This is a genomic window from Candidatus Nanopelagicales bacterium, assembly GCA_041393815.1.
Classification (GTDB): Bacteria; Actinomycetota; Actinomycetes; order S36-B12; family JAWKJK01; genus JAWKJK01.
In genome coordinates this window covers 340,952-456,294 of sequence record JAWKJK010000003.1, presented here as the reverse complement: position 1 = coordinate 456,294, position 115,343 = coordinate 340,952, and the positions used below count along the sequence as shown (strand labels likewise).

Sequence of the window (115,343 nt, the reverse complement as noted above, 5' to 3'; positions counted from 1 at the left end):
GCCAGACCTGCGCCGTGGACGGCCAGGAGATCAAGGTCCAGCTGGTCGGTCCCTCGTGGGGTGGCGAGATCACCCGCAAGGCCCTGCAGGGCCTCGGGGTGTTCCTGCTGCTCGTGACGATCTTCCTCACGATCTACTTCGAGTGGCGGATGGCCGTGTCCGCGCTGGTCGCGCTGGCGCACGACCTGGTCATCACCATCGGCATCTACGCGTTGACGGGATTCGAGGTGACTCCCGCGACCGTCATCGGTGTCCTCACCATCTTGGGCTACTCGCTCTACGACACCGTCGTCGTGTTCGACAAGGTCAAGGAGAACACCCGCGGCATCACCGGCCAGAGTCGCTACACCTACAGCCAGGCCGCGAACCTGGCCCTGAACCAGACCCTGGTCCGCTCGATCAACACCTCGATCGTGGCGCTGCTGCCCGTGCTCGCGATCCTCTTCGTCGGCGCGGGCATCCTCGGCGCCGGGACGCTCAAGGACCTGGCGCTGGCGCTGGCCGTCGGCATGGCCGCCGGTACGTACTCCTCGATCTTCGTCGCCACCCCGCTGCTGGCCCAGCTCAAGGAGCAGCAGCCGGAGATGAAGGCCCTGGCCAAGCGGGTGCACGCCCGCGCGGCCGGTGGGGGGTCGGCGGCCAAGGGCCGCAAGGCCTCCGCCGGTGCGAAGGGCGGTTCGTCCCGCGGCGGGGTCGCGGTGGCCGAGGAGGTCGCCGAGGACATCGAGGCCGAGGAGGAGTCCGCCGACTCCGGCGCGGCGTCCTCGTCGTCGTCGGGTGCAGCGGCCGCGGCCCGACCGCAGCGGCCGGTGTCCACCGGTCCGCGCAACCAGCCGCGCAAGCAGACCCGCAGCAAGCGCGGCAAGGGCCGCTGACCGGTGGCGTCGCACGACGCCGACGCGCTGCTGCGCTCCCGGATCCGGGTCGTTCCCGACTGGCCCGAGCCGGGGGTCGCGTTCCAGGACCTGTCGCCGCTGCTGGCCGACCCGGTCGCGTTCGGGACCGTGATCGACCTGATCGCGGTCCGGTTCGGCCGCGGCACGGTCGACGAGGTCGTGGGCATCGAGGCACGCGGGTTCCCCTACGCCGCGGCCGCCGCGTACCACCTCGGCGCCGGGTTCGTCCCGCTGCGCAAGGCCGGCAAGCTCCCGGGCGAGGTGCACGTGGAGGAGTACGCCCTGGAGTACGGCACCGCGACGCTGGAGGTGCACACCGATGCGCTGCGGCCCGGCCGTCGGGTGCTGGTCGTCGACGACGTGCTGGCCACCGGCGGCACCCTGGCCGCGGCGGCTGCTCTGGTCCGGCGCACCGGGGCCGACGTCGTGGGAGCCGCGGTGGTGGTGGAGCTGCTGGCCCTGGGTGGCCGGGACCGGCTGCCGGACCTCGACCTCCACGCGCTGATCACGGTCTGACCCGGCCGTACACTGCGACCACGGAACTCGTTCAGGAGCGGCCCGTGGCCTCAGAGGCGGTGACTCCGGCGACGAGCGACCCCGCCTCCGCGCCGGTCGCCGCGCCCGACCCCGCCACGCCCGTCGAGGAGCAGGCCCCCAACACCGGCTCGCCACCGTCCCCCGGGTCGTCCTCGGGTGGACTGCGCTCTCGGCTGGCCCGCTTCACCGGCAGCCGCTCCTCGCACCCCGAACTCGAGCCGCTGTTCCGCACGGTCCGGCAGTTCCACCCCCGCAGCGACCTGAAGCTGCTGGAGCGCGCGTACGAGACCGCGTCCTACCTGCACCGCGACCAGAAGCGACGCTCCGGCGAGCCGTACATCACCCACCCCCTCGCGGTCGCCACGATTCTGGCCGACCTCGGCATGACCGCCCCGACGCTGGCGGCGGCTCTGCTGCACGACACCGTCGAGGACACCGGCTACTCGCTGGACTCGCTTCGGGAGGACTTCGGCGACGAGATCGCCGGCCTGGTCGACGGCGTCACCAAGCTGGACAAGGTTCGCTACGGGCAGGCGTCGGCGGCGGAGACCGTACGCAAGATGGTCGTCGCGATGGCGCGCGACATCCGGGTTCTGGTCATCAAGCTGGCCGACCGGCTGCACAACATGCGCACCCTGCGCTGGCTGCCGCCGGACAAGCAGGAGACCAAGGCCCGCGAGACGCTGGAGATCTACGCGCCGCTGGCGCACCGGCTGGGCATGAACGCGGTCAAGTGGGAGCTGGAGGACCTGTCCTTCGCCACGCTCTACCCGAAGATGTACGACGAGATCGTCCGGCTGGTGGGCTCGCGGGCGCCGTCGCGCGACCAGTACCTCACCAAGGTCATCGGGGAGATCGACGAGGACCTGCGGGCCGCGAAGATCAAGGCCACCGTGACCGGGCGGCCCAAGCACTACTACTCCGTCTACCAGAAGATGATCGTGCGGGGCCGCGACTTCGCCGACATCTACGACCTGGTCGGCGTGCGCATCCTGGTGGACTCGGTGCGCGACTGTTACGCGGTCCTCGGCGCCGTGCACGCGCGGTGGAGCCCGGTGCCCGGGCGCTTCAAGGACTTCATCGCGATGCCCAAGTTCAACATGTACCAGTCGCTGCACACGACCGTGATCGGCCCGGACGGCAAGCCGGTCGAGCTGCAGATCCGCACCCACGACATGCACCGGGCTGCCGAGTACGGCGTCGCCGCGCACTGGCGCTACAAGCAGACCGCGGTCGGCGGGAAGTCCGGGCCGGACGACTTCGGCTGGCTGCGGCAGCTGGTGGAGTGGCAGCGGGAGACCGAGGACCCCGACGAGTTCCTCGACTCGCTGCGCTACGACCTGGGGTCCACCGAGGTCTTCGTGTTCACCCCCAAGGGCGACGTGGTATCGCTGCCGTCCGGCTCCACGCCGGTGGACTTCGCGTACGCGGTGCACACCGAGGTCGGCCACCGCTGCGTCGGCGCACGGGTCAACGGCAAGCTCGTACCGCTGGAGTCCAAGCTCGACAACGGCGACGTGGTCGAGGTGTTCACGTCGAAGTCCGAGGGCGCGGGGCCCAGCCGGGACTGGCTGACGTTCGTCGGCTCGCCGCGGGCGCGCAACAAGATCAAGGCCTGGTTCTCCAAGGAGCGCCGCGAGGAGGCCGTCGACCAGGGCAAGGACCAGATCGTCAAGGCCATGCGCAAGCAGGGCCTGCCGCTGCAGCGGCTGATGACCAACCAGGCGCTCACCGCGATCGCGGCGGACTTGCGGCAGCCGGACATCACCGGGCTGTACGCCGCGGTGGGGGAGGGCCGGATCTCCGCCGCGTCCATCGTCACCCGGCTGGTGGCCGCGGCCGGCGGGGAGGACGGCGCCGCGGACGACGTCGCCGAGGCGACGTCCCCGACCAAGATCGCCCCGGCCCGACCGCGCACCCAGGGCGACCCTGGCGTGGTGGTGAAGGGTGCCGCGGATGTGTGGGTCAAGCTGGCCCGCTGCTGCACGCCGGTGCCGGGGGACGAGATCGTCGGCTTCGTGACGCGCGGGTCCGGGGTGTCGGTGCACCGGACCGACTGCGTCAACGTGCCCGGGCTCGAGGCCCAGCAGGGGCGGATGGTCGACGTGGAGTGGGCGCCGACGGACTCGTCGGTGTTCCTGGTGCACATCCAGGTGGAGGCGCTGGACCGGGCCCGGCTGCTGTCGGACATCACCAGGGTGCTGTCCGACCAGCACGTCAACATCCTGTCGGCGTCGGTGACCACGACTAGGGACCGGATCGCGATGTCCCGGTTCGTTTTCGAGATGGCCGACCCCAAGCACCTCGACTCGGTCCTGCGGGCCGTCCGCCAGGTCGACGCCGTCTTCGACGTCTACCGCGTCTAGCCGACCCGCCCCACCCCCACCCGTTCTTTCGGGCACACGATCCGCTTAGCGGATCGTGTGGCCAGGTTGGACGGCGTGTCGGGCCCGGATCCGGTCACACGATCCGGGCGCCGGTACGGATGTGACGGGTGGGGTGTCGCCGAAATCGTTTGCCGGTTGCCGCAGGCGTCGGCGCCCGCTGACGTCCCTCCTGCCTCACGCACTACGTGGCCCGGATCGTGTTGCCGCCCACGCCCTCGACACGCCCTACGAGTTCGCCACACGATCCGCTAAGCGGATCGTGTGCCTGAGCGGGGCGGCGGCTAGCGGGTGAAGTCGGCCAGGGCGGACTCGGCGGCGGCCAGCAGCGAGCGGGTCGACTCCAGCGAACGCTCCGCATCGGCGACCTTGCGCGCGTCCCCGGCCGCCTGCGCCGCGGCGAGCTGCTTCTCCAGCTTCGCCACCGACGCCGAGAACTGCTCCACTGTCGCCTCGGCGCGGGCCCGGGCCTCCGGGTTGGTCCGGCGCCACTCGTCCTGCTCGGCGTTGCGAACCGCGTCCTCGACCTTGCGCAGCCGGCCCTCGACCCGGTCCCGGTCACCACGAGGGACGTGCCCGGCCTTCTCCCACCGCTCCTCGATCGAGCGCAGCGTGGCCTTGGCGGCCCGTAGGTCGGTGAGCGGCAGCAGCGCCTCGGCCTCCGCGAGCAGCTGCTCCTTCACCACGAGGTTCTCCCGCAGGCTCGCGTCCTTCTTGTCGAACGCCTCGTTGCGCGCCCCGAAGAATGTGTCCTGCGCCGCCCGGAACCGCTGCCACAGCCGCTCCTCGTCCTGCCGGGACGCGCGCGGCGAGGCCTTCCACCGGTCCATCAGGGCCCGGTAGGCGCGGGCCGTCTCGCCCCAGTCGGTCGACCCGGCCATCGCCTCGGCCTCGGCCACGATCTGGTCCTTGACCGCCACGGCCTCCTTGCGCTGGGAGTCCAGCTGAGCGAAGTGCTGCCGGCGGTGCTTGTCGAACGTGGAACGAGCGTGGCTGAACCGCTTCCACAGCTCCTGCTCCTTGCCCCGGTCCACCCGGGGCGAGGCCTTCCACGCGTCCAGCAGGGCGCGGAACCGGTCGCCGGTGGCCTTCCACTGGGTCGAGTCTGCGAGCGACTCCGCCTCGACCACGATCGCCTCGCGCGCTGCCAGCGCCTCCGCCTTGGCCTTCGCGCGCTCGGCCGCCACCTCGGCGCGCCGCTGCGCCACGAGCGCGTCCAACGCGTCGCACCGCTCCAGCAGCCCGGCGACGTCGCCGACGTACGCCGGCTCGGCCAGCGCCTCGCGGACCTTCGCGGCCACCTGGGCCGCCTGCTCGGGGTTGGACTTGCCCTCGCCGAGGCGGCGCTCGGCCAGGTCCACCTCGACCGCGAGGTCGTCGAACTTGCGGGCGAAGAAGGCCAGGCCCTCCTCCGGCGTGCCCGCCGCCCACTGGCCGACGACCGTCTCGGCGCCGTCACGGTCGCGTACGTAGACGGTGCCGTCCTCGGCCACCCGGCCCCACTGCATTGAGGCGGACGGGGCGATCGGCTCCACGACGGGTCCCGGGCTCGGCTCCGGCCCCGACGGGCGCGGGCGGGCCAGGTCCGCGGGAGTAGGCGCGGCCGGGCGGGGTCGCATGGCCGCCGGCGTCGGTACGGCCGGGGCGGGACTCGGCGTTGGGGCAGGTGCCACCGGTGCGGCAGGCGCCGCGGGTGCGGTTGGCTCCGGCTCCGCGGGGGCCTGGGCCGCCACCTCGGCTGCGGTCGGTTCCGGGGCGGTCGGCTCCGGCGCGACGGGTTCCGGTGCGGTTGGCTCCGCGACCTGCTCCACCGGCGGCGCCGGCTCGAGCGGCGTCGCCTCGGGGGCGGGGGCCACGGCGGCCGGCTGCACGGCGGGCTCGACGGCAGCCGGCCGCACGGCGGGCTCGACGGCGGCAGGCACCACGGGCGGCGCCACAGCCTCGGGCTGCGGGGCGGGCTCGACCGACTCCGGCTGCGGGGCGGGCGGGACGGCGGCGGGTGCCGCCTCCGCGGGCCGGGTCGCCTCGGGTGCGGCCGGCTCTGCGGTCTCGCCAGCCGCGGGCGTCTCGGGTGCAGTGACCGGCTCGGGGGCCTCGGCAGGTTCGGCCGCCGCAGGCGCGGGCACCGGCTCGGGAGCGACGGCGGTCTCGGGAGCCGTAGGCGCACGGACCGGTTCGGGAGCCTGGGCAGTCTCGGAAACGTCGGCGTCGGCAGCAGCCTCCGCGGCCGTGGCCTCGGCAGGCTGGGCAGCCTCGGGCGCGGACGTGTCAGGGGCGCTGGACGTGTCGGGGGCGCTGGGCTGGGGCTCGTCCGCCGGTGGGGTGACCGGTGCCGCGGTGCTCGGGGTCGGCGATCCTTCGGCGTTCTCGGTCATGGCGGACTGCCCTCTCGTCGGGTGGTGCTCCTTGCCCGGGCGCACGCGGACGCCCGACGGCCAGCGTCGTGCGGGTCGATCCTCGCATCCCCGCGTCCGGCCCCGGAGGGGTACCCGCAGGTTGCGACCGCTCCGTGACCCACGCGGCCGCGCCCGGCCGACCGGGGCCGCCCGCGCGCGCACCCGCGACGGGGCGCAGCCGAGCGGACCCCCGTCAGGACTCGGTGATCGTGGCGGTCTCGATCACGACCGGCTGGGCCGGCGGACCGTCCGCCCCGCCGCCCTCCACCCCGGCGGCCGCGACGCCCTGCACGATGTCGAGGCCCTCGGTGATGGTGCCGAAGATCGTGTAGTTCGGCGGCAGCGTGGTGTCCTCGTACACGAGGAAGAACTGGCTGCCCCCCGTACCGGGCCCGGCGTTGGCCATGGCCACGGTGCCCGCCGGATAGTTGTTCGCCCCGTCGGCGGGCAGGTTCTCGTCCGGGATCGCGTAGCCGGGGCCGCCCGTGCCGTCGCCCTTGGGGTCGCCGCACTGCAGCACGAAGATGCCCTCGGTCGTGAGCCGGTGGCAGGCGGTGAGGTCGAAGTACTTGTTGTCGGTGAGGAACACCATCGAGTTCACCGTGTCCGGCGCCTCGGCAGCGTCGAGGGCGATGCGGATCTCGCCGCAGTTCGTCGCCAGGTTCCAGTCGTACGAGGCGGCCTCGTCGATCGTCATCTCCGGCATCGTGCCCCACGTCAGGTCGTCAGGGCGGACCGCGGGCGGCTCGGTGCAGTCCACGGTCGCGGCCGGTGCGGTGGACGCTGCCGCCGACTCCGACGCCGCGCCGGACTCCGCGGGCGCCGCCGACTCGGAAGGCACCGCAGAATCGGACACAGCAGGCGTCGGGCTGGCCACCACGTCCGGCTCGGAGGACCGGCCGGACAGCGCGAACCACACGACGCCGCCGGCGATGACGGCGAGCACCACGACCACGGCGACGATCTGGTTGCGCTTCTTGCGCTTGTCCGCCTCGGCCGCGCGACGGGCCTGCTGACGCTCGTACTTCGCCCGCGCCAGCTCACGCTCGCGCTTCTTGCTGCTGCTCACCCGTGTCCTCCAGGGCCCGGAACCGTCGGGCGAGTGTAGGCGCACCGCCTCGATCTCGTTTCGTACGCCCCCGCCGGTGCCGATACCCTCGTACCCCCCGGCGCACCCCCGCCCCCGCGGTCGCCCGGGCCGTCCGTCCGTCCCCGTCCCGAAGGGCCGCCGCGTGCTCGTCGCAGGATTCCCCGCGGGCCCGTGGGGCACCAACTGCTTCGTGGTCGCGCCGGGCGCGGGCGAGGAGTGCGTGGTCATCGACCCGGGCAAGGACGCGGTCGACGGCATCGACGAGATCGTGCGGGAGCACCGGCTGCGGCCGGTCGCGGTCCTGCTGACGCATGGGCACATCGACCACGTCTGGTCGGTCGTCCCGGTGTGCGACGCCCGCGGCATCCCGGCCTACATCCACCCCGACGACCGCTACCGGCTTGGCGACCCGGTCGGGACCCTGATGGACGACACCCGCGCGATGCTGGACCAGCTCACCGGCGGCCGGTTCGAGTTCAGCGAGCCCGACGACGTACGTGCGGTCGCCGACGGCGAGGTGCTCGACCTGGCCGGGCTCGGCCTGCGGATCGCCCATGCCCCCGGGCACACCGAGGGCTCGGTCACCTTCGGCACCGACGCCACCGACGAGCTGCCGCCGGTCCTGTTCTCCGGCGACCTGCTGTTCGCCGGCTCGATCGGGCGTACGGACCTGCCCGGCGGCGACACCGAGCAGATGATGGCCAGCCTGGCCCGGGTGGTGCTGCCGATGGCCGACGACACCGTCGTGCTCCCCGGCCACGGCCCGCAGACGACCATCGGGCAGGAGCGGCGCGCCAACCCGTACCTGCGTCAGGTCGCCGCGGGCACCCCGCACGCCGACCGTCCCCGGACCGGGCTGTGAGAGACACCCGACGATGACCGCGATGTTCCGCGCGCCCAAGGGCGTGCCCGAGTACTACCCGCCGGAGTCCGCGGCGTTCCTGGCCGTCCGAGACGCGCTGTCAGCGCCCGCGCGCAACGCCGGGTACGGCTACATCGAGCTGCCGGTGTTCGAGGACACCGGGCTCTTCGTACGCGGCGTGGGGGAGTCCACCGACGTGGTCTCCAAGGAGATGTACACGTTCACCGACCGCGGCGACCGGTCGATCTCGCTGCGCCCCGAGGGCACCGCCGGAGTCATGCGCGCCGTGGTCGAGCACGGCCTGGACCGCGGCGCGCTGCCGGTGAAGCTCTGGTACGCCGGCCCGTTCTTCCGCGCCGAGCGGCCGCAGTTCGGCCGCTACCGCCAGCTGCAGCAGGTCGGGGTGGAGGCCATCGGCTCCGACGACCCGGCGCTGGACGCCGAGGTCATCGCGATCGCCGACGAGGGCTACCGGTCGCTGGGCCTGCGCGACTACCGGCTGCTGCTCACCTCGCTGGGCTGCGCGGTATGCCGGCCGCCGTACCGCGAGCTGCTGCAGGCCTTCCTGCGCGGGTTGGACCTCGACGAAGAGACCCGGCAGCGGGCCGAGGCCAACCCACTGCGCGTGCTCGACGACAAGCGCGCGTCGGTGCAGGCGCAGCTGACCGACGCGCCGCTGATGGCCGATCACCTGTGCGCGGACTGCCAGGCCCACTACGACGCGGTGCGCGGTTACCTGCGCGACCTGGATGTCGCGTGGGAGGAGGCAGCGCGGCTGGTGCGCGGGCTGGACTACTACACCCGCACCACGTTCGAGTTCCAGCACGACGGGCTGGGCGCGCAGTCCGGCATCGGCGGCGGCGGTCGCTACGACGGCCTGATGGCCGACATCGGCGGACCGGAGCTGTCCGGCATCGGGTTCGGGCTGGGCACCGACCGCACCTACCTGGCCTGCCGGGCCGAGGGACTCACGCCGGGCGACGCGGCGCGCTGCGACGTGTTCCTGGTGCCGCTGGGTGCCGAGGCCAAGAGCCGGCTGGTCGCGCTGGCCGGCGCGCTGCGGACCGCGGGCGTGCGGGTCGACCTCGCGTACGGCGACCGCGGCATGAAGGGCGCGATGAAGGCCGCCGACCGCAGCGGCGCCGCGCACACCGTCATCCTGGGCGACCGCGACCTGGAGTCCGGCACCGCGCAGGTCAAGGACATGACCACCGGCGAGCAGACCGCCGTCCCCCTGGACGGCCTCGCCGACAGGCTGAAGGAGATCGCACCGTGATCCGCACCCACGACGCCGGCACCCTGCGCGCAGAGCACGCCGGCTCGACCGTGACGCTGGCCGGCTGGGTCGGGCGGCGCCGCGACCACGGGGGCGTCGCCTTCCTGGACCTGCGCGACTCCTCCGGGATCGTCCAGGTCGTCGTCCGCGATCCCGAGGTGGCACACGGGCTGCGCAACGAGTACTGCCTGAAGGTCGTCGGCACCGTCGAGGTGCGCCCGGAGGGCAACGAGAACCCGGACCTGCCCACCGGTGCGGTCGAGGTCGTGGCCGCCGACGTGGACGTGCTCAGCGAGGCCGCGCCGCTGCCGTTCCCGATCGACGACAGCGTCGACATCGGCGACGAGGTGCGGCTGCGGCACCGCTACCTGGACCTGCGCCGGCCGCGGCAGGCCGCCGCGCTGCGGATGCGCTCGCGGGTCAACCAGATCGCCCGCGACGTGCTGCTAGACCGGGACTTCGTGGAGATCGAGACGCCGACGCTGACCCGGTCCACGCCGGAGGGCGCGCGCGACTTTCTGGTGCCGGTGCGGCTGCAGCCGGGGCACTGGTACGCGCTGCCGCAGTCGCCGCAGCTGTTCAAGCAGCTGCTCATGGTCGCGGGGATGGAGCGCTACTTCCAGATCGCCCGCTGCTACCGCGACGAGGACTTCCGCGCCGACCGGCAGCCGGAGTTCACCCAGCTCGACATCGAGATGTCGTTCGTGGAGCAGGACGACGTAATCGAGGTCGGCGAGGCCGTCGTGCGTGCGCTGTGGCAGGGCGTCGCCGGGGTCGAGCTGGACGAGATCCCGCGGATGACGTATGCCGAGGCGATGCGGCGCTACGGCACCGACAAGCCGGACCTGCGTTTCGGGCTGGAGCTGGTCGACCTCACGTCGTACTTCGCGGACACGCCCTTCCGGGTGTTCCAGGCCGAGCACGTCGGGGCGGTCGTCATGCCCGGCGGGGCGGACCAGCCGCGACGGCAGTTCGACGCCTGGCAGGAGTGGGCCAAGCAGCGCGGCGCGAAGGGCCTGGCGTACGTCACGTTCGGCGCCGACGGCTCCCTGGGTGGCCCGGTGGCGAAGAACCTGTCGGAGTCGGAGCGCGAGGGTCTGCTGGCCGCGGTCGGCGCGTCGCCGGGTGACTGCGCCTTCTTCGCGGCGGGTCGTCGCGGGGACGCGCTGGCGCTGCTCGGTGCGACCCGGCTGGAGATCGCTCGGCGGCTCGAGCTGATCGACGAGTCGGCCTGGTCGTTCGTGTGGGTCATCGATGCGCCGATGTTCGAGCAGGTGGAGGACGAGACCGGCGAGCTCGTGTGGACCGCGGTGCACCACCCGTTCACGTCGCCCAACACCGAGTGGGTGGACCGGTTCGAGGAGTCGCCCGGCGAGGCGCTGGCGTGGGCGTACGACATCGTCTGCAACGGCAACGAGATCGGCGGCGGGTCGATCCGTATCCACCGCGGCGACGTGCAGCAGCGAGTCTTCGACATCCTCGGCCTGACCCGCGGCGAGGCCGAGGAGAAGTTCGGCTTCCTGCTGGAGGCGTTCAAGTACGGACCGCCGCCGCACGGCGGCATCGCGTTCGGCTGGGACCGGATCTGCATGCTGCTCGCCGGGGCGCAGTCGCTGCGCGACGTCATCGCGTTCCCGAAGACGGGTGGCGGCGCCGACCCGCTGACCGGCGCGCCGACGCCGATCACGGCCGGGCAGCGGCTGGACGCGGGCATCGACTTCGTGCCCGAGGACGCCGACCACGCGCCGGTGCCGAACCGGCCCGGTGTCGAGGTGCTGCCCGACACCAAGCGGAACTAGTCCGGCTTCTCGGTCGAGTCGATGACGTCCGGCGAGGTGCGGGTCCGGGTCGAGGGACCCGGCGACGCCGACGCCGTGCGCGCGGTCGAGACGGCGGCGTTCGGCCGCCCCGACGAGGCGGACCTGGTCGACGCGCTGCGCGCCGATGCCTGCTGGGTGCCGGGCTGGTCGTTCGTCGCCGAGTCCGTGGAGACCGGCGAGGTGGTCGGGCACCTGCTGTTCACTCGGCTGGTCGTCGGCGGGGGACCGGCGGTGTCGCTGGCGCCACTGGCGGTGGTGCCCTCATGGCAGCGGCGCGGCGTGGGCTCGGCGCTCGTCCGCGCGGGTGTGGCCGCGCTCGCGGATGCCGGCGAGCGGCTCGTCGTGGTGCTGGGGGAGCCCGCGTACTACGGGCGCTTCGGCTTCGGCCCGGCGGCCGCGCTCGGGGTGACTGGGCCCTTCGACGATGCCGGGGACGCGTTCCAAGCGCTGCGGCTGGACGACCGCTCGCCGGGCCCGCCAATGGGGGAGGCGTCGTACCCGGCGCCCTTCCTCGGCCCGGTCTCCGACCCGCCGTCTGCTCCGTACTCCGTCCTGGTCGCGGCGCGTCCTGATGACGTGTGGCTGCGCTACGACGTCGACCCCGGCAAGGTGCAGGACCCGCGGGTGGACGGGTCGGTCGTGGCATGGACGTCGCGGCACCCGATCCGCCGGGTGGCGTGGGTGACGGCGGTCGGCGAGGACGCCGATGCCGTGACGCGCATGGTGGCCGACGAGATCGCCGCGGCCGACGGTTCGGGGATGCCGGTGTCCGGGGTGACCGTGCCGCAGGGCCTGCACGCCCGGCTCCCGGACGCGGTGCGGCCGCCGACGCCGGACGACTGGACCTGGTGGTACTCGTACTCCGCACCCGCAGTCCGGCCCCGGGAGTCCGCCGTGGTGGACCTCGATCCGGCGGACCCGCGGATCCTGGACCTGCTGGAGCACTCGTCGAGCGCGTACGTCTTCCCTGGCGACGAGAAGATCAAGCGCTGGGTCGGGGTGTTCGACGGTGAGCTGCTGGTGGCCTGCGCCGCGCATGTGGAGCACATCCCCGGGGTGCCCCACCTGGCGTCGGTGTGCACGCGGCCGTCCCACCGGGGCCGCGGACTCGCGGGCGACGTGTGCTCGGTCCTGACCCGCGACGCGCTCGCCGCGGGGGCGCCGGTGGTCACGCTGGGGATGTACGCGTCCAACGACGTGGCCCGCAAGGTCTACGACCGGCTCGGCTTCACCCTGGACAAGGCCTTCACCTCCGGCTGGCTGCCGGGCCGGAAGCCGCCGGAGGACGCGGACCCGAACGACGTCCTCGCCGCCGACGCCGGAGGCACCTGGTGATCGCCGCCAAGCCCTGCCCCGACGGCGGCACCCACGCGCCCGCTCACCCCAAGATTCTCGCGAAACACCAGAAAGGGCCCGGTTTCGCGGGACTGAGCGGGCCCCTTCTGGTGTCTCGCGGCGATCTTGGCCCGGGGGCGGCGGCGTGAGCGGATCCGATGTGCCGTCGCTGTTCGACGACGGGACCTCCGCATCGCGGCCGGGGGCTCCCCTCGCCGTCCGGATGCGCCCGCGGTCCCTGGACGAGCTCGTCGGCCAGCAGCACCTGCTCGGCCCCGGCTCGCCCCTGCGCCGCCTGGTCGAGCCCGGCACCGCCACCACCGCCGGCCCGGTATCCGTGGTCCTGTGGGGACCGCCCGGCACCGGCAAGACGACCCTGGCCAGCATGGTGTCCACGGCCACCGGACGCCGATTCGTCGAGCTGTCCGCGGTCACCGCGGGCGTCAAGGACGTTCGCGCGGTCGTTGACCAGGCTCGCGCGGACCTCGGCATGCACGGCCGGGGGACCGTGCTCTTCGTCGACGAGGTGCACCGGTTCTCCAAGACCCAGCAGGACGCGCTGCTGCCCGCGGTCGAGAACGGCTGGGTGACACTCGTCGCGGCGACCACCGAGAACCCGTCCTTCTCTGTCGTCGCCCCGCTGCTCTCCCGCAGCCTGGTACTCACGCTGGAGCCGCTCACCGACGACGACGTGCGCGACCTGCTGGCCCGTGCGGTCGCCGACCCTCGCGGCCTCGCCGGTGCCGTCACCCTCTCCGACGACTCCCTCGAGCACCTCGTACGCATCTCCGGCGGCGACGCCCGCCGTGCCCTGACCGCGCTGGAAGCGGCTGCCGGCGCCACCATCGACGCCGGTGCCGACGTGGTGGACCTAGCGACCGTCGAGCAGGCAGTCCAGCGAGCGGCGGTGCGCTACGACCGCGACGGGGACCAGCACTACGACGTCATCTCGGCGTTCATCAAGTCCGTGCGCGGGTCCGACGTCGACGCTGCGCTGCACTATCTGGCCCGGATGATGGAGGCGGGGGAGGACCCGCGGTTCATCGCGCGCCGCCTGGTGATCCTGGCCAGCGAGGACATCGGCATGGCCGACCCGTCCGCACTGCAGACCGCGGTCGCCGCGATGCACGCGGTCTCTTTCATCGGGATGCCGGAGGCCCGGATCACCCTCGGCCAGGCCACCGTCCACCTGACCCTGGCGCCCAAGTCCAACGCCGTCGTCGTCGCGGTCGACGCGGCCGTGGCCGACGTACGGCGGGGCCTGGTCGGAGGGGTGCCGCCGCACCTGCGCGACGCCCACTACCCGGGCGCGCAGCGGCTCGGGCACGGCCAGGGCTACCGATACCCGCACGACTTCCCGGGCGGTGTCGTGGCACAGTCGTACGCACCCGAACCGGTGCGAGGTCGGGACTACTACCGGCCCACCGGACACGGGGCCGAGGCCCGCTGGGGCGAGATCCACGGACGGCTGCGGGAGGCGTTAGGGTCGTCGGACCCCGCGGACTCGACCGATCCGTCGGGCACGTCGCAGGAAGGGGACTGACGGTGCGACGGCTGCTGTGGACCGCCGTCGGCGCGGCCGGCGGCATCTACGCCTACCGCCGGGGCCAGCAAGCCCTGGCCGACGCCCGCGTACGCGGCCTCGCGGGCAACATGCAGGTCGCTGCTGGAACCGCCGCGACCCTGCTCGCCCAGAGCCGGACCGTCGCCGCCCTCGTCGCCGGCAGCTCCGGTCAGTCGGGCCCTCGTCCCAACGCCGCCGGGGCCACCACCCCGACGGCCGCACTGATCGAGTCCGGCCTGCGTGCGGTCACCACCCTGGCCAGCGCCCGAGGGCGCGTCGAGGCGAGGGACTCTGGGGACGTCACACCTGCCACGCCCGCCACACCGCCCGGATCGTCTTCCCGGTTCGCACCGCGACACGCCGCCCAACCTGGGCACACGATCCGCAAAGCGGATCGTGTGCCCAGTGATGGGGCGCCCGGTGATGGGGCCGCAGGGGGGACCGGGGCGCGGCGGGTGCCTCCGCCGGGGACCGCGGCCGCCCGCGTCCTCGCGGACGCTGCTCGGCGCGGTGCCACCGCCGATGAGGCCCGCCGCGGTACAGCCGCTGATGAGGCCAGCCGCGGCGCGCAGCGCACCACCGAACCCCCTGCCTCCTCCACCTCGATCGGATCCCGGAGGGATCGCACCTGATGGACTCCGCCGAGATCCGCTCCCGGTTCCTGCAGTTCTTCTCCGAGCGCGGCCACACCGTCGTGCCGTCCGCGTCCCTGCTGCTGGACGACCCGACCCTGCTGTTCGTCAACGCCGGCATGGTGCCGTTCAAGCCGTACTTCCTCGGCGAGGCCCCGCCCCCGTACCCGCGCGCCACCAGCGTCCAGAAGTGCGTGCGCACCCTCGACATCGACGAGGTCGGCAAGACCACCCGGCACGCGTCCTTCTTCCAGATGGCCGGCAACTTCTCCTTCGGCGACTACTTCAAGGAGAAGGCCATCCCGTTCGCCTGGGAGCTGCTCACTCGGCCGGTCGGCGAGGGCGGCTACGGCTTCCCGGAGGAGAAGCTCTGGGCCACCGTCTACCTCGACGACGACGAGGCCGCCGACATCTGGCACAAGGACGTCGGCGTGCCCAAGGACCGGATCCAGCGCCGCGGGAAGGCCGACAACTTCTGGTCCATGGGCGTCCCCGGTCCCGCCGGCCCGTGCAGCGAGATCTACTACGACCGCGGCCCGGAGTACGGCCGCGAGGGCGGCCCCATCGTCGACGAGGACCGCTACCTCGAGGTCTGGAACCTCGTGTTCATGCAGTTCCAGCGCGGCGCCGGCGAGGGCAAGGAGGACTACCCCCTCCTTGGCGACCTGCCCGCCAAGAGCATCGACACCGGCATGGGCCTCGAGCGCATGGCCACGGTGCTGCAGGGCGTCGACAACCTGTACGAGATCGACACCACCCGCGTCATCCTCGACCGGGCCAGCGAGCTCACCGGCCACCGCTACCACGCCGACCACCGCTCCGACATCGCGCTGCGCGTGGTCGCCGACCACACCCGCACCTGCGTGTTCCTCATCGGCGACGGCGTCATCCCCGGAAACGAGGGCCGCGGCTACGTGCTGCGCCGGCTGATGCGCCGCGTCATCCGCAACATGCGGCTGCTCGGCGCGCACGAGCCGGTCATGGCCGAGCTGGTCCGCTCCACCATCCTGGCGATGGGCCCGCAGTACCCCGCCCTCGTCGACTCCGCCGGCCGGATCGAGCAGATCTCGGTGAACGAGGAGGCCGCCTTCCTGGCCACCCTGCGTACGGGCACCCAGATCTTCGAGACCGCCGTGACCGACGTACGTCGCGGCGGCGGGACCACGCTGCCCGGCGAGCAGGCGTTCCAGCTGCACGACACGTACGGCTTCCCGATCGACCTCACGCTGGAGATGGCCGCGGAGCAGGGCCTGCAGGTCGACGAGGACGGCTTCCGCCGGCTGATGAAGGAGCAGCGGGAGCGGGCCAAGGCGGACGCCCGCGCCCGCAAGGCCGGGCTCACCGCGGTGACCGCGTACAAGGAGGTCCTCGACGCCGCCGGCACCACGTCGTTCACCGGCTACGACGAGGCCGTCAGCGAGGCGGTCGTCACGGGCGTGCTCAAGGACGGCGTCGTCGTCGGCTCCGCGCACGAGGGCGAGGACGTCGAGATCGTCCTGGACCGCACCCCGTTCTACGCCGAGGCCGGCGGCCAGCTCGGCGACCACGGCCGCATCCGGCTGCACGACGGTGCCGTGCTCGAGGTCTACGACGTGCAGACCCCGGTGCCGGGGCTGTTCGTCCACCGCGGCACCGTCGTCAACGGCGAGGTCCGCCCCGGCACGCACGCCGAGGCGCGCGTCGACGTCGACCGGCGCCGCGCCATCAGCCGCGCCCACACCGCGACCCACATGATCCACAAGGCCTTCCGCGAGGCCCTCGGCGACACCGCGACCCAGATGGGCTCGGAGAACGCGCCCGGCCGGCTCCGCTTCGACTTCCCCAGCGCCGGGCCGGTGCCGCACTCGGTGATGCGCGACGTCGAGGCCCGCGTCAACGACCTGCTCATCGCCGACCTCGGCGTCTCCGCCGCGACCATGACGCAGGACCAGGCGCGCGAGCTCGGTGCGATGGCGCTGTTCGGTGAGAAGTACGGCGACCGCGTCCGCGTCGTCTCCGTCGGCGACTGGGCCCACGAGCTGTGCGGCGGCACGCACGCGCAGCGCTCCGGCCAGCTCGGCGTCGTGACGTTCCTGTCCGAGGGCTCCATCGGCGCCGGCGTACGACGGGTCGAGGCCCTGGTCGGGTCCGACGCCTACCGCTTCCTCGCCCGCGAGCACCTGCTGGTGCACCGGCTCACCGAGCTGGTCAAGGCGCGCCCGGAGGAGCTCCCGGAGCGGATCGAGACCCTCATCGGCAGGCTCAAGGAGGCCGAGACCGAGCTGCGCAAGGCTCAGCAGGCCACGCTGCGCGCCAGCTTCGACGGGATGATCGGAGACGGTGTCGACCTCGGCCGGGTCCGGCTGTGGACGTTCCAGGCCCCCGAGGGGACCGCCGCCAACGACCTGCGCGACCTCGTGGTCCGCGGGCGCGACATCGCTCGCAAGGACCTGTCCGTCGGGGTGCTCGGTGCGGCGGTCAACGACGGCCGGGTGTCGATGGTGGCGGCCGTCAACGGCCGGGGCGTCGAGATCGGCCTGTCCGCCAAGGACCTGCTGCAGTCGGCCCTGCCGACCGTCGACGGCCGCGGCGGCGGCAAGGCCGACGTCGCCCAGGGCGGCGGCACCCGCGCCGACGCGATCGACGCCGCGTTCGACGCCGCTCGCCAGTGGGTCCTGGCCAACTTCGCCTGACCGTCGGGGCGACAGACGTGCGCACCGGCGTCCGCATCGGCGTCGACGTCGGCTCGGTCCGCGTCGGCGTGGCCCGCAGCGATCCGCAGGGAACGCTCGCGGTGCCGGTGGAGACCCTGCGCCGTGGCGCCGGGGACGTCGACGCCCTGCAGTCGCTGGTCGCCGAGTACGAGGCGCTCGAGGTCCTGGTCGGCCTGCCGGTCGGGCTGAGCGGGCAGGAGGGACCGGCCGCGGCGGCGGCGCGGGCGTACGCGCTCACGCTGGCGGGCCGGCTCGACGTACCCGTCCGGCTCGTCGACGAGCGGCTGTCCACGGTCGAGGCCACCCGGGGCCTGCGCGAGGCGGGCCGGGACTCCCGGCGCGGCCGAGGGGTTGTGGACCAGGCCGCGGCTGTCATCATCGTGCAGCAGGCGCTGGACACCGAGCGGGCCACGGGGGAGCCGCCCGGGACCGTGGTCGACCCCGATGCCGGCCCCGACACCGACCCCGACCCCGACGAGGAGACATGAGCCAGGTCACCCAGTTCCTCCGGGACGAGCAGGACCTGCCGCCCTCGCGCAACAAGAACAGCTGGATGCGGCGGATCTTCCTGTTCGTGTTCGTCCTCGGGGTCGTGGTCGGCGGTGTCTGGCTGTTCGCCACCGTGCGGGCGCTGACCTTCACCGACGACTACGTCGGCGAGGGCACCGGGACGGTGACCGTCACCATCGAGGACGGCGCGACGCTGCGCCAGATGGGGGAGACCCTGCAGGCTGCCGGCGTGGTGCAGACCGCCGACGCTTTCGTCCGTGCGGCTGAGGCCAACGAGGACGCCGTCAGCATCGGGCCCGGTACGTACGACATGCGCCAGCAGATGAGCGCCGACGCTGCGGTGGCCTGGATGCTCGACCCGCGCTCGCGCGCCGGCGACCGGCTGGTGCTGCCCGAGGGTCTGCGGATGAGTGAGACCGTGGCCATCTCGTCGAAGACGTCCGGCATCCCCGAGGCGGACTTCGAGGACGCCCTGCGCAAGCCCGGCGACCTGGACCTGCCGGACTGGGCGGACGGCAAGCCGGAGGGCTTCCTGTTCCCGGCCACCTACGACATCTCCCCGGAGATGGACGCCACCGACATCCTCAAGCTGACCGTGGACCGCTTCGACGTCGCGATGGCCGACACCGACTTCGAGGCCCGGGCGAAGAAGATCGGCTACACGCCGTACGAGGTGCTCATCGTCGCCAGCCTGGTCGAGGCCGAGGGGATCCCGTCGGACTTCCCCAGCGTCGCGCGCGTGATCTACAACCGGCTCGAGGAGGGCATGCCGCTGCAGCTGGACTCGACGGTGAACTACGCGCTGGGCACCCGCGAGATCCAGCTGTCCGCCGAGCAGCTCGCCGTGGACTCGCCGTACAACACCTACGCCAACGAGGGCCTGCCGCCGGGGCCGATCAACTCCCCGGGCGAGGCCGCGATGGAGGCGGCGCTGTCGCCGGCGCGCGGCGACTGGCTGTACTTCGTCACGGTCAACCCCGACACCGGGGAGACGAAGTTCACCGCGTCGTACGACGAGTTCCTGAAGTTCAAGCAGGAGTTGCGCGACTACCTGCGCACCCGGCCGTCGCCGAGCGGCTCGTGACGGCTGGTTCCCGCCGGGCGGCGGTGCTGGGGTCGCCGATCGCGCACAGCCTGTCCCCGGCGCTGCACCGGGCGGCGTACGCGGCGCTGGGGCTGGACTGGACGTACGACGCGGTCGAGGTACGGGAGTCGTCGCTGGCGGAGTTCGTATTGTCCTGCGGGCCGGAGTGGGCCGGGCTGTCGCTGACGATGCCGCTCAAGACAGCGGTGCTGCCGCTACTGGACGTCGTGTCCGACGTGGCCGCGGAGGTGGGCGCCGCGAACACCGTCGTGTTCGGCGCCGACGGGGGGCGCTACGGCTACAACACCGACGTCCCGGGAATGGTCTCGGCGATCCGGGAGGCCGGGGTGCTGGAGCCGGTCGGTCCTGCGGTACTGCTCGGCGGTGGCGCGACGGCGCGCTCAGCGCTGTCGGCGCTCGCGCGGCTGGGTGCGCCGTCGGTAACGGCCTTCCTGCGGCGGCCGTCGGCGGGGGAGGACCTCGTCGCCGTGGCCGATCGACTGGAGGTCGGTCTGGCGGTCCGCCCGTGGCCGGAGGCGGAGGAGGCGCTCGCCGCCGCCTCGGCCCGCGGGGCCCTGGTGGTGTCGACGGTCCCGGGCGGCGCCGCCGACGACCTGGTGTCCGGCGACGGACTGCCGGCCGGGGACGGGGTGCTACTGGACGTCGCGTACAGCCCCTGGCCCACCGGGCTGGCCGCGGCCTGGGCGGCCGCAAAGGGCCGGGTCGCCAGCGGGTACGACCTGCTGCTGTGGCAGGCGGTCGACCAGGTCCGGCTGATGACCGGCCAGGAACCTCCGGTGGCCGCCATGCGCGCCGCCCTCCCGGCCTGATCTCGCCGCCCGCTCCACTCGGCTCGGTGACGGGGCCGGGCGTTTGTGAGCCGAACGGTTGCTACCCGGGCTCCCGAGGGCCGGGATACGACCACTCGGCTCACTTCTGCGGGCAGCGGCGCCCGGGCGCCGCGTACGGGGTGGGCCAATCGGACAGCGGCGCGCCGGGCAGAAGTTCACCCACATGGCTCAAGACCCCGGGCCGGTCGGCCGATGCTGACCCCAGGAGTACCCAGGCTCCCGGGCACGACCGGAGGTGGCAGTCATGACCGACCCCCTGAGTGGCATGCACGGGCGTGCCACGAGGCTTCAGCGGGTCCTGTCCGACCTGCTCTCCCAGGCGCCCGAGCTCGAGGCGGCCGCGGTCGTGTCGTTCGACGGCCTGCCGATGGCCTCCGCCCTCCCGCCGAGCATGAACGAGGACCGGGTCGCGGCCATGTCGGCCGCCCTGCTCAGCCTCGGCGAGCGGGCCGCCGAGGGCCTCGGCCGGGGTGACCTCGCCCAGGTCTGGATCGAGGGGGATGAGGGCACCGTGTTCCTCGTGTCCGCCGACGACGAGGCCGTCGTGGTGGCCGTGGCCGCCCGCGGCGCCAAGGCCGGCCTCATGCTCTTCGAGATCAAGCACGCCGCCTCCCGGGTCGCCGACGTCCTGCGCGTCGAGCCCGAGCCGGTGATGGCCCCGCCGCTGTACGAGCAACTCCTGGACGCCGCCGCCACCCGGGCGCCCGACGACCTGTCCGGACTTCCGCAGGACTAGCCACACCGACCACGAGCACACTGGACCCAGGCAGACCAGGACGGACGAACCGTGAACCTCGAGGGCTCGCTCTCCGCGTTCGGGCTTCCCGATGTCTTCTCGCTGCTGCAGATGACGTCGAAGTCCGGTGCGCTGCGCGTGCGCAAGCCCACGGCCGCCCGCCCCGACCGCTGCGGCGTGGTCCGGTTCGCCGACGGCTCGGTCACCTCCGCCACCCCCGACGAGCACCGCCAGTCCCTGGTCCGCCGGCTCGTCGGAGCCGGACTGGTGGACGACGACACCCTGCGCGACGCGGTCGAGCGGGCCCAGGGCGACGAGGTCGGACTGACCCGCGCGCTGCTGGACTCCGGCCGGGTCGACGAGGAGCAGGTCCGCGAGGCCGCCCGCGCCCAGGTCGTGGACGGGGTCTTCGAGCTGCTGCAGTGGGACGAGGGCGACTTCGAGTTCGTCCTCGACGAGCGCGACCCCGACGACGTCGGGATCCAGTTGCGGGTCGAGGAGATCGTCCAGCAGGCCCGCGAGCGCGAGGAGGCCTGGGCCGAGGTACTCGAGGTCGTTCCGTCCAGCAGCGCCGTCCTCAGCATCCCCGTCCGCCCCGACGGCGAGCCACTGCTCAGCCACGACGAGTGGGCCGTGCTGGCCATGGTCGACGGCCGGCGTCCGGTGTACGAGATCGTCGAGCTCAGCGGAATGGGCCAGTTCGCGGTGATGTCCGTCGCGGCCGACCTGGTCCGTCGCGGCCTGCTGGCCGTGCGCGACGAGGACACCCCCGACCCGCTCGGCGTGGTCCAGCGCAGGCTGGCCCTGCTGGCGCCGTGTGAGGGCGGGGCGCCGGCACCGTCCGCCTCCGCCTCCGCCGCGCAGCAGCCGGTCCAAATCCGTCCCGACCTGGCCGGGTCGCTGGGGCAATCGGTCATCGGCATCGGACAGCCCGCCGGCCACGCCGAGCCGTCCGGCGACTACCCCCGCGTCCCCGACAGCCCGGCCGCGCTGGTCGACGGGCCGTCGTACGGCGGCCGCGCCTCGACCGCGGCCCAGGGCGACGGCCGCGACGCCGACCTGCGGCAGTCCTCCGTCGCCACCTTGACCCAGCCGGTCGCCGCCACCGCCGCGGCCCCGAAGGCCCAGCACATCATCGAGCGGGACCCGAGCGTGAACCGCAGCATGCTGCTGCGGCTCATCGCCGGCGTCCGGGGTCTGTAGCCATGGCCGCCCGACGCCGCCACGGGGGACACGCCGTCAAGATCGTGGTGACCGGCCCCTTCGCCGCCGGCAAGACGACCCTGATCCGCACCATCTCCGAGATCACCGTGCTGTCCACCGACCGGTCCATCAGCGACGACGACAAGGACCGCAAGCCGCAGACCACGGTCGCGATGGACTTCGGCCGGATCTCGATCGACCCGGACCTGGTGCTCTACCTGTTCGGCACGCCCGGGCAGGAGCGCTTCGACTTCATGTGGGAGATCCTCGGCGAGGGGATGCTCGGCTATGTCCTGCTGATCGACGTCGAGGACCCCGACACGTTGGTCGACGCGGCCCGGATCCTGGACACCTTCCGCGGCTTCGCGCGGGTACCTTTCGTCGTGGCGCTCAACCGCGCCTTCCGGCACGACCAAGCGCTCGACCACAGGGTCCGCAACGCGCTGTCCCTGGGACCGGAGATCCCGGTTGTGCCGTGCGATGCGACCGCGAAGGACTCGGTCAAGGAGGTCCTGCTGGCACTGCTCTACGCCGCGCTGGAGGAGCTCGAGGCCGAGGCGGCTCACGCCTAGGGAGGGGAGACGTGGCCCGACGCCGGACCCGTGGCCGTCACGCCGCCCCCCGGGGGTGGCGTGCCGGGCGCTCTACGCGCGCACCCGTGACCCAGACGGTCGCGACCCCTCTCGCCGCCCGTGCCGCCGAGGCGGTCCGCCCCGTGCCTCCGCCGCAGCCGGTCGCCGGGCTGGGCTTCGCCGACGGCAGCGAGGTGCTGCTCGGAGCCGACGACCCGAGGGTGGACCGGATGCGCGAGGTCGCCGGCCGGCTGGCGCTCGGCGCGATGGCCACCGCCGTGCTGGACCGGCCGGTCACGGCGACAGCCGCTGCGTCGTACGGCGGCGCCGCCGTGGCGGAGACCGCCGAGCGAGCTCCCGTACCCGTCCCCGCGCCGCGCGGCTGGTGGCGCCGGCTGTGGGACCGGCTGACCGGGCGGAGCAGCGATGCAACTCGGTGACGTCCTCCTCCAGCAGGGCCTGGTCAGCCGGGAGCAACTCGACGACGCCCTCGCCGAGCAGCAGTCGATGGGGCGCAGCCTCGGCAAGGTCCTGGTCGAGCGCGGCATCCTGACCGAGTCCCAGCTCGTCTCGGCGCTCGCCGCCCAGATCGGGATGCGCTTCGTCGACCTGACCGAGGCGACCATCGACGGTGCCGCGCTGACGAAGATCCCCGGCTCGGTGGCCCGGCGGCACACCGCGATCCCGATCGGGTTCGAGGAGGGCAAGCTCCTCGTCGCGATGGCCGACCCGGCCAATGTGTTCGCGATCGACGACCTGCGCGCGATGTCCGGGATGGACGTACGCGCCGTGGTCTCGACCCGCAGCGACATCCTCGCCGCGATCGACCGCAACTATCGGGTCGACTCCGAGATGGGTGACCTCACCAAGGTGATGGACATCCAGGAGGAGGAAGAGGACCTCACCCACCTCAAGGAGGTGGTCGAGGACGCGCCGATCGTCAAGTTCGTCAACCTGCTCATCACCCAGGCCATCCAGGACCTCGCCTCCGACATTCACCTCGAGCCAACCGAGACCGACCTGCGGGTGCGCTACCGCATCGACGGTGTGCTGCACGAGGTCATGCGCTCGCCCAAGGCGATCCAGGGCGGCGTGATCTCCCGGCTCAAGATCATGGCTGACATCGACATCGCGGAGCGGCGCATCCCGCAGGACGGGCGGCTGTCGGTGAGCGCGCATGGCAAGAAGGTGGACCTGCGGGTGGCGACACTCCCGACGGTGTGGGGTGAGAAGGTCGTCATGCGAATCCTGGACACCTCGACCGCCCGGCTGGACCTGGCGGACCTCGGCTTCAGCGACTCCAACTACGACCGCTTCTCGCAGTCCTTCACCAAGCCGTACGGGATGATCCTGGTGACCGGCCCGACGGGGTCCGGCAAGTCGACGACGCTGTACGCGACGCTGAACATCCTCAACCGGCCCGAGGTCAACATCATCACGGTCGAGGACCCGGTGGAGTACCGGCTGGCCGGCATCAACCAGGTGCAGACCAACGTGAAGGCGGGCCTGACGTTCGCCGCGGCCCTGCGCTCGATCCTGCGGTCGGATCCCGACATCGTGCTGATCGGTGAGATCCGGGATTTCGAGACCGCGCAGATCGCGGTCGAGGCCGCGCTCACCGGCCACCTGGTTCTGGCGACTCTGCACACCAACGACGCGCCGTCTGCGATCACCCGGCTGATCGAGATGGGGATCGAGCCGTTCCTGGTCGGGTCCGCGGTGGACTGCGTACTGGCCCAACGGCTGGCCCGCCGCTTGTGCTCGCGCTGCAAGGAGGCGTACACGCCGACGCCGCAGGCGCTGGTCGAGGCCCGTTTCCCGTGGCGGGAGGGTGAGCCGCTCCCGACCCTGCACCGGGCGGTGGGATGCTCGCACTGCGCCCGGACCGGCTACCGGGGGCGTACCGCCCTGCACGAGGTGATGCCGGTCAGCGAGCAGATCGAGCGCCTCGCGGTCGAGCGGGCGTCGACGAACCAGGTGACGCAGGCCGCGATCCAGGACGGGATGGTGTCGCTGCGCCTCGACGGCATGGACAAGGTGCTACGCGGAGTAACCTCCTTGGAGGAGATCCTGCGGGTGGTCGTATGACGCTCAAGGACCGCCCAGCGATGACGATCCCAGGGGGAGGGGCCACCCGGCCCGCCAAGGAGGGGACATGAGCGACAGGTCGCCGGCACCGGTGGGGTCGGGCTCGTCGGTGTCGGACATGAGGGCGAGCGCCTTCGCCACGCCGGCGCCCCTCACGCTGAGCCCTGAGCAGGCTCGCGCCGATGCGTACGTCCGGCCGACGACCGAGGACCAGGTCCGCCAGGGCGACATCTCGCTGGCCCAGGTCCTCGAGCGGATGATCGACGCCGGGGCGTCCGACCTGCACCTCACCGCCGGCGCCCACCCGACGGTGCGCGTCAACGGTCAGCTGATCGCGTTGGACGAGTTCCCCAAGCTGACGCCGCCGATGATCCAGCGGGTCCTCTACGCCGCGATCACGCAGACGCAGCGGGAGCGGTTCGAGGACGAACTGGAGCTCGACTTCGCCTACGCGCTGCCCGGGCGAGCCCGGTTCCGGGTGAACATCTACCAGCAGCGCGACGCCCTCGGCGCCGCGTTCCGGATCATCCCGTTCGACATCCAGACGCTGCGCGAACTGGGGATGCCACCCGTCATCGCCGGGTTCGCGCAACTGCCGAGGGGTTTCGTCCTCGTCACCGGGCCCACGGGATCCGGCAAGTCGACGACGCTGGCCTCGCTCGTCGACCTGGCCAACTCGTCCCGGCGAGAGCACATCATGACGGTCGAGGACCCGATCGAGTTCCTGCACCGGCACAAGAACTGCCTGGTGAACCAGCGCGAGGTGGGGGAGGACACCCACTCGTTCGCGCAGGCGCTCAAGCACGTCCTGCGGCAGGACCCTGACATCATCCTGGTGGGCGAGATGCGCGACCTGGAGACGATCCAGGTCGCACTGACCGCCGCCGAGACCGGTCACCTGGTCTTCGCGACCCTGCACACCCAGGACGCGGCGCAATCGATCGACCGCGTCATCGACGTGTTCCCGCCGCACCAGCAGCAGCAGGTGCGCATGCAGCTCGCGGCCTCACTCCAAGGGATCGTGTGCCAGACCCTGTGCCGGACCGCGGACGGGCGGGGCCGGGTCGCGGGGGTCGAGGTGCTGGTGGCGACCCCGGCCATCCGCAACCTCATCCGCGAGGGCAAGACCCACCAGATCTACTCCGCGATGCAGGCGGGTGCCCAGTTCGGCATGCAGACCATGGACCAGTCCTTGGCTGAACTCGTCCGGGACCGCAAGATCACGTACGAGACCGGCCTGGAACGCTGCCACCACGTCGAGGACTTCAACCGGCTCGCCGGCCGGCACTAGGAGGTAGGGCGATGGCTGCCACTGCGACGTTCGACTACCAGGTCCGGGACCGGCAGGGGAAGATCGTCAAGGGCCGGATCGAGGCCGACAACGAGGCCGCGGTCGCAATGAAGCTCCGCTCGATGGGGTACGCCCCCGTCACCATCTCCCAGGCCAACGCCGGGATGAAGCGCGAGATCAACATTCACATCGGGTCCGGTGTGAAGCTCAAGGACCTCGCGGTCATGTCCCGGCAGTTGTCCACCATGATCAACTCAGGCCTGTCCCTGCTGCGGGCCCTCACGATCCTCGCGGACCAGACGTCGAACAAGGTGCTGCGCGAGCGCCTCGCCGACGTGCGCAACGACGTCGAAGGCGGAACCGCCCTGTCCGTCGCGCTCGCGGCGCATCCCAAGATCTTCCCGCCACTGATGATCAACATGGTGCGGGCTGGCGAGGTCGGTGGCTTCCTCGACGGGGTGCTCCTCCAGCTCGCGGACAACTACGAGAAGGAGGTGAGGCTTCGCGGCAAGATCAAGTCCGCCATGGCCTATCCCACGGTGATCTTCATCATCGCCGTACTGGCGGTCGTGGCCATGCTGCTGTTCATCGTCCCGATCTTCGGGGAGATGTTCGCGAGTCTCGGGGGCGAGCTGCCGGCGCCCACGCGCCTGCTCCAGACCATGTCCGACATCCTCAAGACCTACTTCCCGCTGTTCCTGCTCGGACTCATCGTCCTCGTGGTGCTGTGGGCCCGGTTCCGCCACCATCCGAGGGTTCGCGATGTGGTCGACCCCCTCAAGCTGAAGGTGCCGGTGTTCGGGTCGCTGAATCGAAAGATCGCGTTGAGCCGCTTCACCGCCTGCGCATTCGCCGGCCCAGCGACGTCCGGGTCGGCCGGATGCACCAGTTCCAGCACCGCGACCTACACGCCGGGTGCCTGGACGGTCGGGAACGTCTCGTCGTACACCGTCACGTTCCCCTACCAGGTCGTGGACGGCGCGGGGACGCCGTCCAACACGGCCACCGTGACGGTGCGGGTCAATCGGCCGGCCCCGCCGCAGGCGCGCAGTGACTCGGCCACGGTCGTACGCAACTCGCGGGACAACCTGATCGACGTGCTGGCGAACGACACCCTCCCGACCGGCCGCGGGGACGTCGTCGTCACGGTGACGGGGTCGTCTAACGACGCCCGATGCAGCTACTACGTGTCCAACAACAACATCGTGTTCACGTCGACGAGCCGGCGGACCGGCACGATCAACGTCTACTACACCGTGCGGGACGGCACGGGGCAGGCGTCCAGCTCGCTGGTCGCGGTCCGGGTGATCTGATGACCCGATGGCACGCATCCCTGCAGCGTGGTCCCGCCGACCGCGGGATGACGCTGGTGGAGCTTGTCGTGGCCATGGGGATCTTCAGCGTGGTTCTGGCCGTGGCCACGGTCGGGATCCGGCAGATGGTCCTGGCGGTGAACCGCACGGCGGACATCGGGGATTCGACCACCGAGGTGCAACGTGCGTTCCAGAGGCTGGATCGCACCCTGCGCTACGCAGATCAGGTGAGTGCGTTGGCGACGGCTGGGAGCGACTGGGAGTTCTGGTACCGGCTACCGTCGTCCGCTGCCCTCGGCGTCGCCACACCCACGTGCTACCAGTGGCGTTACGTCGCCGCTCAACGGGTCCTCCAGGTCAGGTCCTGGCAGGCCGGGACCACGGCACCCAGCTACGGAACGATCGCCAGCCGCGTCACCGCGGCGACAGCGACGCCCACAGCCGCTGCTGTGCCCTTCACATCGGCCCGTGTCCCGATCAGCATCACGTCCCAGGAGCGTGGGGCCGGAGTGACCTTGATGACCACCTTCGTGGCACGCAACACCAAGCAACTGACGCCTGTGGGGCAGTCATGCACGGTCTAGCTGATCGCCCCATAGGAGTTCGGGCACGTGCCGGGAGGCGAGACGGATGCGAACTCGGATCCTGAGGGGTGACGGAGGCGCTGCGCTCGCGGTGGCGCTCATGGTCATCCTTGTGGTGTCGATGATGGCGATCATCGCGCTCGGCGTGATCCTGGCACAGGCTCGGACGAGCGTGTTCACCGGTCAGAACGCAGAGGCCCTGCAGGCGGCCGAGGGGGGACTCGACGTCGCCACCTCGACGTTCAAGCAGGCAGTGGCAGAGGCCAGCAGCAAGGAGGGTGACCTGCGCTTCCTGCCCTGCGAGATCCTCGTCCAGACGGACTACGGACCGATGACGGTCCAGGTGTCGTACTTCGACGGGACGCCCTCGGCCCCGGGTGACGAGATCCCCTGCGCGGACAACCTCGGTCCGCTGTCCACCCCCGAGTATGCGGTTCTCCAAGCCTCCGCGCTGAGGACCGTCGACCTCGGGACGATCGGGCGGGAGCTCACGACAACGTTCACCTTCCAGGTGCGTGACCTGTCCAACATCCCGGGCGGCCTCATCCAGAACTACCCCGGTGGTGAGGGCGCCCTGTGCTTCGACGTGGGCACCACCTGGCCACCCGTGGCCGGAACGCGCGTCACGATGCAGGACTGCCTGGATGAGAGCGATCCCGCCGTGAAGCGCCAGAAGTTCTCCTACCGGCCCGACTACCGCATCTCCGTGTCCAACACCGAGACGTCCCAAGGCGTGGGCGGGATGTGCCTCACCGCCACCAACCCTGGAACGAGCAGCACCTCGTACGTCACTCTCCAGCCCTGCGACATCCCGCCTGCCGGGGCGACATCCACCTGGCGCGGGCGGTCGGACCAGCTCTGGAGCTACAACGACGTGGCTCAGTTCCAGGGGGAGTACCCCGGATCGGCTTCAGCCCCCACCGGCCAGGGCAACTGGTGCATGGTCTTCCAGAGCTACGACCTCAGCGGCATCATCAGCGAAGGGTCCTACCTCGTCGCCAGCACCAGGAGCGTCTGTGGACAGGGATACCAGTCGCAGTGGACCTGGAAGCCCGATGACAACGTCGGGGCGGCAGCGGCCGGAAACCCGGACCTCCTGGTGACGGCCACCGACCTGGTACGCATGCAGGTGGTCAACTACGCCGAGTTCGGGCGGTGCTTCGACATCACGTCCCAGAACATCAACTCGACGTTCATGATCGCGTTCCCGTGCAAGCAGGACCCGACCCCTGGCGCATCGATCGCCTTCAACCAGTTGCTGACCTACGAGCCGGTCAACGCCACCCAGGGGCGCCTGACCACGACCAACAACTCTGGCGTGAAGGTCTGCCTCCAGGCTCGAACGGGTGGCGGCTACGTCACGACACCTGGTTGCACGACCGGTACCAACCAACTGTGGACGGTCAATCGTGACACCGGCAACGCGCTCGTGGACTACACGATCGTGGCCAACGACGGGCGCTGCCTCGGGCTAGGGCCTCCGGGTTCGACCACCGCTCCACTGAATCAGTGGTCGACCATCGTGACCGAGGCCTGCGATCCCAATCCGGAGCCGTTCGGCGCGAGGGACCAGAAGTGGAACGCCCCGCCCGGGCTCGCCCGCGGAGGGCGGGGGCCCACGATCGAGTTGGTCCCCTAACGGCATGCGGTCTGGCTTCTAGTGCCGACCGCGGTGGCGGCCGCCAGCCTCGCGGTCCTGGGGCTGGTAGTCGGGTCCTTCCTCAACGTCGTCGTGTGGCGGGTTCCGCGGGGCGAGTCGGTCGTCTCGCCGCCGTCGGCGTGCCCGAGCTGTCACCACCGGATCCGGGCTCGGGACAACGTGCCCGTCGTGTCGTGGCTGGTGCTGCGCGGCCGGTGCCGCGATTGCGGTGCCCGCATCTCGGCCCGCTACCCCGTCGTCGAGGCCTGGACCGGGGCGCTGTTCGTCTTGGTCTCGCTCGTGGTGGGCATCACCTGGACGCTGCCCGCCTGGCTGTACCTGGCTGCCGTGGGCACCGCGCTCGCCCTGATCGACGTCGACCACCACCGACTGCCGGACGTCATCGTCCTGCCGTCGTACGTGGTCGCAGGGCTGCTTCTCCTGCTCCCCGCTGCCCTGGACGACCAGTGGTCGACGTACGGCCGGGCCTGGCTGGCTGCGGCGGCCCTGTTCGCCTTCTATTTCTTCATCGCGTTCGTCTACCCGGCCGGGATGGGCTTCGGTGACGTCAAGCTCGCGGGCGTCCTGGGCCTGTACCTCGGCTGGCTCGGCTGGGGCGAGGTGATCGTCGGAACCTTCGCCGCGTTCCTGTTCGGCGCGGTCGTCGGTGTGATCTTCGCCCGCCGGAATCGCTCCGGGCGGAAGACCGCGATCCCGTTCGGACCGTTCATGCTGTTAGGCGTGTTGTTCGCGTTGCTATTGGGACCAGAGGTGGTCATGTGGTACACAGGACTCCTCGCCGGCTGACGCGCCGGTGACGGTGCTGTGCAGGAACCACTGCGGCCGTCTGGCACGATTCGCCGGGGGCGCCGCGGGGGCGCTCGGACAGGGCCGCGCGAGCGAGGGGTGGGTCGGTGGCACGCAACCACGCGATCGGTCTCGACATCGGGACCACCAGCGTGCGCGCGGCCGAGGTGAGCCTCGGCGCCACCCCGCCACGCCTGGAGCGCTATGGCCAGGTCTCCCTCCCACCCGGCGCCGTCCGCGACGGCGAGGTCGTCGACGTCGAGGCCGTGGGCCAGGCCATCAAGCAGCTGTGGTCCCACGTCCGGTTCGGCGGCAAGAAGGTGATCCTCGGTGTCGCCAACCAGCGGGTCGTCGTCCGCCAGGTCGACCTGCTGTGGATGCCGGACAAGGAGTTGAAGAAGTCGCTGCCCATGCTGGTGCAGGACTTCGTCCCGATGCCCGTGCACGAGGCCGTGCTGGACTTCGTCACCCTGGCCGAGATCACCGGCGACGACCAGTCCCGTCTCCTGCGCGGGCTGCTCGTCGCCGCTGCCGAAGAGATGGTCGTGCACAGCGCCGAGTCGTCGATGCGCGCGAACCTGGTCCCCAAGGTGGTTGACCTCGTTCCGTTCGCCCTCGTGCGGTCGCTCGGCGACGTCAGCCCGATGGGCATGAACGTCCGGCCCGAGGCCGTGATCGACATTGGTGCACGGGTCACCAACATCGTCGTGCACGAGAACGGCATCCCCCGCTTCGTCCGCATCGTGCTGATGGGCGGCGACATGGTGACGGACGCCCTCGTCGATCGCCTGGCCATGCCGGTCGCCGACGCCGAGGCCACCAAGAGGCGGGTCGGCATCAACGGCATGAACGGCATCGACGAGACCGACGAGGACCTCAAGACCGCCCGGCAGACCATGCTGGGTCCGGCCAACACGCTCATCGACGAGATCCGCGGGTCCCTGGACTACTACCTGGCCACCAGCGGCTCCCAGCCGCTGAGCCGGGTCTACCTCACCGGCGGTGGATCCCTGCTGCCCGGTCTGCTGCAGCAGCTCACCGCGGTCGTCCGGGCGCCGGTCACCCCGGGCGCGGTGTTCCAGCGGCTCCAGCTGGGCAACACCGGCCTGAGCGCAGAGCAGCTGCAGATCGTCGAACCGTCGGCCGCCGTGCCCATCGGGCTGGCCCTGTGGGGTGCGCTGTGACCACGCCCGACCCGACCCAGCCGCTGCCCTCGCAGCCCGGTCCGCCCGACACCCCGCCTGACGGCCAGCCGGTCCCGGTCAGCACCACGCCCCAGCAGCTGCCGATGCCGGCCGCGGTCCGGGTCAACCTGCTGCCGCCGAGCATCGCCCAGCGCGAGGCCGTCCGTCGCGCCCGGTTGATCGCCGGCGGGTTCGTGGTCGGCGCCGTCGTCATCATCGGGGGGCTCTGGGTCTACAGCGGTATGGAGATCAACAACTCCCAGGCCAACCTCGACTCTGCTCAGGCACGCAACGCCCAGCTTGTCGCCGAGGCCGCCCAGTACGCCGCTGTGCCCGAGTCCTACCAGCTTGTGGAGACCACCCAGGCCGAGCTCGCCCTCGCCATGAGCGACGATGTCCGGTGGTCGTTCATCCTGACCGACCTCAGTGCCACGATCCCCCCCAACGTCAGTCTGACCACGATGACGGCCACCACGACACCGGAGATCGTCCCCGCAGGTCTGGGGATCGACGGCAACCCGGTACCCCCAATCATCGGAACCCTGACCTACGCGGGCGAGTCGGTGTCCTACAACGACGTCTCCGCGTGGCTGGAGTCGCAGTCCGAGCAGGAGATCTACACCGACGTCTACTTCAGCGTCGCCACGAAGACCTCGGACGACGCGACCGGCGGGCAGCCACTCGTCACGTACTCGTCGACCTCGTCCCTGACCGATGCGGCACTGTCCCACCGCTTCGACCCGGTGGCGGGGGAGTGACATGACCAGGAGCCGTTGGTGGATCCTTGGCGGAGCCATTCTCGCCGTCCTGATCCTGCTGCTCGGGTGGCTGTTCCTCATCTCCCCGCGCTTCGAGGAGGCCGCGCAGCTCCAGCAGCAGGCCGACGACACCGAGACGCAGAACCTGCTCCTGGCGGCCCGGATCGAACAGCTCAAGCAGCTGGCCGCCGACCTGCCGGCCAAGCAGGCTGAGTACGACGCCCTCCGCGTCCAGATCCCCGGGACCCCGCAGCTGCCGGAGCTGCTGCGCCAACTGTCCGCCATCGCGGAGGAGACCGGGATCGACCTGGTGTCGGTCGCCCCCGCCACTCCCGTCCCTCTCGTCCTCCCGGTCGAGTCCGCCGCGCCTGCGCCCACGGACACCGCCACCGTCAATCCTGACGAGACAGCGGCACCCAGCCCCGCCGCGCCTGCGCCTCCGGCGACGAACGTGCTGGAGATCGATCTCACTGTCTCGGCAGTCGGCGAGTTCTCCAACATGACGCTGTTCATCTCGCGGCTGGAGACGCTTCCGAGGGCCTTCCTCACCACCGGCTACACGCTCAACCGCGGAGGTGAGGGTGCAGCCGGCACCACCTTCGGCGGTAACCCGCTGACCCTGACGCTGCAGGGCAAGGTCTTCATGATCCCGCAGCTGCCCGACGTGCTGCCGGCCCTCTCGGAGAGCGCCGCCCCCGACGCATCGACCGCGCCGGGCGAGTCAGGCGTGCCTGGTGAGTCAGTCGTGCCCGGTGAGTCAGGCGTGCCTGGTGAGTCGACTGCCCCTGATGCGTCAGTCACGCCCGACGTATCGTCGAGCGTGACTCCGACCCCGACGCCTTCCCCGGCGACCTCGTAGGGGGCGAGTGATGTCCGAGCCGATCAACCCCGGGCAGGGTCCCCTGCCGACGGCGCCCGACGCCGACACCCCCGAGGTGCCGGAGACCGGCGGCCGGAACCGGACCGTCCTCATCGCCCTGCTTGCCGTCCTCGGTGCGCTCCTCATCGGCGGCGCGCTGTTCTTCGCGCTGAGCACCCTCGGCGGCAGCGACGAGGCACTGCCACCGATCCCGCCCCCGGTGTCTGTGACGACCGGCACCGACACCGCGGGGCCCACCGACACTGCCAGCGTCCTCACGCCGACGCCCACCCCGACCATCACCGCCGGGGGGCGCGACCCGTTCGAGCCGATCTACCAGACGGTCGCCCCGACGAACCCCACGGACGTTCCCACGAACCCGACCGGGGTCCCCACCTATCCCACATCGAACCCGACCACGTCCTACCCGACGTACTACCCGACCTACCCCACCAGCTACCCGACCTACCCGACGTACGGGCCCACGACGTACCCGACGACCGCCATCCCCACCCAGACTGCGGGCCCGACGAGCACCTCGACGGCCACGTCCACCGACGGCCCGACGCCGACGACGACGGGTACGGGCACGGCGACGCCCACGCAGCCGCCCAGCGAGGGCACCCTGGTGGAGCTGCTGTCGCTGAACACCGCCTCCATTGCGGATGTCCAGGTCAACGGTGCGGCCGAGCAGGTCGGTCCCGGTGAGACCTTCGGGGGCGGCACGTTCACGTACGAGAGCAAGGTCAGCGCCGACTGCATCGAGGTGGGCTACAGCGGCGACTCGTTCGAGCTGTGCGTCGGCGAGGCCGTCGTCCTCGCCCCGTAGTCCGCGAACCGCAGGTCCCTGGCGGCGCCGCCCGCCATGGTGCGGGTGACCCCTGCGACGTCTGAGAGGATGCCGCCCATGTTGCGCTGGCTGACCGCGGGGGAGTCGCACGGCCCCGCCCTGGTCGCCATCCTCGAGGGCCTGCCCGCCGACGTCGCGGTCACCACCGACGACGTCGCGCGCGACCTCGCCCGGCGTCGGCTCGGTGTCGGCCGCGGGGCCCGGATGAAGTTCGAGCGCGACGAGGTGTCCTTCGTCGGAGGGGTCCGGCACGGGCGCACCATGGGCGGTCCGGTCGCGATCGAGGTGGCCAACACCGAGTGGCCCAAGTGGGAGCAGGTCATGGCCCCCGACCCGGTCGACGCCGCGGTGCTGGAGGGCCTGGCGCGCAACGCTCCGCTCACCCGGCCGCGCCCCGGGCACGCCGACCTCGCGGGCATGCAGAAGTACGGCTTCGACGACGCCCGGCCCGTCCTGGAGCGCGCGTCGGCGCGGGAGACCGCGGCCCGGGTGGCGCTCGGGACGGTCGCCCGTGCGTTCCTGCGCCAGGTCGGGGACATCGAGGTCCTCAGCCACGTCGTGCGCCTCGGCCAGGCGGTCGCGCCGGCGTCCGCGGTGCCGCTCCCTGGCGACCTCGGTCGCGTCGACGACGACCCGGCCCGCTGCGCCGACCCCGACGCCAGCCGGGCCATGCAGGACGAGGTCGACCGGGCGTTCAAGAACGGCGACACGCTCGGCGGCGTCGTCGAGGTGCTGGCGTACGGGCTCCCGCCCGGCCTCGGCAGCCACGTGCACTGGGACCGGCGACTCGACGCCCGTCTCGCGGCCGCGCTGATGGGCATCCAGGCGATCAAGGGCGTCGAGGTCGGCGACGGCTTCGAGCTGGCCGCCACCCGCGGCTCGCTCGCGCACGACGAGATCGTGTCCACCGACGACGGGCTGCGCCGGGTCTCCGGCCGCAGCGGCGGCACCGAGGGCGGCATCACCACCGGCGAGCTGCTGCGGGTGCGGGCGGCCATGAAGCCCATCTCCACCGTGCCTCGGGCGCTGCGCACTGTCGACGTCGCCACCGGCGAGCCGGCCAAGGCGATCAACCAGCGCTCCGACGTGTGCGCCGTACCCGCCGCCGGCGTCGTCGCCGAGGCGATGGTCGCGCTGGTGCTCGCGGATGCGGTGCTGGAGAAGTTCGGCGGCGACTCCGTACCGGAGACCCGCCGCAACCTGACCTCGTACGTCGAGCACCTGGCCTACCGATGAGGGCCGGCTCGTGAGCCCGGTCGCGGTCATCGTCGGCGCACCCGGGGCGGGCAAGACGACGGTCGGCCGGTTGCTCGCGATGCGGCTCGGGGTGACGTTCCGCGACACCGACCACGACGTAGAGACGCTCGCGGGCAAGCCGGTGTCCGACATCTTCCTCGACGACGGCGAGCCGGAGTTTCGCCGCCTGGAGGCGTCCGCGGTCGCGACCGCGCTGGCCGAGCACGACGGGGTGCTCGCGCTGGGTGGGGGTGCGGTGGGCGACCCGGCGACCCGCGAGGCGCTCAACGGCCAGCCGGTCGTGTGGCTGCGGGTGGGCGTGGCAGACGCGGCCTCGCGAGTGGGGCTCAGCGGGGCGCGACCGCTGCTGCTGGGCAACATGCGCGGGCAGCTGATCAAGTTGATGCAGGAGCGCACCCCGCTGTACGAGGAGGTCGCGACCTTCACCGTCGACACCGACGGCCGCAGCCCCGAGGACGTGCTGGCCGAGGTGCTGGAGCGGCTGCAGCCATGACCGGGACCGGCGAGCCCACCCGGATCACCGTCGGCGGCGAGTCGCCGTACGACGTGGTCGTCGGCACGGGCCTGCTCGGGGAGCTCGCGCCGCTGCTCGGGGCCTCGGTGCAGCGGGTCGCGGTCATCCACCCGAAGGCCCTCGCGGCGACGGGGGAAGCGATCCGGCTGGACCTGCTGGGCGACGGCTACTCCGCCATCGCGATCGAGGTGCCGGACGCCGAGGACGCGAAGACCGCGGAGGTCGCCGCGTTCTGCTGGTCGGTGCTGGGGCAGGCCGGGTTCACCCGCACCGACGCGGTCGTCGGTGTCGGGGGAGGGGCGACCACGGACCTGGCCGGGTTCGTGGCGGCCACCTGGCTGCGGGGCGTGCGGGTGGTGCAGGTGCCCACGACGTTGCTGGCGATGGTGGATGCCGCGGTGGGCGGCAAGACCGGGATCAACACGGCCGAGGGCAAGAACCTGGTCGGTGCCTTCCACCCGCCGGCGGGGGTGCTGTGCGACCTGGCGACGCTGGAGACCCTGCCGGTCAATGACTTCGTGTCCGGGCTGGCGGAGGTCATCAAGACCGGGTTCATCCGGGACACCGCAATCCTGGATCTGGTGTCGGCCGACCCGTCCGGGGCGTGCCGCTGGGACGGTCCGCACACGCGTGAGCTCGTGGAACGTTCGGTCCGGGTGAAGGCCGACGTCGTCTCCGGGGACCTGCGGGAGGCGATCGGGTCTGCGGTCCTCGGCCGAGAGGTCCTGAACTACGGCCACACCTTCGGGCACGCGATCGAGCGGGTCGAGCGCTACCGGTGGCGCCACGGCGCCGCCGTCGCCGTCGGGATGACGTACGTCGCCGAGCTCGCGCGGCTGGCAGGGCGGTTGTCCGACGCGAATGTGGAGCTGCACCGGTCGGTGCTGTCGTCCGTCGGGCTGCCGACGACGTACGCCGGCGGGCGCTGGCCCGCTCTGCTGGACGCGATGCGGGTCGACAAGAAGACCCGCGGCGACCTGCTTCGGTTCGTCGTGCTGGACCGGATCGGGCAGCCTTCCTTGCTGGAGGGCCCGGACCCGTCGCTGCTGGTGGCCGCGTACGAGGAGGTGTCGGCATGAGTCCCACCCGCGTGCTCGTGCTGAATGGGCCGAACCTGGGGCGGCTCGGCTCCCGCGAACCGGATGTGTACGGGGCGGACTCGTACGCCGACCTGGTGGCGCTGTGCACGTCCGTGGGTTCGTCGCTCGGGCTTGACGTCGAGGTCCGGCAGACCGACTCCGAGGCGGAGCTGGTGTCCTGGATCCACGAGGCGGTCGACGGGGCCGTGCCCGTGGTCATCAACCCGGCGGCCTTCACCCACTACTCGTACGCCCTGCGAGATGCCTGCGCCCAGCGGACCGCGCCCCTGGTCGAGGTGCACATCTCCAACCCGCATGCCCGGGAGGAGTTCCGGCACACCTCGGTGGTGTCCGCCGTGGCCAGCGGGACGATCGCCGGCTTCGGCCTGGACTCCTACGCCCTCGCCCTGCGCGCCCTCGCCCACGCCACCCGCTGAACCCGCCCGCAGACGCCCCGCCCCTCCCGCGTTCCTTCGTTCGGGTCCACCCCTTTCGTTGAGTGCTCGCGGGTGGGGGTTCCAGGACCGTCCCGGAACCCCCACCCGCGAGCACTCAACGGGGCGCTGGGGTCAGCGGAAGGTGGGGGTGGGCTTCAGCTACCAGGTCGCGCCGCGGGAGCGCAGAGCGGCGGCGATCTTCACCACCGCACGCCAGGGCTCCCGCAGGTCAGCAGCGACGATCTCCACGACGTACCAGCCGTGCTCGCGCAGCAGCGTGCGTCGCTGGGCGTCCGCGGCCTGCTGCGCGGGAGTGCGGTGGTGGGCACCGTCGTACTCCGCGACGACCCGCCAGCGCCTGAAGACGAGGTCGCCGCGGGCGAGGAACTCACCGGATGCGTCGCGGATGACCTCGTTGGGCACCGGCGTCGGCAACCCCGCGACCACGACCTCCACGCGGAGCCGCGACTCCTGCGGTGACTCCGCGCGTGGATCGAGCAGTTCCGCGGCGGCCCGGGCCGTACGGACCCCGCGCCGTCGACGAGACCCGCGGAGTACCGCCGCGATCTGCTCCCGTTCGCACAACCCGTCCCGGAGTGCCGCGTCACCCACGGCGACGAGGTCCCGAAGGGACAGGAACCCGCCGAGATCGACGAACGTGCGTGCAGGGGTCGTGAGCCGCAGGCCTCCCCACTCGATGACGTGATCCTCGGGGAGCCGGACACGGCGCCCACGGACGTCTGGTCGACGGATGTGGACCCCGCCCGCGAGATTGTGGACGTGCACGAGGTTCCCGCCGCGATCGACGTGGTCCGGTATGGGCGACCCGAACAGTCGCCCCGCCGTGGGACCCCCGAACGCTGCCAGTTCGGGCAGGACGAGTCTCAGCCCCAGGCACCGCACGGCGAGCGTGGCGGGGATCTCGGCGGAGACCCGAACCCCGCGGTCCGGCATCCGGAAGCGGCGCGTTTGCAGCGCCGCCCGACTCAGCCCTGCGCCGCCTCCGCGCGCGGCCAGGAAGGGTGCGTCAGGCACTACGCGGGCGGCGAGCTCCAGGTTCAGCGGTCGCACCATCGGGCGACCGTGACGGCCGGCGTCCGGTCTGCGCCAGGGAGTCGGGGCCACCTGTGTACGGCCTCGGCCATCCGAGACCCCCTGGGGACAGCAGCGGCCCCCAGTTCGGCTCCCGCACCTGTTGAGTGCTCGCGCGTGGGGGTTTCAGGACCGTCCTGAAACCCCCACGCGCGAGCACTCAACGGAGGGTGCCGGGGAAGCCGCAGACGTAGGGTGCGGGGGTGCCCGACATCCACGCTCAGCGACGGGGGCGGCTGCGGGACTCCCTGCACGAGCAGCACCCGGTGGCCGACGGGCTGCTGGTCACCGGGCTGGTCAACGTGCGCTACCTGACCGGGTTCACCGGGTCCAACGCCGTCCTCCTCCTGCCCGTCGACGGGGATCCGCTGCTCGGGACCGACGGCCGGTACGTCACCCAGTGCGCGCGCGAGTGCCCCGACCTCGAGCTCCTCGTCGACCGCGCGACCCCCACCGCCGTGGCCGCCGCCGCAAGCCAACGCGGGCTCCCCGTGCTCGGCGTCGAGGCCGAGCACGTCACGCTCGCCGGGTTCGACGGCCTGCGGGAGGCCGCTCCCACCGCGACATACGTACACACGAGCGGCCTGGTCGAGACGCTGCGGACCAGCAAGGACGACGAGGAGATCGCGTTGCTGCGCGAGGCCTGCCGGATCACCGACGCCGCGCTGGCCGACCTGCTGCCGGAGATCCGCGTCGGGCTCACCGAGCGCCAGGTCGCCCGCCGACTGGAGTCCCTGATGCTCGACCACGGCGCCCAGGCCCCCGCCTTCGAGACCATCGTCGCCACCGGCCCAAACTCCGCGATCCCGCACCATGACCCCACCGACCGGGAGATCGCCGCCGGCGACCTCCTCAAGATCGACTTCGGCGCCCTGTACGGCGGCTACCACGCCGACGAGACCCGCACCTTCGTCGTCGGCGCCCCCGCGCAGGACTGGCAGCGGGACCTGCACACTCTGGTCGCCGACGCCCAGCGGGCCGGCCGCGAGGCCCTGCGCGACGGCGCCGAGCTGCCCGCCCTGGATGCCGCCGCCCGCGACGTGATCGACGACGCCGGGCACGCGGACCACTACGGCCATGGCCTCGGGCACGGCGTCGGCCTGGAGATCCACGAGGCGCCGATCGTGGGACCCCGCGCGACGGGTAGAATCCACGCCCGTACGCCGGTCACCGTGGAACCGGGGGTCTACCTCCCGGATCGCGGGGGAGTCCGCATCGAGGACACCCTGCTGGTCACGGCCGACGGGGCCGAGTCGCTCACGACCACCACGCGCGAGCTGCTCGTCCTGGGCTGACGTACCGCGGGAACGGCCCGACCGCCGCCCCCGCGCGCGAGGCCCCGACGTACGCCCGAACGACGAGCGCGACCCGACACACAGACGACCGACGAACCGGACCGGAGACCCACCCGTGGCCACCACCAACGACCTCAAGAACGGCCTCGTGCTCAACATCGACGGCCAGCTGTGGACCGTCGTGGAGTTCCAGCACGTCAAGCCCGGCAAGGGCCCGGCGTTCGTACGCACCAAGCTCAAGGCCGTCCTGTCCGGCAAGGTCGTCGACAAGACGTTCAACGCCGGCGTGAAGGTCGAGACCGCCAACGTCGACAAGCGCGACATGCAGTACCTGTACCGCGACGGCGACGACTGGGTCTTCATGGACACCCAGTCGTACGACCAGATCCACATCGCCAACGACGTCGTCGGCGACTCCGCGCAGTGGATGCTGGAGAACCAGGAGGCGATCGTCGCCATCCACGAGGGCACCCCGCTCTACATCGAGCTGCCCGCCTCCGTGGAGCTCACCATCAGCTACACCGAGCCCGGCGTGCAGGGCGACCGGTCCACCGGCGGCACCAAGCCGGCCACCCTGGAGACCGGCGCGGAGATCGCCGTCCCGCTGTTCATCGAGAACGGCACCAAGGTCAAGGTCGACACCCGCGACGGGTCCTACCTCGGCCGCGTCAACTGATGATGCGACCCGAGACCCGGCCCTGATGTCCGCCCGCGGCAAGGCGCGCAAGAAGGCCCTGGACGTCCTGTACGAGGCCGAGGTTCGCGGCGTCGCACCGCTGGACGTGCTCGCGCAGCGGGAGGCCGCCGCCGAGCAGCCGCTCAACCCCTACACGCGTGAGCTCGTCGAGGGCGTTGTGGCGCACCAGGAGCGCATCGACGAGCTGCTGTCCACGTACGCCACCGGCTGGACCCTGCCGCGGATGCCCGCGGTGGATCGCAACGTGCTGCGGATCGGGACCTACGAGCTGCTCTACCGCGACGACGTCCCTGACGCCGTCGCCGTGGCGGAGGCCGTCGGCCTGGCGCGGGACCTGTCCACCGACGAGTCCCCGTCCTTCGTCAACGGCCTGCTCGCCCGGCTGCTCGAGCTCAAGCCGCGACTCGCGCTGGAGGCGTAGGCCCTCCGGCCGGCCCCGGCGGCCCTCTCCGCGCGGTAGCGTCGGCGCCGAGCCCGGGCGCTCGCGTCAGGTGGCGCGCGACCCGGTTCCCGCGGAGGGCCGATGAGCGACCAGCAGCCCCCGGCGACCGGCGGCCAGCCGTCGGGGACGCCGCCCGACCAGCCGCCCTCGCTGTGGCAGCCGGTACCTCCCGCGCCGCCCGGCGGTTCTCCGTACGCTGCCCCCTCGTACGGCCCGGGCTACGCCGTCCCGCCCGCGTACGCGGCGACCCCACCGGCGTACGCCGCCCCGCCGCCCCCGTCCACCAACGGCTTCGCGGTCGCCGCGCTGATCTGCGGGCTGCTGGCGTTCCTCACCGGCATCACGGCGGTGCTCGGCATCATCTTCGGCCTCGTCGCGCTCAGCCAGATCAAGAAGACCGGGCAGCAGGGCCGCGGGATGGCGATCGCCGGGCTGGTCATCAGCATCGTCATCCTCGTCATCAGCATCGTCGCCATCGTCCTGGTGGTCGCGCTCACCGGCTGGATCATCAACACCGCCACCCGCATCGACGAGGAGCACCGCGCCGACCTGGTCCAGGCGGCCGCCGCGCAGGAGCGGTACGCCGACATGTACGGCTCGTACGCCACCCGCTTCGACCAGCTCGAGTCCGTCGGCTACAGCCCGGGCAGCGTGTACTCGACCGAGATCGTGTACGCCACGGAGACGTACTTCTGCATGGAGTCGACCAGCGGGCACAACTGGATGTACGTCACCCAGACGGCCACGCCGACCTGGGGCCACTGCCCGGCGGAGCCCGCATGAGCGCGGCCACCGGCGCGGTATCCGGTCCCGCCGGCGCTCCCGGCACGCGACGGCTGTCCCGCGGTGTCATCGCCGGCTACGCCGCCGGCTCGGTCGGCACCGGCGGCTTCGGCACCGTCCCCGGCCTGCTGCTGCTCATCTACCTCACCGACGAGCTCGGCGTCGCCGCCACCCTGGCCGCCGTCGTGGTGTTCCTGCCCAAGGCCTGGGACGTCATCCTCAACCCGCTGGTCGGCACCTGGTCTGACCGCACGAAGTCCCGCTGGGGACCGCGGGTGCCATGGATGCTCGCCGGCGCGATCATCCTGCCGATCTTCTTCGTGCTCATGTTCTCCGTACCGGGGCTCACCGGCGGGGGAGCGGCGGCGTACGTCATCGTGATGTTCCTGCTCGCCGCGACCGGGTACGCCTTCTTCCAGGTGCCCTACGTCGCGGTCCCCGCCGAGATCACCGACTCCTACCGCGAGCGCACCACGATGACCGCGATCCGCATCGTGGTCCTCACCCTGGCGATCCTGGTGTTCGGCGCCGGGGCTCCGCTCATCGTCGACGCCGGCGGCGACGGCCTGGCCGGTTACCGGCTGATGGGCCTGGTGGCCGCCGTCGTGCTGTTCCTGGGCTTCATGGGTGCGGTGATCGGCATCCGCAAGGCGCCGATCGTGGTGCGCGCCGAGCCCGAGGGCTCGCTGCGCGAGCAGCTCGTCGCCATCCGGGAGAACCGCGACTTCCGCGTGCTGTTCCTCTCCTTCGTCATCCAGGCCCTCGCCGTGGGCGCCATGCTCGCCGCGACGCCGTACGTCGCGACGTACCTGCTCGGCGACGAGAAGGCCACCACGCTGCTGTTCGCCGCCCTGGTCGGACCGGCGATCCTGGTCATGCCGCTGTGGCGGCTGGTCGCCGGGCGCAGCGGCAAGGAGCGCGGCTTCCTCTACGCCACCCTGGTGTTCCTCGTGGGCGCGCTCACGCTCACGTTCACCCGCGGGCTGCCCACCGTCGCCGTGATCGGCGCCGTTGCGCTGTGCGGTATCGGCTACGCGGGCATGCAGATGTTCCCGCTGGCGATGCTGCCCGACACCATCCACGTCGACACCCTGCAGACCGGCCGCCGCCGCGCCGGCACGTTCACCGGCGTCTGGACCGCCGGCGAGACCGCGGGCCTGGCCCTCGGCCCGGCGCTGTACGCCGGCGTCCTCGCCATGGGTGGCTACATCTCCTCCACCTCCTCCAACGTCGCCGACCAGCCCGACTCCGCCCTGCTGGCCATCGCGCTCGGCTTCGGCCTCGTCCCCGGCATCCTCATCGCCGTCTCGATCCCCCTGCTGCGGCGCTACCGGCTCACCGAGGCCGCCCTCGTCGAGCTCGAGACCCGCGCGGCCGAGACGCAGCCGGACGCCTGACGGACGCCCGCCGGTCAGCCCGCTACCGCTTCGGCCCGACGTACTGGTCCAGCAGCGCCACCCCCTCCCGTCGCGCCACCGACAGGCAGTTCGGCCGGTTCAGCCGCCACGGCACCCCGAGCCTGTCCAGCGCGTCGCCGGCCAGCCCGAGGATGTCCGCGCTCTCGTTGGACAGGAGGTACCGCGGGTACTCGTACCGCCGCTCGCCCTTGCGGACCCGGTTGACCACCCGGCAGCCGTCGCTGTGGAACAGCCCGCGCAGGAACGCCCCCGGCTCCCGCGCCACGATCTCGTCCTGCCAGGGCTCCAGCACGATCGGCCGGGTGTGCTTCCTCCCCGGCCCGTGCTGCGGGAACAGGCAGAGCAGATGCGTGGAGTAGCAGTTGACGCCGAGACACCCCCGCAGGGTCCGGACGCCCGGCGCGGACCCGACGACCCGTCGTTGCAGCTCGGCGATCTCGCGAATGGACTCCTGGTATCGCGCGTCCTGGTAGATCGTCAGCCGCATGACCCGGGCGCGACCCTTCTGCCGCGCGATGTGCCCGTCGCCCAGGTAGAAGCCGAGGAGAGCTGCATAGTCCCCATCCGCGACCGGGAAGCCGGTGCAGCGCAGACAGACGGGTCCCACGAAGCCCGTGCGAACGCGGCTGAGGCCGTTCTGCCATCGGTAGACCGAGGTGCGGGAGACACCGAGTCGCTGGGCGGCCTCCTCGTAGGTGAGACCGGCAGCGACCAGGGTCCGTGCCTCGGCGCGCGTGGCGGGTCCATACATGCCACCAGCGTGGCGTGGCGGTCTGACAGTCCCAGGGCGACCGTCCACAGCGTCGGGTACCCCTGGTGGGATTCGAACCCACAATCCCTTTCGGGCCATCGGGTTTGAGCCGATGCTGTATCCCAGTTCCAGCACAGGGGCGAGCGGTGCGCCGAGGAGCGCGCCTAGGCTAGCGCCCGTGGCCGCCGTACCCCGTCGCGTGGTGATCGCCGAGGATGAGGCGCTGATCCGGATGGACCTCGCCGAGATGCTCGCGGAGGAGGGGTACGACGTCGTCGGCCAGGCCGGCGACGGCGAGGCCGCCGTACGCCTGGCCCAGGAGCTGCGCCCGGACCTGGTGGTCCTGGACATCAAGATGCCCAAACTGGACGGCCTGTCTGCTGCCGAGCGGATCGCTGCCGAGCGGATCGCCCCGGTCGTCATCCTGACCGCGTTCAGCCAGCGGGAGCTGGTCGAGCGGGCGCGCGATGCGGGCGCGATGGCCTACCTCGTGAAGCCGTTCACGAAGTCCGACCTGGTGCCCGCGGTCGAGCTGGCGATGTCGCGGTACGGCGAGATCCAGGCCCTCGAGGGCGAAGTGGCGACCCTCACGGACCGGTTGGCTGCGCGGAAGGCCGTGGAGCGGGCCAAGGGCGTCCTGATGGACACCTACGGGCTGACCGAGCCTGATGCCTTCCGGTGGCTGCAGAAGGCCGCCATGGACCGTCGGATGGGCATGGCGGAGGTCGCCGAGGTCGTCCTGCGGGAGACCGCGTCTACCGGAGGGGCTGCGGAGGGGTCGGGGGCCGCGCCGTAACACGTCCGGAACAAGGTCACGAATAGACAACGAGGCGGCGACGGCCCTACCCCGGGGGTCGCGCCGTGACCCACGGCACGTTAGGTTCACCCGGCACCCAGAGTCCGCGGCAGCGTCCGCGGCCGTCTCCGTATAGGGAGTTACTTCATGATTCGACGCAGCACGCTGGCGCGTGTGGTTGTCGTCGCGGCCGCCTCGAGCCTCGTGCTCGCGGCGTGTGGCGGCAGCTCCGACAGCGGGAGCAGCTCGAGCGCGTCGGCCTCCGAGTCCGCGTCCGCCTCCGAGAGCGCCTCGGACGGTGGCGGCGGCACCACGGGCGCCTGCGACGTTCTGAAGGTCGGTGGCCTGCTGCCGCAGACCGGTTCGCTCGCCTTCCTCGGCCCGCCGGAGTTCGCCGGCGTCGAGCTGGCGGTCAAGGAGATCAACGAGGCCGGTGGCGTGCTCGGCTCCGAGATGGAGTGGTTCCCCGGTGACTCCGGCGACACCTCCACCAACATCGCCTCCACCACGGTGGACCAGCAGCTGGCCCGCGGCGTGAGCGCCATCATCGGTGCCGCCTCGTCGTCGGTGTCGCTGACGGTCATCGACAAGATCACGTCCGCCGGTGTCGTGCAGTTCTCGCCCGCGAACACGTCGATCGAGCTGTCGACCTACCCCGACAAGGGCCTGTACTTCCGTACCGCTCCGCCGGACACGTTCCAGGGCGCGGTGCTGGGGAACCTGGCGTCGTCGGACGGCAAGCAGAACGCCGCGATCCTGGCGCTGCAGGACGCGTACGGCGAGGGTCTGGCCGACTCGTTCGAGCAGAACTTCACCGACGCCGGCGGCAACGTGGTGTCGAAGATCATCTACGACCCCAAGGCGGCGACCTTCGAGGCCGAGGTCGGCAAGACCAAGGCCGCGAACCCCGACGCGATCGTGCTGATCGGCTTCGACGAGTCGAAGAAGATCCTGCAGGAGCTGATCAAGCAGGGCATCGGCCCGGACAAGGTCCAGCTGTACCTGGTCGACGGCAACCTGTCGCAGACGCTGGCCGACGGCCTGCCGAAGGGCATCATGGAGGGCGTCAAGGGCACCCTGCCGGGCGCCGAGTCCTCCGAGGAGTTCAAGACCGCCCTGAAGACGGTGAACCCGTCGCTGGAGGAGTACGCCTACGCCCCCGAGTCGTACGACGCGATGATGCTGATCGCGCTCGCGGCCGAGGCTGCCGGTGACTGCTCGGGTCAGGCGATGGCCGACACGATGCGCGCCGTGTCCGAGGGTGGCGAGAAGTGCTCGACGTTCGCCGACTGCAAGGAGCTCATCGCGGCCGGCACGGACATCGACTACGAGGGCAAGTCCGGCCCCGGCGACCTGAACGACGTCGGCGACCCGGCCAAGGCCACCATGGGTATCTACGAGTACGGCGCGGACAACAAGTACACGCCGCTCGACTTCATCACCGGCGACGTCCCGGCCCCGGCCGGGAGCTGACGCTCCGCTGAAGTCCTAGGCACCCGCGAGGGGGCCCGGTCCCGTCAGGGACCGGGCCCCCTCGTTCGTGTGTCCGGTTCTGCGACGCGGACCCGGGCGACCGCTGCCTACGGGGTGATCGTCCGCAGCGCCGCCGCCAGGGTGGCGGCGTCCCCGTCGACCTCGAGCCCGGTGGTCCCGGTCCGGCCCCACAGAGCGAGCAGCACCGCGTGCGCGGGACCCCGCAGCGTCGTCGCGACGGCGCCGGAATGGTCGGCAGGTCGGCTGGTCAGCCGTACGGACGTCCCGGTGTCGGTGAGGACGCAGTCGACCGGCGCGGCGAGCGGTTCGCGCCGCCCGAGCTCCACCTGGCGCGGCAGGAAGACCTCGGCCACCTCGAGCACCCCGTCCGCGGCGAAGTCCGGCTCGACCTCGGGCGCCCCGCCCGCGGCCGCCAGGAGGTCCCACAGGTGCATGCTCGTCTCGTGGGCCTGTCGTCTCCACCAGAAGCGCGCGCGGTGCGGGTCGCGTCCGAACGTCCACACCGACGACTGCGGGTCGGTGGACCGCAGGGTCGAGAGCAGCTGCGTGGCCCCGTCCGCCAGCCATCCGGGGAGGTCGTCCGCGTCGTCGGGTCCGGGGTCCCGGGTGCTCGGGGCCGATCCGGTGCGCAGGATCTGGATCGCCCATCGGTGGACACCGCCGAGGTGTCTGGTCAGGTCGCTGACGGTCCATCCCGGGCAGGTGGGCACCGGGAGGTCGTGGTCGGCCTCCTGCGCCGCCGCGGCGACCCGGACCGCATCGGCCGCGATGCGGGACTCGTACCGATCGAGGGGTAGCACAGGAGGTCCTCCGGGCCTCTGGTCGGTGCGACGCGCGCGTGGGCCGGCCCGCCGTCGGCGGTGCCGGCCCACGCAGACGTCGAGGGAGGTCAGCTCCCGGCGAGCTCCGCACGGACGATCGCCGCGCCGTCGGCCAGGGCGCGCAGCTTGCCCTGGCCCACCATCCGGGGCAGGTTGATCAGACCGCAGTCGGTGCTCAGTCCGAGCTTCTCGGCGGGGACGAACTCGAGGACCGACCGGATGCGGTCGGCCACCTCGTCGGCGGTCTCGGTGACGGTGCTCTTCACGTCGATCACGCCGGCGACGAAGTCCTTGTCCCAGTCGTTGTCGACCAGCGGCTTGAGGTCGTCGGGACCGGTGCGGCCCACCTCGTAGTTGAGGGCGGTCATGTGCGCGTCCTTGACCTGGGGGAACAATGCGGCCGCGCGCTCCGGCGACGGTGCGTCGGACGGCCTCTTGTCCAGGACCCAGGCGCCGAACTCCTTCTCGCCCTCGTCCGGGAAGTAGCCCGGGGTGCCGGAGTAGTTGCCCCAGCAGGTGTGGACCCAGATGTCGCAGGAGACGCCCTCGACGGCGGCGTTGAAGACCTCGACCTCCCAGTCGCTCATGCCGTACGGCCAGACGAACTCGTCGATCTGGATGATGTCGCACCCGTTGTCGGCGAGCTCCTTGAAGTCCTCGTTGAAGGCCTTGGCGATCGCCATCCCGAGGTCGCGGATCTCCGGGTAGTACTGGTTGGTGCTGGCCGCGGCAAGGACCTGGATGCCGACGTAGGAGACCTTCACCGGCTTCTTCGTGGCCTTGCGGGTGGCGCGGAGGTTGGCCAGGTGGAACGGGTTCTCGCGGCGGACCTCGCCGGTCACGGTCGGGCTGTACAGCGTGGAGTAGATCGGCAGCCCGATGGGAGGGCCGGACATCTTGTAGCCGGTCATCCGCTCCACGTAGTGGTAGACGATCGTGCCGTAGGGGGAGTCGCCGCCGTAGACCTTGCCGTCGGAGATGATGTCGAGGCCGGCCGCCTCCTGATCGTGGACGATGGCGCCCACCGCGTCCTCGAACGCCTCGCGGCTGATCGAGTCGTAGATGAACTCGCCGTTGGGGTACTGGGCGAAGGCGTGCCCGTCGTACCAGCGGGGGTTGGGGTAGTTGCCGACCATCGTGGTGGGCAGCAGCATGTCCTGCGATCCGACCTTCATGCCTGTTCCTCCTCGGGCCATGGGACTGTCGTGCCGGGCACGGTACGTTCCGGCACGCCGCCGGCACCTCGGCCGCGGCAGACGAAACCTCAGCCGGCGGTTCGGCCTGTCGGGGCGAAGATCCGGCCCCGACGTTGACGCCGGGAGTGGCGCGGCCTATCCGGCGAGGACGACTCTCGCATCGACGGCGACGACGCCGTGGTCGTCGACCACGAGCGGGTTGATGTCCACCTCGCGCAGTTGGGGGTAGGTCGCGACCAGGTTCCCGACCGCGCGCACCACCGCGGCCACAGCACTCCGGTCGGCCGCACCCGAGCCGCGGAGCGGGCCGAGGAGGCGGGACGCCCGCGGCCGGTCCAGCAGGCGGTCGGCGGCCGCCGCCCCGAGCGCCGCCGCGGCGAATGCGACGTCGTCGAGGACCTCCACCAGTACCCCGCCGAGCCCGAAGGTGACGAGGGGACCGAACGTCGGGTCGTGCAGCCCACCCGCCATGAGCTCCCGTCCGCGTCGCAGCGGCTGGACGACGACCCGGGCACCGGGTGCGAGCGCGAGCAGCTCGGCCGCCGCAGCGGCGACGTCGTCGGCCCCGACGAGGCCGATCCGGACGCCGCCCACGTCGCTCTTGTGCGACAGGTCGCGGTGGTCGACCTTCAGCACCGCAGGACCGTCGAGGCGCGCTGCGGCCGCGACCGCCTGGAGGACGTCGGAGCAGAACTCGCTGTCCACCAGCGGGATTCCGTGGTCCCGGAGGAACTGCCAGGTGACGGCGAGGTCCTCACCGACACCGGGAGGCAGCGCGCGGGGCTCGGGCAGCCCCTCACCGGGCCCGGTCGGATGCCGGGCGCCCGCGTACCGCACCGCGTGGCCGACCGCGCGCGCGGTCCGCTCCGGCCACTCCAGGCACGGGATCCCCGCCTCCACGAGCGGACGGGTTCCCTCCCATGCGGACCGGCGGGCCACCCAGCACACGTAGACCGGCACCTCGATGGCGTCCGCCCGCAGGCGTGACACCGCTGCCACGATCCCGCGCGCGACCTCCGGGTCCTCCGCGGACCGGTGCAGCAGGACCGGGACCACCAGGTCGACCTCGCCGGACCGCGCCAGGAGCTCGAGGACGGCGGGGTAGAGCTCGGCGAAGCGAGTCCACACCGGGGTGATGTCGACGGGGTTGGCGCTGCTCGCGTAGCCGGGCAGCAGCTGGCCGAGTCGCTGCCGGAGGTCGTCGGACAGGGTGGGGAGGGTCACCCCCTCGTCCGCGAGCAGATCCGCCAGCTCCGTCCCGGTGCCCCCGGAGTTCGTGATGATCGCGGCTCGGGCACCCCGGGGCAGCGGCCTGGTCACGAGGACGCGGGCCGCATCGAGCATCTCCTGCCCCGTTCGGGTGACGATCACCCCGGCGGAGCCCAGGACCCCGTCCCACGGCCGGCGGTTGGCGGCCAGCGCGGCCGTGTGCGACGCCGCCGCCCGCGCGCCCGCCTCCGAGCGGCCCACGGCAGTGACGATGACGGGCTTCTCGGTCGTGACGCGCCGCGCGGTCTCCACGAAGGCACGGCCGTCTCGCAGCGACTCGACGAACGCGCACACCACCCGCGTGCCGGGGTCACGGCCCAGGTAGTCCAGGACCTCGTAGTCGTCGACGTCCGCCCGGTTCCCGGAGGAGTACGCGGTCGCGAAGCCCACCCCCTCGTCCGCCGACAGGGCGTGCAGCGCCATGGCGTACGAGCCGGACTGGGTGAGGACGCTGATGCCGCCGCCCCCCTGCGCCGTGCCGCTCGCCAGGGACGCGTTCATCGGCAGGTCGAGGTTCTGCACCCCCAGGCAGTTCGGCCCGACCACCAGCATCCCCGCCTCGCGCGCGATGCGGACCATCTCCTGCTGGCGCGCGGCGCCGTCCGGACCGGTCTCGGAGAAGCCGGCGCTGACCACGATGCAGCCGCGGACGCCGGCCGCGGCGGCGTCCCGTACCACGTCGAGCACGCGGTCGGCCGGGACGCAGACCACAGCCAGGTCGACACGACCCGGCACGGCCGACAGGGAGGGGTAGGCCGCGACCCCGTCGACGGTGGGCGCCGAGGGATGTACCGGGACCACCTCGCCGGGGAAGCTCCGCAGGTTGCCCCACACCACGTTGCCCGGCGAACCGGTGCGCTCGGAGGCCCCGACGACGGCGATGCGTCGAGGCCGGAAGATGGCGTCCAGCGCCCGCGCGGTGGCCATGGCGTGCCGCTAGCAGGAGCAGTTGGGGCCGTGCGCGTGGGTGAACGTACGGGAGAGTTCGCGCGGGTCGAACTCCGAGCGGCGCACGCCCAAGGGGTCCACGGCACGCAGCGCCGCCAGCTCACCGACGCTCGGCGGCGGGACCCGGCGCAGGTCCGGCGACACCAGCAGGTCGAACCGGGTGGCCGAACGCACGTCCTCGACGGTGACGTCGGGGAAGATCTGCCGCAACCGGGCGTGCCCCTCCGGCGTGAAGTCGAAGACGCCGAGCTCGGTGACCAGCCACTGGGGACCGCCGCCGGTGAAGCCGAGGTCGGCCCTGCTCCCCTCGGGTGTCACGTGCCCGACGTCGGTGATGAAGTCGCACGCCTCGACCAGGGTGCGGCCGGACCGGTGCCGGGTGGACCAGACCGTGAGCTGTCCGATGGTGGCGGAGATGTTGCAGCCGCCGCCGCCCCCGCCGAGCTTGACCTTGGGCCGGTCCAGCGGGCCGATCGCCGTCACGTTGGTATTGCCGTACCGGTCGATCTGGCCGCCCGACAGGAACATCCGGTCGACCCCACCGCGACAGGCCAGGTCGAAGAACTCCTCGAAGCGCATGCTGTAGGCGGCTCCGCGCTTGAGCGCCAGGTCGTTGCTGGTCGGGGGGATGAAGGCTGGGTCGGGGTTGAGCGCGTACATCGCGCCCTCGACCAGCAGCATGTCGCGGGCGTGGGTGCGCTTGGCGACGTGCATCGCCACCTGCGCGCAGGGGCTGGAGAACCCGTGGAACACGACCTCGCGGTCCCGGATGGTGCGGGCGAGGGCGACGACGAACCACTCGTCCAGCGTGTAGGTCATCTCGATCGTCATGCGAACAGCGCCTTCCACGCGTCGGTCGACTCTGAGTACGAGCCGAGGCGGTCGAGACGCTCCGAGCCGACCCGGTCGCGGTAGGCGTCCTCGCCGCCGTCGAGCAGCACCCAGTCGCCCAGGTAGCCGCGGACCCCCTCCTCGCGGGTGGCGGCGGCCAGGTACGCGGACAGGTGCTCGCGGTCGTACGCGTAGCCGGGGTAGCTCGAGGTGGGGTGCGCGCCGAACGGGACCTCCGTGATCGCGCTGACCAGGTGCCCGGGGATGGTGACCCCGGCCTTGGCGAGGCGGTCGGTCGACACGATGCGGTCCACCGTGGCCACCACCTGTCGGGCCGCGCCGGCGAACCTCTCGTCGAGCACGTACGGCTGCTCCAGGTGCAGGTTGCCGCGCATGTCACCCAGGGGCGCGTGCAGGAGGGCGACGTCGGGCTTGATGGGGGGAACGACGACGAGCACCTCGCCGGTGAAGGGGCAGGTCATCTCGGCGTACTCCGGGTGGAGTGCCCGCATCCCGGTCCCCTTGACCCCCCGGACGGGCAGGAACGGGACGCCCATCTCGGCGGCGCGCAGCTGCGTGAGCATCGTGACGCAGCAGCTCTCCTTGATCCGGATGCTGCCGCTCTCCGCCGCGCGCCGGTACGACGGTGCCATGCCCAGGTCCTGCTCGAAGCCGACGTAGCTCTCCTCGCAGATGTCCACCGCCCCGGCGGCGATGAGCATGTCGACGTCGATGCCGTGCGCGGAGCCGACCACGTGCAGCCGGCGACGGCCCTGACGGATCAGCTCGCGCACCAGGGCCATCGGCAGGCGGGCGGAGAGCCCTCCGCCGAGCGCCACGATGTCGCCGTCCGACACCCGGGTGGCGGCTGCGGCCAGGTCCACCCGCTTGTCCGGGTCGAGGAACACGTCGAACTCCCTACTGCGAGGTCATCCCGCCGTCAGCGGTGAGGATCGAGCCGGTGACGAACGCGGCCTCGTCCGAGGCGAGGAAGAGGGCGGCGGCCGCGATGTCGTCCGGGGTCCCCAGCCGGCCGACGGGGTACTTCGCGACGGTCATGGCCAGCCCCTTCGCCAGGTCACCTCCGCCCCGAGCCGTCAGCATCGGCTCCATCAGCGGCGTGTAGACCGTCCCGGGGGCGATGGCGTTGACGCGGATCCCGCGGGGCGCCAGGTCCACCGACATGGAGCGGGTGAGCGCGGCGACGGCGCCCTTCGCCGCGCAGTAGGCGGCGAAGTTGGGGATCCCGACCAGGGCTGCCACCGACGCCTGGTTGATGATGCTGCCGCCCCCGGCGGACAGCATCGACGGGACGACTGCCCGGGAGCACAGGAAGGTGCCCTTGACGTTGATGTCGAAGCAGCGGTCCCAGTCCTCCTCCTCCGCGACGTCGACCGAGCCGGTGCTGCCGATGCCCGCGTTGTTGTAGAGGATCGCGATGTCCCCGAACGCCTTCTGCACGGCGTCGGTCGCGGCTCGGACCTGGTCGTCGGACGTGACGTCCGCGGCCACGGCCAGTGCGCGGCCACCGGCTGCGGTGATGGCGGACGCCGCCTCCGTGGCTGCATCGCCGCGCACGTCGATCACGCCGACCGCGGCACCCTCACGTGCGAACATCTCCGCGGTGGCGCGGCCGATCCCGGACCCGGCACCGGTCACGATGGCGACCTTGCCGTCCAGCCTCCCCGACATTCCCTCTCCCTCCGTCACCAGGCGGTCCATCCGCCGTCGACCACCAGCGCTGCTCCGTTGACGTACGACAGTCGGCCGGAGGCGAGGACCGACACCAGGTCGGCGACCTCGTCCGGCTGCGCGACCCGACCCATCGGGATCTTCGACTCGATCTCGGCGCGCAGGTCCGGCTGGTCCAGCCGCCACCGGGTCATGGGCGTGTCCACCATGCCCGGGCAGATGGCGTTCGAGCGGATGCCCCGGTGCCCGTAGTCGACGGCGAGCGACCGGGCCAGCTGCAGTGCCGCTCCCTTCGACGTGCTGTAGGCGCACCGTCCGGGGAAGGCGACCAGGCCCGCCGCCGACGCGACGGTGAGGATCTGACCGCCCCCGGCCGCGAGCATCGCGGGAAGCACCGCGCGGGCGCACAGGAACGGGCCGCGTACGTTGACGGCCAGCACGCGGTCGAACTCCTCGACGGGGGTCGTGTGGGCGACCGTCGCGTCGGCAGATCCGGTGATGCCGGCGTTGTTGACCAGGACGTCGACCCGCGGCCAGCGGGCGAGGACGGCGCCGAACACCTCGTCGACCTAGGCCGCGTCCGAGACGTCCAGGCCGTAGGCGTGCGGGGAGACCCGTGCGGCCGAGTCCGCGTCGAGGTCGAGCGCCACCACCGTCATGCCGTCGCCCGCGAGCCTCTCGGCCACCGCGCTGCCGATGCCGCCGCCGGCACCGGTCACCACGGCGACGCCGCTCACAGCGCCACCACCGCGGGCCGCGACCGGAGTGCCGCCTGCGCGGCCTGGGTCAGCGGGTCGTACACGGGGGAGAAGGGCGGCGCGTAGGCGAGGTCGAGGGCGGCCAGATCGGCCACGTGGAACCCCGCCTGCAGCGCGGCCACGACGACGTCGATGCGCTGGGCGGCACCGTCGCGCCCGGCCAGCTGGGCACCGAGGAGGCGACCCTCCGGGGTGTGGACGAGGCGCACGAGCAGCGGTTCCGCGCCGGGGTAGTACTTCGCACGCGACCTGGCGGTGACGTCGGTCGCCACCGCCTCGATGCCGACCGCAGCGGCCTGCTCCGTGCCGATCCCGGTGTGGGCCACGGTGAGGTCGAAGACCTTGACCACCGCGGTCCCCATCACGCCCTCGAAGCGGGCGTCGCGACCGGCGGCCACGGTCCCCGCGACCCGGCCCGCCTTGTTCGCCGCCGGCCCCAGGGGGACGTACGCCGGTGCGTCCAGGACCCGGTGGTGCACGGCGACGCAGTCTCCGGCCGCCAGGACCCCCGGGAGCGACGTGCGCATCCGGTCATCGACCAGCAGTGCGCCCCCCGGGCCGGTCTCGGCTCCCGCCTCACGCAGCAGGTCCACCTGCGGGACCACGCCCAGTGCGAGCACGACGAGGTCGGCGATGAGCGGCGCGCCCTGGTCGGTGTGGACGCGCAGTCCGGTCCCGGCCGGCTCGATCGCGGTCAGGGTCCGGCCGAGCAGGACGGTGGCGTGCCGCTCCACCTCGGCCTGGGCGAGCTGTGCGACCTCACGGTCCACGGTGACCATGACGCGGTCCAGACGGTCCACGACGGTGACGTCGATGCCGCGGTGGTGCAGCGACTCCGCCATCTCCAGTCCCACGTAGCCGGCGCCGACCACGACCGCGCGCCGGACGTCCGGGAGGATCCGGCGCAGCGCGATCGCGTCGTCCAGGCGTCGGATCGAGACCACCCGGGGGTGGTCCACCCCGGGCAGTGCGGGCACCAGGGGCCGCGCTCCGCTGGCGAGGACCAGACGGTCGAAGGCGAGCGACTCGGCGGGCAGCTCGACGAGCCCGCGGTCGATGTCGAGGCCCACCACCGGGGTCTCCAGGCGCAGGTCGATGCGGCGCCGGCCGCGGTACTCCGCCACGGGGTGGGCGACGAGTGACTCGGCCTCCGGGACGACGCCGGACAGGTAGTACGGCAGCCCGCACACCCCGAACGAGGGGAAGGGGCTGGTCTCGAGCACCGTGATGGCCAGGTCGGGGTCCGCGCGCCGCGCTGCCGACGCCGCCGACATGCCGGCGGCGCCCCCGCCCACGACCACAAGTCGGTCCGCCACCGTCGCCCTCTCCTCACCCGTGCCGCGCAAGGCGCCACCCTGGCAGCGTCGGTGGATGGCACCCATGGCCCAGGGGGCCGAAGTCGGCCGGATTATTGGCCTTCCTGGGACGGGTCGCTCGCTGCCGGTGTTCTCTACGGTCCAGGGAACCGACGAGCGCGAGCGTGGAGGAGACGGTGTCGTTGCCCTCGTTCCTCGACCTGCCACCACGGCAGGCCAAGCCGCGCGAGCGCGGACTGACGCATGTGCTCGACAAGGGCCTGGGGCTGTCGGCGACCCACGGCCTGTTGGAGCAGGCGGGCCATCTGATCGACGTGGTGAAGGTCGGGTGGGGGATCGGGTACATCGACCCGGGGCTGCGCGAGCGGGTCGCGGCCTACCGCGCGGCCGACGTCCTGGTCAGCCTGGGCGGGACCCTGCTCGAGATCGCCGTCGCCCAGGGGCGCCTGGAGCAGTTGCGGGAGTGGGCACTGGAGTGCGGGATCACCGCGGTCGAGGTGTCGAACGGCCTCGGCCTGCTCGAGCGCGACCGCAAGGCGGACCTGGTCCGGCAGCTGAGCGGGGACTTCGTCGTCGCCGCGGAGGCGGGGTCCAAGGACGCCACCGTCCCCGTCGACGCCGACGCGTGGGCGGCGGAGATGAAGGCCGACCTCGACGCCGGGGCCCGGTGGGTGATCGCGGAGGGCCGGGAGTCGGGCACCGTGGGGATCTACCAGTTCGACGGCGAGGTGCGTGACGACCTGGTCGCCAGCCTGCTGTCGGTGATCCCGCTGGAGCGCATCATCTTCGAGGCGCCGCACAAGGCCCAGCAGACCTGGTTCATCCGCAGCCTCGGTCCCGACGTCAACCTCGGCAACATCGCGCCGGAGGAGGTGGTCCCGCTGGAGACGCTGCGGCTCGGGCTGCGCGCGGACACCGCGCTCATGGGCCTCGCGGCGGGCACCCGATGATCCCCGACCCGGCTCCGAACACGATCACCCGGCCGTACCGCGGGGTCTCGGTCCAGGAGGTCGACGTCGCGCTGCAGGACGAGGCCGCGGTGCTGGACTACATCGTCGGCCGCGAGGTCTACCGCCGCACCGAGTGGCTCGTGCTCCGGAACTCCGGTGCGTGCGCCCTGGTCGCGGTGCGCAAGGAGACGTACGAGCCGCTGTTCGCCCCGGCCGTCGAGGCCCGGGTGCTCGCCGGCCCGGACCGTACGGTGTGGATCGACTCCCCGACGACCGATGTCGGCAACGCGACCGCGCTCGCGGCCGCGGCGGCTCCGTACCTGTCCGCGGACGTCGACGCGTACGTCGTCCAGGGCCGCTACGAGCACATCAACGTGATCTGGCAGCCCCGTCCCGTGCCCGTCGTCGTCACCGAGGTCGTGCCGCCGGAGCCGGCGAAGCTGCTGATGATGGCGCGACAGGCCGTGGAGTACGACGAGGACCTGCCTCCGGTGGACCTGGTCCTGGACGCGGTCGACATCCGCGTGCTCGCCGCGGCGAACCCGGCGGACGGGTACCTGCTGCCGTGCCGGGGTTCGGGGGTGGACCTCCCGGGGGAGGTGACCTTCCTGGACACCCGGCCGCCCGAGCGTGGCGACTGGACGCTCATCGGGTGCGAGCGGTCCGTGCAGTTCCACCGGCACTTCTACGGAGACGAGCCGCCCCAGGTCGACCTCTGCCCGCACCGGCGCGCCGCGGGCTTCGACGGGGACGCGCTCGTCCTGACCAAGTGCTGCCTGCTGGAGCGCGGGGTGGAGGTGCACGGCAACGTCGCGGTCGTCCCGTGGGGCTCCAACCTCGACGAGGTGCGCCTGGCGCTGCGCCTGCTCACCGGTGTGGGGCCCGTCGTCGAGGCGGCGCGCATCGGGGCCGCGCTGACGCCATGACCGCGCACCCGGCCGACTCGGAGATCTACGGGCACCTGTGGTCCACGCCCGAGGTGCGGGCCTGGTTCACCGACGTCGGCCGGCTGCGCGCCTGGCTGGACCTGCTCGCCACGCTGGCCGAGGCGCAGGCGGCCGTCGGACTGGTCCCGGAGCCGGCAGCGGTGGCGGTGCGCGCCTCGGTGTCCGACTGGGTCCCGGACCCGGGCGAAGTCGGCCGGCTGACGCGGGAGACCGGTCACTCGACGTTGGGCCTGATCCGCGTGCTGCAGCAGCATCTGCCGGACGAGGCCCGCGAGTGGGTCTACTACGGGGCGACCGTCCAGGACCTCACCGACACCTGGTCCGCGCTGGTCATGCGGTCGATGACCGACGTGGCCGTGCGGGACCTGCGCGCGATGCACGCCGCGGCCGTGGAGCTCGCATCCCGCCACCGGGACACCCTGATGTGCGGCCGCACCCACGGGCAGCCCGGCCTGCCGATCACGTTCGGCTTCAAGTGCGCCGTGTGGGCGGAGGAGATCGCCCGCCACGTCGCGCGGTTGGAGGAGGGGCGCCCGCGTCGCGAGGTCGTGCAGTTGGGCGGTGGCCTGGGGACGATGGAGTTCTGGGGGCCGGCTGCCGGTCCGATGATCGAGGAGTTCGCGGCCCGGCTCGGGCTGGGCGTGCCCGCCGTGCCCTGGCTGACGGCGCGGGACGGGCTGGCCGAGCTGGCCGGTCAGCTGGCGATGGTGGCGGCGACGGTCGGCAAGATCGGTGATGAGGTCTTCGAGCTGCAGCGGGCTGAGATCGGCGAGCTGCGCGAGCCGTCCGGTCCCGGCACGGTGGGTAGCATCACGATGCCGCACAAGCGCAACCCGGAGTGGTCCGAGCATGTCGGGACCCTGGCCCGGCTGGTGCGCAGCCAGGCGGACCTGGCGATCCAGGGGATGATCCACGGCCACGAGCGGGACGGCCGGGCGTGGAAGACCGAGTGGGTGCTCCTCCCCGAGCTGTGCATGTACGCCTCGGCGTCGCTGCAGGCCGGGGTGCGCATCCTGGACGGCGTGGAGGTCGACGCCGAACGGATGCGCGAGAACCTGGAGCGGCAGCGGGGGTACGTCCTGTCCGAGCCGGTCATGCGTGCGCTCGCGGACCGGATCGGCAAGCACTCGGCCCACCAGGTGGTGTACGAGGCGTCGCGGACCGGGCGCGAGCAGGGGGTCGATCTCCGTACCGCGCTGAGGAGCGACGCGCGACTGGCGGACATCGACGACCAGGAGCTGGACCGGCTGCTGGACCCACGCGCCGCGCTGGGCTCGGTGGACCGCTTCATCGACGCCGCGTCGGCACGTACCCCGTGAGCACGACGGCCGGGATCGCCGGGTCGCTCGCGCGGGTCGGTCTCGCGTCCCTGCCGACTCCACTGCAGCGTGCGCCGCGCCTCTCGGACGCCCTGGGCGTGGAGGTGCTGCTGAAGAGGGACGACCTGACGGGGATCGGCCTCGGCGGCAACAAGGTGCGCGGGCTGGAGTTCCTGCTGGGGGAGGGGATCGCGCGCGGGTGCGACGTGCTGGTCACCGGGTCCGGCCCGCAGTCCAACTGGGCGTTCCTCGCCGCGCTGGCCGCGCGCCGCTGCGGCATGGACGCGGCGCTGTGCTTCTACGGGGACCCGCCGGCGCAGCCGCGCGGCAACCTGATGCTGCAGTCCCTCACCGGGGCCCGGATCCGCTACACCGGTGACCGCGACCGGGCCTCGGTCGACCCGGTCCTGGAGGACATCGCGACGGAGCTGCGTGCCGAAGGACGTGTCCCGCTGGTGCTGCCGAGGGGCGGCGCCACCGGGCTCGGCAGCGTCGGCTACGTCGTCGGCGCGCGGGAGACGGCCGACCAGGTGGCCGCCGAGGCCCTGCCGTCGCCACAGTTCTGGCTGGCGACCGGGTCGTGCGGCACCCAGGCCGGGCTCGAGGTCGGCGCCGCGGAGGGGTGGTTCGCCGGCGTCACCGGGGTGACGGTCAGCCGCTCGGCGCAGGAGTGCGTCGACCGGGTGCACCGGCTGGCGCACGAGGCGGCCGGGCTGACCGGGCTCAGCGGCCCCGACCTGGCCGGCATCGAGGTCCGCGACGGGTGGATCGGCGCGGGCTACGGGGTCGCCTCCGACGCGGGCCGCGCCGCCGCGGCCCTCGTCGCCAAGACCGAGGGCATCCTGCTGGACCCGTTCTTCGGGGCGAAGGCGATGGCGGCACTCGTCGACGAGGCGCGACATGGGAGCCTGGCCGGGCCGATCGTCTTCCTGGTGTCCGGTGGGGCGCCCACGATCTTCGCCGAAGGGGGAGGGCTGTGAGCAACCCGGCCGGGGGGGACCTGCCGAGGGGCATCCCCACGCCCGAGGGCTACCTGGGGGCGCAGGCCCGGATCACCTCGGGGCCCGCGCCGGAACTGGTCGCCGCCGGGTACGCCGTCGAGGTCCGCGACGCCCCGCTGCTGCACGACGGACTGACCCTGGCCGATCTCGCCCACGTGACGGTGCTGGCGGAGCGGGGCCTGCTGCCCGAGCCGGTCGCGGCGGAACTGCTCGCGGTCCTGCTGGAGGTCGCCGAGATCCCGGCGGACGAGTTCCCTTACGACGTGGTCCTCGGGGACGCGTACAACAGCCGGGAGCGGGAGCTGACCCGTCGGGCCGGGGACCTGGCCGGCTGGGTCCACCTGGGCCGCACCCGGAGGGAGGCGGGGCGGATCGCCTTCCGGCTGGCGCTGCGGGAGCGGCTGCTGGACCTGGCGGAAGCGGTCGCCGACCTCGCCGAGGCCCTCGCCGACCGGGCTGCGGACACGGCCGACGCCGTGTGGGCGGACATGACCTACCTGCAGCCGGCTCAACCATCGACCTTCGGGCACTACCTCGCGTCGTTCGCCGAGGAGGCCGCGCGCCACCTCGCTCGGATCCGGGCCTGCTACTCGTGGGTGGACGTCTCGCCCGGAGGGTCCGGCGGAGTCGGGGGGACCCGCCTGGGGCTGGACCGGGATGCGATCGCCCGGGAACTCGGGTTCGCCACCGTGGGCCGCAACACCCGGGACACCATGTGGAACGTCGACGGCCTGGTCGACGTGACCAGCGCCGCGACGCAGTCGGCCCTGACGGCCGACCGGCTGTGCGAGGACCTGCAGATCATGGCCTCGCCCGGGTTCGGACTGGTCGAGCTGGACGCGTCCTTGTGCCGGGCGTCGGTGCTCATGCCGCAGAAGCGCAACCCCTACGCGCTGTCGGCCGTGCGCGCCGGCACCAGCACGCTGATCGGGCGGCTGACCGGGGTGGTGGCCACCGGGCGCACCCCGTCGGCCGCCACCGACAACTGGCTGCACGCCTACGGCGAGGTGACGTCGGCGCTGGAGCTCGCGCGGGACCTCGTGGCGCTCACCGCGGTCGTCGTAGGCACCCTCACGATCGACCGCGAGGCGCTGGAGCGGACCGCCCGGGACCCGCAGACGGCCGCGACGGACCTCGCCGACGAGATCGTGCTGCGGACCGGCACCGACTACCGCACGGCCTACCGGGTGGTCGGGCGGGCCGTGGCCCGCTGGCTCGCAGGCGAGACCCCCCTGTCCCTCCAGGCCCTCGCCGACGCCGCCGACGAGGTGGTCGGTCGACCGGTGCCGGGCCTGGAGTCGGTGGACCTCGCCGCCGTGCTGGACCCGCGTCGTCTCGTGCACTCCCGGACCGAGCCCGGGGGCAGTGCCCCGGACTCGGTCCGCGCGGAGCTGGACGCGCTGCGCCCGGACCTGGCCGCTGCGCGGGCCTGGGTGGCCGAGCGCCGGGCGGCGAACGCCGACTCCCGCGCGCGGCTCCTGGCGCGGGCGCGGGCCCGCGCCGCTACAGCGAGCTGAGCTCCATCGCTCCCGCGCGCAACCGGGAGAGCTGGATGAAGTGCGCGGAGTTGAGGAAGAGTTCGTTCATCTCGGCCAGCTGGTCGATCGTGAGCCCCTCGGTCCGGTGGATCAGGAAGTCCAGGTACTGGAAGGAGTCCTTGGCCCCGAACCCCACGTGGTGCGCGCCGACCAGCTTGCGGCTGCGGGCGTCGAACACGGCCTTCTGGAAGCCGGTCTTCTCCGGGTGGGTGAACGCGTACAGCATCGAGCCCTCGGCGCACGGCAGCGGGATGTCTCCGTACGGGACGCCGGGCGGCGGCATCTGGATCACGATGACGTCGTCGTACTTCTCGCGTGCCTCGGCCTCGGACAGGCCCACCCAGGTGACCTCGTACGTGGAGTGCAGGAAGTCGGGGTACTCGGAGAAGTCGAACGTGTAGTCCTCGCCCATGATGTTGCGGGCGGCGGTCATCCCGCACTTGCGGGCCTTGAACATCTCCATGGGGGGCCCGATGAGGTCGCCGATGGCGTAGACGTCCGGGACCGAGGTGCGCATCCCCGCGTCGACGATGATCGATCCTCGGTCGTCGACGGCGACACCGAGCGACTCCACGTACGGATCGGAGTTGGCGCGCTCCCCGGTGCCGACGAAGACCATGTCGCAGGGGATGTCGACGGTGGACCCGTCCGCGAGGCGCACCCGCACGCCGGTGGCCCGGTCCTCGCCGAGGACGGCGATCGGCGTCGTCCCTTCGTGGATGACGACTCCCCGGTCTCGCATGCCGGACACGACGTACTGGCGCAGGTCCTCGTCGACGTGGTGCAGGCTCTTGGTGGTCATCAGCGGGCTGCGCGTCAGGATCGTCGTCTGGCAGCCGGCCGCCTGGAAGAACGACCCGTACTCGATGGCGATCTTGGAGCCGCCGATGATGACGCAGGAGCGCGGGTCGTAGTCGAGGTCCTCGACCAGCTCGGCGTAGTCGAACACGCCGGGCAGCCGGATCCCCGGGATGTCCGGGTAGACGGTCTTGGCCCCCGTCCCGAGCACCAGGTTGCGGGCGGTGAACACGCGACCGGCCACCTCCACCGTGTGCGCGTCGAGGACGGTGGCCGCGGCGTTGAGGATGTACTCCATCCCCAGCTGTTCCTTGCTCTGGTAGTTCATGAACGAGTGGGCGGAGTTGCGGCCGGCTTTGAACAGCTGCACGAGGTCCAGCACCGACGCGCGGCTCTCGTCGAACTCCGGGAACCACAGCCGACCCGACAGAGTTCGCGCCAGGTCCAGCTCCCGCGCGGACTCGGAGAACAGGTGGTGCGGCACGCACGCCTGGTGCGGGCAGGTGCCCCCGAGGAACGGCCAGCGGTCGATGGTCAGCTGGCGGCCGCCCCGCGCCCGCAGGAACGCGGACCCGAACCGCCCGCCCGCCCCGCCGCCCACGAAGATCGCGTCGAACTCGCGGTCGTCATCGGGGTCGACGTTGAGGATGGGTCCCTCGAGCTCCCCGTCCTCGAAGCGGTCGATCAGGCTGCGCCACTCGGCGTTGGAGATCGTCGTGTCCCGGACGTCCATCCCCGGGGCGACGCTGGTGTGGGAACTCGTGGCCATGCGGAGAGGATGGGCATGTCGCCGCGTCCGGCCCATGTCCCCGCCGGGTGAGACATCACGGGACCTTCGTCCTTCCGGGCCGATCCGCTGGGCCGCGCCGCCAACCACCCTGTCCGCCATGTCGACGACCACGCCCGCCGCCCCCGCCCCCGCTCCCGCCACCGACGCCGCCGCCGAGCGCGCCGCGAAGGAGGCCGCCGCGCGCGAGGAGGTGGCCGCCGTCGTCGCCCGCGCCCGGGCAGCCATGGACGCCATCGCCGACTGGGACCAGGACCGCGTCGACGAGCTCGTCACCGCGGTCGGGTGGGCGATCTGCCAGCCCGAGCACGCCCAGGAGCTGGCCCGGCTGGCCGTGGACGAGGGCGGCTTCGGCAGGTACGACGACAAGGTCACGAAGATCCACCGGCGGGTCACCGGACTCATCGCCGACATGCGGGGGCTGCGGACGGTCGGCGTGGTGGAGGAGGACCCGGCTCGGGGGCTGGTCAAGATCGCCAAGCCGGTCGGCGTCGTCGCGGCGCTGATCCCGACGACCGGACCCGACGCGACTCCGCCGATGAAGGCGCTGATGGCCCTGAAGGGCCGCAACGCGATCGTCGTGGCGCCCCACCCGCGGACCCGGCGCACCAGCGAGCTGTCGGTGGAGCTGATGCGCGCGGCATGCGCCCAGGTCGGAGCACCGGAGGACCTGATCCAGAGCCTGACGTCGCCGTCGATCGGCAAGACCACCGAGTTGATGAAGCAGGCGGACCTGATCGTGGCCACCGGTGGGGCTGCGATGGTGAAGGCGGCGTACAGCAGCGGGACGCCCGCGTACGGGGTCGGGGTCGGCAACTCGGTCCACGTGGTGGACGAGACCGCCGACGTCGCGGACGCCGCGGCGATGATCGTGGCCGGCAAGACCTTCGACCTGGCCACCAGCTGCCTGGCCGACAACTCGCTCGTGGTGGCGGACGCCGTCTACGACGACCTGCTGTCACGGCTGCAGGCGGCGGGGGGCTACCTGTGCACCGAGGACGAGAAGCAGCGCCTGCGCGCGGCGATGTGGCCTGACGGGGGCCACATCCCGGCCCTGGAGGTCATCGCCAAGCCGGCCCACACGATCGCCGGGCTGGCGGGGATCGACGTCCCGGAGGACACCGCGTTCCTCATGGTCACCGAGGACGGAGTCGGACCGGACCATCCCTTCTCCGGGGAGAAGCTCTCGGTCGTGCTGGCGGTGTACCGCTACGGATCCGAGATCGCCGAGGCCGTCGACCTGGTGAACGCCATCACCTCCTACCAGGGGCTGGGTCACACCTGCGGCATCCACACCAGCACCGACGAGCACGTCGACGCGCTGGCGAACGGGACTCGCACCGCCCGCGTCCTGGTGAACCAGAACCTCAACGAGGGCGCCGGCTCGGTACGCAACGGACTGCCGTTCACCCTGAGCCTGTCCTGCGGGACCTGGGGCGGCAACATCACCACCGAGAACGTCAACGCCCGGCACTTCGTCAACCTCACCTGGGTGTCCCGCCCGATCGAGCCGCACCCGGTCTCCGAGGAGGACCTCTTCGCGGCGCACTGGCAGAAGTACGGCCGCTGACGGCGAGGGCTCCGGGCCGGGAGGACGCACGGCGGACCCTGTCCTCGGAGGACGAGGTCGGAGCTTCCTTTCGCCCCAGCAGGTCTGGACCTCTCCGCGGTCGGCACCTACCCTGGGGCCTCGTCTGTGAGGAGGGTCACATGGGTCAGCACGTCCCGCTCGGGCCGCCGGGGCTGTCGGTGGAGGTGGGCGACCACGTGTGCGCCCTGTACCGGGGCTCCGACGGTCGCGACGACGTCCTGCTGCCGTACCTCGAGGCGGGGCTGCAGGCCGGCGACCGGTGCATCGCCGTCCTGGACGAGGCGGATCCCGACGAGGTGGCGGCCCGGCTCAGCGACTCCTGCGACGCGGACGGTGCCCGGGGGTCCCGCCAGCTCGACATCCGGTCCTCCGCCGACACCTACCTGCGCGGCGGCGGGTTCTCCAAGCCGCAGATGCTGGAGTTCTGGGACCAGGCGGTCGGGACCGGCATGGCCGAAGGCGGCTTCTCCTTCACCCGCAGCGTCGGGGAGATGACCTGGGCCCTGCGCGACATGCCCGGGGTCGAGGGACTGGTCGACTACGAGTCCGACCTCAACCGGTTCCTGCCGCAGTACCCGCAGGTGATCGTGTGCCTGTACGACCTGGACCGGTTCGACGGGAGCGTCGTCGTGGACCTCCTGCGTACGCACCCGAAGCTGCTGCTGCGAGGCAGCCTGATCGACAACCCGTACTACCTGGAGCCGGAGGAGTTCCTGCGCAGCCGGGCGGCGTCCCCGGCGTGACCGGCACCCGGACCGCGGACGACCTCGAGCTGCGAGGTCAGCTGTCCCGGCTCAACGCACTGCTCGTGCTGTCGATGCTCATGACGGAGTGCCAGGACGACGAGCAGGTGGTCAAGCTGGGCGCCAGTGCCGCCCCGTCGTTCGCCGAGTGCCGCCTGGCGGGCGTGTCGCTGGTCGAGGGTGAGGCCCGTCGGTGGCTGCCCGGGGAGGACGACCCGCCCTGTCCGCCCGGGCTGGACGACCTGCCGGGCGATGGTGGCGCCGTCAGCATGGTCGGCTGGGACTGGGGCTGGGCCTTCAGCCTCGGCGCCATGGGCGCGTCGCTGGGGCACCTGGTCGTCGCGGCCGACCGCGATGTGGGCCCCAGTGGGCACTTCCTGCTGCGGGTGCTGGCCCAGCAGATGGGCGTGGCCATGCGCAACAGCAGGCTGCACCGCTCGGAGCGGGCCGCTGCGGAGGAGTTGGCCTCGGTCAACGCCCAGCTGGAGAACACCGTGCAGGCACTGCAGCTGCGCATGGAGATCCACGACCGCCTCACCCGGGCGGCCGTCTCCGGGGAGGGCATGGACGGCATCGCCCGTGCCGTCCACGAGGTGACCGGACGTACCGTCGTCATCGAGGACCGGTTCGGCAACATCCGCGCCTGGGCAGGGTCAGGGGAGCCCCCCGAGCACTCCAAGGATCCGCCGGCCCGCCGGGAGCAGTTGCTGCGCCGGCTGCTGCGCCGTGGCTCGATCGAGTGGGAGACGGGTCGCCTGATCCAGGCTGTCTCCCCGCGGCCGGGTTCGGTCGCGGTCATCGCTCTCCTCGACCCGGACCGGACGGCCCGGGACGAGGACCTCACGGCACTGGAGTACGGGGCGACCATCCTGTCCCTGGAGCTGGCCCGGTTGCGCAGCGTCGCCGACACCGAGATCCGGCTGCGTCGTGACCTCGTGGAGGACCTGCTGGCGGGGACGAACCTCTCGTCCGCCGTCGAGCGGGGGGAGACCTTCCAGCACGACCTCACCCGCCCGCACGTGGTGGCGATCTTCGAGGGCCGGGGCCGGACCCGCGACGACGACCAGTTCTTCACCGCGGTGCGCCGCGCGGCGCGGGAACGCGGGCTGGGATCGTTGCTGGTGGGGCGTTCGGGGACGGTGGTCCTGATCACCGACCGCGACGTCGACTGGGAGGAGATGCGCACCGGGGTGCTGCGGGAGCTGGCCCGCGGCACCTGCCGCATCGGCGTCGGCGGACGGACCCGGGGAGTGGGGGACTTCCCGGCGTCGTTCCGGGAGGCCCAGACGTCGCTGAACCTGCTGGGCAGCCAGCCGGACGCGGCGCAGGTCGCGGTGTTCGACCGGCTGGGCGTCTACCGCCTGCTCGCGTCGGCCGAGGACCCGCGCGGGATCGAGCGGTTCGTGCACGAGTGGCTGGGCCGCCTCCTGGACTACGACCGGCGGCGTCACTCCGAGCTGGTCGCCACGCTGTCCGCGTACCTGGAGTGCGGCGGGCGCTACGAGGAGACCGCACGCCGGCTGTCCATCCACCGCAGCACGCTGAAGTACCGGCTGCAGCGGATCCGGGAGGTCTCCGAGCTGGCCCTCGGTGACCCCGACGTGGACTTCAACCTGCAACTGGCCTGCCGGGCGTGGTCCACGCTGCGGGCCCTGAGGGTCTGAGCCGGTGCGGATCGCCGTCAACGCCGGCGGTGAGGCGCTGGGGCGTCCCACTCCTCCGGATGATGTGGTCGACGCCGTGGTGGCGGCCGAGGACCACGGCCACGCCGCCGTCTGGACCACGCACTTCTCCCGTGGCATCGACGCGCTGAGCGTGCTCGCCGTGGCCGCGGCCCGTACCTCCCGGATCGACCTGGGTGTCGGGGTGATCCCGACGTACCCGCGGCACCCGTGGGCCCTGGCTCAGCAGGCGGCCACCGTGCAGGCGTTGTCCGGTGGCCGGCTCACCCTGGGCGTGGGCGTGTCCCACCGCCCGGTGATCGAGGATCTGCACGGGCTGTCGTACGCCAGCCCCGCGAACCACATGCGGGACTACCTGTCCGTCCTCGTCCCGCTGCTGCGGGACGGGGGTGTCCGCTACCGGGGCGACCACTACTCCGTGGCGGGGGAGTTCACGGTGCCGGGGACCTCTCCGGTGTCGGTGCTCGTGGGGGCGCTGGGCCCCCGCATGACCGACGTCGCGGGAGAGCTGGCGGACGGCGTGGTGACCTGGCTGGCGGGTCCCCGGGTGCTCGCGGACAGCGTGCGCCGGCTCGCGGCGGCGAGCGGGGGCGCACCCCGGCGGGTGGTGGCCGCGATGCCCGTCGCCGTCTGCGACGACGGGGACGAGGCTCGGAGCACGGCGGATGCGGTGTTCTCGCGCTACGGCGGGCTGGACAACTACCGGCGGATCTTCGACCGTGAGGGCGTGTCCACGGTGGGTGAGTTGGTCCTGGCGGGGACCGAGGAGCAGGTGCGCGCCGCCCTGGCGAGGTACCAGGACGTCGGAGTCACCGAGCTGTGGGCGGTGCCGTACGAGGTCGGCGGCGCTGGCACGCAGCGCACCGAGGACTTCCTGCGCGGCCTGTCCGGCTGAGTGGCGCAGCCGGCTGGCGCCGCCGACTGTCCGACTGAGTGGCCTGCGCCGCCGTCGCCTGTCTGACTGAGTGGCCTGCGCCGCCGTCGCCTGTCTGACTGAGTAGCCGACGGGGCTGGCCGCGCCGACTGTCCGACACTGCACCAGTCCCACGAGTCACCCGACCCGGATCGTGTTGCCCGTCCAGAGGCCGACACGCCGCACGAGTTGGGCACACGATCCGCATAGCGGATCGTGTGCCCAAGGACGGGGACGGGGGAGGGGTCAGGCCTTGGCGAGGGTGCCGAGGTAGAGCTCGATGACCTTGGGGTCGTTGGCCAGGTCCTTGCCGGAGCCGGAGTAGGCGTTGCGGCCCTGGTCCAGCACGTAGCCGCGGTCGACGATCTGCAGGCACCGGCGGGCGTTCTGCTCGACCATGATCACGGTGACGCCGGTTTTGTTGATCTCCTTGACCCGGACGAACGCCTCGTCGGTGAGGACGGGGGACAGGCCCGCGGACGGCTCGTCCAGCAGCAGCACGGACGGCTCCATCATCAGCGCGCGGCCCATGGCGACCATCTGCCGCTCGCCGCCGGACAGCGAGCCGGCCCGCTGCTTGCGGCGGTCGGCCAGGGTCGGGAACAGCGAGGCCACCCGCTCGAACTGGTCGCCGAACTTCTTCGGCGCCTGGTAGCAGCCCATCTGCAGGTTCTCCTCGATGGTGAGCGAGGGGAACACGTTGTTGGTCTGCGGGACGAAGCCGATGCCCTTGCGCACCAGTTGGTCCGCGCGCATGTTGGTGATGTTCTCGCCGCGCAGGGTCACCTCGCCCGTGCTCACGCGGACCAGGCCGAACAGCGCCTTGAGGAGGGTGGACTTGCCCGCGCCGTTGGGGCCGATGATGCCGACGAGCTCGCCCTCGTTGGCGTAGAAGTCCGCGCCGTTGAGGATGGGCACCCCGGGCAGGTAGCCGGCGATCAGCTCGTCGGTGCGCACCAGCGCCTGGGTCGACTCCGCGATGTGCTGGGAGCGGTCGACGAGCTCGGTGGCGTGGCCGTGAGGGTGACGCTGCTCGGCGTCGACGTGCAGCTCGTTGACCTTCTCGAACGGGTCGGTGGGGTCCGGGGTGATGGTCACAGCGGGCTCCTCAGGACTGCAGCGAATCGCCGGAGTCGGACAGCGAGCGGTCGTGGTGGGCGCCGAGGTAGGCGTCGATCACGGCGGGGTCGGCCATGACCGAGTCCGGCGGTCCCTCCGCGATCACCGCGCCCTGGCCCATGACGATGACCCAGTCGCTGATGTCGCGGACCATGTCCATGTCGTGCTCCACGAACAGCACGGTCATGCCCTGCTCCCGCAGGTCCTTGATGTGCTGCAGCAGGGACTGGGTCAGGGCGGGGTTCACGCCGGCCATCGGCTCGTCCAGCATGACCATCTCGGGCTTCACCATGAGGGCGCGGGCCATCTCCAGCAGCTTGCGCTGACCGCCGGACAGCGACCCGGCGAAGTCCTCGCGCTTGGCGTCGAGCTTGAAGCGGGCCAGCAGCTCGTCGGCCTGCTCGGTGATGCTCTTCTCCTGCGACTTCCAGATGCCGGGGATGAGCCCGGTGAAGAAGTGCTCGCCCTTCTGGTGAGTGGCGCCCAGGCGCATGTTGTCGATGACCTTCAGCTTGGCCAGCGCCTTGGTGAGCTGGAAGGTGCGCACCATGCCGAGGCGGGCGACCTTGTACGAGGCCATGCCGGACAGGTCGGTGCCGTTGAAGCTCCACCGGCCCTCGTCCGGCTGGTCGAACCCGGTGAGCAGGTTGAAGAAGGTGGTCTTGCCGGCACCGTTGGGCCCGATCAGCGCCGTGATGGCACCGCGCTGGACCTGCACGTGCTCGACGTCGACCGCGACCAGGCCGCCGAACCGGCGCACGATCTTGTCGGCGGTGAGGATCGGGTCCGGCTTCGCAGCGCCGGGGACGTGGGGTACGTCCGCGAGCGCGGCGGTGGCCTTCTCCTTCATGGCCGTGCCGTAGCCACCGGCCGGCGTCACGTCGGGACGCGCCGGGGCGTCGCCGTGGGTGATCTCGTCAGCGGGCATCGATGGCCAACTCCCTCTTGTCGCCCAGGATCCCCTGTGGTCGGTAGATCATCAACAGCATCAGTGTCAGGCCCAGGATCCAGTAGCGCACCTGGCCGACCTGGTCGGTGCGGATGAACCCGATGTAGCCGGCCCGCACGGCCTCGCCGAGGACGCCGTCGATGAGGATCAGCAGGAACCAGAAGACGATCGACCCGAGGACCGGACCGAACACCCGAGCCGCGCCGCCGAGGATGAGGACGGCCCAGGCGAAGAACGTCAGGTCGGTGGAGTAGTTGTCCGGCTGGACCGACTGCGTCGCGAGGGCGAACACGAAACCGCCGAAGCAGCCCAGCACGCCGCCCAGGACCAGCGACTGCATCTTGTACGAGTACACGTTCTTGCCGAGGCTGCGGACGGCGTCCTCGTCCTCGCGGATGGCCTTGAGGACCCGGCCCCACGGCGAGCGCATGGCCAACCACACCACCAAGGAGCACAGCAGGACCAGGAGCCAGCCGATGACGACGACCCACAGGTCGTTCTGGCTGAAGCTGACCGGGCCCAGGGTGAGGCCGCTGGTGAACGGGTTGAGCTTGTAGAAGTCGTCGGCGAAGCGGTTGATGCCGTCGGATCCGCCGAAGACCTCCCGGAAGGTCACCGACCGCACGATCAGCCGGATGATCTCCGCCGTGGCGATGGTGACGATGGCCAGGTAGTCCGCGCGCAGCCGCAGGGTCGGGATACCGAGCAGCAGCGCCAGCAGGATCGCCGCGATGATGCCGACGACGAGGCCGATCCACAGCGGCCAGCCGAAGTAGGCGATCGACACGCCGACGCCGTACGCGGCCACGGCCAGGAACGCGGCCTGGCCGAAGTTGAGCAGGCCGGTGTAGCCGAAGTGCACGTTCAGGCCGATAGCGGCCAGGCAGAAGATGACCGCCTGGATGCCGATGCCCTGCGTGACCGCCTGGGAGAGGATCAGGTTCCAGTCCATGTCAGCCTCCCTCTCAGCCGACCCGCTCGCGGCGGCCGAGGATGCCCTGCGGTCGCACCAGCAGGATCACGATCAGGATCACCAGCGCGCCGACGTTCTTCATCTCCGGGGGGACGAACAGCGTCGACAACTGGATGACCAGGCCCACGACCAGGCAGCCCACGATGGCGCCGAAGGCGGTCCCGAGGCCGCCCACGGTGATGCCCGCGAAGATCAGCAGCAGCACCTGGAAGCCCTGGAACCAGTTCACGCCGTTGTTGAGCGAGTAGATGATCCCGCCCAGTGCGGCCAGCGTGGCGCCGAAGATCCAGACCACGTTGATGACGCGCTCGACGTCGATGCCGGAGGCCGACGCCAGCGCCGGGTTGTCGGACACCGCCCGGCTGGCCTTGCCCATCCGGGTGCGCAGCAGCCAGTACGACGTGATGCCGAGGGCGAGGATCGCGATGCTGGAGGCGATGATCGCCTTGGGCGTGATGTCGACCGGCCCGAACGCCAGGCCCTCCTGCCCGCTGTACGAGGCGTACTGCTTGGTGTCGCCGCCGAAGAAGAACAGGATCACGTACCGCAGCAGGATGCCCAGGCCGATCGAGACAACGAGCATGGCGACCAGGCCGGTGCCCCTCTTGCGCAGCGGTCGCCACAGCCCTCGGTCCTGCAGCGAGCCGAGGATGGCGCAGACGAACAGCGCCAGCGCCGCGGCGAGGATGAAGTCCAGCCCCAGCGTCACGTTGAAGAAGAACGTGATCACCGCGCCGAGCGTCATCAGCTCGCCGTGGGAGAAGTTCGTCAGGCCGGTGGTGCCGTAGATCAGTGACAGCCCCAGGCCGCCGAGGGACAGGATCAGGCCGAAGATCAGTCCGTCCACGGTGAGCTGGGCGACCCGGTCCCAGATCGACTCGGTCTCGCGTTCACCGCTGCCGGTGGGGAACTGCACCACCCGCTTGTTGGAGAACACGGTGACCGACAGCGTGGTCTTCTCCGGGTCCGTCAGCGTCGTGCCCTCGGGCAGGGTGTCGACGTTGATCGTCACGGTGTACTGGCCGGACTCGGGCAGTGGCAGGGTCCAGGTCCCGTCCGGCCCGGTCGTCACCGTCTCGCTGAACCCGGCGCCGTTCTCCACCGTGAACTCCACGCCCGCGGCCGGCGTCCCGTCGCTGGCGGACATCTGGCCGCCGATCTCGGGTCCCTCCGCAGAAGCGGGGGTCGCACCGAAGAACACGGCCAGGGCGGCGAGAGCGGCGATCAGCAGTGCTGCTGCGCGCTTCGGCACCCGTCCTCCTCCCGTCGGTCCTCACTCCGCGGACGTGCCGTCCGGCGGCTGGGTGTCGCCCGGAGGGGCCCCGGTGCAACGCTGCGGGAGCATAGTGCGGACCCTGGGCCCGGGGGGCCGGAACGGCAGGACCCGCGGCGTGTCCGGTGACCGGGAGTGCGCCCACGGGCGGTCGACCGCGACAGGGATACCCCCACTTCCCACACGGGCGGTCCGGGCCCTACCGTGGCGACACGGACGCCGGTCGACACCGGCGGCGGGGGGACGGCGCCGAGCGGCGCCGGCAGCGGTGTCGGTCGTCGGCCGAAGGGAGCACGTCGGTGCCTCGCAGCGCGATCACGGTCACCCGGGTCTGTCACGAGTCGATGGACTCGCTCGCCCCGCTGTGGGAGGACCTGCGGGCCACGGTCGACTCCGGCGTGGTCCCCGGTGGCGGGGCCGGGCTGGACCGGGCCCGGGCGCGCTGGCTGTCGGCGGCGGAGGAGCCTGGCCGGGTGGTCCTGGTGGCCTGGGACGGCACCGACCCGGTGGGGGTTGCGGCGCTGTCGGTGCAGGAGATCGGGCCCTGGAGCGCTCCGACGGTGGTGGTGGGTCTGCTACACGTCCACAGCGGCGCGCGCCACCGGGGGGTCGGGCGGGCGCTCCTGGTGGAGGCCCTGGCCCACGCGGACCGCATCGGCACCGACCAGATCGCCGTGGACGTGCCCCCGCACCTGCGCGACGCGCAGCGGTTCTACGCGCGCCTCGGCTTCGCCCCCGTCGTCACCCGCCGGGTCACCGGGACGGCCGGGCTGCGTCGGCGCCTGCTGGGAGACCAGCAGCACAGCAAGCTCGCCGGGCTTCGGGCCCGCGCCACACGCCGTCGCCGGCAGGCGGCGGGAGTACCGGCACCCGCAGTCGCTCCCGAGGCCGTCGCCGATATCGCCCTGGCCCCGGCGAAGGTGACGGCCCCGGCCGCGAAGGCCTGAACCGCTTCGTCGCGGGGACGCCCGCGGACGCGTCGTCCGACGTGCGGGCGGTGCCCGCTGCGGTCAGGATCCGGGGACCGCGTCGCGCAGCATGCAGGTCAGCCGGGCCGTGGCGACGCGCCGGTCGCGGTCGTCGGTGATCGCGATCTCGTACGTCGCCAGGCTGCGGCCGCGTGACAGTGGGGTGGCCACGCCGGTCACGGTCCCCTCGGTCACGCCTCGGTGGTGCGAGCAGGAGATCTCGATCCCGACCGCGATCCGGCCCTCCCCGGCGTACAGCACCGACGCGACCGAGCCGATGGTCTCGGCGAGCACCACGCTGGCGCCGCCGTGCAGCAGCCCGTACGGCTGGGTGTTGCCCTCCACCGGCATGGTCGCGACCACGCGGTCGGCGCTGGCCTCGACGAAGCGGATGCCCATCCGCTCGGCCAGGCTTCCGCGGGACAGGTCGTTCATCGCGGCGATGTAGTCGTCCCCGGAGGGCGGTTCGGCGGTCACCCGGCCACCCTAGGATCGCTGCGTGACGGACGCCTCCCCGCCCCGCCGGCTGCTCCTGCTCGACGGGCACTCGCTGGCGTACCGCGCCTTCTACGCGCTGCCGGTCGAGAACTTCTCCACGACGACCGGGCAGCCCACCAACGCGGTGTACGGGTTCACCTCGATGCTCATCAACGCGCTGCGGGACGAGAAGCCGACCCACCTCGCGGTCGCGTTCGACGTGTCCCGGGTGACGTTCCGGACCGAGGAGTACGCGGAGTACAAGGCCAACCGGTCCGCGTCGCCGCAGGAGTTCAAGGGCCAGGTCGAGCTGATCAAGGAGGTGCTCGCGGCCCTGGACGTGGTGGCGCTGGAGTCGGAGGGGTTCGAGGCCGACGACATCATCGCGACGCTGTCGTCGCGGGCGGAGGCGGAGGGCTACGAGGTCCTCGTCATCTCCGGCGACCGGGACTGCCTGCAGCTCGTCGACGACCGCGTGACCCTGCTCTACCCGGTCAAGGGCGTCAGCGACCTGGCCCGGATGACGCCGGAGGCGGTGGAGGCCAAGTACGGCGTCCCGCCGGAGCGCTACCCCGACCTCGCCGCGCTGGTGGGGGAGTCCAGCGACAACCTGCCCGGCGTGCCCGGCGTGGGCCAGGGCTTCGCGTCGAAGTGGTTGCGGCAGTACGGCACCCTGTCCGGCCTGGTGGACCACGCCGACGAGGTGACGGGGAAGAAGGGCGAGGCGCTGCGCGAGCACCTGGCCCAGGTGCTGCTCAACCGGCAGCTGAACGGGCTGGTGCGCGACGTGCCGCTGCCGGTGTCGCCGACCGAGCTGGAGCGCCGGGCGTTCGACCGGGACAAGGTGCACGAGGTCTTCGACGCACTGCAGTTCCGGGTGCTGCGGGACCGGCTGTTCGAGGCGCTGGGCGACGACGCCGCACCTGCGGAGGGCGGCGGGTTCGACGTCGACGTCACGGTGCTCGGTGCCGGCGAGGTGGCGCCCTGGCTGGAGGGACACGCGACCGGTGGTCGTACCGGGGTGGCCGTGTCCGGGCACTGGGGTCGCGGCACGGGTGACCCGAGCGGGGTAGCCCTGGCGTCCCCCGACGGGGCGACGGCGTGGCTGGACCCCCGCGAGCTGACGGCCGACGACGACGGGGCGGTCGCCGGCTGGCTGGCCGACGGGTCCCGGGGCAAGGTCATGCACGACGCCAAGGGGCCGATGCTGGCGCTGGCGGCGCGCGGGTGGCCGCTGGACGGCCTGGTGGACGACACCGCGCTGGCGGCGTACCTGGTCCTGCCCGGGCAGCGGACCTTCGACCTGGGGGACCTGACCGCGCGGTTCCTGGGCCGCGACCTGCGGCCCGTGGACGAGGACGACGGCCAGCTCACGCTGGACGGGTCGGACGAGGGCGCGGCGTCGGCGTCGCTGGGGCTGCAGGCGCGCGCGGTGCTGGACCTGGCCGACGCCCTGGACCGTGAGCTGTCCGAGCGCGGTGGCACCGCGCTGCTGCGTGACGTCGAGCTGCCGCTGGAGACCGTGCTCGCGCAGCTGGAGCGCGACGGCATCGCGGTCGACCTGGACCACCTCGGGCGACTGGACGCGGAGTTCGCCGACCGGGTGCGCGAGGCGGAGGCCGACGCGCACGCGATCGTGGGCCGGCCCTTCAACCTGGGATCGCCGAAGCAGCTGCAGGAGATCCTGTTCGGCGAGCGGGGGCTGCCGAAGACCAAGCGGATCAAGACCGGCTACACCACCGACGCGGACGCGCTTCAGTCGCTGTACGCCCAGACGGGGGACCCGCTGCTGGAGGCGCTGCTGCGGTGGCGCGACTGGTCCCGGCTGAAGCAGACGGTCGCCGGGCTGATCCCGCTCGCGGACGCCGGCGGGCGCATCCACACCACCTTCAACCAGATGGTGGCCGCCACCGGACGGCTGTCGTCGACCGACCCCAACCTGCAGAACATCCCGATCCGCACCGAGGAGGGCCGGCGGATCCGCGCAGGCTTCGTGGTCGGTGACGGCTACGAGACGCTGATGACCGCCGACTACAGCCAGATCGAGATGCGGATCATGGCCCACCTGTCGGAGGACGAGGGCCTGATCGAGGCGTTCGCCTCCGGGGAGGACCTGCACACCACGGTCGCGTCGCGGGTGTTCGCCGTGGACGCGGGCGCGGTCGACCCGGAGATGCGCCGACGGATCAAGGCGATGTCGTACGGGCTGGCGTACGGGCTGTCGTCGTACGGCCTGTCGCAGCAGCTGGGCATCGCGCCGGACGAGGCGCGGGTGCTGATGGACGAGTACTTCGAGCGGTTCGGCGGGGTCCGTGACTACCTGCGCGACGTGGTGGAGCAGGCCCGGGTGACCGGCTACACCGAGACGCTGCTGGGGCGGCGGCGCTACCTGCCGGACCTCACCAGCGACAACCGGCAGCGGCGCGAGATGGCGGAGCGGATGGCGCTCAACGCCCCGATCCAGGGGTCGGCCGCCGACATCATCAAGGTGGCGATGCTCGGGGTGGCTCGGGCGCTGCGGGAGCAGCGGCTGGCCTCTCGGATGCTGCTGCAGGTGCACGACGAGCTCGTGCTGGAGGTGGCCCCGGGGGAGCGGGACGCCGTCGAGGCGCTGGTGCGCGCGCAGATGGGCGGGGCCTACGAGCTGCGGGTGCCGCTGGACGTGTCCGTCGGGTTCGGCCGCACCTGGCAGGACGCCGGCCACTGACCCGCCCGGGGCGTCGACCCACCACACCCGCCCTCGTACCCCCACGCCCCCCTTCACCGGTGGAACCTTGGACCAGCCCCACGGCGTCGGGACGTGGTCGCACGTTCCACCGGGCGTGGCGGGTGGGACGGTCGGTGACGGTGTGGGGCGGGGGGGACGGGTGCCGGGGAACGGGTGCCGGGGGACGGGTGCCGGGGAGCGGCTGCCGGGGAGCGGGACACGCCGGGGGCCGGGAATGCGAGAGGCCTGGCCGGGCGCGGGCGTGGCTCGGTAGCCTCGGGAGCCCCAGCACGCATGCGATCCCGGCCTGAGGACGGGATCCACCCGGCCGACCAGGAGAGGAACCCCGTCGATGAGCACCTGCTCGAACCCCAAGTGCACCTGCGACCCGTGCGAGTGCGACCCCTGCACGTGCGGCAACGAGGGCTGACTACACGCGACCACCGGGGCCGGGGCCGTCGACAGGCGGTCCCGGCCCCGATGTCCGTGGGGAGGGGGTCGTGGTGCAAACGGTGCTCTTGGTCAACGGGCTCGGCTGCGGTGGCTGCGTACGGGGTCTGACGACGCACCTGACCGCGGTCGACGGTGTGGCGGACGTGGAGGTCGACCTGGTGTCCCGGGGCACGTCGACCGTGCGCGTGACCACGGACGGCCCGGTGGATCGGGCGGCGCTGGAGCAGGCCGTGACGGCGGCGGGCAAGCGGCTCGCGGACCCGGTGTGACGTTCTGCTGGGACACGCCGGCGTGTCCCAGCAGAACGTCACCGTGGCGGCAACGCCTGGTGCGGGCGAGGCTCGAGGTACGTGACAGCGGGGAGGCGCGTGTCAGAGGGGGAGGCGGCGGAACACCGGGCGGGGCAGGTGCCGCAGCCCGGACATGACCAGCCGCAGCGGGGCGGGCGCGTAGACCACCTCGGACCCGCGGCGCAGCCCTGCGACCACGGCGTCGGCCACGTCGGCCGGGTCGACCGTGAGCGGGGCCTCGGGCAGGCCGGCCGTCATGCGGGTCCGCACGAACCCGGGGCGGACCACCATGACCCGGGCCCCCGACCCGTGCAGCGCGTCGCCGAGGCCCTGGGCGAAGGCGTCCAGGCCCGCCTTGGTGGAGCCGTACACGTAGTTGGAGCGCCGGCCACGCTCACCGGCGACCGAGGACAGCACGACCAGCACGCCGTGGCCCTGCTCCCGCAGCCGGGTGGCCACCCGCAGCCCGGTGCTGACCGCTCCCACGTAGTTGACCTGCGCCACCTCGACCGCGGCGTCGGGGTCCGCCTCGGCCACCGCCTGGTCACCCAGCACGCCGAACGCCAGCAGCACCAGGTCGACGTCACCCGCGTCGAAGACGCCATCCACCAGGGCCTGGTGCGCGCCGGTGTCGAGGGCGTCGAAGCCCACCGTCGACACGTCCGCGATCCCGCGGGACCGCTGCGCAGACGCCACCGCGTCCAGCGCCGCCGAGGGGCGGCCGGCCAGCACGACCCGGCGCAGGCGCTCCGCGGGCAGCGCGTCCAGCACCGCCGCCGCGATCTCGCTGGACCCGCCCAGCACGAGCACCGACTGCGGGTCCGCCAGGGCGTCCATCACAGGCCCAGCCTCCGATCGAGGTCCGAGGTGAACACGCGGCCCGGATCCACCCGGTCGCGCACCGTCCGCCACTCCGCCAGCCGCGGGTAGCCGGCCGCGAACGTCTCCGGCGTCATCCGGGAGTCCTTGGCCAGGTAGTGCCGGCCACCCGCGTCCAGCACCAGCCGGTCCAGGTCGTCCAGCAGGTCGCCCAGGCCGGGGGCGCGGGCCGGGACGTCCAGCGCCAGCGTCCACCCCGGCCGGGGGAACGACAGTGGCGCGGGGTTCGCCGGTCCGAACCGCTTGAGCACGGCCAGGAACGACGGTGCCCGGGACCCGCTGAACCGCTCCACCGCGGTGCGCACGACCGACTCCGCGCCGTCGGGCACGACGAACTGGTACTGCAGGAACCCGCCCGGCCCGTAGACCCGGTTCCAGTCCCGGACCCCGTCCAGCGGGTGGAAGAACGCGGGGATGGCCTGCACCTCGTCGCGTCGCACGGCCGGGGCCTTGCGGAACCAGGCCTCGTTGAACGCCCGCACCGACCAGGTGTTCAGCAGCCCGCCGGGCACGAACGGCGGCGCCCCCAGCCGAGGCGAGGCGTCGTACGCCAGCGGGTCCGCCGCGGCCGGCGCCGGCAGCGCGGACAACGGGGCGTGGTCGCCCCGGGTGAGCACGCCGCGACCCAGCGAAGCACCCCGTGCAGTGCAGTCGATCCACGCCACGGAGTACCGGTAGCCGGCGTCGCCCTCGACCATCAGGGTCATCAGCGCGTCCAGGTCGCCCGCCCGGTCGGTGTCCACCAGCATGCGGGACGACTCCACAGGCAGCAGCCCCAGCGTGACCGAGGTGATGACACCGGTGAGTCCCATGCCGCCGACGGTGGCCCAGAACAGCTCCGGGTCGGCATCCGGGGCCGGCCCCACGGTGCGCACCGCGCCGTCCGACGTCACCAGCTCCAGGGACCGGACCTGGGCGCCGAACGTGCCGTCGACGTGGTGGTTCTTGCCGTGCACGTCCGCAGCGACCGCGCCGCCGACGGTGACGTACCGAGTCCCTGGCGTGACCGGGACGAAGAAGCCGAGCGGGAGCAGCACCCGCAGCAGGTGGTCCAGGCTGACCCCCGCGCCGACCGTCGCCTGCGCGTGCACAGGGTCCACCGACACCGCGGACAGCGCGGACAGGTCCAGCACCACGCCGCCGGCGTCCTGTGCGGCGTCGCCGTACGAGCGACCCAGTCCGCGCGCCAGCACACCGCGCGGCCCGGCGGCAGTGATCGCGGCCCGGACCCCTGCCACGTCCGCCGGTGCCACGACCGTCGCGGACGACGGCGCGGTCCGGCCCCACCCGGTGAGCAGCCGCTCCCCGGCCGAGCGGACCAGCGGCGACACCGGCGGCGATCCCTCGAGCGGCACGGCTCAGACCGCCAGCGCGCCGAGGCCGAACAGCACGGCCCACGCCAGGCCCAGTCCCAGCAGCACCGGGTCGCGCAGCACCGCGTCCTCCGGTGCCTCCGCGGCGCCGCGGTCCACGTCCACGGCGTAGCGCAGCACACCGAGCACGAACGGCAGCACGCTCCACACCGCCCACGGCAGGCTCGAGGGCACCTGCGCCACTTCGAACGCCCACAGGCAGTACGACATGATCGTGACGCCGGCCGCGACGCCCCAGACGAAGCGCAGGTAGGACGTCGTGTAGCCGTCCAGCGCCCGCCGCGCGGCGGTCTCACCCTCAGCAAGCGAGGCCAGCTCCGAGTAGCGCTTGCCCGCCGCCATGAACAGCGAGCCGAAGCCCGCGACGATGAGGAACCACTGCGACAGCGGGATCCCCGTCGCCGCGCCACCCGCGACCGCTCGCAGCAGGAAGCCGAGCGCCAGCAGCGCCAGCTCGAGCACCGGTTCGTGCTTGAGCCACAGCGAGTACGCCAGCGTCGCCGTCACGTACGCCGCCACTGTCGCACCCAGGGCGGGGCGGACCGCCAGGCCCAGCAGCACCGCGCTGGCCAGCAGCAGCACCGCGGCGCCGATCGCCGGCCCGACCGGCAGCAGGCCCGCCGCGACCGGACGGTGCCGCTTGACCGGATGCGCCCGGTCGGCCTCGACGTCGGCGACGTCGTTGACCAGGTAGGTCCCGCTGGACGCCAGGCAGAACGCCACCACCGCCCACAGCGTGGGCACCAGCACGTCCGGCTCGAACAGGCTGCCCGCGCCCAGCGGGGCGGCCAGCACCAGGACGTTCTTCAGCCACTGCCGGGGGCGCAGCGCCGCCACGAGCGCGCCGACGCGTCCCGCCCGCGTGGGCACGGCCTGGCTGGTCACGGGTCTCCCGGGGACGAGGGCGGGCCGCGTCGGTCCGCGGCGCGCAAGTGCCCGGCCATGCTAGGTGGGCCGCACCGGCGCTCCGTGCACGCCCCGCGGCACCGCGGGTCACGGTGCGGTCACTTGCCGCGCGGTCGCCGAGCCTCACGGCACGGTCGCTGCCAGACTCCGCTCCATGTCGACGACCCGCCTGCCCGCAGCCGCGGCCGCACTGGCCGCGGGTGCGCTGCTGCTGACCGCCTGCACCTCGTCCTCGGGGACCACCTCCCCGGTGTTCGACCAGAGCGACGACGTCCCCTTCACCGGGTGCGACCAGGTCGCCTGCTCGGGAACGCTCGAGGGCGCCAACTACGAGATCCTGCTGCCGGAGAAGTGGAACGGCACCCTGCTGATCTACTCCCACGGCTACCGGCCCGCGCAGCCGTTCCCGCCGGACTTCAACCCGGTCGCCACGACCGCCGAGCCCGCTCCCGGCTGGGGCGGCGGTAACAAGGAGGTCGGCGAGGCCCTGCTGGCGCAGGGCTACGCCCTCACCGGCTCCGCCTACGCGTCCAACGGCTGGGCCGTGGAGGACGGCGTCGCGGCGGCGGAGCAGCTGTACACCTTCTTCTCCGACAACGTCGCCAAGCCCAACCGGGTCTACGTGTGGGGTGACTCGCTCGGCGGCCTGATCACGGAAACGGTCGCGCAGACGCACCCCGAGTGGGTCGACGGCGTCGCTCCGTTCTGCGGGGCGATCGCGGGCGTGGTCCCGAACTTCGACATGGCCCTGGACGCGGAGTACTCGATCCAGCAGTTCTTCGCTCCGGAGATGGACATCGTCGACTTCGGGTCGTACGAGGCTGCCGTGGCCGCCTGGAACGCCGGGTTCAAGCCCATGTACGACGGTGCCGTGGCCCAGGACACCGACGCGATCGCGAAGATCCTGACCATCGCCGCCATCGTGGACGCCCCGTCGAAGACGGCGACGTACGACGGGTCCACGATCGCCAGCCAGGTGTCCGGCTACATCGAGTCCCTGGCGACGGCTCTCGGCTTCGGCACCGTCGCCCGGTACGACGTCGAGCAGCGCTTCGGCGGCAACATCTCCAGCAACGTCGAGACCGACTACGCCGAGCGGGTCGACGACGAGGAGCGCGCACTGATCGACACGGTGGGGGGCGAGGGTGCCGCGGACGCGCTGATCGCCCAGCTGCAGGCCGGGACCCGGGTGACCGCGGACCAGGCTGCGCTGGAGAAGGCGCTGAGCGTGGGCGGCAACCCGCAGGGCAACGTGCAGGACCCGACGATCACCATCCACACCTCCGACGACCCGCTGGTGATCGTGCAGAACCAGTCCTTCTTCCGGGACCGCTACCAGGAGCAGCTCGACGCCGGCAACGTGAAGTACGGGCTGGTCCAGCTGTTCACGGTCCCGCCCGCCACGTACCCGGAGTCGACCGGTGCCCCGTACGGCGCCGGCCACTGCAACTTCACCCCGGAGTCGCGGCTGGCCGTGATCGGCCTGCTCGACCAGTGGGTGCGGGACGGGGTCTACCCGGCCACGGCGGCGGTCGCCGCCGCGATGGGCGACGACAGCGGGTTCAACCCGCTGTTCGTGCCCAGCCCGTGGCCGAACCCGCTGGCGCTCGAGATCGGCGCGGACCAACCGACGGAGTCCGGCGGCTCCGCCTCCCCGGAGGCGTCGTCCTAGGTCGCCACCCGCACCGAAACCGTCGCTAGCCGGCCCGGAGACGGGCGGGTAGCGACGGTTTCGGTGTCCCGGGGGGGCTCAGGTGCGGCGCTCGCGCAGCGCGACGACGAGGCCGGCCGCGGCCAGGGCGAAGCCCGCGGTCAGTGCCGACAGGACCAGCCCGGTCACGGTGCGCGGGGCCACCAGGACGGCCACTCCCACCAGCAGCACGGTGGCGGCCCACACCGCCAGCACCGCGCGCCGGTCGTCCACCGCGAGCCGGCTCATCAGCAGCAACTGGGCCAGGGCGAAGGCCGAGCCGGCCGCGGCGAACAGCCACACGACCGGCCCGAGGCCCGCGTACTGGGCACCACCGACGATCCGCACCACCAGGTCGCCGAACAGCCAGGCGCCGAGGGTGACCAGGACGCCGAGGCCAGCCGTGATCCCCGCGGCCGCGAGGGTGGCGGCCACCCGCCTGCTGTCGGCCATCCGCGGGAAGGCGATGACCACCACGAACTGCGGCAGCCAGAAGGCGATCTTCGCCACGATCGCGCCGACGGCGTAGCGGCCGGCCTCGGCCGGGCTGAGCAGTGCCCTCGCCAGCAGCACGTCGACATTCGTGAGCACGAACAGGGCGAGCAGCGCGTGCGTCGCGTGGAGCGTCTCCGCCCGCAGCCCGGGCAGCGGCACCGGCCGCCGCGCGGCGAGTGGCCGCACGACCACGGCGCCGGCGGCGGCTCCGACGGCCGCGCCGAGGGCGAACCCGACCAGCGCCCCGAGCAGGCTGCCGGTGGCGAGCGCGCCGACGATCCCACCGCCGCTCTTCCCGAGGCCGGTGGCGACGTACAGCAGGCCGACCCGGGCGAACGACTCGCGGCCCTGGGCCACGCCGAGCTGAGCCCCGGTGACGGTGAGCGGCACCAGGCTCACGGCGACCAGGAGGACCGGCACCACCCCGTCGAGGTTGAGCAGCGCCATCACGGCGGGGGAGACGACGGCGGTGGCGACGGCGACCGCGGCCCCGCCGACCAGACCCGCGCGCAGCACCGTCCGCCCCGCGCCCCCGATGTCCTCCGGAGACTCAGCGGCCCGCCGCACCAGGGTCCGGGCCCCGACGGCCTGCAGCCCCAGCGCCAGCACGTTGCCGATGAGGACCACGCCGAGCAGGGCCGCGAAGGCGCCGTACGCGTCCCGACCGAGTGCCCGCGCGCCGACCAGCTGCAGGGCGTATCCCAGGACCTGGGCGACGGCCAGGCCGCCGGCCACCAGGACCGTGCTGCCGGCGACGGCGCGCACCCGGGACGGGGTCACCTGGCGGTCCGCCTCCCGGTCGCTGGGTCGCGTACGGCCCACCGCCGCGCGCCACGTCGGCCCAGGTAGGGGCGCCCCGGCTCGGTGCGGCTCGGCCCGCTGGGCGACGATCGCGGCCACGATAGACGCCGAGCGGGAGGGGAGCGGGGATGGCCACTGCGGGCGCCGACGCGCCGACCGCGCGCGCCGCGCCGCGCGTGTCGGCGTGGTTGCCGTACGCGTGGGTCGTCGTCCTGGTCGCCCTCGTCCTGCTGCCGACCTGGTGGCCCGGCTACGTGCTGTCGTACGACCTGGTCTTCACCCCGCGGCAGGACCTGCTGCCGGCGGCCGTCGGCCTCGGGGGCGGGCTGCCGCGGGCCGTGCCGCAGGACGCCGTGGTCGCCGTCCTCACAACCGTGGTGCCCGGCTGGCTGGTGGAGAAGGTGGCACTGACCGCGGCCCTGGTCCTGGCCGGCACCGGGGTGGTCCGGCTGCTGCACGGTCGACCGACCGCCGTGCGCGCGCTCGGGGGCACCCTGTACGTCTGGAACGCCTGGGTCGCCGAGCGGCTGGTGATCGGGCACTGGGGGCTGCTGCTGGCCTACGGGCTGCTGCCGTGGGCCCTGCTCGTCGCCCGCGACGTACGCCGGGGACGGCACGGCGCGGCGCCGCGGCTGTTGCTGCTGTGCGCCGCTGCGGCGCTGACTCCCAGCGGCGGCCTGCTGGTCGCCCTGGTCGCCGTGCCGGTCGCGGTCGGTCCGCGCGCGGCCGGACTCGTCCGCGACCGGGTCCTCGTCGTCGTCACCGCGGTGGCGGTGAACGCTCCCTGGTGGCTGCCGTCCGTGCTGCACCCGGCGGCCGGGGCCAGCGACCCGGCCGGGGTGGCGGTGTTCGGGCTGCGGCCGGAGGGTCCGTGGGGGGAGCTGGTGACCGCGCTGGGCCTCGGCGGCATCTGGAACGCCGACGTCGTGCTGGGCTCGCGAGCGTGGGGGACCGCGGCACTGCTCGCGGTGCTCGTCGTCGCGCTCGCTGTCGTGGGTGCGCGCCCGACGGTGGACCTGCTCGGCCGTGCGGCCGCCGGCTGGCTGGCGCTGCTGTCGGCGCTCGGGCTGCTGCTGGCGGTGGCCAGCGCCGGGGGTCGCAGCATGGACGCCGTCGCGTGGCTGGTCGAGACCGTGCCGGGTGCCGGGCTGCTCCGCGACGCCCACAAGCTGCTGGCCCCGCTGGCCCTGCTACTCGCGCTGGCCGCGGCGCTGGGTGCCGGCCGGCTGCTGCGCCGCATCCTGGACCCCGAGGGACGCGCGGCCGTCGGCGTCCTGCTGGTGGTCGCGCCCGTGGTCGTGCTGCCGGACCTGGCGTGGGGGGCCGCGGGCCGGCTGCGTCCGGTGGAGTACCCGTCGGACTGGTCCGCGGTGCGCCGGGTGCTGGCCGAGTCGCCCCGCCCCGGGGATGTGGCGGCGCTGCCCTGGTCGGCGTTCCGCCGGTTCGACTGGAACGACGGGCGGACCGTGCTCGACCCGGCTCCGCGGTGGCTGCCGCGGACGACCGTCGTCGACGACACCCTGCTGGTGCAGGGCCCCGGCGACGAGCTGGTGCGGGTGGGCGGTGAGGATCCGAGGGCGGCCGCGATCGCCGCGGCGCTGGCCGAGGACCGGCCGTTGGCCACCGTGCTTCCCGGGCTGGGCGTGGGGTGGGTCCTGCTCGAGCGGGAGGTACTGGTCACGGCCCCGAGGCAGTCACTCGCCGGGTTGACCCCTGTGTGGACCGGACCTGACCTGGTGCTCTACGACGTGCCCGGCGAGATTGCCTCCTGGCCCCTGCCGTCTTACGGGCTGGTCGTGATCGCCGTGGATGCCGCCGTCGTGGCCCTGCTCGGGATACTGACCGGCGTGGCCGTGGTCCGGCGCGGATCCCGGCGGCCACAGTTGACGTACGGCCAACGTGCGCAACAGGGCGGCCGCGCTGCTACCCTTCCCACGGATTCGGACTAGGAGGTCCCATGTCGGCGTTGCTCGGCCCCATCGTGGCGGTGGTCGTGGGTGCGGTCGTCGCCGGTGGCGCGGCGTTCGGGCTGGTGTCGTCGCAGTCGGCGGTGCCCGCCCCTGCGGACGCCCCGTACGTGGTCTACGGCGCGACGCAGTAGACCCCTGTAGTCCCTTTGGCGCGGCGCAGCGCTCAGGCGCTGTCCCTGCCGGATGAGCCCGCCCGCTCGCTCCCGTGGCCGGCGGGCTCTTCGCTGCCCGAAGGGTCGACGTGGGGATCTGCCTCATCCGAGTGGTGCAGGTGTGCGGGTCGCACCCGTCCGACGGGGATTCGCCCGATGACTCGACGCCGGTGGCCAGGCCCGTCGGTCAGCGCCTGGGCCAGAACCTCGGCGAACCGGTCAGCCGTGGTCTGCCAGGAGAACTCGCGCGCACGCTCAGCCGCACGCGCGCCCATCCGCTCGCGCAACGCGTGATCGGTGAGCAGCCTTCCCAGCGCCGCGGCGTACGCATCCTCGTCGCCGTCCACGAGGATGCCCGTCTCGCCGTCCACGATCGCCTCGGCGACCCCGCCCGCGTCGCGGTAGGCCACCGAGGGGACGCCGTGCCGTGCAGCCTCCATGACGACCAGACCCCAGCCCTCTTTCAGCGAAGGCAGGGCCAGCACCCAGGCGCGGGCCAGTTCGGCGTGCTTGCGGTCCTCGTCGACGAACCCGGTGAACTGGACTAGGTCGTCGACGCCCAGACGCCGGGCCTCGGCGGCGAGCTCGTCGGCCCACCAGCCGTCCCCGACCACGGCGACCCGCAGGTCGGGGACCCGGTGCCGCAGCACGGCCGCGGCCCGCAGCACGTGCTCGACCCGCTTGTGCGGGACCAGGCGGCCCAGGACCAGGATCCGCGGGTGGTCCGCGCGGGGGACGCCCACGTCGGGTACGTCCTCGCTGCCGTTGTGCACGACCGCGATCGCGGCGGCGGGAACGCCCACGCCCACCAGCTCGTCCCGGGTGGCCGCGGAGACCGCGACGTAGCGGCTGGCGCGGAAGACCCACGGGGCCAGCCGGGACTCCAGCCACCAGCCGACCCGGGCCCGGACCGGGTCGTAGACGACCGGCCACTGCTCGCGGTGGACGTGGTGCACGAGCACCACCACCGGGGCGTCGGTGGCCCACGGCGCCAGGAACGGGATGCCGTTCTGGACGTCCACCACGACATCGGGCTGGCCGAGGTCGCCGCGGCGCAGCAGGGTGCGGCCGCGGTGGTAGACGCCCAACTTGGACCCGGCCCGGCGGTAGCGGACCCCGTCGCGCACCTCTTCGGCCGGCGCGTTGGCGTGGGCGGCGCAGAAGACCGTCACGTCGTGCCCGGCGTCCGCCAGGCCGCGGGCCACGCTCTCCACGTACACCTCGGACCCGCCACCCTCGGGGTTGCGGGTGTCCCGCCAGTTGAGGAAGACGATCCGCAGGGCGCGCTGCGGCGGACTCGGTCCGTCGTGCACCGGCGGATCCTCCTCGTTGACGAAGCCGCGCGGGCCATGTATCCGACGCGTCCGCACCACGGTACCTCTGCCGGCTCAGTCCTGATTCGGCTGCTGAGGTACCGTCCCGGGGTGCCGAAGCAGGTCTCAGGCGCCGCGGCCACGATCGCGGGGGCAGCACGCGACGACGGGCTGGCGCGCTCGGTGCGCCTCTTCCGCGCGTTCCGCCGAGAGCAGACGGATCCGGACCTGTTCTACGGATCCCTGGCGGAGGACTCGGCACGTCAGGTCCGCAGATACCACGACCTGCACGGGGCATTGCTACTTGACGTCGGCGGCGGTCCGGGCTACTTCGCCGACGCCTTTGAGGCTGCGGGCGCGCGGTACGTCGCGCTCGACGCGGACGCCGGCGAGATGGCCCTGCACGGTCGGACACCGGGGCCGCGGACCATCCAGGGCAGCGGCATGGCCCTTCCCGTGCGGACTGGTTTGGTCGACGTGTGCTATTCGTCCAACGTCCTGGAACATGTGTCGGACCCCTGGCGGATGGCCGACGAGATGGTCCGGGTGACCCGTCCCGGCGGCACCGTGTTCCTGTCATTCACGCTGTGGTGGGGACCCTGGGGCGGGCATGAGACGGCGCCATGGCACTACCTGGGTGGGGAGTACGCCGCCCGCCGATATGCGCACAGGCACGGCCACGAGCCGAAGAACCGGTTCGGTTCGGGGCTCTTCGCGCTGACCGCGGCTGCTGCCCTGCGGTGGGCGTCCGGATGCCGCGACGCCGAGCTTGCGGCGGCGCTACCGCGCTACCTGCCCGTCTGGGCGGCCCCGGTCCTGCGGGTGCCGCTCATGCGCGAGGTGGTCACCTGGAACCTGCTCCTCGTCATGAGGAAGTCGGATTCGTGATCCAGTCGACCCTGTCCCGGCCTCGGACCGACGCCCCCGGCACGGGCGCGCGCACTGACGTCAAGGTGCCGCTCACCCGCACCACCTGGAGACTGCGGCTGGCAGTCGTGAGCGCATCGCTGGTGCTGCTGGCGTTCCTGCAGGAGCCATCAAGAATCGTCCCCGACACCAAGCTCGACCTTGCGGTCGATCCTGCGGGACTGCTGCTGCGGGCGCTGCACATGTGGGAGCCGGACGGCTTCTTCGGCCAGCTGGGGAACCAAACCTATGGATATCTGTTCCCGATGGGGCCGTTCTTCCTGCTGGGGGATCTCATCGGCGCTCCCACCTGGGCCGTGCAGCGGGCCTGGGTTGCCGTGCTCCTCGTCGCCGCGTTCCTGGGTGTCGTGCGGCTGCTGGGCGCATTAGGCATCGGCACCCCGCTGACTCGCGTCGTCGCCGCACTCGCCTACGCCCTGGCCCCCCGGATGATGAGCACGCTCGGGCCGATCTCGGTTGAAGCGCTGCCGATGGCACTGGCTCCTTGGGTCCTCGTCCCGCTCGTGCGCGGCGCTGTGACCGGGTCTCCCCGCCGTGCGGCCGCGGCGAGCGGGCTCGCGATCCTGCTCGTCGGCGGCGTCAACGCGGTGGCCACCGCCGCGGTACTCCCACTGGCAGCATGGTGGTTGCTCACGCGATCAGCAGGTCCGCGCAAGCGGTCGCTGCTCATCTGGTGGCCCGTCTCCGTGGTGCTGGCAACCCTGTGGTGGGTCGTCCCCCTCGTCCTCCTGGGTCGCTACAGCCCGCCGTTCCTGGACTGGATCGAGACCGCCTCGGTGACGACGAGCGTGACCGATCCCTTCTCCGTGGTCCGCGGCACGTCGCACTGGGTCGGCTTCCTGGCCACATCAGGTGGGCCCTCGTGGCCCGCGGCTTGGACGATCGTGACTGCGCCGGCGCTCATCATCGCCAGCGCACTGCTGGCTGGGGCGGGGCTGGCGGGGCTGGCGCGCCGGGACCTTCCCGAGCGGTCCTTTCTCATCGGCGGGCTCGGGCTGGGCTTCCTCCTGCTGTCCCTAGGACATGTCGGGGACCTGGCGGCCCCGTGGCAGGTCGGCGTGAGGACCCTCCTGGACGGACCACTGGCGCCGTTGCGAAACGTCCACAAGTTCGAACCGATCCTCCGGTTGGTGGTCGTCGTCGGACTCGCGCACCTGCTGTCGTCGCTCCCCGTCGTCCGGCGCCGGCAGATGGGGTTCTCCAGGGCGGGGGGGCAGGCGGTCGTCGCTGGACTCGTGGTCGTGGTGGCCATGCCTCTCTGGACCACGAACCTGGCCCCCCGAGGCGCGTACGCCGAGATCCCCGGCTACTGGTACGACGTGGCTCGCTACCTGGAGGCCCACGACGAGGGCGGCCGGGCGCTCGTCGTACCCGCAGCGTCCTTCGGCACCTACATTTGGGGAACGACCCGAGACGAGCCCTTGCAGGCGCTCGCCACCACGGCGTGGGGCGTTCGCGACGCGGTCCCCTTGAGCTCGGCGGGCAACATCCGCATCCTGGACGCGCTGGAGCGGCGGCTCGAGGACGGCGAGGGATCGCCGGGCCTTGCACCGTTCCTCCAGCGCGCGGGAGTCCGGTATCTCGTGGTGCGCAACGACTTGTCACCCGGGGCTGCCGGGCCCAGGACGATCCAGATCCGACAGGCGCTCACCAGGTCACCGGGAATCCGACGGGTTGCCGACTTCGGGCCTCTGCTGGAGGGCTATCGGGGATTCGACCTGGTGTCTGATGAGGGCTTGGAACAGTTCCGCAACGCCGTCGAGGTCTATGAGGTCTCGGTGGGGTCCCAGGACGGCGATCCCCGGATCGCCGCGTTCCCGGCCGACGACGTCGCCGTCATGAGCGGAGGACCCGAGGGGCTGCTGCCGGCTCTCGACGCGGGTGTCGCCAGCTCGGCCGTGATCCTGGCGGGCGACAACATCCCCTCAGCACTCGCGTCCGGTGGCATCGTCCTCACCGACACCTACCCTCGTATCGAGCATGATTTCGGGTCGGTCCATGGAGTCCGCTCGGCGCGGATGAGCGCCACCGACGAGTACACGCGACAGCGGCCGGTCCATGACTACTGGCCCACGGGGCCAGAGGGTCGTCAGTCCTTAACTGGGTACGTCGGCGTCGCGGACGTGCGAGCCTCGTCATCACGGGCGCTCTTGGCAGGCTTCGGGAGCTCAGACCCCGCCAGCGGGCCCTGGGCCGCCCTCGACGGAGATAACGCGACCTCCTGGAAGTCCAGGTCCGAGCCTACGGGCGACGATCCGTGGTGGGAGGTCGAGTTCGAGAGCCCGCGATGGGTTCCCTACCTGGACGTCGCTCTTGACGAGCTGATCGGGGTGCCACCCTCACGGCTGGTCATCCAGACGGACTCCGGGGAGATGCCGGTCTCCGTCAACCCCACCGCCGCCCTGCAGCGCGTGTCTGTTCCACCCGGCCTGACCTCCCGCGTCCGGATCCTTGTCGATCGCGCGAACTCGTTGTCGCCCGGGTCCACGCTGGCGCTGCGGGAGGTGGAGATTCCCGGCGTGGAGGTGACGCACACCCTGAACGTGGCCCCGGCGACGGGTAGCGAGTCCGCGAGCGCGGCCCCGGTCGACTCCATCGTCTTGAGGGCCGCGCCCGGACAGCGGGGAGGCTGCGCGTTCACGGACGACCGTCCTTACTGCTCGCCGTCGTTGCTGTCGACAGGCGAGGACACCCACGATGGCATCGTGCGGACCGTCGACATCCCGGTTGGCGCCTGGTACCGCGTTGCGATGACCGCGGTCCCGCGAGCCGGTGATGCTCTCACCGCCCTTGTGGGTCCCTTGGCGGCCGATTCCGTCACGGCCGTGGGATCGTCGCAACTCGTTCCCGATCCAGCGGCTGCCGCTCAGTCGGCAGTCGACGGCGATCAGGCTACGGCGTGGATCGCCTCGGCCACGGACGCCCAGCCGTCGATCTCGCTGTCCTGGGGGCGGCAGCGTCGGATCACCGGCCTGCAGTTCCTACTCGATCGGTTCCTTGGTGCCGCGCCCCCGCTCAAGGTCGCGGTGTCCACGGGCTCGGGGTCCACGTACGAGGTTTTCGTCGATGAGGTGGGGCTGGCCCGGATCCCGCCGGTCGTCACCGACCGCCTGGATATCCGGGTGCTCACCACTCGGCCGACCCGCAGCCTCAACCCTGCGACAGGGACGGTCACCAACCTGCCCTTCGGTGTCTCCGAGATCCGCGTGCTTGGGGCGGAGGACCTGATTGAGGAACGCGCGCGCCAGTTGACGACGGGCGTGCCGTGCGGCTTCGGCCCGCAGTTGGAGGTCGATGGGGAGCCAAGCTTCCCGACGAGCGTCGAGACGACTCGGAGAGCACTCTTCGAAGGTCGATCGGTGAACGTCACTGCGTGCGCGGGCAGCGGACTGGTGTACCTCGGGGCCGGGACTCACACGCTGCGGGTCCCGCCCACGGCGGAGTTCCTCGCCCGTTCGGTCACCCTCGCGAGGACCGCGCCTCAGAGCCCGGCGCCGACGCAACTCGACGTCGTGGAGTGGGGTGCAACTGAGCGCCTCGTGAACGTGCCTGCACGAGGCGAAACGCAGGTCATCGTGGTCAGCGAGAACTTCAACCCGGGTTGGCGCGCCGAGATCGACGGCCAGGAGCTCGAGCCCTTCCGCGTCGACGGCTGGCGCCAGGGCTTCGTTCTCCCCGCGGGACCCGCGGGGATCCTCACCCTGTCGTACGCGCCCGATGCCGGCTACCGGACCGGGCTCCTGGTCGGTGCCGTGGGGGCGATGCTCCTGCTGGTTCTGCTTGTGGTTCGGGGGCCGTCGCGGCTGCCGGCTCTTCGCGCGGCCCGGCGATCCTGGTGGGGGGTCGGCCTCGGGGCAGCCTGCCTGCTTGCCGTGTCAGGGGCGGCTGGGGTGGTGGCGGGCACGCTGGCGCTGGCGACTCGCCTCTGGAGCGCGCGTCGGGGTCATGCGTCCTCGTGGCTGGCCGTGACGGCCGTTGCGGTGGCGGCCATCGTGGTGGCGGTTAACCCGTGGCCTTCATTCGCGGGGGCGTCCGCCGCGGTGCGAGGTCTGGTGGCGTTCCTCGTCCTGTTCGCCGTGTGGACTGCCGTCGTCGGCGGCGGCCCGGCGGCGGAGCCTCCTGAATCGCTGGGCGGGCAGCTCGACCCACCGGAAGGAGGCGGTGGCAGCCACGATGGTGAGCAGGACGGTGACGGTCCAGACCCAGGCGAATCCACCGCTGAACGGCTGGATGTCTAGCAGGTCCACGAGCAGGCGCAAGAGCACCAGGTGCCAGAGGAACACCCCGTAGGAGATCTCCCCCAGGAACCGGGGCGCCGGGTGGGCCAACGTTCCTGTGATGCGGTTCTGCCGGGTCGACAGGAAGCCCGGGAGAAGTAGCAGCAGTGCCGCGAAGCCGTACAGCGAGTGCTTGAGCCCGTCCTGCCAAAGACTGCCGGCGACCAACTCGTAGGGACCACCCAGCGGTGTGCAGGCCAGCAGGAACAGCAGGACCCCGGCGGCGACCGCGAAGGCCGAGTCATCAGCGACCTCGCGCAGTGCCGTCCACCCACGACCTGCGCCACCGAACCGGATCCTCTCCCGGACCACTGCGCAGATCATCCCCAGCGCGAACCAGTCGAGGAAGCCCGGCAGCCAGAACCCCGCGAGGCCACCCGCGTCGTATCCAGAGCCCTTCAGAGCGAGGCGGAACGGAATGGACACGAGTGCCACCGCCACGAGGACCCCGACTTGGTAGCGCGCACTGCGCTCGGGATTCCCTCTGCCCACGCGGCCAGCGACCCAGGCGATGAGCGGGAGCACGAGGTAGAAGGAGACCTCGGTGGCGAGCGACCACGTCTGGGTGAGGCCCTCCACGACCGTGTCCGGGACGTAGATGTGCAGCAGGAGGAGATTGGCACCCCATTCCCGCGCCGTCACGGGCTGGATCTCGGGCAGCACAAGCAGGGTGACGGCCACCATGACCACGTACGCAGGCAGGATCCGCAAAGCGCGTCGCCACAGGTAGGGACCGAAAGCCGGTGCCTTCGCACCTGCCAAGGAGGCGGCGGCCCAGGGTCGGTACAGGAGGAAGCCGGACAGCAGGAAGAAGAGTGTGACGCCGAAGTCGAGATGGAACAGCACAGGGCCGAGAACCGGCCACCCTGTCGCACCGGTGGTGAAGGCGACATGGGTGGTCAGGACCGCAAATGCTGCGACAGCCCGGTAGCCGTCTAGCGCGGGGAACTCGGAGTGTCTGCGCTCGAGCGACTTCTCCTCGCGGTGGAACCTTCCCCCAATCATGGTGCGGCGTCTCGAGGGACGGGGGTTCCCAGCTCCACCCGACGCATGCAGAGCCCAGAGTCTGCGGACTCGGCGGAGACGGCGACCGCATCCACATTTGAGGGCGGGGCCAGCACGAAGGCGTCGTTCGTGCCCGCCTGGGCGAGCCAGAGACCTGACGAAGGGTCCTCGCTGCTCCCTGCCTCGGTCATCGTGTCGTCGGTCACGGTGGCGACCCGGTACTGAACAGGCCGCTCGGACTCCAGTGTCAGGTGGATCGTCAGCTGGTCCGTGTGGATCAGCGGCGACGGCAGGTCCACTCGGGTCCATCCTTGGCCCGGGCCAGCCACCGGCACGCACTCCGCGGTGGGGGCCACCGACTTCACCTCGAAACCGGCAGGCACGACCCCGCCGGTCCCGTCGACCATCCATGCCGAGTTCGATCGACCGAAGGTGATGTCGCGATCGTGGACCAGGGGCAGGAGCGTCTCGCTCGCCACGTTGTGCGGCGAGAACAGGTACCGGTTCACCAGCCCCGCCGGCACCTCCGTGTCGAAGAGAGCACTGCCCTCGGGGAGGTGCGCCAGGCCATCACGAGCGCGATCCAGGTACCCGATCGCAGGGTTGCTCCACCAGATCCGCGCGAACTGAACCTGGGTAACGAGCGACCCTCCGACCACCAGCACGACACCGACTGCAAGTGCTGCGGTGGCAAGCCGGCTCAGGGGCCGGTGCGCCCCCTTCCAGCCTGCCACGACGATCGTGACCGCGACGGCGAGCCACGGAACGACGTCCACGAGGTATCGGGGCGTCACCGCGATGGTGTCTCCGAACTGGGATAACCGACCGAGGAGTGGCGGGATGACAACGACCGTGCACGAGCCGACGGAAAGCACGACGGCACGCGCGACGGAACCCGGAGCCGCACGTGCCACGACCGTGAGCACGACGGCGAGAGCGGCTGCTGCCGCAGCGACGCCCCAGGCTGGGGTTGCCGCCGGGGGGTAGAAGGTGTAGCCCCCGTCGGAGGACCACGCCCACGGGCCGCCGGCCAAGGACGGGACGACCAGCTCCGACACGGCACGGCCCCAAGCCGCGGCCGCTGCCCCGATCGTCGGCGGGGCAGCATCTGTGTCGTAGTCGCCGAACCACCACAGGGGAAGGTACGCGGCCACGATCACGGCAGTGGTCAGCCATGCAGGCCACAGGCGCAGGAGAACCCCGGTCACAGCACGAGGGCGGAAGGTCGTGGGGAGCGCACAGGCCGCGAACAGCACCAGGATCGGTGGCAGGGCTATCCACTTCTCCCAGGTCACCGCCCCCAACAGGAGCCCGCCCGCCACCAGACCGAGCCATCGGAGGTGCATGCTGCGCCAGAGGCCGAGGACGCCGTGCGCGGCCAGCACACCGCCCAGCATCACCGGAAGCGCGGACACCGCCTGGATGTTCCACACGCTGTTGACCAGGCCCAGAGGCATGAGCACGCTGATGGCGAAGCCCGCCAGCGCGGCAGGGTTGGGCCCCGCGAGGCGCCGCAGCAGGATCCACAGCGCGGCGGTGAAGGCGACCAAGAGTCCGGCGCTGGCCGCGAAGGCGACGGTGGAGTTCAAGGGGGCGAAGGTGACCAGCCCCGAGTGCCAGGCACGCACGAGTGGAGCGAAGTGCCGGGCCTCGCCGAACGCGAGGATCCAGTCCAAGGACCACGGGTCGGGAACGGTCCTCGTGGCGAGTCGGATGTCGTCCTGGTAGAGCGTCCCGCCGAGCGCGACGACGAGGTACCCGGCGACCTGGGCCGTCCCGAGGACCGCGGCCGCGGCGTCGACCCAGGTGAGACCGGTCGTCGGGGCCGTGGCTCGGACGGAGAAGAAGTCCGGACGGTCGACGCGCTCCCGGACGTGTCGGTCGCCCGCCGGTCGGTCGGCTGGCGGACCTGGGTCCGGGCGGGACCCAGGCGCAAGCTCGGTCTCCGTCGCGGGCATGTGCACCTCCGCGTGGGATTTTGCCCCACCCGATCGCCGAGGCGGTACGCAGGAGTCGCGGACCGCGCGCAGGCATGTCGACAGGGATCTTCGTGCATCCCGATCACCGATCCGCTACCGTCCGTCCCGGTTCGTGCCGTGAGCAACGGAGGTCTCGGGATGCGTAGGGTCATCGGTCTGGTCCTGGTGGGGCTGGGCGCGTTCTTGCTGGTCCTCGCGGCCATGCTGCGGTTCTACGCGGTACCGGCGCTGGCGAAGGCACCGCTGTCGCCCGGCGAGAACTCCGGCGGCGTCACGCAGACCGACCAGGAGGGCATCGCCCGCTCCCTGTTCGACCCGGCGACGCTCACCGAGCGCAAGGACGTCGAGGTCACGGCGACCCGCTTCACCCGCGGCGACGTGCCCGCCGCGGAGACCGAGGAGGCCAAGAGCCAGGACCTCGCCGTCTATGACTCCTTCCTCCGGCTGGAGGACCCGGAGGGCGTGGTCGTCAACGCGTCCACGATCCGGGTGGCCTTCGACCGGGTCACCTCCGAGCTGGTCAACTGCTGCGGGGTCAACAACGACGGCGCCCAGGTCACCTGGGAGGGCATCAACCCGCTGAAGTTCCCGATGTTCACCCAGCAGCAGGACTACGACTACTTCGACACCACGCTGAACAAGGCCTACCCGGCGAAGTTCATGGGCGTCGAGGAGCTCGAGGGGCTCGAGGTCTACAAGTTCCAGCAGGTGATCGAGCCGACCGAGTACGCGACGCTGGAGGTCCCCGGCGACCTCGTCGGTGCGGACACGCCGTCGTACGAGGCCCCGCGCTTCTACGGCGTCAACCTGACCATGTGGGTCGAGCCGACCACCGGGTCGATCGTCAAGGGCGTCAACGAGCAGCTGCAGACCCTGCGCGGCCCGGACGGCACCGACCAGGTCACGATCATCGACTCGACCATCGGCACCTCGCCGGCGGAGGTCACCGAGGGTGTCGAGGACGCGAAGTCCTCCGCCGGCCTCATCAAGACGCTGAACAACACCGTGCCGCTGATCGCGCTGATCCTCGGCATCATCCTGGTGGTGGTCGGCTTCCTGCTGGCCGCGCGGCGCTCCCCGTCCGCGGCCGACAGCGACACCGTCACCAACGTCTGACCGCCAGCGTCTGACCGCACCTCGTGAAGAGGGGCCCCGGATCACCGGGGCCCCTCTTCACGTGTCTGGGCACGAATCGTCTGCAGGTCAGGCCCGCTCGCAGACCAGGATCGCGGTGCCGGGGATGACCCGTCCCCGGGTGGCGCTCCAGCCGCCCCACGTGCGGGCGTGACCCTCCGGCCACTCCGGCTCCACCAGGTCCCGCAGCCGCAGGCCGGCCCGGTCCACGGCCCGGACCAGGTCCCCGAGGGTGCGGTGGTGCTCGGCGTACGCGGGGCGGCCGTCCTCGTCGTACTCCACGTACGCCCGGCGGTCCCAGTACGGCGTGCGCACGACGAGTCCGGACTCGCCCGGGTCGTCCGGGAAGCACCAGCGCACCGGGTGCGTGACGGACATGACCCAGCGGCCGCCGGGGACCAGGACCCGGGCCACCTCCGCCAGCAGCCGGTCGAGGTCGGCGACGAACTGCACCGCTCCGTACGACGAGAACGCCACGTCGAACGCCGCGGCGGCGAACGGGAGCCGGCGGGCATCGGCCAGCACCACGGGCACCCGGGTCCCGGTGCTGCGGTCCAGGGAGGCGGCGTGCCGCAGCTGCCCCGCGGACAGGTCCAGCCCGACCGGTCGGGCGCCGCGGCCGGCGAGCCAGCGGCTGCACTGCGCGGCCCCGCAGCCGACCTCGAGCACCCGCCGGCCCTCCGTGCGGCCCAGCAGACCGGCGTCGGCCTCGTCCAGCCCCTCGGGGCACCAGACGAAGCGGTCGGCCCCGAGGAAGTCGCCGTGCTCGGCCTGGTAGGCGTCGGCGTCGGAGTCCCAGTGCCGCCGGGCCGCGGCGACGCTGGAGTCCGGGTCGAGGGCCGCGCGGGCGACCCGTGGGTGGTTTGACCCCTGATCCGGCACGTCCGTATCCTGACGGGTGCGCCGTGGGTCCGCGCGCGTCTCAGACGGAGCAGGCCCGCGCCGTTCCTGTCGTTCCTCCGGCTACCACGTCCGCGTCAGACCCGGTCACACGGCACCGAACAGGGTCCGCGGCGCGCCCACGCACGACATCCATCCACCGGAGCAACGCACTCCATGACGTCCACCACCGAGACCACCACCGCTACCGAGAGCACCCTCGCCTCCGCGAGCGCCGCCGAGGCACCCGCTGCCCCCGTCCCGACCCCCCAGGTCGCCGTGAACGACATCGGCAGCACCGACGACTTCCTCGCCGCCATCGACGAGACGATCAAGTACTTCAACGACGGCGACATCGTCGAGGGCACCATCGTCAAGGTCGACCGCGACGAGGTCCTGCTCGACATCGGCTACAAGACCGAGGGCGTCATCCCCTCCCGCGAGCTGAGCATCAAGCACGATGTCGACCCCAACGAGGTCGTCGCCGTGGGCGACGAGGTCGAGGCCCTGGTCCTGCAGAAGGAGGACAAGGAGGGCCGGCTGATCCTGTCCAAGAAGCGCGCCCAGTACGAGCGCGCCTGGGGCACGATCGAGAAGATCAAGGACGAGGACGGCGTCGTCGAGGGCACCGTCATCGAGGTGGTCAAGGGCGGTCTGATCCTGGACATCGGCCTGCGCGGCTTCCTGCCCGCGTCGCTGGTCGAGATGCGCCGGGTCCGCGACCTGCAGCCGTACGTCGGCAAGACGATCGAGGCCAAGATCATCGAGCTCGACAAGAACCGCAACAACGTGGTCCTGTCGCGCCGCGCCTGGCTGGAGCAGACCCAGAGCGAGGTGCGCCAGAACTTCCTCACCCAGCTGCAGAAGGGCCAGATCCGCAACGGCGTGGTCTCGTCCATCGTCAACTTCGGCGCCTTCGTCGACCTCGGCGGGGTCGACGGCCTGGTGCACGTGTCCGAGCTGTCCTGGAAGCACATCGACCACCCGTCCGAGGTCGTCGAGGTCGGCCAGGAGGTCACGGTCGAGGTCCTGGACGTCGACATGGACCGCGAGCGGGTCTCGTTGTCGCTGAAGGCGACGCAGGAGGACCCGTGGCAGCAGTTCGCCCGGACCCACGCCATCGGCCAGGTCGTGCCCGGCAAGGTCACCAAGCTGGTGCCGTTCGGTGCGTTCGTCCGCGTGGACGAGGGCATCGAGGGCCTGGTGCACATCTCCGAGCTGGCCGAGCGCCACGTCGAGCTGCCCGAGCAGATCGTCCAGGTCAACGACGACATCTTCGTCAAGGTCATCGACATCGACCTGGAGCGCCGTCGCATCTCGCTGTCGCTGAAGCAGGCCAACGAGTCGACCTCCGGCGGTGTCGCCACCGACGAGTTCGACCCGTACCTGTACGGCATGGCGCCGGCGTTCGACGAGGCGGGCAACTACGTCGGTCCCGAGGGCTTCGACCCCGAGACCGGCGAGTGGAAGGACGGCTTCGAGGAGCAGCGCTCGGAGTGGGAGCGGCAGTACGCCGAGGCCCACGAGCGCTGGGAGGCCCACAAGAAGCAGATCGAGGAGGCCAAGGCCGCCGACCAGGCAGCGATGCTGGAGTCCGGCGAGACCCCCTCGAACTACTCCTCCGACGCCCCCGCGGCCGAGGGCACGCTCGCCTCGGACGAGGCGCTGCAGGCCCTGCGGGAGAAGCTCACCGGCGGCGAGTGACCTCACCCGCCGCGTTCCGACGGCCGGATCCCACGCCGGGGTCCGGCCGTCGGTGTCCTCGGGGTCCCACGGCACGACCCGATAGCGTCGGGCCGTGCTGCGCGTGGGGCTCACCGGCGGGATCGGGTCCGGGAAGAGCGAGGTCGCCCGCCGCCTGGCGGAGCTCGGTGCGGTCGTCGTCGACGCCGACGCGATCGCGCGGGAGATCGTGGAGCCGGGGCAGCCCGCGCTGGCGGAGATCCGCGCCGAGTTCGGCGACGCGGTGATGGCCCCGGACGGGTCGCTGGACCGGGCCGCGCTGGCGGCGGTCGTCTTCTCCGACGCCGAGCGGCTGGCGGCGCTCAACGCCATCACGCACCCTCGCATCGCGCAGCGCTCGGCGGCCCTGATCGCCGCGGCCCCGGCCGATGCCGTCGTGGTCTACGACATGCCGCTGCTGGTCGAGAACGGACTGACGGACGGCTGGGACCTCGTCGTCGTGGTCGACTGCCCGGACGAGGCCCGCGTCGACCGTCTCGTACGCGACCGGGGGATGGACCCGGACGACGCCCGGGCCCGGATCGCGGCCCAGGCGACCCGGGAGCAGCGGCTGGCGGCCGCCGACGTGGTGCTGGACAACGCGGGGACGCGCGACGCCCTGCGTGCGCAGGTCGACGCCCTGTGGGCCCGCCTGGTCCGCACCGCATCCCCCTGAGCCGGTACCCCCGGATCCGCACCTCCGACCCGTGCCCGCGGGCCCCGGCTCGTTGTGGTGCCGGTTGCGTGCGCTGTGGCGCACGCAACCGGCACCACAAACGAGGGGGGACGGGTGGCCGGCGGGCCGGCCGGAGGCGGCCGTCGGAGGGCCGCCGTACGGTGAGCCCATGGCCCGTCCCGTCACCGACCTGGTCCGCAAGGTCGCCCCGTTCGAGGTCGTCAGCGACTACCGGCCCTCCGGGGACCAGCCGGCCGCGATCGACGAGATCGCCCGCCGGATCGAGGGCGGCGCCCGCGACGTCGTCCTGCTCGGCGCCACCGGCACCGGCAAGTCCGCCACCACGGCGTGGCTGGTGGAGCGGCTGCAGCGGCCGACCCTGGTGATGGCGCCCAACAAGACCCTGGCGGCCCAGCTGGCCAACGAGTTCCGCGAGCTGCTGCCCCACAACGCGGTGGAGTACTTCGTCTCGTACTACGACTACTACCAGCCCGAGGCCTACATCCCGCAGACGGACACCTATATCGAGAAGGACTCCTCGATCAACGAGGAGGTCGAGCGGCTGCGGCACTCGGCGACCAACAGCCTGCTGACCCGGCGCGACGTCCTCGTGGTCGCCACCGTGTCCGCGATCTACGGCCTGGGGACGCCGCAGGAGTACGTCGACCGGATGGTCCGGCTGCGGGTGGGGGAGGAGGTCGAGCGGGACCGGATGCTGCGTCGCCTGGTCGAGATCCAGTACACCCGCAACGACCTGGCCTTCACCCGGGGCACGTTCCGGGTGCGCGGCGACACCATCGAGGTGTTCCCCGTCTACGAGGAGCACCCGGTCCGGATCGAGATGTTCGGCGACGAGATCGAGCGGCTGATGACGCTGCACCCGCTGACCGGCGAGGTGCTCACCGAGGACCCGGAGCTGTACGTGTTCCCGGCCTCCCACTACGTCGCCGGGCCGGAGCGGATGGAGCGCGCCATCGGCGGCATCGAGGCCGAGCTGGAGCAGCGGCTGGCCGAGATGGAGCGCCAGGGCCGGCTGCTGGAGGCCCAGCGGCTGCGGATGCGGACCACGTACGACGTGGAGATGATGCGCCAGGTCGGCAGCTGCTCCGGGATCGAGAACTACTCCCGCCACATCGACGGCCGGGCCCAGGGCACCCCGCCGAACTGCCTGCTCGACTACTTCCCCGAGGACTTCCTGCTCGTCATCGACGAGTCGCACGTCACCGTGTCCCAGATCGGCGGCATGTACGAGGGCGACATGTCCCGCAAGCGCACGCTGGTGGAGCACGGGTTCCGGCTGCCCAGCGCGATGGACAACCGGCCCCTGCGGTGGGAGGAGTTCACCGAACGGATCGGGCAGACCGTCTACCTGTCCGCCACCCCGGGCCCGTACGAGATGGGACGCGTCGGCGGCGACGTCGTGGAGCAGGTGATCCGGCCGACCGGGCTGGTCGACCCCGAGGTGGTGGTGAAGCCCACCAAGGGACAGATCGACGACCTCATCCACGAGATCCGGCTGCGGGAGGAGCGGCACGAGCGGGTGCTGGTCACCACCCTGACGAAGAAGATGTCGGAGGACCTCACCGACTACCTGCTCGAGCAGGGCATCCGGGTGCGCTACCTGCACTCCGAGGTCGACACCCTGCGTCGGGTCGAGCTGCTGCGGGAGCTGCGGATGGGGGAGTACGACGTCCTCGTCGGCATCAACCTGCTGCGGGAGGGCCTGGACCTGCCCGAGGTGTCGCTGGTGAGCATCCTGGACGCCGACAAGGAGGGCTTCCTGCGCTCGGGCACCAGCCTGATCCAGACCATCGGCCGCGCCGCCCGCAACGTGTCCGGCCAGGTGCACATGTACGCCGACACCGTGACGCCGTCGATGGCGGCCGCGATCGACGAGACCAACCGGCGGCGGGCCAAGCAGATCGCGTACAACGAGGAGCGCGGGGTCGACCCGCAGCCGCTGCGCAAGAAGATCGCCGACATCACCGACCTGATCGCGCGCGAGGACGCCGACACCGACGCGCTGCTCGGTGGCGGCGGGCGGCAGCAGAGCCGCGGTAAGGCGCCGGTCCCCGGGATGGGCTCGCGGCCGGAGGGCGGCGGGCGCCGGGCGGAGTCGCTGGCCGCTGCCGACCTGGCCTCGCTCATCCACGACCTCACCGACCAGATGCACTCGGCGGCGGCGGAGCTGCAGTTCGAGCTCGCGGCGCGCTACCGCGACGAGATCTCCGACCTCAAGCGGGAGTTGCGCGGGATGCGGGAGGCCGGCCAGGCGTAGCCCCGCCAGCACCGCCGGCACCCCCGCGGATGGGGGACCGACGGACCTGCAGGCGACTCCGGCGGAGGCTTCGCGGCGGCAGAAGCGGGGGTGGCGCGTGACAGGATGACCGGATGGACGTCCCCGGGTGGCTGTGGGCCGCCACCCTGCTCGGGCTGGTCGGGATCATCGTCCTCGACCTGCTGATCGTCGACAGCCGGCCGCACGTGTTCGGTCCGCGCGAGGCCACCCGGTGGGTGCTGTTCTACATCGCGCTCGCGCTCGCGTTCGGGGGCTTCGTCTGGGCGTGGGCCGGCTCCCAGTACGCGGGGGAGTTCTACGCCGGCTGGATCACCGAGTACTCGCTGTCCGTGGACAACCTGTTCGTCTTCATCGTGATCATGTCCACGTTCGCGGTGCCGGCCGAGCACCAGCACCGGGTCTTGCTCGTCGGGGTCGTGATCGCCCTGATCCTGCGCGCCGTCCTCATCGCCCTCGGCGCGGCCGCCATCCAGCGGTTCGCGGTGACGTTCTACCTGTTCGGGGCGCTGCTCATCGCGACCGCGATCCAGCTGCTGCGGCACCGCAACGAGTCGCCCGAACCCAGCAGCAACCCACTGCTGCGGCTGGCGGAGCGCGTCATCCCCACCACCCGGGAGTACCACGGCACCCAGCTCACCGCCCGCATCGACGGCCGCCGGGTCGCGACCCCGATGCTGCTGGTGATGATCGCGATCGGCACGACCGACGTGCTGTTCGCGCTGGACTCCATCCCGGCGATCTTCGGCCTGACCCAGGAGCCGTACCTGGTGTTCATCGCCAACGCATTCGCGCTGATGGGCCTGCGCCAGCTGTTCTTCCTCGTCCGCGGGCTGCTGGACCGGCTGATCTACCTGTCCGTCGGACTGGCGATCATCCTCGCGTTCATCGGGGTCAAGCTGATCCTCGAGGCGATGCACCGGACGACCGACCTGCACGTCCCGACGATCCCGATCGTCTGGTCGCTGGCGGTCATCGTGACCGTGCTGGCGGTCACGACCGTGGTCAGCCTGGCGGCGGTGCGGCGCGACCCGTCCCTGGTCGGGACCACCGGCTCGGCCGCCGACGCGGAGCGCGAGGCCGACGAACTCGCCGGGGAGGATCTGCAGCACCTCCTCCCGGAGGAAGGTCCGGAGGAACACCGGTAGCGTACTTCCGGTAACCGGGCGCCCGACCCGGCCCGAGCCGGAGGCACCCGCGTTGGACGTCACCCTGACCGTGTGGGCGGTCACCGTGGGCGCGGTCCTGGGGCTGATCGCCCTGGACTTCTTCACCGTCAGCAAGAACCCGCACGAGGTCTCCATGAAGGAGGCCACCTGGTGGTCGGTGTTCTACATCGGGATCGCCATCGCGTGGGGCGGCCTGATCTGGTGGTACGCCGGGTCCCAGTACGGCGTGGAGTACTACGCCGGGTGGCTGGTCGAGAAATCGCTGTCGGTGGACAACCTCTTCGTCTTCGTGATCATCCTGTCGCGCTTCGCGGTGCCGACGATCTACTACCAGAAGGTCCTGCTGTTCGGGATCCTGTTCGCCCTGGTGCTGCGCAGCATCTTCATCGCCGTCGGCGCCGCGATGCTGGCGTACTTCTCCTGGACGTTCCTGCTGTTCGGCGCGGTGCTGATCTGGACCGCGGTCCAGCTGGCCCGACATCGCAACGAGGATCCCGACGTCGAGGACAACAAGCTGGTGTCGTTCGCCCGGCGACGGCTGCCGATGGCCGACGACTGGCACGGCGGCCGCCTCAGCGTGAAGGTCGACGGCCGCCGGCTGCTCACCCCGCTGTTCCTGGTGATGATCGCCATCGCGTCCACGGACATCCTGTTCGCGCTGGACTCGATCCCCGCCGTGTACGGGATCACGTCGGAGCCCTACATCGTCTTCGCCGCCAACGCCTTCGCCCTGCTCGGCCTGCGCGCCCTGTTCTTCCTGCTCCGGGGCCTGCTGGACAAGATCGTCTACCTGTCCATCGGGCTGGCCGTCATCCTCGGCTTCATCGGCATCAAGCTGATCCTGACCTACCTGCACGAGCAGTGGCCCGACGTCTTCCCCAAGATCCCGACGGCCGCGTCGCTGGCCTTCATCGTGCTCGTGCTGGTCGTCGCGTCGGTGGCCAGCTGGCTCAAGGTGCGCCAGGACCCGGCCGCGAAGGCGCACGCCGGCGCGATGCGGGCCTCGAAGCACAAGGGCGAGCCCATGCCCGAGGCCGACTCCTGACCGCGCGCCCCGTCGAGTGCTCGCGCGTGGGGTTCCAGGACCGTCCTGCAACCCCCATCCGCGAGCACTCGACGGGAGGACGGCTAGGGTGCTCGGCGATCCTGGAGGTGAGGCGTGGTCGAGGTCGGCCTGATCACGACGGCCGTGGTGCTGGCGCTGTTCGGCGTCGCGCTGGCGGCGCTGGGGATGTCCAGCGAGCGGGCGTACTGGTCCCAGCGGGACCCCCGCGGCAACGCGCGCGCGGAGGCGACCCGGTTCTCGGCCATCGCCCGGCGGGCGTTCCCGATCGCCGTCAGCGACGACCGGGCACCGCTGCGGATCGTGGCGATCGGCGTGGTGCTCATCTGGGTCGCCCTCGCCTTCGCGATCGCCGCGCTGGTCTTCTGGGTCGTGTAGGCACACGGAACGCTCGCGCGCGATGACGCGATGAGGCCGCCAGTCCCGTCCTCCGACCGGGGCCGCCTCGTGCTGGTGCTCGGCGGTACGGCCGTCGTCGTCCTGCTCGCCGTGCTGGTCTGGGCGTGGCTGCGCGAGCAGCCGGTGCCCGGTCCGACGGCGCCGCTCGACGCCGCGGGGCCGGTGCTGCTGGTTCCGGGGTACGGCGGCGGCACCGACGGCGTGGACCAGCTGGCCGCGGCCCTTCGGGCGTCGGGCCGTCAGGCCGAGGTCGTGCCGATCGGCGACGGCACCGGGGACATCCGGGCCTACGCCGCCACCGTGCTGGACCGCGCGCGAGCGGCGGTCGCCGCCGGCGCCCCGTCGGTGGACCTGGTCGGCTTCTCCATGGGCGGACTGGTGGTGCGCGCCGCCGCCACGGACCCGGACGCGGGCGGCCTGGTGCGCCGGGTGGCGACCATCTCCTCGCCCCACGACGGGACGGCGGCGGCCGCGCTCGGGGGTCTGCTCGGCCAGTGCCCGACCGCGTGCCAGCAGATGCAGCCGGGCTCGGACCTGCTCGACTCCCTGCCCGGAGCCTCGGCCGCCGACCGCTGGCTGAGCGTGTGGAGCGCCAGCGACGAGGTGATCCGCCCCGCGGACAGCTCGGTGCTGGCCGGGGCGACCGACGTACTGCTCCAGAGCGTGTGCCCCGGCGACGTCGCCCATTCCGGGATGGTCACCTCGCCCCAGGTCGCCGCACTGGTCGGCGGCTTCCTGGCGACCGGGACCGCGCCCGCCACCTGCCCGGCCGGATGACTACGCTGCGCGGGTGATCTTCACCCTGATCGTCATCGGCATCGTGCTCGTCGTGGTCCTCGTGGCCGTGGGGGTGCGGACGATGCGCGGCCGCTGACCACCGGCCCGACCCCGCTCGGCGCGCGACCGCGACCCTGGCCGTCGTACGGTCGACACAGCCGTGACGGGAGGTAGTCACATGCGTACGTTCCGAGCACACCGAGTCGCGTCCCTGGCTGCGGTCGGGCTGGCCGTCGCCCTGGTCGGCACGACCCCGGCCGCCGCGACGACGAACGTCTGGATCCAACTCAACGCGAAGGGGCTGGCCAAGACCGTCGTCCACCGGTCGGAGATCCCGACCTGGTTCGGACCCGTGGGGCCGAACCAGGCGACGGGCGCCGGCGGGGGTGGCACCCAGGAGCAGGTGTGCTGGAACGTCCGGTACGACGTGCGGACTCCCAGCGGCGGCGGGAGCATCTTCGACCTCGGCAGGCGACACGACCTGCAGTCATCCGTGCTCCAGTTCGCCTCCGTCGCCAAGGCCGAGGCGTCGTGGGCCGACCTGGCCCGGCGGCTGCGGGCCTGCTCCGGCTCGGGAACGTTCCGGGACGGCGACGAGCTGGTCCGCTACACCCAGTCGGTGCGGACGCTGCCGCCGATGTACGGCGTCGCGGGATACCTGGTGACCTTCTACACCGTCAGCGAGAACCCCCGGTCGGAGGCGGGCCCGGGGGGCTGGGTGGTCGCCCTGCGCCAGGTGGGCAACGCCGTCCTCGAGGTGCGGATCGGCGAGGACCTGCCACGGTCGACGAGGACCCCGCCCACCACGGTTCCGGTGGCGACGACGAGCACGGTCGAGGTGCTGGTGAACCGGTCGACCTACCGCTACCGCCACCTCGCCTACCAGTCGCTGTAGCCGACCGCCGCTACCAGCCGCGGTCGCGCCACTCCTGCAGGTGCGGCCGCTCGGCGCCCAGCGTGGTGTCGTTGCCGTGGCCGGGGTAGACCCAGGTCTCGTCCGGCAGCACGGCGAACAGCTTGCTCACCACGCCCTCGTACAGGCTGGCGAAACACTCGGCGTCGTCCCAGGTGTTGCCGACGCCGCCGGGGAACAGGCAGTCGCCGGTGAACAGGTGCGGATGGCCCTCCGGGTCGTCGTACACCAGGGCGATGGACCCCGGCGTGTGGCCGACCAGGTGGACCGCGCGCAGCGCGACGTCGCCCACGCTCACCGCGTCGCCGTCCTCGACGTAGACGTCGGTCGGCACCGGGATCGCCGCAGCGTCGATCGGGTGGGCCATCGTGCGGGCGCCGGTCGCGGCCACCACGTCGGCGAGCGCCTGCCAGTGGTCGGCGTGCTGATGCGTGGTGAGCACCGCGTCCAGCCCGTCGTCGCCGATGACGTCGAGCAACCGTTCGGGCTCGGCCGCGGCGTCGATCAGCAGCTGCCGCCCGGTGCGCCGGCAGCGCAGCAGGTAGGCATTGTTGTCGAACGAACCCACCGCGACCTTGGTGACGACCAGGTGCGGCAGCTCCCGCACGTCGGCAGGGCCGCCGACGGTCACGTTGCCGGTGTACGTCATCGCGCCTCCAGGTCGCGGGCCGGGGGGGTCAGACCCAGGTGGGGGACGGGGGGACCGGTCCGGGCGGGGTGCGGTGCAAGCCGGGACCGATGCCGCGACCGACCAGCCAGGCCAGCAGCTGGCCGGCCGGGCCGTGGAGGTCCGTGGTCCCGTGGCCCACCTGCCAGGCCCAGCCACCGGAGTCGACCAGTTCGCGCACGCCCACGTCCCGGGACGCCCGGGCCTGCGGGGCGAGCAGCTCCATCGAGAGGTGGACGAAGTCGTCCGGCCAGTCGTCGGGGGAGTAGCCGACGTCGAGGTCGACGTGGTGGATCTCGACCTCGCGCCGCCGGAGTACGGGGATCTCGGCGGCCTCGAGCGACGCCCCGCTCAGCAACGTCATCTCCACGCCCAGTGCCCCGGCGTCCAGCGTGCCGAGTGCCTCGTCCAGCCGCTCGGACGACTCGCGCAGGTCGGCGACCAGGGCCGCCGCCGAGCGCCCGGCCCCGGAGTCGATGTCGGCCGTGCGCGCCTCGGGGGAGGCGTACATGGGAGTCTCGACCCCGGTCCGAGCCCACGTGACGAGGCTCCCGAGGCCGTCCGCATTGCGGGCCAGATGGGTGAGTACGTGCCCCCGCGACCACCCCGGCAGGACCGACGGAGCCCGGCAGTCGTCGTCGCTGAGGGTCTCCGCGGTGGCGAGGAGCGCCCGGGTGCTCTCCCGCAACGACGCCCGCGCGTCGGCGAAGAGGAGCGGCCGGGTGTCGTCCGGGCCGAGCGGGGTCACCATGGGCGACACCCTAGGCCGCACGCCGATCTCGGGTGGAGGTGACCGGCCTCACAGCTCGTGGTGGTTCGAGGGCGTCGCGGGGCGGGCAGGACCCCCAGGTCATGCCTCGTACCGCCATGCCCGCCGACACCCGACCCGCCCGTCCACGGCGCGGGTGGGGCGCCCTGCTGCGCTCGCCGTTCCTGCGTCTGACCCTGCTCGCGGCCACGGCCGTCACGGTCGCCTGGACGATCGCCTCCCAGCTCCCGCTGGTCTCCGCCCTGGTGGCGTCGATCACCGCGCTCATCGCGCTGCGCCCGACCTTCCACGACTCCTTGAAGGAGACCGTCCGCCAGGTCGTCGGAACGATCATCGGCGCCGGCGCGGCCGCGGCCCTGGTCATGACGGTCGGGATGTCCCCGCTGGCGCTGTTCGCGGCCGTGGTCGCGTCGTTCGTCGCGGGACGGCTGATGCGGCTGGGCGACGAGGGCGCGACGACCATCGCGATCACCGTGCTGCTGGTCGCCTCCGTGAACGTGGACGGCAGCCAGGTCGAGGCCCGGTTCCTCGGCGTGGTGCTGGGGTCCGCGGTCGGCCTGGCCGCGTCCTGGTTCACCCGGCCCGGCACCCCGACCACGCGGGCCCTCAACGACTCCGTACGCCACGCCGACCGGCTCGCGGACCTGCTCACCGAGGTGTCGACGGCCCTGGCCGGGGTGTCCGAGGGCACCCGGGTGGACCCCGAGGACGTGGCCGGGTGGCGCGCCGAGGCCGCTCGCATCGGGCGCGGACTCGCCGACACCCGCGAGGAGGCGGAGGACGCGGTCCGCGCCGCCCGGTGGGCGCCCGGTATCCGCCGCGCCGAGGCCGAGCAGGTACTAGCGCAGGTCCGGATCCACGAGGCCACGGCAGCCACCGTCGTCGGCATGTGCCGCGACCTGCAGGTGGCGCTGGAGGACGACGAGCGCCTGCCCACCCCCGTGGCGCAGCCTCTGTCCCAGGTGTTCGCGGCCGCCGCGGAGGCGATCACCCGGCAGGCCGGGTCGGCCCGCGAGCACCCGGCCGAGCCGCTGCCCGCCGACCAGACCGCCGTGCAGGCGCTGGCCGGGGCGTCGCAGGACGCCCGGCACCGGCTGCGCGAGGTGGACCGGACCGCACCGCTGCTGCTGGGCGGGTCGCTGCTCGCCGACGGCGAGGAGATCTCCCGCCTGCTCACCGGCCGCTGACGCGGGCCGATCCCGCGAGTGCTCGCCCGTGGGGGTTCCGGGACCGTCCCGGAACCCCCACGCGCGAGCACTCAACGCGGAGGGGCCTGGTCCGCAGCGGCGGGGGCCACCTCGACCCGGTCGCGGCCGGCGGCCTTGGCCGCGTACAGCGCCGCGTCGGCCCGGGCCACCAACGACTCCGGTGGCTCGTGGCCGTCCCACTCGGCCAGCCCGACGGACACCGTCGCCGGCGCGGGGGTGGCCCGGCGCAGCCGCTCCAGCACGCCCCGGGCCTCGCCCAGCCCGCACCCGGGCAGCAGGACTCCGAACTCCTCGCCGCCGTACCGCGCCAGCACGTCGTCGCCGCGCAGCTGCCGACGCCAGGCCGACGCGGCATCGCGGAGCAGCGCGTCCCCGGCCTGGTGGCCGCGCTCGTCGTTCCAGGCCTTGAAGTGGTCCAGGTCGAGCATGGCCAGGCACAACAGGGGCGAGCCGGGGGCATCGTCGGGGGCTCCCTCCGCCGGCGGCCGCACCCAGTCGGAGACGAGCCGGTCCCACTCGCGTCGATTGGGGACACCGGTGAGCGCATCGAGACGGGCCCGCGACTCCAGCCGCCGCACCGCACGTTCGCGGTGCATCGCCAGACCGGCCTCGCTGGCGAGCGCCCAGACCGAGTCCGCGACCCGTGCCGGTACCGCGGTTCCCGGCGCCCTCCACCCCACCCCCAGCACGGCGACCACCTGGCCCTCGTGCCGGATCGGCTCGTACAGCAGCCCGCGCAGGCCCTCCTGCTGCGCCAGCCCCGCCGACGCCCGCGGGTCCCGCAGCGCGTCCACGATCTGCAGCCGCCGTCCGGTCGTGAACGCCCGGGCCACGGCGGAATCCACCGGCTCGAGCGGCACCGCCAGGTCCCCCAGGGACAGCCCGTCCTCGGTGGTCACCACCAGCACCCCGTCCCGGGGCTCGAAAATGGCGGCGACGTCGGCGCCCGCGACCCGGCGCGCCTCCCGGCACACGGTCGTGCGGACGTCGGCGCCCTCCTGCGCCCGGTGCAGGACCTGCACCACGGTGGCCAGGTCCTCGCGCGCGGCCTCCAGCTCCCGCTGCGCCACCTCCAGGTCGGTGATGTCGTGTACGACGAGGACGAACTCGGCGGCATGCCCCAGGTCGTCGGTCACCGCCCCGAGGTCCAGGCGCGCCCACACCTCGCGCGTCCCGGTGCCGACACGGGCCGTCACACCCCCGACCGCGCGGTCGTCGGTGTCCCATCGGTCCGCTGAGAGAAGCCCGTCTCCCATCGCGTCCGGATCGGCGGGGTTGCCGAACCCCACCGCGGCGGTCAGGGCCCGCATCGCCGCCGGACCGAGGATGTCGTCGGGGCCCAGCCGCCCCACGGCCTCGGCCTCACTCACGCCCAGGATGTCCTGCGCGGCGCGGTTCAGGCCGGTCACCACCCCGTCCGACGACCACATCACGACCGCGGTGTCGCGGGAGGTGTCGAGGACCCGGCGCAGCCGGCGGTGCGCCCGGCTCTCCGCCGCCCGGCGCCGACGCACCTCGCCGACCAGCTGGTGGGTGGCCGCTCCCAGGGACCCCGCCACCAGCGTGACGACGATGGTGGACGCGACCGCGGAGCCCCAGGACACCTCGGGCTCGGGCACCAGCGCCGGCATCATGAGTGCGACCGGAACCGCCGCCACGACCAGCGCCAGCTGTGCCGCGGTACCGAAGAGCGCGAGCCAGAACACCGGCAGCAGCACGATCGCGACCGCCCCCGCGGGCTCGCTCCCGACGGCCACGAGCAACAGGCCCACCGTGAGCACCACGGCCAGCGACAGCAGCGTGGGGGCCCAACCGGGCAGCCGGTGCCAGGGCAGGAGGACGGCCGCCAGCGCCGAGGCGAGGGTGAGCCCCGCGGCCAGCCAGGCGAACCCGGTGCGCTCCACCCCGGTCAGCGCCACGAGGACTCCGGCGACGCCGGCCACCGCGAACGGCAGGTTGCGCAGCGCTGGTACGCGGCCGGACGGGGAGTCCGGGGCCCCGTTGCCGCTCACACCCGCGAGTCTGACGCCTGCCCGGGGGTCTGTCAGCAGGTCCCCGGGCCCTCCTCGGCCACCGCCGGGAAGCCGATGTCGGACCCGGTGGTTAGCCTGTCCGCGGGCACGTTCGGATGCCCCAGCCCCGCCGACCGTCGCCCCGCCGCACAGCCGGCACGCACCGAGGAGACCCGTGGCCGACCGACTCGTCGTCCGTGGTGCCCGCGAGCACAACCTCAAGGACGTCTCGCTGGACCTGCCCCGCGACGCCCTGATCGTGTTTACCGGCCTGTCCGGGTCCGGCAAGTCCAGCCTCGCCTTCGACACGATCTTCGCCGAGGGGCAGCGTCGCTACGTCGAGAGCCTGTCCGCGTACGCCCGCCAGTTCCTCGGCCAGATGGACAAGCCCGACGTCGACTTCATCGAGGGCCTGTCGCCGGCGGTGTCGATCGACCAGAAGTCCACCTCCCGCAACCCGCGGTCCACCGTGGGCACCATCACCGAGGTCTACGACTACCTGCGGCTGCTGTACGCCCGGATCGGCAAGCCGCACTGCCCGGTGTGCGGCCGCCCGATCTCCCGCCAGACGCCGCAGCAGATCGTGGACCGGGTGCTGGAGCTGGACGAGGGCACCCGGTTCCAGGTGCTGGCGCCCGTGGTGCGCGAGCGCAAGGGGGAGTACGTCGACCTGTTCCGCCAGCTGCAGACCCAGGGCTACAGCCGGGCCCGGGTCGACGGCGTGGTGCACTCGCTGGCCGAGCCTCCGACGCTGAAGAAGCAGGAGAAGCACACCATCGAGGTGGTCGTGGACCGCCTGGCGGTCAAGCGGGCGGCGAAGCAGCGCCTCACCGACTCGGTCGAGACCGCGCTCCGGTTGTCCGGCGGGCTCGTGACGCTGGACTTCGTCGACCTGCCCGAGGACGACCCGCACCGCGAACGGGTCTTCAGCGAGCACCTGGCCTGCCTGTACGACGACCTGTCGTTCGAGGAGCTGGAGCCGCGGTCGTTCTCCTTCAACTCCCCGTTCGGGGCCTGTCCGGACTGCCACGGCCTGGGCACCCGGATGGAGGTCGACCCCGAGCTGGTGGTCCCGGACCCCGACCTCAGTCTCGCCGGCGGCGCGGTGGCGCCGTGGTCCGCCGGGCACACCTCGGACTACTTCGGCCGGCTGCTCGAGGCGCTGTGCGACGAGATGGGCGTCGACGTGCAGACCCCGTGGCGGGACCTGCCCGCCAAGGTCCGCAGGGCCGTCCTGAACGGGCACCCGACCCAGGTGCACGTCCGCTATCGCAACCGCTACGGCCGGGAGCGGTCGTACTACACGTCCTTCGAGGGCGTCATCCCGTTCGTCCAGCGCCGGCACGGCGAGGCGGAGAGCGACGCGAGCCGGGAGCGGTTCGAGGGCTACATGCGCGAGGTGCCGTGTCCCGCCTGCGGCGGCGCCCGGCTCAAGCCGGTGTCGCTGGCGGTCACCGTGGGAGGCCGGAGCATCGCCGAGGTGGCCGCGCTGCCGATCGGCGAGTGCGCGGAGTTCCTCACCGGGCTGGAGCTCAGCGACCGCGACCGGCACATCGCCGAGCGGGTGCTCAAGGAGGTGCACGAGCGGCTGCGCTTCCTCATCGACGTCGGGCTGCACTACCTGACCCTGGACCGGGCCGCGGGCACGTTGGCCGGCGGAGAGGCGCAGCGGATCCGGCTGGCGACCCAGATCGGCTCCGGCCTGGTCGGCGTGCTCTACGTCCTCGACGAGCCGTCGATCGGGCTGCACCAGCGCGACAACCGCCGGCTGATCGAGACGCTGGTCCGCCTGCGCGACCTGGGCAACACGCTGATCGTGGTGGAGCACGACGAGGACACCATCCGCACCGCGGACTGGGTGGTGGACATCGGGCCCGGCGCTGGTGAGCACGGCGGCCAGGTGGTCGTCAGCGGTCCGGTCGAGGAGCTGCTGGGCAGCGACCACTCGATCACCGGTCACTACCTGTCCGGCCGGAGGTCGATCGACCTGCCGACCGTGCGCCGGCCGCCGACGCCCGGCCGCTCCCTGGTGGTGGAAGGCGCGCGCGAGCACAACCTGCGCGACATCACGGTGGAGTTCCCCCTCGGGTGCTTCGTCGCCGTCACCGGCGTCAGTGGGTCGGGGAAGTCGACCCTGGTCAACGACGTCCTCTACACCGTCCTCGCCCGCGAGCTCAACGGCGCCCGCGGCGTCGCCGGCCGGCACACCCGCGTGCACGGGCTCGAGCACGTGGACAAGGTCGTCCACGTCGACCAGAGCCCGATCGGCCGGACCCCCCGGTCCAACCCGGCGACCTACACCGGAGTCTTCGACCACATCCGCCGGCTGTTCGCGGAGACCCAGGAGGCGAAGGTCCGCGGCTACCTGCCGGGCCGCTTCTCGTTCAACGTCAAGGGCGGCCGGTGCGAGGCCTGCTCCGGCGACGGCACGATCAAGATCGAGATGAACTTCCTCCCGGACGTCTACGTCCCGTGCGAGGTCTGCCACGGCGCGCGCTACAACCGCGAGACGCTGGAGGTGCACTACAAGGGCCGGACCATCGCCGAGGTCCTCGACATGCCGATCGAGGAGGCGCTGGAGTTCTTCGAGCCGGTGCCGGCCATCGCCCGGCACCTGCGCACCCTGGTCGACGTGGGCCTGGGCTACGTACGCATGGGCCAGCCGGCGCCGACGCTGTCCGGCGGCGAGGCCCAGCGGGTGAAGCTGGCCTCGGAGCTGCAGAAGAGGTCCACGGGGCGCACCGTCTACGTGCTGGACGAGCCCACCACGGGGCTGCACTTCGAGGACATCCGCAAGCTGCTCGGGGTGCTCCAGTCGCTGGTCGACAAGGGCAACACGGTGCTGGTCATCGAGCACAACCTCGACGTCATCAAGACCGCCGACTGGGTGGTGGACCTCGGGCCCGAGGGAGGGTCCGGCGGGGGCGGGGTGGTGGCGGAGGGAACTCCGGAGCAGGTGGCCGACGTCGCTACCAGTCACACGGGGGCGTTCCTCCGCGAGATCCTCGGCACCCCGACGTCGGCGCCGACGACCCGCTCCACCGGCGCCACCAGCACGAAGGGCACCGCCGCGAAGGGCACGAGCGCGAGGAACGGCACCGCGAAGCGCAGCACGGCGACGCGCACGAGCACGAAGGGCACGCGTACGAAGGGCACGAGCACGAAGGGCACGAGCACGAGCACGACGGGCACCGGCAGCACCGGTGCCCGTACCGGTCGCCGCACGCGGCCGGTCGCCTGACCGGAACGTCGCCCGGACACCCGTCCGCGGCGCAGGACGCCCCAGGAGGAGCCATGACCCGACCCCTCACCGACGACCCCGGCGCTGATCAGCCAGCCAGCGCGCACCCGGCCAGCGCGCACCCGGCGCACCCCGTCACGGTGCCCGCGCCCGAGGGCCGCCCCCTGAGCCGCCGGCACGTCCTGGCAGCGGCGGGCGCGGTGGGCGCCGCCGGCGTCCTGGCGGCCTGCTCGTCCGGCTCGTCCGACGCCGGCGCCACCAGTGCGGCGGCCACCTCGAGCGCCGCGGAGACGAGCGCGGCCCCGGAGTCGTCCTCGGCCCAGCCGACCGAGACCTCGGGTGGCGGGGGCGGCGAGGCGATCGCGGCAACCGCCGACGTGCCCGTGGAGGGCGGCGTCATCGTCGAGTCCCCGGCGCCCATCGTGGTGACCCAGCCGGCCTCCGGGGACTTCAAGGCGTTCACCGCGATCTGCCCGCACCAGGGCTGCACGGTCAACGAGGTCGCGGCCAACGAGATCATCTGCCCCTGCCACGGCTCCAAGTTCTCCGCGAGCGACGGCGCCGTGCTGCAGGGTCCGGCGACCACGGGCCTAGCGCCCGTCGACGTGGCCGTGGACGGGTCCAACGTCGTCCTGACGTAGGCTCCACCGGCGCCTGTCGGACCCCCGGCGGCGGACGGGAGGAGTGCGGATGCCTCGGTCGCGCCCGCGAGCTCTCGCAGGCGTCGTCGGGGCCTTCGTGGCCGCGCTGCTGCTGGCCGGCTGCGGGTCGAGCGCCGCGTCGCCCGCCGGTGACGGTGCGGCGCCTGCGTCGTCGGCGACTGCAGCCACGGTCGAGAGCCCGCCGGAGGCCTCGCCGACGACACCGTCCGAGCCTCCGTACGACGGCCCGGTGCTGGCTATCGGCGACTCCGTGATGCTCGGGGCCGACCCGTGCCTGGCCGCCCGCGGCATCACGGTGGACGCGGACGAGAGCCGCTCGTACTGGGGCGTCTACGACGTGCTGGACGCGGCGCTCGCGGCCGGCACCCTGCCGGACCGGGTCGTCCTGCACACCGGCACCAACGGCGAGTTCGGCTCCGAGGTCTTCGCGAACCTGATGGAGCGGGTCGGCGACCGCGAGGCGTACTGGGTGACGATCCACCTGCCCGACGAGGAGCGCTACGCCTTCGCGGACGGCCTCAACGCGTTCCTCGCCGACGAGGTGGGCCGCTACCCCAACGCCCACCTGATCGACTGGGACGCCGCGGTCGCCGAGCACACCGGCAAGCCCTGGCTGTACGACGACCAAATCCACCTCACCCCGGCCGGCTGCAAGGCCTTCGCCCGCCTCGTCGACACCGCGGTCCGCGCGCCCCTCGCCGCTGCGGTCGGCGCGCCCGTCGACGACGGGGCCGTCAGCCCGGCCCCTTAGTCTGGGCCGGTGGCCGACCCCGCCCGCTATCGGCCGGCGCCGGGCTCCATCCCCGACGAGCCCGGCGTCTACCGCTTCCGTGACGAGCACGGCCGGGTGCTGTACGTCGGCAAGGCGAAGAGCCTGCGCAGCCGGCTGTCCTCGTACTTCCAGGACCTGGCCGCGCTGCACCCGCGGACGCAGTCGATGGTGACCAGCGCGGCGGGCGTCGACTGGGTCGTGGTCGCCAACGAGGTCGAGGCGCTGCAGCTGGAGTACTCCTGGATCAAGGAGTTCGACCCGCGGTTCAACGTGAAGTACCGCGACGACAAGTCCTACCCGTTCCTCGCCGTCACGGTGGGGGAGGAGTACCCGCGGGTCACGGTGATGCGCGGCGCCAAGCGGAAGGGGGTGCGCTACTTCGGTCCGTACGCCCACGCCTGGGCCATCCGGGAGACGGTCGACCTGCTGCTGCGGGTGTTCCCGGTGCGCACCTGCAGCAGCGGGGTGTTCCGCCGCGCCGGGCAGGTCGGCCGGCCGTGCCTGCTGGGCTACATCGGCAAGTGCAGCGCCCCCTGCGTCGGTCGGGTGAGCGCGGAGCAGCACCGCGAGCTGGTCGACGACTTCTGCACCTTCATGGCCGGGCACACGGCTGCCTATACGCGGCGGCTGGAGCGCGAGATGCGCGCGGCCTCCGACGCGCTGGACTTCGAGCGGGCGGCGCGGCTGCGGGACGACCTCGGCGCCCTCCACCGGGCTCTGGAGAAGAACGCCGTCGTACTCGGCGACGGCACGGACGCGGACGTGCTCGCGCTTGCCGACGACCCGCTGGAGGCGGCCGTCCAGGTGTTCCACGTCCGAGACGGGCGGGTCCGGGGTCAGCGCGGGTTCGTGGTGGAGAAGGTCGAGGACGTCGACCTCTCGGGGCTCGTGGAGCACCTGCTGCAGCAGCTGTACGGCGCCGAGTCCGGCGATGCCCTCCCGCGGGAGGTGCTGGTTCCGGTGCTGCCGCCGGACGCCGAGAGTGCCTCGGCCTGGCTGTCGGGGCTACGGGGCTCGCGGGTGGACCTGCGGGTCCCGC

General features: G+C 72.3%; 95 protein-coding genes, 1 tRNA gene and 2 pseudogenes (2 of these 98 running past the window's edge). 68 read left to right on the top strand and 30 right to left on the bottom strand.

All coding sequences use genetic code 11. The annotated features are described in order from the left end of the window. The 3 genes in view from secF to R2737_11725 are tightly spaced (at most 44 nt apart) and all read left to right on the top strand, a layout consistent with a single transcriptional unit that may run on beyond the window. Positions 1 to 875 carry the 3' portion of a protein translocase subunit SecF gene (gene secF, locus R2737_11735; GenBank protein ID MEZ5116928.1) on the top strand. It extends 337 nt beyond the left edge of the window, so only the last 875 of its 1,212 coding nucleotides appear in the window; its start codon lies off the left edge, out of view; it ends in the stop codon at positions 873 to 875. A gap of 3 nt (positions 876 to 878) precedes the next feature. Next, positions 879 to 1,412: an adenine phosphoribosyltransferase gene (locus R2737_11730; GenBank protein MEZ5116927.1), complete on the top strand. Its 534-nt coding sequence runs from the start codon at positions 879 to 881 to the stop codon at positions 1,410 to 1,412. Between the two features lie 44 nt (positions 1,413 to 1,456). Next, complete coding sequence (locus R2737_11725) at positions 1,457 to 3,799, top strand: bifunctional (p)ppGpp synthetase/guanosine-3',5'-bis(diphosphate) 3'-pyrophosphohydrolase (GenBank protein MEZ5116926.1); 2,343 nt, start codon at positions 1,457 to 1,459, stop codon at positions 3,797 to 3,799. A 302-nt stretch (positions 3,800 to 4,101) separates the two neighbouring features. On the opposite strand, the gene R2737_11720 is transcribed toward R2737_11725, so the two are convergent. Both R2737_11720 and R2737_11715 read right to left on the bottom strand, forming a co-directional pair. Beyond that, a complete protein-coding gene (locus R2737_11720) occupies positions 4,102 to 5,352 on the bottom strand; it encodes a DUF349 domain-containing protein (GenBank protein MEZ5116925.1) in 1,251 nt (416 codons plus the stop codon). 1,054 nt (positions 5,353 to 6,406) lie between these two features. Next, entirely contained in the window at positions 6,407 to 7,282 is an 876-nt protein-coding gene (locus R2737_11715; GenBank protein MEZ5116924.1) for a peptidylprolyl isomerase, read from the bottom strand. Between the two features lie 163 nt (positions 7,283 to 7,445). Here R2737_11715 and R2737_11710 point away from each other — a divergent pair, with 163 nt between their 5' ends. The 27 genes from R2737_11710 (at position 7,446) to aroQ (ending at position 37,101) form a co-directional block, all read left to right on the top strand. After that, positions 7,446 to 8,165 carry an MBL fold metallo-hydrolase gene (locus R2737_11710; protein ID MEZ5116923.1) on the top strand — a complete coding sequence of 240 codons (720 nt, stop codon included), beginning with the start codon at positions 7,446 to 7,448 and terminating at the stop codon, positions 8,163 to 8,165. A 13-nt stretch (positions 8,166 to 8,178) separates the two neighbouring features. After that, the gene (gene hisS, locus R2737_11705; GenBank protein ID MEZ5116922.1) at positions 8,179 to 9,441 is read left to right on the top strand and encodes a histidine--tRNA ligase; all 1,263 of its coding nucleotides are present in this window, start codon (positions 8,179 to 8,181) and stop codon (positions 9,439 to 9,441) included. Beyond that, a complete protein-coding gene (gene aspS / locus R2737_11700; protein MEZ5116921.1) occupies positions 9,438 to 11,240 on the top strand; it encodes an aspartate--tRNA ligase in 1,803 nt (600 codons plus the stop codon). Before hisS ends, aspS begins: the two co-directional genes overlap by 4 nt. A gap of 21 nt (positions 11,241 to 11,261) precedes the next feature. Next, positions 11,262 to 12,596, top strand: coding sequence for a GNAT family N-acetyltransferase (locus tag R2737_11695; protein MEZ5116920.1), 1,335 nt, complete (start codon positions 11,262 to 11,264; stop codon positions 12,594 to 12,596). Positions 12,597 to 12,741: 145 nt separating this feature from the next. Next, positions 12,742 to 14,139, top strand: coding sequence for a replication-associated recombination protein A (locus tag R2737_11690; GenBank protein MEZ5116919.1), 1,398 nt, complete (start codon positions 12,742 to 12,744; stop codon positions 14,137 to 14,139). 652 nt (positions 14,140 to 14,791) lie between these two features. After that, the gene (gene alaS / locus R2737_11685) at positions 14,792 to 17,464 is read left to right on the top strand and encodes an alanine--tRNA ligase (GenBank protein ID MEZ5116918.1); all 2,673 of its coding nucleotides are present in this window, start codon (positions 14,792 to 14,794) and stop codon (positions 17,462 to 17,464) included. Positions 17,465 to 17,481: 17 nt separating this feature from the next. Then, positions 17,482 to 17,973: a Holliday junction resolvase RuvX gene (gene ruvX / locus R2737_11680; protein ID MEZ5116917.1), complete on the top strand. Its 492-nt coding sequence runs from the start codon at positions 17,482 to 17,484 to the stop codon at positions 17,971 to 17,973. Continuing rightward, positions 17,970 to 19,079: an endolytic transglycosylase MltG gene (mltG, locus tag R2737_11675; GenBank protein MEZ5116916.1), complete on the top strand. Its 1,110-nt coding sequence runs from the start codon at positions 17,970 to 17,972 to the stop codon at positions 19,077 to 19,079. Before ruvX ends, mltG begins: the two co-directional genes overlap by 4 nt. Next, entirely contained in the window at positions 19,076 to 19,909 is an 834-nt protein-coding gene (locus R2737_11670) for a shikimate dehydrogenase (protein MEZ5116915.1), read from the top strand. The genes mltG and R2737_11670 overlap by 4 nt, the downstream gene beginning before the upstream one ends. A gap of 265 nt (positions 19,910 to 20,174) precedes the next feature. Beyond that, a complete protein-coding gene (locus R2737_11665; protein ID MEZ5116914.1) occupies positions 20,175 to 20,666 on the top strand; it encodes a roadblock/LC7 domain-containing protein in 492 nt (163 codons plus the stop codon). 51 nt (positions 20,667 to 20,717) lie between these two features. Beyond that, complete coding sequence (locus tag R2737_11660; GenBank protein ID MEZ5116913.1) at positions 20,718 to 21,869, top strand: DUF4388 domain-containing protein; 1,152 nt, start codon at positions 20,718 to 20,720, stop codon at positions 21,867 to 21,869. A gap of 2 nt (positions 21,870 to 21,871) precedes the next feature. After that, on the top strand, positions 21,872 to 22,441 hold the full coding sequence (locus R2737_11655; GenBank protein ID MEZ5116912.1) for an ATP/GTP-binding protein: 570 nt from the start codon (positions 21,872 to 21,874) through the stop codon (positions 22,439 to 22,441). An 86-nt stretch (positions 22,442 to 22,527) separates the two neighbouring features. Then, a complete protein-coding gene (locus R2737_11650; protein MEZ5116911.1) occupies positions 22,528 to 22,881 on the top strand; it encodes a hypothetical protein in 354 nt (117 codons plus the stop codon). After that, on the top strand, positions 22,868 to 24,529 hold the full coding sequence (locus R2737_11645) for an ATPase, T2SS/T4P/T4SS family (protein MEZ5116910.1): 1,662 nt from the start codon (positions 22,868 to 22,870) through the stop codon (positions 24,527 to 24,529). The genes R2737_11650 and R2737_11645 overlap by 14 nt, the downstream gene beginning before the upstream one ends. A 67-nt stretch (positions 24,530 to 24,596) precedes the next feature. Then, positions 24,597 to 25,820, top strand: coding sequence for a type IV pilus twitching motility protein PilT (locus R2737_11640; GenBank protein MEZ5116909.1), 1,224 nt, complete (start codon positions 24,597 to 24,599; stop codon positions 25,818 to 25,820). A gap of 11 nt (positions 25,821 to 25,831) precedes the next feature. After that, positions 25,832 to 27,133 carry a type II secretion system F family protein gene (locus R2737_11635; protein MEZ5116908.1) on the top strand — a complete coding sequence of 434 codons (1,302 nt, stop codon included), beginning with the start codon at positions 25,832 to 25,834 and terminating at the stop codon, positions 27,131 to 27,133. 47 nt (positions 27,134 to 27,180) lie between these two features. After that, positions 27,181 to 27,717, top strand: a complete 537-nt coding sequence (locus R2737_11630) for a hypothetical protein (GenBank protein ID MEZ5116907.1) — start codon at positions 27,181 to 27,183, stop codon at positions 27,715 to 27,717. A gap of 46 nt (positions 27,718 to 27,763) precedes the next feature. Continuing rightward, positions 27,764 to 29,356, top strand: a complete 1,593-nt coding sequence (locus tag R2737_11625; GenBank protein MEZ5116906.1) for a hypothetical protein — start codon at positions 27,764 to 27,766, stop codon at positions 29,354 to 29,356. 21 nt (positions 29,357 to 29,377) lie between these two features. Then, positions 29,378 to 30,163, top strand: a complete 786-nt coding sequence (locus tag R2737_11620) for a prepilin peptidase (protein ID MEZ5116905.1) — start codon at positions 29,378 to 29,380, stop codon at positions 30,161 to 30,163. Between the two features lie 107 nt (positions 30,164 to 30,270). Continuing rightward, positions 30,271 to 31,347: a type IV pilus assembly protein PilM gene (gene pilM / locus R2737_11615; protein MEZ5116904.1), complete on the top strand. Its 1,077-nt coding sequence runs from the start codon at positions 30,271 to 30,273 to the stop codon at positions 31,345 to 31,347. Next, positions 31,344 to 32,105 carry a PilN domain-containing protein gene (locus R2737_11610; GenBank protein MEZ5116903.1) on the top strand — a complete coding sequence of 254 codons (762 nt, stop codon included), beginning with the start codon at positions 31,344 to 31,346 and terminating at the stop codon, positions 32,103 to 32,105. The genes pilM and R2737_11610 overlap by 4 nt, the downstream gene beginning before the upstream one ends. 1 nt (position 32,106) lies before the next feature. Continuing rightward, positions 32,107 to 32,964 carry a hypothetical protein gene (locus R2737_11605; protein MEZ5116902.1) on the top strand — a complete coding sequence of 286 codons (858 nt, stop codon included), beginning with the start codon at positions 32,107 to 32,109 and terminating at the stop codon, positions 32,962 to 32,964. Between the two features lie 10 nt (positions 32,965 to 32,974). Then, on the top strand, positions 32,975 to 33,793 hold the full coding sequence (locus R2737_11600) for a hypothetical protein (protein ID MEZ5116901.1): 819 nt from the start codon (positions 32,975 to 32,977) through the stop codon (positions 33,791 to 33,793). A gap of 78 nt (positions 33,794 to 33,871) precedes the next feature. Next, a complete protein-coding gene (gene aroC / locus R2737_11595; GenBank protein ID MEZ5116900.1) occupies positions 33,872 to 35,050 on the top strand; it encodes a chorismate synthase in 1,179 nt (392 codons plus the stop codon). Positions 35,051 to 35,060: 10 nt separating this feature from the next. After that, the gene (locus R2737_11590) at positions 35,061 to 35,564 is read left to right on the top strand and encodes a shikimate kinase (protein MEZ5116899.1); all 504 of its coding nucleotides are present in this window, start codon (positions 35,061 to 35,063) and stop codon (positions 35,562 to 35,564) included. After that, the gene (aroB, locus tag R2737_11585) at positions 35,561 to 36,664 is read left to right on the top strand and encodes a 3-dehydroquinate synthase (protein ID MEZ5116898.1); all 1,104 of its coding nucleotides are present in this window, start codon (positions 35,561 to 35,563) and stop codon (positions 36,662 to 36,664) included. The genes R2737_11590 and aroB overlap by 4 nt, the downstream gene beginning before the upstream one ends. Further along, a complete protein-coding gene (aroQ, locus tag R2737_11580; GenBank protein ID MEZ5116897.1) occupies positions 36,661 to 37,101 on the top strand; it encodes a type II 3-dehydroquinate dehydratase in 441 nt (146 codons plus the stop codon). Before aroB ends, aroQ begins: the two co-directional genes overlap by 4 nt. A gap of 159 nt (positions 37,102 to 37,260) precedes the next feature. Here aroQ and R2737_11575 read toward each other — a convergent pair whose 3' ends face one another. Continuing rightward, a complete protein-coding gene (locus tag R2737_11575) occupies positions 37,261 to 38,175 on the bottom strand; it encodes a DUF559 domain-containing protein (protein ID MEZ5116896.1) in 915 nt (304 codons plus the stop codon). Between the two features lie 221 nt (positions 38,176 to 38,396). On the opposite strand from R2737_11575, the gene R2737_11570 reads away from it, so the two are divergent. From R2737_11570 to R2737_11550, 5 genes are all read left to right on the top strand, one after another. Beyond that, positions 38,397 to 39,488: a Xaa-Pro peptidase family protein gene (locus tag R2737_11570; GenBank protein ID MEZ5116895.1), complete on the top strand. Its 1,092-nt coding sequence runs from the start codon at positions 38,397 to 38,399 to the stop codon at positions 39,486 to 39,488. Between the two features lie 115 nt (positions 39,489 to 39,603). Beyond that, complete coding sequence (gene efp / locus R2737_11565) at positions 39,604 to 40,164, top strand: elongation factor P (GenBank protein MEZ5116894.1); 561 nt, start codon at positions 39,604 to 39,606, stop codon at positions 40,162 to 40,164. A gap of 25 nt (positions 40,165 to 40,189) precedes the next feature. Continuing rightward, the gene (nusB, locus tag R2737_11560; GenBank protein MEZ5116893.1) at positions 40,190 to 40,606 is read left to right on the top strand and encodes a transcription antitermination factor NusB; all 417 of its coding nucleotides are present in this window, start codon (positions 40,190 to 40,192) and stop codon (positions 40,604 to 40,606) included. Positions 40,607 to 40,708: 102 nt separating this feature from the next. Further along, entirely contained in the window at positions 40,709 to 41,410 is a 702-nt protein-coding gene (locus tag R2737_11555) for a DUF4190 domain-containing protein (protein MEZ5116892.1), read from the top strand. After that, entirely contained in the window at positions 41,407 to 42,807 is a 1,401-nt protein-coding gene (locus tag R2737_11550; protein MEZ5116891.1) for an MFS transporter, read from the top strand. The genes R2737_11555 and R2737_11550 overlap by 4 nt, the downstream gene beginning before the upstream one ends. A gap of 22 nt (positions 42,808 to 42,829) precedes the next feature. On the opposite strand, the gene R2737_11545 is transcribed toward R2737_11550, so the two are convergent. Both R2737_11545 and R2737_11540 read right to left on the bottom strand, forming a co-directional pair. Next, positions 42,830 to 43,579: a helix-turn-helix domain-containing protein gene (locus R2737_11545; GenBank protein ID MEZ5116890.1), complete on the bottom strand. Its 750-nt coding sequence runs from the start codon at positions 43,577 to 43,579 to the stop codon at positions 42,830 to 42,832. Positions 43,580 to 43,636: 57 nt separating this feature from the next. After that, positions 43,637 to 43,720: transfer RNA gene (locus R2737_11540), tRNA-Leu, on the bottom strand. 37 nt (positions 43,721 to 43,757) lie between these two features. On the opposite strand from R2737_11540, the gene R2737_11535 reads away from it, so the two are divergent. Beyond that, a complete protein-coding gene (locus tag R2737_11535) occupies positions 43,758 to 44,375 on the top strand; it encodes a response regulator (GenBank protein MEZ5116889.1) in 618 nt (205 codons plus the stop codon). Between the two features lie 174 nt (positions 44,376 to 44,549). Further along, positions 44,550 to 45,848, top strand: coding sequence for an ABC transporter substrate-binding protein (locus tag R2737_11530; protein MEZ5116888.1), 1,299 nt, complete (start codon positions 44,550 to 44,552; stop codon positions 45,846 to 45,848). A 107-nt stretch (positions 45,849 to 45,955) separates the two neighbouring features. Here R2737_11530 and R2737_11525 read toward each other — a convergent pair whose 3' ends face one another. The 8 genes and pseudogenes from R2737_11525 to R2737_11490 form a co-directional block, all read right to left on the bottom strand. Next, positions 45,956 to 46,669 carry a maleylpyruvate isomerase family mycothiol-dependent enzyme gene (locus R2737_11525; protein ID MEZ5116887.1) on the bottom strand — a complete coding sequence of 238 codons (714 nt, stop codon included), beginning with the start codon at positions 46,667 to 46,669 and terminating at the stop codon, positions 45,956 to 45,958. 89 nt (positions 46,670 to 46,758) lie between these two features. Then, positions 46,759 to 47,865: a cobalamin-independent methionine synthase II family protein gene (locus tag R2737_11520; protein ID MEZ5116886.1), complete on the bottom strand. Its 1,107-nt coding sequence runs from the start codon at positions 47,863 to 47,865 to the stop codon at positions 46,759 to 46,761. A 156-nt stretch (positions 47,866 to 48,021) separates the two neighbouring features. After that, a complete protein-coding gene (locus R2737_11515) occupies positions 48,022 to 50,082 on the bottom strand; it encodes an acetate--CoA ligase family protein (protein MEZ5116885.1) in 2,061 nt (686 codons plus the stop codon). A 9-nt stretch (positions 50,083 to 50,091) separates the two neighbouring features. Continuing rightward, complete coding sequence (locus R2737_11510; protein ID MEZ5116884.1) at positions 50,092 to 50,934, bottom strand: CoA-transferase; 843 nt, start codon at positions 50,932 to 50,934, stop codon at positions 50,092 to 50,094. After that, on the bottom strand, positions 50,931 to 51,842 hold the full coding sequence (locus R2737_11505) for a CoA-transferase (protein MEZ5116883.1): 912 nt from the start codon (positions 51,840 to 51,842) through the stop codon (positions 50,931 to 50,933). Before R2737_11505 ends, R2737_11510 begins: the two co-directional genes overlap by 4 nt. Positions 51,843 to 51,852: 10 nt before the next feature. Beyond that, positions 51,853 to 52,626 (bottom strand): SDR family oxidoreductase, encoded by a 774-nt coding sequence (locus R2737_11500; GenBank protein MEZ5116882.1) that lies wholly within the window; start codon positions 52,624 to 52,626, stop codon positions 51,853 to 51,855. Between the two features lie 14 nt (positions 52,627 to 52,640). Further along, positions 52,641 to 53,345 (bottom strand): annotated as a pseudogene (locus R2737_11495) (SDR family oxidoreductase). Positions 53,346 to 53,359: 14 nt separating this feature from the next. Continuing rightward, positions 53,360 to 54,700, bottom strand: a complete 1,341-nt coding sequence (locus tag R2737_11490; GenBank protein MEZ5116881.1) for an FAD-dependent oxidoreductase — start codon at positions 54,698 to 54,700, stop codon at positions 53,360 to 53,362. Between the two features lie 164 nt (positions 54,701 to 54,864). On the opposite strand from R2737_11490, the gene R2737_11485 reads away from it, so the two are divergent. Genes R2737_11485 through R2737_11465 form a run of 5 tightly spaced genes read left to right on the top strand, consistent with a single transcriptional unit; the run spans position 54,865 to position 60,434 of the window. Then, positions 54,865 to 55,650, top strand: coding sequence for a phosphosulfolactate synthase (locus R2737_11485; protein MEZ5116880.1), 786 nt, complete (start codon positions 54,865 to 54,867; stop codon positions 55,648 to 55,650). Beyond that, positions 55,647 to 56,576: a hypothetical protein gene (locus R2737_11480; GenBank protein MEZ5116879.1), complete on the top strand. Its 930-nt coding sequence runs from the start codon at positions 55,647 to 55,649 to the stop codon at positions 56,574 to 56,576. The genes R2737_11485 and R2737_11480 overlap by 4 nt, the downstream gene beginning before the upstream one ends. After that, positions 56,573 to 57,916 (top strand): adenylosuccinate lyase family protein, encoded by a 1,344-nt coding sequence (locus tag R2737_11475; protein ID MEZ5116878.1) that lies wholly within the window; start codon positions 56,573 to 56,575, stop codon positions 57,914 to 57,916. Before R2737_11480 ends, R2737_11475 begins: the two co-directional genes overlap by 4 nt. Next, positions 57,913 to 58,896, top strand: a complete 984-nt coding sequence (locus R2737_11470; protein MEZ5116877.1) for a pyridoxal-phosphate dependent enzyme — start codon at positions 57,913 to 57,915, stop codon at positions 58,894 to 58,896. The genes R2737_11475 and R2737_11470 overlap by 4 nt, the downstream gene beginning before the upstream one ends. Then, positions 58,893 to 60,434, top strand: a complete 1,542-nt coding sequence (locus R2737_11465; GenBank protein MEZ5116876.1) for a lyase family protein — start codon at positions 58,893 to 58,895, stop codon at positions 60,432 to 60,434. The genes R2737_11470 and R2737_11465 overlap by 4 nt, the downstream gene beginning before the upstream one ends. On the opposite strand, the gene R2737_11460 is transcribed toward R2737_11465, so the two are convergent. Continuing rightward, positions 60,421 to 62,022 (bottom strand): NAD(P)/FAD-dependent oxidoreductase, encoded by a 1,602-nt coding sequence (locus R2737_11460; protein MEZ5116875.1) that lies wholly within the window; start codon positions 62,020 to 62,022, stop codon positions 60,421 to 60,423. The two genes, R2737_11465 and R2737_11460, sit on opposite strands and share 14 nt — an antisense overlap. Positions 62,023 to 62,140: 118 nt before the next feature. On the opposite strand from R2737_11460, the gene R2737_11455 reads away from it, so the two are divergent. From R2737_11455 to R2737_11440, 4 genes are all read left to right on the top strand, one after another. Further along, entirely contained in the window at positions 62,141 to 63,610 is a 1,470-nt protein-coding gene (locus R2737_11455; GenBank protein ID MEZ5116874.1) for an aldehyde dehydrogenase family protein, read from the top strand. A 140-nt stretch (positions 63,611 to 63,750) separates the two neighbouring features. After that, complete coding sequence (locus R2737_11450; protein ID MEZ5116873.1) at positions 63,751 to 64,374, top strand: MEDS domain-containing protein; 624 nt, start codon at positions 63,751 to 63,753, stop codon at positions 64,372 to 64,374. After that, on the top strand, positions 64,371 to 66,038 hold the full coding sequence (locus tag R2737_11445; GenBank protein ID MEZ5116872.1) for a helix-turn-helix domain-containing protein: 1,668 nt from the start codon (positions 64,371 to 64,373) through the stop codon (positions 66,036 to 66,038). The genes R2737_11450 and R2737_11445 overlap by 4 nt, the downstream gene beginning before the upstream one ends. Positions 66,039 to 66,042: 4 nt before the next feature. Further along, positions 66,043 to 66,951, top strand: coding sequence for a TIGR03564 family F420-dependent LLM class oxidoreductase (locus R2737_11440; GenBank protein ID MEZ5116871.1), 909 nt, complete (start codon positions 66,043 to 66,045; stop codon positions 66,949 to 66,951). Between the two features lie 264 nt (positions 66,952 to 67,215). Here R2737_11440 and R2737_11435 read toward each other — a convergent pair whose 3' ends face one another. The 4 genes from R2737_11435 to R2737_11420 are packed head-to-tail and all read right to left on the bottom strand — an operon-like array spanning position 67,216 to position 71,262. Continuing rightward, positions 67,216 to 68,067: an ABC transporter ATP-binding protein gene (locus tag R2737_11435; GenBank protein MEZ5116870.1), complete on the bottom strand. Its 852-nt coding sequence runs from the start codon at positions 68,065 to 68,067 to the stop codon at positions 67,216 to 67,218. Positions 68,068 to 68,077: 10 nt separating this feature from the next. Then, positions 68,078 to 69,016, bottom strand: coding sequence for an ABC transporter ATP-binding protein (locus tag R2737_11430; GenBank protein ID MEZ5116869.1), 939 nt, complete (start codon positions 69,014 to 69,016; stop codon positions 68,078 to 68,080). Beyond that, positions 69,006 to 69,989 carry a branched-chain amino acid ABC transporter permease gene (locus tag R2737_11425; protein MEZ5116868.1) on the bottom strand — a complete coding sequence of 328 codons (984 nt, stop codon included), beginning with the start codon at positions 69,987 to 69,989 and terminating at the stop codon, positions 69,006 to 69,008. Before R2737_11425 ends, R2737_11430 begins: the two co-directional genes overlap by 11 nt. A 13-nt stretch (positions 69,990 to 70,002) precedes the next feature. Further along, positions 70,003 to 71,262, bottom strand: a complete 1,260-nt coding sequence (locus R2737_11420; protein MEZ5116867.1) for a branched-chain amino acid ABC transporter permease — start codon at positions 71,260 to 71,262, stop codon at positions 70,003 to 70,005. A 320-nt stretch (positions 71,263 to 71,582) separates the two neighbouring features. On the opposite strand from R2737_11420, the gene R2737_11415 reads away from it, so the two are divergent. Further along, positions 71,583 to 72,230, top strand: coding sequence for a GNAT family N-acetyltransferase (locus R2737_11415; protein MEZ5116866.1), 648 nt, complete (start codon positions 71,583 to 71,585; stop codon positions 72,228 to 72,230). 63 nt (positions 72,231 to 72,293) lie between these two features. Here the strand turns inward: R2737_11415 and R2737_11410 are convergent, their stop codons facing one another. Then, positions 72,294 to 72,728 (bottom strand): hotdog fold thioesterase, encoded by a 435-nt coding sequence (locus R2737_11410; GenBank protein MEZ5116865.1) that lies wholly within the window; start codon positions 72,726 to 72,728, stop codon positions 72,294 to 72,296. 22 nt (positions 72,729 to 72,750) lie between these two features. Between R2737_11410 and polA the strand changes: the two genes are divergently transcribed. Beyond that, positions 72,751 to 75,435 (top strand): DNA polymerase I, encoded by a 2,685-nt coding sequence (gene polA, locus R2737_11405; protein ID MEZ5116864.1) that lies wholly within the window; start codon positions 72,751 to 72,753, stop codon positions 75,433 to 75,435. Positions 75,436 to 75,938: 503 nt separating this feature from the next. Then, on the top strand, positions 75,939 to 76,157 hold the full coding sequence (locus tag R2737_11400) for a heavy metal-associated domain-containing protein (protein MEZ5116863.1): 219 nt from the start codon (positions 75,939 to 75,941) through the stop codon (positions 76,155 to 76,157). Positions 76,158 to 76,259: 102 nt separating this feature from the next. On the opposite strand, the gene R2737_11395 is transcribed toward R2737_11400, so the two are convergent. From R2737_11395 to R2737_11385, 3 genes are read right to left on the bottom strand one after another with little or no spacing between them, the layout of a single operon-like run. After that, positions 76,260 to 77,015 (bottom strand): decaprenylphospho-beta-D-erythro-pentofuranosid-2-ulose 2-reductase, encoded by a 756-nt coding sequence (locus tag R2737_11395; GenBank protein ID MEZ5116862.1) that lies wholly within the window; start codon positions 77,013 to 77,015, stop codon positions 76,260 to 76,262. Further along, positions 77,015 to 78,388: an FAD-binding oxidoreductase gene (locus R2737_11390; protein MEZ5116861.1), complete on the bottom strand. Its 1,374-nt coding sequence runs from the start codon at positions 78,386 to 78,388 to the stop codon at positions 77,015 to 77,017. Before R2737_11390 ends, R2737_11395 begins: the two co-directional genes overlap by 1 nt. Positions 78,389 to 78,415: 27 nt before the next feature. After that, positions 78,416 to 79,315 carry a decaprenyl-phosphate phosphoribosyltransferase gene (locus R2737_11385; GenBank protein MEZ5116860.1) on the bottom strand — a complete coding sequence of 300 codons (900 nt, stop codon included), beginning with the start codon at positions 79,313 to 79,315 and terminating at the stop codon, positions 78,416 to 78,418. Positions 79,316 to 79,490: 175 nt separating this feature from the next. On the opposite strand from R2737_11385, the gene R2737_11380 reads away from it, so the two are divergent. Further along, positions 79,491 to 81,008 carry a hypothetical protein gene (locus tag R2737_11380; protein MEZ5116859.1) on the top strand — a complete coding sequence of 506 codons (1,518 nt, stop codon included), beginning with the start codon at positions 79,491 to 79,493 and terminating at the stop codon, positions 81,006 to 81,008. 78 nt (positions 81,009 to 81,086) lie between these two features. Here the strand turns inward: R2737_11380 and R2737_11375 are convergent, their stop codons facing one another. After that, positions 81,087 to 82,301: a hypothetical protein gene (locus R2737_11375; protein MEZ5116858.1), complete on the bottom strand. Its 1,215-nt coding sequence runs from the start codon at positions 82,299 to 82,301 to the stop codon at positions 81,087 to 81,089. 149 nt (positions 82,302 to 82,450) lie between these two features. On the opposite strand from R2737_11375, the gene R2737_11370 reads away from it, so the two are divergent. After that, positions 82,451 to 84,271, top strand: a complete 1,821-nt coding sequence (locus R2737_11370; protein ID MEZ5116857.1) for a hypothetical protein — start codon at positions 82,451 to 82,453, stop codon at positions 84,269 to 84,271. An 8-nt stretch (positions 84,272 to 84,279) separates the two neighbouring features. Then, positions 84,280 to 84,423 (top strand): hypothetical protein, encoded by a 144-nt coding sequence (locus tag R2737_11365; GenBank protein MEZ5116856.1) that lies wholly within the window; start codon positions 84,280 to 84,282, stop codon positions 84,421 to 84,423. A gap of 32 nt (positions 84,424 to 84,455) precedes the next feature. On the opposite strand, the gene R2737_11360 is transcribed toward R2737_11365, so the two are convergent. Continuing rightward, positions 84,456 to 85,757, bottom strand: a complete 1,302-nt coding sequence (locus R2737_11360) for a glycosyltransferase family 4 protein (protein MEZ5116855.1) — start codon at positions 85,755 to 85,757, stop codon at positions 84,456 to 84,458. A gap of 111 nt (positions 85,758 to 85,868) precedes the next feature. Between R2737_11360 and R2737_11355 the strand changes: the two genes are divergently transcribed. Continuing rightward, entirely contained in the window at positions 85,869 to 86,645 is a 777-nt protein-coding gene (locus R2737_11355) for a class I SAM-dependent methyltransferase (protein ID MEZ5116854.1), read from the top strand. After that, a pseudogene (locus R2737_11350) lies at positions 86,642 to 88,726 on the top strand (alpha-(1->3)-arabinofuranosyltransferase family protein). The gene R2737_11355 and the pseudogene R2737_11350 overlap by 4 nt, the downstream one beginning before the upstream one ends. 1,974 nt (positions 88,727 to 90,700) lie before the next feature. Here R2737_11350 and R2737_11345 read toward each other — a convergent pair. Together R2737_11345 and R2737_11340 are read right to left on the bottom strand one after the other, a co-directional pair. After that, positions 90,701 to 91,966, bottom strand: a complete 1,266-nt coding sequence (locus R2737_11345; GenBank protein MEZ5116853.1) for an acyltransferase — start codon at positions 91,964 to 91,966, stop codon at positions 90,701 to 90,703. Beyond that, positions 91,963 to 93,924: a hypothetical protein gene (locus R2737_11340; GenBank protein ID MEZ5116852.1), complete on the bottom strand. Its 1,962-nt coding sequence runs from the start codon at positions 93,922 to 93,924 to the stop codon at positions 91,963 to 91,965. The genes R2737_11345 and R2737_11340 overlap by 4 nt, the downstream gene beginning before the upstream one ends. 159 nt (positions 93,925 to 94,083) lie before the next feature. On the opposite strand from R2737_11340, the gene R2737_11335 reads away from it, so the two are divergent. Beyond that, positions 94,084 to 95,061 (top strand): DUF3068 domain-containing protein, encoded by a 978-nt coding sequence (locus R2737_11335; protein ID MEZ5116851.1) that lies wholly within the window; start codon positions 94,084 to 94,086, stop codon positions 95,059 to 95,061. An 87-nt stretch (positions 95,062 to 95,148) separates the two neighbouring features. Here the strand turns inward: R2737_11335 and R2737_11330 are convergent, their stop codons facing one another. Continuing rightward, positions 95,149 to 95,961, bottom strand: a complete 813-nt coding sequence (locus R2737_11330) for a methyltransferase domain-containing protein (GenBank protein ID MEZ5116850.1) — start codon at positions 95,959 to 95,961, stop codon at positions 95,149 to 95,151. A gap of 174 nt (positions 95,962 to 96,135) precedes the next feature. Here R2737_11330 and rpsA point away from each other — a divergent pair, with 174 nt between their 5' ends. The 8 genes from rpsA (at position 96,136) to R2737_11290 (ending at position 104,955) form a co-directional block, all read left to right on the top strand. After that, on the top strand, positions 96,136 to 97,662 hold the full coding sequence (gene rpsA, locus R2737_11325) for a 30S ribosomal protein S1 (GenBank protein MEZ5116849.1): 1,527 nt from the start codon (positions 96,136 to 96,138) through the stop codon (positions 97,660 to 97,662). Positions 97,663 to 97,756: 94 nt separating this feature from the next. Beyond that, positions 97,757 to 98,356 (top strand): dephospho-CoA kinase, encoded by a 600-nt coding sequence (coaE, locus tag R2737_11320; protein ID MEZ5116848.1) that lies wholly within the window; start codon positions 97,757 to 97,759, stop codon positions 98,354 to 98,356. Between the two features lie 169 nt (positions 98,357 to 98,525). Next, the gene (uvrB, locus tag R2737_11315; protein ID MEZ5116847.1) at positions 98,526 to 100,634 is read left to right on the top strand and encodes an excinuclease ABC subunit UvrB; all 2,109 of its coding nucleotides are present in this window, start codon (positions 98,526 to 98,528) and stop codon (positions 100,632 to 100,634) included. A 113-nt stretch (positions 100,635 to 100,747) separates the two neighbouring features. After that, positions 100,748 to 101,800 (top strand): TerC family protein, encoded by a 1,053-nt coding sequence (locus R2737_11310; protein MEZ5116846.1) that lies wholly within the window; start codon positions 100,748 to 100,750, stop codon positions 101,798 to 101,800. 52 nt (positions 101,801 to 101,852) lie between these two features. Next, positions 101,853 to 102,866: a TerC family protein gene (locus R2737_11305; protein MEZ5116845.1), complete on the top strand. Its 1,014-nt coding sequence runs from the start codon at positions 101,853 to 101,855 to the stop codon at positions 102,864 to 102,866. 114 nt (positions 102,867 to 102,980) lie between these two features. Next, complete coding sequence (locus R2737_11300) at positions 102,981 to 103,262, top strand: hypothetical protein (protein ID MEZ5116844.1); 282 nt, start codon at positions 102,981 to 102,983, stop codon at positions 103,260 to 103,262. Positions 103,263 to 103,292: 30 nt separating this feature from the next. Continuing rightward, a complete protein-coding gene (locus R2737_11295; GenBank protein MEZ5116843.1) occupies positions 103,293 to 104,060 on the top strand; it encodes a hypothetical protein in 768 nt (255 codons plus the stop codon). Positions 104,061 to 104,238: 178 nt separating this feature from the next. After that, the gene (locus R2737_11290) at positions 104,239 to 104,955 is read left to right on the top strand and encodes a sensor domain-containing protein (GenBank protein ID MEZ5116842.1); all 717 of its coding nucleotides are present in this window, start codon (positions 104,239 to 104,241) and stop codon (positions 104,953 to 104,955) included. 10 nt (positions 104,956 to 104,965) lie between these two features. Here the strand turns inward: R2737_11290 and R2737_11285 are convergent, their stop codons facing one another. After that, the gene (locus tag R2737_11285; protein MEZ5116841.1) at positions 104,966 to 105,622 is read right to left on the bottom strand and encodes an MBL fold metallo-hydrolase; all 657 of its coding nucleotides are present in this window, start codon (positions 105,620 to 105,622) and stop codon (positions 104,966 to 104,968) included. Positions 105,623 to 105,650: 28 nt separating this feature from the next. Continuing rightward, the gene (locus tag R2737_11280) at positions 105,651 to 106,391 is read right to left on the bottom strand and encodes a maleylpyruvate isomerase family mycothiol-dependent enzyme (GenBank protein MEZ5116840.1); all 741 of its coding nucleotides are present in this window, start codon (positions 106,389 to 106,391) and stop codon (positions 105,651 to 105,653) included. Between the two features lie 116 nt (positions 106,392 to 106,507). Between R2737_11280 and R2737_11275 the strand changes: the two genes are divergently transcribed. Continuing rightward, entirely contained in the window at positions 106,508 to 107,596 is a 1,089-nt protein-coding gene (locus R2737_11275) for an aromatic acid exporter family protein (protein ID MEZ5116839.1), read from the top strand. 71 nt (positions 107,597 to 107,667) lie between these two features. On the opposite strand, the gene R2737_11270 is transcribed toward R2737_11275, so the two are convergent. Beyond that, entirely contained in the window at positions 107,668 to 109,629 is a 1,962-nt protein-coding gene (locus tag R2737_11270; protein ID MEZ5116838.1) for a diguanylate cyclase, read from the bottom strand. Between the two features lie 175 nt (positions 109,630 to 109,804). Here R2737_11270 and uvrA point away from each other — a divergent pair, with 175 nt between their 5' ends. The 4 genes in view from uvrA to uvrC are tightly spaced (at most 53 nt apart) and all read left to right on the top strand, a layout consistent with a single transcriptional unit that may run on beyond the window. Next, entirely contained in the window at positions 109,805 to 112,870 is a 3,066-nt protein-coding gene (gene uvrA / locus R2737_11265; protein ID MEZ5116837.1) for an excinuclease ABC subunit UvrA, read from the top strand. A 53-nt stretch (positions 112,871 to 112,923) separates the two neighbouring features. Further along, positions 112,924 to 113,511 (top strand): Rieske (2Fe-2S) protein, encoded by a 588-nt coding sequence (locus tag R2737_11260; protein ID MEZ5116836.1) that lies wholly within the window; start codon positions 112,924 to 112,926, stop codon positions 113,509 to 113,511. 49 nt (positions 113,512 to 113,560) lie between these two features. Then, positions 113,561 to 114,283 (top strand): hypothetical protein, encoded by a 723-nt coding sequence (locus tag R2737_11255; protein MEZ5116835.1) that lies wholly within the window; start codon positions 113,561 to 113,563, stop codon positions 114,281 to 114,283. 9 nt (positions 114,284 to 114,292) lie between these two features. Next, on the top strand, positions 114,293 to 115,343 hold the 5' portion of the coding sequence (gene uvrC, locus R2737_11250) for an excinuclease ABC subunit UvrC (protein ID MEZ5116834.1). Its footprint extends 1,124 nt past the window's final position; only the first 1,051 of its 2,175 coding nucleotides appear in the window; it begins with the start codon at positions 114,293 to 114,295; its stop codon lies off the right edge, out of view.

What these genes read in the sequence shown, in the direction of transcription:
- R2737_11335 (MEZ5116851.1), top strand. Translation starts at nt 94,084, where the DNA reads ATGCGTAGGGTCATCGGTCTGGTCCTGGTGGGGCTGGGCGCGTTCTTG.
- aroB (MEZ5116898.1), top strand. Translation starts at nt 35,561, where the DNA reads ATGACCGGGACCGGCGAGCCCACCCGGATCACCGTCGGCGGCGAGTCG.
- mltG (MEZ5116916.1), top strand. Translation starts at nt 17,970, where the DNA reads ATGAGCCAGGTCACCCAGTTCCTCCGGGACGAGCAGGACCTGCCGCCC.
- R2737_11480 (MEZ5116879.1), top strand. Translation starts at nt 55,647, where the DNA reads ATGATCCCCGACCCGGCTCCGAACACGATCACCCGGCCGTACCGCGGG.
- alaS (MEZ5116918.1), top strand. Translation starts at nt 14,792, where the DNA reads ATGGACTCCGCCGAGATCCGCTCCCGGTTCCTGCAGTTCTTCTCCGAG.
- R2737_11695 (MEZ5116920.1), top strand. Translation starts at nt 11,262, where the DNA reads ATGACGTCCGGCGAGGTGCGGGTCCGGGTCGAGGGACCCGGCGACGCC.
- R2737_11520 (MEZ5116886.1), bottom strand. Translation starts at nt 47,865, where the DNA reads ATGAAGGTCGGATCGCAGGACATGCTGCTGCCCACCACGATGGTCGGC.
- R2737_11275 (MEZ5116839.1), top strand. Translation starts at nt 106,508, where the DNA reads ATGCCCGCCGACACCCGACCCGCCCGTCCACGGCGCGGGTGGGGCGCC.
- R2737_11370 (MEZ5116857.1), top strand. Translation starts at nt 82,451, where the DNA reads ATGGCCACTGCGGGCGCCGACGCGCCGACCGCGCGCGCCGCGCCGCGC.
- R2737_11475 (MEZ5116878.1), top strand. Translation starts at nt 56,573, where the DNA reads ATGACCGCGCACCCGGCCGACTCGGAGATCTACGGGCACCTGTGGTCC.
- R2737_11460 (MEZ5116875.1), bottom strand. Translation starts at nt 62,022, where the DNA reads ATGGCCACGAGTTCCCACACCAGCGTCGCCCCGGGGATGGACGTCCGG.
- R2737_11285 (MEZ5116841.1), bottom strand. Translation starts at nt 105,622, where the DNA reads ATGACGTACACCGGCAACGTGACCGTCGGCGGCCCTGCCGACGTGCGG.
- R2737_11635 (MEZ5116908.1), top strand. Translation starts at nt 25,832, where the DNA reads ATGGCTGCCACTGCGACGTTCGACTACCAGGTCCGGGACCGGCAGGGG.
- R2737_11625 (MEZ5116906.1), top strand. Translation starts at nt 27,764, where the DNA reads ATGCGAACTCGGATCCTGAGGGGTGACGGAGGCGCTGCGCTCGCGGTG.
- R2737_11555 (MEZ5116892.1), top strand. Translation starts at nt 40,709, where the DNA reads ATGAGCGACCAGCAGCCCCCGGCGACCGGCGGCCAGCCGTCGGGGACG.
- R2737_11600 (MEZ5116901.1), top strand. Translation starts at nt 32,975, where the DNA reads ATGTCCGAGCCGATCAACCCCGGGCAGGGTCCCCTGCCGACGGCGCCC.
- uvrB (MEZ5116847.1), top strand. Translation starts at nt 98,526, where the DNA reads ATGGCCCGTCCCGTCACCGACCTGGTCCGCAAGGTCGCCCCGTTCGAG.
- R2737_11365 (MEZ5116856.1), top strand. Translation starts at nt 84,280, where the DNA reads ATGTCGGCGTTGCTCGGCCCCATCGTGGCGGTGGTCGTGGGTGCGGTC.
- R2737_11450 (MEZ5116873.1), top strand. Translation starts at nt 63,751, where the DNA reads ATGGGTCAGCACGTCCCGCTCGGGCCGCCGGGGCTGTCGGTGGAGGTG.
- R2737_11380 (MEZ5116859.1), top strand. Translation starts at nt 79,491, where the DNA reads ATGTCGACGACCCGCCTGCCCGCAGCCGCGGCCGCACTGGCCGCGGGT.
- R2737_11425 (MEZ5116868.1), bottom strand. Translation starts at nt 69,989, where the DNA reads ATGGACTGGAACCTGATCCTCTCCCAGGCGGTCACGCAGGGCATCGGC.
- R2737_11500 (MEZ5116882.1), bottom strand. Translation starts at nt 52,626, where the DNA reads ATGTCGGGGAGGCTGGACGGCAAGGTCGCCATCGTGACCGGTGCCGGG.
- R2737_11545 (MEZ5116890.1), bottom strand. Translation starts at nt 43,579, where the DNA reads ATGTATGGACCCGCCACGCGCGCCGAGGCACGGACCCTGGTCGCTGCC.
- R2737_11645 (MEZ5116910.1), top strand. Translation starts at nt 22,868, where the DNA reads ATGCAACTCGGTGACGTCCTCCTCCAGCAGGGCCTGGTCAGCCGGGAG.
- R2737_11455 (MEZ5116874.1), top strand. Translation starts at nt 62,141, where the DNA reads ATGTCGACGACCACGCCCGCCGCCCCCGCCCCCGCTCCCGCCACCGAC.
- aroC (MEZ5116900.1), top strand. Translation starts at nt 33,872, where the DNA reads ATGTTGCGCTGGCTGACCGCGGGGGAGTCGCACGGCCCCGCCCTGGTC.
- R2737_11340 (MEZ5116852.1), bottom strand. Translation starts at nt 93,924, where the DNA reads ATGCCCGCGACGGAGACCGAGCTTGCGCCTGGGTCCCGCCCGGACCCA.
- R2737_11515 (MEZ5116885.1), bottom strand. Translation starts at nt 50,082, where the DNA reads ATGGCCACCGCGCGGGCGCTGGACGCCATCTTCCGGCCTCGACGCATC.
- R2737_11290 (MEZ5116842.1), top strand. Translation starts at nt 104,239, where the DNA reads ATGCGTACGTTCCGAGCACACCGAGTCGCGTCCCTGGCTGCGGTCGGG.
- aroQ (MEZ5116897.1), top strand. Translation starts at nt 36,661, where the DNA reads ATGAGTCCCACCCGCGTGCTCGTGCTGAATGGGCCGAACCTGGGGCGG.
- nusB (MEZ5116893.1), top strand. Translation starts at nt 40,190, where the DNA reads ATGTCCGCCCGCGGCAAGGCGCGCAAGAAGGCCCTGGACGTCCTGTAC.
- R2737_11280 (MEZ5116840.1), bottom strand. Translation starts at nt 106,391, where the DNA reads ATGGTGACCCCGCTCGGCCCGGACGACACCCGGCCGCTCCTCTTCGCC.
- R2737_11255 (MEZ5116835.1), top strand. Translation starts at nt 113,561, where the DNA reads ATGCCTCGGTCGCGCCCGCGAGCTCTCGCAGGCGTCGTCGGGGCCTTC.
- R2737_11605 (MEZ5116902.1), top strand. Translation starts at nt 32,107, where the DNA reads ATGACCAGGAGCCGTTGGTGGATCCTTGGCGGAGCCATTCTCGCCGTC.
- R2737_11665 (MEZ5116914.1), top strand. Translation starts at nt 20,175, where the DNA reads ATGACCGACCCCCTGAGTGGCATGCACGGGCGTGCCACGAGGCTTCAG.
- R2737_11630 (MEZ5116907.1), top strand. Translation starts at nt 27,181, where the DNA reads ATGACGCTGGTGGAGCTTGTCGTGGCCATGGGGATCTTCAGCGTGGTT.
- rpsA (MEZ5116849.1), top strand. Translation starts at nt 96,136, where the DNA reads ATGACGTCCACCACCGAGACCACCACCGCTACCGAGAGCACCCTCGCC.
- R2737_11295 (MEZ5116843.1), top strand. Translation starts at nt 103,293, where the DNA reads ATGAGGCCGCCAGTCCCGTCCTCCGACCGGGGCCGCCTCGTGCTGGTG.
- hisS (MEZ5116922.1), top strand. Translation starts at nt 8,179, where the DNA reads ATGACCGCGATGTTCCGCGCGCCCAAGGGCGTGCCCGAGTACTACCCG.
- R2737_11510 (MEZ5116884.1), bottom strand. Translation starts at nt 50,934, where the DNA reads ATGACGATCGAGATGACCTACACGCTGGACGAGTGGTTCGTCGTCGCC.
- R2737_11640 (MEZ5116909.1), top strand. Translation starts at nt 24,597, where the DNA reads ATGAGCGACAGGTCGCCGGCACCGGTGGGGTCGGGCTCGTCGGTGTCG.
- R2737_11310 (MEZ5116846.1), top strand. Translation starts at nt 100,748, where the DNA reads ATGGACGTCCCCGGGTGGCTGTGGGCCGCCACCCTGCTCGGGCTGGTC.
- R2737_11345 (MEZ5116853.1), bottom strand. Translation starts at nt 91,966, where the DNA reads ATGATTGGGGGAAGGTTCCACCGCGAGGAGAAGTCGCTCGAGCGCAGA.
- R2737_11430 (MEZ5116869.1), bottom strand. Translation starts at nt 69,016, where the DNA reads ATGCCCGCTGACGAGATCACCCACGGCGACGCCCCGGCGCGTCCCGAC.
- R2737_11655 (MEZ5116912.1), top strand. Translation starts at nt 21,872, where the DNA reads ATGGCCGCCCGACGCCGCCACGGGGGACACGCCGTCAAGATCGTGGTG.
- R2737_11260 (MEZ5116836.1), top strand. Translation starts at nt 112,924, where the DNA reads ATGACCCGACCCCTCACCGACGACCCCGGCGCTGATCAGCCAGCCAGC.
- R2737_11395 (MEZ5116862.1), bottom strand. Translation starts at nt 77,015, where the DNA reads ATGGACGCCCTGGCGGACCCGCAGTCGGTGCTCGTGCTGGGCGGGTCC.
- R2737_11550 (MEZ5116891.1), top strand. Translation starts at nt 41,407, where the DNA reads ATGAGCGCGGCCACCGGCGCGGTATCCGGTCCCGCCGGCGCTCCCGGC.
- R2737_11575 (MEZ5116896.1), bottom strand. Translation starts at nt 38,175, where the DNA reads ATGGTGCGACCGCTGAACCTGGAGCTCGCCGCCCGCGTAGTGCCTGAC.